Here is a 115,343-nt window from a genome sequence, read left to right as displayed (position 1 = left end):
TGTTAATTTTTCTAAATCCATTAATGAAACTTCTGGTTCAATCATTCAGAATTCTGATAAATGTTTAGAAGTGTGTGATTTTTCTGCACGGAATGTAGGCCCAAAAGTAAATACACGTTTAAACGCTTGAGAATATGCTTCTGAAGCGAATTGACCACTAACAGTTAAGCTTGCTTTTTTATTGAAATAATTTGGTTCATTAGCACTGATTACTTCGAATGATTCACCAGCACCTTCAGCATCATTAGATGTGATAATAGGTGCATGAACATATAAGAAGTCATTATTTTTGAAAAATTCAAAGAACGCATTCGCTAATTCACTTCTAATCTTCATGATCGCATAAAACTTATTAGTTCTAGGTCTTAAGTGAGCATTTTCACGTAAGAATTCAGGACCATGAGCTTTCTTTTGTAATGGGTATGAAGCGTCTGCTTCTTTTAAAACTAAAATTTTAGAAGCTTGAATTTCAAATGGTTGTTTTTTATCAGGAGTATTTCTAACAATACCTTTAACTAAAATTGTAGACGCTAAATTTAACTTACTAATTTCATCAAAATTAGCGATGTTTTCTTTTTTAAATACGATTTGAATTGTTTCAAGAGAAGTGCCGTCAGAAAAAGCAATAAATCCAATCGCTGCAGATGAACGAATAGATTTAAAACCTCCAACTAATACTACTTCTTCATCTTCTCTTTTCGAGTGAGAACTAAGTAGTTCTTTAATTTCAATAAGTTGCATAATGTTTATTTATCTTAATAATTTTTCTTAAATGTTATGACTTGTAAATTATATTAAAAATAATTTTTAGTTTATCTGCTTAGTGTTTTTGTAATCATCTTGAATCCATTTATAGATTCTTTTTTGATAGCCACTTTATTTGTAAAAAGCTTATAAATTTCCATTACAGGCACTATACTAAAACTCATTATAAGACTATAACCAATTAATTCTGGTTTATTAATAAAGTTTTCATCCATTTTAAATACAAAAGATATCTTCCCAACCAACGATACTAATAAAATTAAACTAACTGAGAAGATCGCACTAAGATATACCAATCAATAATGTCTTATTGATGCTTTTAATAAAGTCGAATCTGTCATTAAATTTAAACAATGAATTGAAGCAGATATTCCTAATACTATAAAACTCATTGAAGAACCAATTAAATTAAACGATTTAATTGTTTGGATATCAGTTGAATTTAAAGCATAACTAATCCCGATACTATAAGCAAGCAATGACATTATTGAAATAAAACATGATTGTCATATTAAATCGATGCCCATTCTTCTAGCAAAAATGTTTTCATACTTAAAATAAGGCCTTACATTCATTACTTGATTTCTTGATTTTTGAATTCCTAAAGCAATGGCTGGAAATCCGTGAGTTAAGATATTTATTCACAACAATTGCGCAGCTGAAAACAACGTAAATTTCTCGAATAAATCGTTAATATCAATATTGTTTAACTTAAATTTATTTAATAGTTCGGCATTATTGTTAATAATAGATTTAAATATCGGTAACATAACAATCAAACCAATTAAAACAACTAAGATTTCAGCTATTGATGTAATTAAAAGATTTTGAATAACTTTCTTAATCGTTTGGTAAATTTTTCTACCAGATTCAACCGATTTAATTATTGTCGAGAAATTGTCATCAACAATAATCATATCAGCAGTTTCTTTAGCTACATCAGTCCCTGTAATCCCCATAGCACAACCAATATCTGCTTTCTTAAGTGCAGGAGCATCATTAACTCCGTCACCAGTCATAGCAACTACCTGATCATTAGCTTGTCACGCATCAATAATTCTCATTTTATCTTCTGGCGACATTCTTGCGTATACTGAATATTTTTCAATATCTTTTTTTAAGGTTTGATCATCTATTTCTTTAAGCGTCGCAGATGTAAGAGCTAAATCTTTAGATTCATCAAAAATATTAACTTGTTTAGCGATTGCTTTAGCTGTATTTAGGTCATCACCAGTAATCATAATCGGTTTGATACCAGCAGCTTTAGCAACATTAACTGAATGAACAACTTCCTCTCTTGGAGGATCCATTAAGGCGATTATCCCTTGAAGTTTTAAATTATTTTCAATTTCGTCAAAATTACCGTAAATTTTATCAATTTCTTTATATGCTACTACTAAAGTTCTATAAGCAGAATCTGCATATTTTTTTATTTGTTTTAAGTATGCATCTGAATTATCATTATTCGATATATTAATAATTGATTCAGCAGCTCCCTTAACAATCAACATACCTTTATTTGTTGATTTGTTATAAATTTGAACTGACATCATTTTTTTAACAGAATCAAATGGATTTACTTTAATTTCATAATCACTAAATTGTTTAGCATCATAGAATTTATTTTCGATTCCGTATCTTATTAAAGCAGTTTCAGTAGGATCACCTACTTCAATCATCTTGTTATTTTCATCAAAATTAATTTTAGCCGTAGAGCATAAAATCGAATTAATTAATAAATTTTTATGTTCTTCGCTTAATTCACTTTCAATTTCTTTACCATTTGCTCATAAGCCAACAACAGACATTTGATTTTTCGTAATTGTACCGGTTTTGTCTGAACAAATAATTGCTGCCGACCCTAACGTTTCGATTGAAGCTAGTTTTTTAATTATTGCTTTTTCTTTGGCGATATTTTTAATTCCCAACGCAAGAATAATCGAAACAAATGTACTTAAACCTTCAGGAACTGCTGCTACAGCTAATGAAATGGAAGCAGTTAGTGCTGTTGATCAATTATCTTTAAAGTTATCAACACCACTTAATATGATTTGAATAATAAAAGCGATAAAAAATAAAACTATTCCGCTGTAACCAAAAATTTTAGAAAGTTTTTCTAATTTAATTTGTAACGGCGATAATTGTTTTTTTTGATTATTAACTAAAGAAGAAATTTTTCCAATTTCTGTTTTTATTCCCGTATTAACGATTTCACATAAGGCGTGACCATTGGTTATAGAACAACCTGAAAACAAATAGTCATTTCTTTCAATAGTTGATATATCCTTTGGTTCATCTTTATAAACCATTTTCTTAACCGGCAAGGATTCACCGGTTAATATCGACTGATTCGAATAGAGATTACTAGATTCAATAATCTTGCAATCAGCAGGTATAATATCACCCGACTCTAAAACAATAACATCCCCTACTACTAATTCACTAGAATCGATATTAACTAAATTATTATCACGATATACTTTAGCTTTCGTAACATTTAATTTATTTAAAGATTTAACTGCTTGATCTGATTTTATTTCTTGAACTGTTCCAATTAGCGAATTAACAACTATAACAAACAAGATAATAAAAGGTTGAACAAATTCAATCTTTAAAGCTCCACCATCAAGTTCAAAATCTCATTGATGATTGATCCCTGTGACTATCGCCACTGCAAAAGAAGCGATAACAGCGATTAACAATATAATGATCATTAAATCTTTAAATTGAGAAAGAAAAACTAGAAAATAGTTTTTTTTCTTTTCAATATTGATTTTGTTTGGACCATTTTTTTCGTATAGTTCTTTAGCTTCAGAACTACTTAACCCTATTTTTTTGTCTGACATTTATTTATAAATATAACCTTAATATTTTACTTTTTATAGATATTTATATTTATAAATTTATACCCGCCTTAAACATAATCCTTTTTTAAATGCCAGAATTTTTATAAGAATCTTCTATTTTTTAATGATTTACTAAACATGTAACAGCTCTTTTTTTAAAATATTCTTACCAATATATTTTTTGGAAATATTCATTTAATAGCGAATTTTCAATAACATCTGCTAGTTTTCTATTTTTTTCTAAATGAGCTAATTGATAAATTAAATGCATTTTTTCTTGCAGCGATTTATGCTGAGTGAAGATTAATGAAGATAAATTAGCATTATTTAAATATTTATCAATTTCATGAATAATAAGTATTGTTCTCTTTATTATTTTAGAATCAATCTTTTGAACATCTTGATTAGTTTTATTTTCTTTAATAATATCGCTTATATTTGTAAATAATTCCTTATCATTTTCTAAGTAACTATTAACTATATCAATAGCGTTATTATCACTAAAATCATCGGTATTTTTAACTCTTTTTTTATTTAGATACTGTTTGTTATCATCAATGTTTCTAGAATTATTTTTAGTTAGTTTTTTATCGTTCTTTTTAAACACAAAATCAACAACAGATTTGTTCTCATAAAATAAATCGATTAATGCTTGTTTTAGATCATCATATTCATAATCATTATTTCATCTCTTTAAACGATTAATAAAATTTTGAACTTTAATGTTATTAAAGAAAATTACCTTGGTTTTAGGTTTGTTACGCAAACTTTTATTAATAGATTTTATGAAATCGATGATTTGTCAAATTTTTTGATCTATATAATTAATTCCATTTAAGTTATCTAAGTAAATTATTAAATAATCTAAATCATTAAGATTAACTTCATCAATTACTAAATCAATGCTTTCTTTTTTGTAAATGTAATCAAAATTAATATAGCTTATTCTGTTATGTCATTTCGCTTTATTGATTAATAAAAATTGAATAAACTCATTTATTTGTTCTTGTTGTTTTTGCGTTAAAACGTTTTGTTTATTAATCGCAAATTCAATTACATTTTGTTTATTTTCATCGATTATTTTTAAATTTTCTATATTTAATGAATTTTGAGAATAATTCAAATAATCTTGATTAATTTTGTTTAATTGTTCTTGATTGTTTTCTCCAAAAATTCATGCATCTTCAATCAAATATTTATATATAATATTTCGATAAAATTTTCTAACTGGCGACTGTTTATAAAATTCACAAAGGTCTTCTATTAAAACAAAATCATCACCCTTTTGTTTAATTTTTTTATGAAGATGGCTGCCATCATAACATTTTGCGTACTCAAATGTTTTTTTATTACCTTCTTCATCGAAATGCAATAAATAACAGTTTTCATAATCAATACAAGAATCTATAAACAATTCTTTAAATTTTTCGTTGTTTAGTAATTCTTTTGAATCTTTATTAAATTCTTTTGAATACAAATCTATTAAATATGAATGACATTTTTTATCAAGAAAATCATTTTTAATTAATTTTGGTGATAGTTCTGTATCTAATCATTCTAAAGTTTTATTTGTATTAAATTTATGTTCTTCTTTAATAAAATCGTCGCGCGTTTTAATTCTAAATATGTAATCGTAATTACTTTTATTTAAATATCGTTTTAGACATTCATTTATCGCATTAATTCTTGGTCTAGTATACTCAGAATAATCAATTCTTTTAATGTTGTTTTCTACTGTTAATTTCGATATTTTTTTATTTTGATCAACTATCATTTTACCGAAATTAAGTGATAATTTATGGATCAATTTTGGGTCAGATAATTTACTGATATTATTAGCTCAATCAGTATATAAATTAACAAGTTCTTCACATAAATAAGTAACTTGTTTTTTTAAATTCTTTTTATTTACTTTATTCTTTTTTTTATCCATCATTGATCTTTATGATCTTTTAATTTCCTTTTGCTACAGCAGATTTGAAATTATCAGTTTTCTTATTACGATATGCTTTTCTAAAAAACTTAACTGCATCGTTTAATTTTGCTATATTCTTTAATTTTAAAGTATTAGAAATTTTTTCTACGTACTCAAATTGAATCTGATCTGTTAAAGTAAAGTGAGCGGCAAAATCTAAAATCGCATTAACAATATGTTCTTTATTAGAATGCTCTTTTTTGATTTTTTCAATTAATTCAACTTCTCTAGGGAATAAATTTCTACGATAAATACCTCTTAAGTATTTTTCGCTATTCATTGTACGATATTCTTTTAGAATTTTCATTTCTAAGTCATTAGGACAAAATGCGCTATAGAAACTTTCATTCCTAGACATATTTTGCGGAATGGCATTGTCTTCAACTTGATCTACAGTTTTTGTGTAATCAGAGATAGCTTTCGTTAATTCATAAACATCATTAATGTTTTCTGTGCTATTAATGATGTTTTTCAAATCATCTTCAGTAGGATTATATGATTCACATAAACTAATTAATGCTGTTTTAGTTTCTTCAGATATTTCAAAATCACTAAGCGAAAGATCATCAATATTAACTAATGTCTTTGTTGGTTTAATAATATGATTGAATTCATCAGTACCATTAGGCTTATAAACTTGATGAAAGGTCGATGAGACATTAACATTACTTCCGCCAATATTTTTATTAGAATAAAGACTGCTTAATCTAAAGTATTCCTCGTGACCTATTTTAGATATTAATCTTTTCTTTATTTCTTCTTGAGAAACCAAACTCTCTCAATCAAGCATTTTTGCTAAACAAAATTTATAAATAATCTGTTTATCAGATTGTTTTTCTTCTTTATAAGTTTTGATTAAACTCATGCCTTCTAGTAAATTTCTAAAATCGTTTAGTTGTTTTTTAGAGATTCTTAAACTACTTAAGATACGAGATAAAGGTAAAGTATTCTTCTTGCATAACTCGTTCATATATACTTGATGATCATTAATCAACCACATATAAAACATAGTAGCATCAGGACCTAGAATATGGATATAAACATTAGTGATGAGACCAAAATCACTAAACCCACCATTCATTTTATGTATCTCGTATAACTCTTCGTAATCAATCATATCAATGCCCCTTTTTTATCTTACAAATGCTAGTATTTCAACTTGCGACATTAAAAGTATAAGCAACTTAAAAATAGATATTTGACTTTTTTCATATGATAAAAAATCGATAATAAATAGAGAAAATAAACTTAAAAAATTATCCCAATTTTTAATACCCAATATTAGGGGTTTTTGTTAAGTTTTCCACAAATTGTGGATTATAATTCACATTAGCTATTAATTTTTTTTAGAAAATTTTTCAATTCATTATAAGCATTCATGATATCGCTATTATTTTGAATGCAAATATCAAACTTGAAATTTTTATTTTCCTTAATTGGATTCCATTTTTTTAAATTAAAGTCTTTTAAATAAGCGAATTTTGCACGAATTGAATCTTCAATCAAGTTTTGATCTCTCTGAATCAGAACAAAATAATCAAAAATATCAAGATATCTTTCTTGATTGTTATAAATAGCCGCACCTTCAACTATGATAATCCCTTGATTGTCAATGTTTTTTAGATGATATTTCACAATTTTTTCAGCAAAATCGTTTAATAGTTTTAATTTGTTAGGATTATTAAAAACTAAATCACCCAATTTTTTACGATTAACTTTTTCATTATCAATGTAATCGCTACCAAAATTATCTAAAACAAATTGATAACCCGATTTACCTTTTTCGTAATATTCATGAATTAAATTATCAAGTTTAATTGTTTGATAACCATCTTTATTTAACAAATCAATTAGCATTGATTTCCCGCACGATGCTTTACCTGATAAACAAATTAAAATCTTATTTTTGGCATTTTTCACAATAATAAGTTCCTCTATTGTTTACCTTAGTTTTCTTAATTAAACACTTACAAACTTTACAAGGTTTATCTTTTTGCAAATGAACATTTAAATATTCTTGATAAGATCCTGCATGGTTTTCTTTAAATTGATATGAAAAAATTGTAGTTCCGTTTAATTCAATCGCTTTTAATAGAACCTTCGTAGCATTTTGCGCTATATCTTTATATTGCTTATTAGTTAATTCGTTAGCTTTTTTAGTTGGATTTATTTTGGATAAAAACAAAATTTCATCAGCATAAATATTTCCGATACCAGCGACAACTTCTTGGTCTAGAATAACTGATTTTATTGCTCTATTTGATTTAATGGCATTATTTTTAAGATACTGCCAATTTCATTCTTCTTGTGTTGGATCAATTGCCAACTTCTTAAGATAATCTTGATCTTTATATTCACCAATACTGTGAATATGAAAAGTTCCAAATCTTCTTGTGTCATGGTAGTGTAGTTCAAATTTATCTAATTTAAATCTAACTAAAACATGGCGTTGGTCATAGTCGGCATTAAACTGATTAATCTTGTATTTACCCTCCATTCTTAAATGGGATACTAACACTTTATCATTGGTTAGAATAAAAATAATATACTTACCAATCCTTTTAATATCAACAAAAGATTCGCCAACTAAGAATCTTTTAAATTCTTCAGGCGTTGAATTTTTAAGTAGTTTAGTAGCATTAACAATAACATCATTAATCTTTTGATTAATGATTTCTTCTTTTAAATAGTTAATTACAGTTTGGACTTCTGGTAGTTCTGGCATAATTATCAGTTTCTATAATTTATATTAAAATATTCGCAAAAACCAATAAAATTACTTTCGTCAATTGGTTTGATTTTGTAATCTTCAATATTATGTTCTTCTAAGCAATCAGTTCTTATTGTTGCTAGTTTTTTAGATAAATAACAATTATCTTTATTTTCAATTAATTTATTACGAATCGATGGTTTAATCCGATCAAGATTTTCGTATATACCATCAATATTTCGATAATCCTTAATTAATTGTATGGCAGTTTTTTCGCCAATCCCCTTAACACCTGGAATGTTATCAGATTTATCGCCTACCAATGATTTATATTCAATTACATCCAATGGATTTAATCCATGGAAGTGTTCATTAAAATTCACGTGATCAATTTCGTTAAATATCGTTACACCCTTAACGAATTGAAACAATTTAGTTTTTTCATTTACCAATTGGTAAATATCTTGATCAGATGAATATATATGCGAGATTATATTATTTTTAGTAGCTAGAACACTAAATGACCCGACTAAATCATCTGCTTCAATTCCTGGAGATGAAATAACATTTAATCCCATAAATTTAAAACCATCTTGAAGCGCAATTAATTGTTCAATTAATCCTTCTACAGGTTTTTTTCTTGTAGCTTTGTATGCATCATACAATTTAGCACGATCAGTTTTTTCTTTAGAGTCAAAAGCAATTAAAGCATAGTCGTATTTATCCTTAGCTAAAATCTTATTAACCATAGATAAACTTGTCTTAATCCCATTGTTAGGTCTGATATTATTTTGTACTGCATATTCATACATATTAATCGTTGCATAAAATGCTCTAAAAACCAAAGAATTACCGTCGATTATTAACGCTTTTTTAGTGTTATTCATGATTGTTTTTATATTCAATTAAACCAAGTGCTGTGTAAGAATCATAACCCCTAAAAATATCTCGTTCTAATCTTATTAATAACTTGTCTTCCTTATCAATAAAATTAGATAAATATTCAACTAACTTAAGATCTCTTACCTTAACATTTATTTGGTAAGCTCCATCAAATACTGTAAATCTTCAAATTTTATTTTTTAGTTCTTTCTTTTTGATTTGAACTAACATCGAACACACTTCTTTGTTGAGCGTTCCTTTTAATTCTTTAACAGTTTTTAGATTTTTAATATTTTTTTCTAGTTTTGTTATTTCGCTTTTAAAAATATTTGGTTTGTAAATCTTATTTTTAAGATCTAAAAAAGAAACTTTAAGTAAACTATCAGTTTGCTCATTTTCTTTTTCTAATTCTTCCCTTGTTAAAACGCTAAACAATTCAGGATTTTGTTTGTTTAAAAAGAAAATATTCGAATTGATAATCTCTTTTTTTTCTTGAAAGCTTATGAGATCATCGTCGCTTTTGTAAGAATTATTTTCATCATAATAATTTTTAACTAAAGCAATCATTACTTTTTTAGAAAATTCTTGTCGATATTCATCAAAAACACCGGCATTGATTAATTTTTCGAATAAAACTTTAGTTATCCCTTTTTTATGTAAATTAATTAAACAATCAATAAAAGAATCGAATCGTTTATTATTTCTAGCCTCAATAATTTTGTTAGCAATTTCACTACCAAGACCATTTATCATATTAAATCCTAAAATGATTTTTTGACCATCAGAACTTAAACTGAATGAAGCATCTGATAAATTAATATTAGGTTTAACTAAACTGATATTACGTTCAATAATTTCGATAAAATAATCAGCTAATTTTGATTTAGTATCAATATTATGTCTTAATAAAGTTAGATAGAATTCTTTGGGATAATTCGCTTTTAGATAAGCCATTTGGTATGCTAAAAAAGCATACGCTAAAGAATGGGAATGATTAAATCCGTAGTCAGCAAATTTATGTAAATATTCGAAGATTTCAACAGCTTTTTCTTTTGTGTAATTATTTTTTGTTGCTTGCCTAATGAAATTATCTTTTTCTTTTAACAATAGCTCTTCATCTTTTTTAGAAATCGCTCTTCTAAATAAATCAGCTTGAGCAGCGCTAAATTTAGCTACAACTATGGCCGTATTAATGACTTGTTCTTGATAAACAATAATTCCGTGAGTAGGTTTTAGAATATCAATTAATTCATCACTTAAATGATCGTATTTTTTATTCGAAAACTTACGTTCAACATATTCATCAATATTTTGTTGCGGACCTGGACGGAATAATGCTGAAATAATAGAAATATCTTCTAAAGAATCTGGAAGCACTTTTCTCAAAACATTTTGCATCCCAACAGATTCTAATTGAAAGACACCTTTTGTGTAACTTTTCTTTAATAAATTAAAGGTTTCTTTATTGTCTAATTCTACTTTATTGATGTCAAAATTTTTGTCGTGATTTAATTTAACTAAATTGTTAATTTCATCGATAATTGTTAATGTTTTTAATCCTAGCAAGTCGATTTTTATTAATCCAAATTGTTCAAGATATTCCATTGAAAATTGCGAAGTTGCACGATCGCCAGAATAGATTAATGGAATGCAAGTATCAAGCGGTTCGTTACCACATACAATACCTGCTGCATGCGATCCGATTTGCCTTGGAACATTAAAAATCATTTCAGCTAGATCAAAAATCTTTCTAATTTTATAACAACTAACATTACCAGATCTACCACAATTCTTATTAAATTCATCGCATTCTTGGCATTTGATAACTTTTTTAAGCCCGGCAGAATCCTTATTCTGTTCTCACTCTTCAATTTCGTCATAACTAACAAATTTAATAACTTCATCAGTTTCAGATGTTTTTAAATCTAAAACACGACAAACGTCACGAATTGCGTTTTTTACCTTAATTCTTTGAAAAGTGATAATGTTGGCAACATTGTTTTTAGAATACTTATCAAAAATGTATTTAGCAACATCTTCACGCCGTGAATCCATGATATCAACATCAATATCAGGCATGCTCTTACGTTCAGGGTTTAGAAAACGTTCAAAGATTAATCCGTATTCGATCGGATTAATTGTAGTTATATTTAAAAGATAAGAAACAAATGAACCAGCAGCAGAACCTCTTCCTGGCCCTATTACAATTCCTTCTTTTTTAGCGAAGTAGATGAAATCATATACGAATAAGAAATAATCACTAAAATTAAGGCGCTTGATAACATCCAATTCAGAAACAAGGCGTTTAATATCATCTAATTTAACAAGTTTTTTATCTAGCAACTCATTAAAAGATTTTTTACATAATTCTTCTAGATAAGTGTTACTATCAAATCCTTTTGGAGTTTTATATTTAATTATTGTATTCTTTTTAAGATTATCTAAATCTCAAAAAGAACATTTTTGAATTAAATCATTGAGTTTATCTAATTGTTTATCAGAAAACTTGCTATTGGCTTGATTCGTACTTAAAAATGGACTGGCTAAAACAATATCATCGTTATACAGTTCATTAATTTCAAATTTCGATTTTTGACCTGACTGTTTAATACTTATAGCATTAATCAAATTTAAGCCAACCTTATCTTTCAAGTCATAACAGTTAGCAAAATTAAATGCTAAATCATCTTTATTTAAACAATTTTGGTGGTCTCATCAAAAATTGCCAGACTTAACAATTAAAAAAAGATTATCGTCTAAATAATCAAAAATGTTAAATTCAATCGAACTACTAGCTAAACTACTAATTTTAATTAATTTTAAATATCCATCATTATTCTTAGCTATTAAAACTAGTTCAGAATTACTAGATATATCAAAAATTTCTAGCCCTATGATTGGGACTAGATTATTTTTTTTCGCTAAATTAAAAAATTCAACAGCTCCATAAAGAACATTAAAATCTGTTAAACAAACATGAGTTTGTTTATTCTCAATAGCAAATTCAATAATTTTACTAATACTTAAATTAGTACTTAGTAAAGAATAGTAAGATCTAGTGTTTAAGTTGACAAACATTTATTTTTTTTGATCTGTCAATTTAGCTAATTCTTTTTGAAGTTCTTTGATTTCTTTTTTAAGTTCTTTACGAGTTTCTTTATCTGTAGAATTTTCGAATTCCTTAGTTAAATTAGCAATTTTTTCAGTTAATTCTATCTTTAGAAGACTATCTTCCATGTTAAAAACTTTGGTGTCTTCTAATTTAACACGTTCAAATTTTTCTAGATCTTTAGATGATGTGTTAAAACGTACAGTTTTATTTTTTTTATTAGAATCCATCAATAGCCTCACAGGTTTATGTAGTTAATAAATAGTTAATAAAATTATAACAAATATATTTTCTTAATCTTAAAAACGAGTCGTTTTATATCTAATTAATAAAAGAATCAACTTAATTTTGCGCTGAAATATTCGTTGTTCTATTATTTTCTTCCTTCTTTGAATACCATATCAATAGCATTGAAGTTGTATTTATTAAATCTAGAATTTTCTTCTCCTGGTTTAGGATCGCGTTTAAGAACAACAATAGATCCATAAAACCCATGATGAACATCTAAAGTATTGTATAGATGCCCTCAATCAGCAAATTTCTTAACATCAGACGCATCGCGATATTCACTATAAGGTTTTCTTTCACCCATAATTGCTTTGAAAAAAATTGAAGAAGCAAATTCAGCTGAAAACCCAACATTCTTAGGTGATTGTGAAGGATTATTGTATAAACCGTAGTAATTCTCGGTGTAATATCATTTATGTTCTTCAGCTACGCGTTTTGTTTCAATATTATAACTATGCCCAACTAATTTATAACCATTAACTTTTTCACCTCTTCTAATAAAATCACCTCTAACAGTCGCTAAAATTCCATGAAGTAATAATTTTGCTTTTTCTGTATCAGTTAAGGTTTCAGATAAATCACTGATAGGAGCGATTTTTAGTTTAGCTCTCAATGTGTTATATTTTTCTAGTTGAGATTTAGTGTAATAATCAGCAAATTTAATTAGCGGTTTAAAGGCTTCAACATCATTTAAATCTAATTCAACTAACGCTAATTTAGTATCACTAAATTCACCTCTACCAGCTCTTATTTCTACTTCAAACTTCTTTCAATATTTATCTATAACAGCCATTGTAGTTGGATTTTCAAATATGGAATCATAGAAATGATCTCTATCTAAATCTTTATAAACAACACCCATAACAGCAGAAGGATATAAATCAGCTACTGTCTTGAAAGTATCGACATACTGTTCTCTAGTATCTAAATCTTTATCCATGTATTTAAGACCATCTAAAAGAGGCATTTTATTCCATTTAGCTCTAGCAGCTTCATTACTCTTCTTATCAATCAAAACTTTTTTTCTAAATTTAAAAACCTCATTTTTTATTATTTCAAGAGATTCTTTAGCTCGATAAATTACAGTATCTAATATTTGCTCATTTTGTAAACTATATGGTTTGTCTTTGTATTGATTATATTGACTTTCTAATACTCTTGCGTTATTATCTGCAGATTCACCTTCTAGAGGAGTATCTACAAGAGTAGCTTGATTTTTAGCAAATTGGACGATGTTTTTAAATTGAGTTAATTTATTTTTATAATTAGATAAAATTTGTTCATTTTCTTCTGCCCACTTAAAAGTGAATGTAGGGTCTAAGGTATTAATATATGGTACATAAGTTTTTATAAAACTTACAGCCTGTTCAACCGCTTGAACAGTGCTATTGTTAACATTTTTTGAACTCGCAGTACTATCTATACCAGATTTTATCTTATTAACTTGAGTCTTTATAAATTCTAAATAGGAATTTTTTACTGTTTGATTAGATGCATTTATAGCATCTATCAATGCCATACCTTTATTATATAAGCCTTGTCATTCATTGATCTTTATTTGGTAATTAGCTAAAGTATTATCAGCTTGACTTGACTCAGATGAAGTCGAAGTTGTACTTGAAGTGTTAGTAGTTGGATTTGATATATTAGCTAAACTTTCTTCTTTGACAGCTAATCTTCTTATTTCATCATCAATAGATGATTCGTCATAATAATTACTATCAGAAATTTCTTGATCGTTAGATTCAAATAACCCAAAATTATCTACATCTTGGTTTTTATTAGATGAATCATTTTCTTTGGATAAATCGCTTTCGCTATCAGAATTATTCGAAGTGTTTTTGTCAATATTATCTTTACTTACATTTCCTGAATCAGTTTGATTACTACTTTTATTTTTATTATCTTTTTTTAAATTTTCTTCCGTCTTACATGCTGTTGTTACAAAAGGGATAATACTAGAAGCTAATATACTCCCCATTAAAATAATTTTTTTAGTTTTCTTCATCGTTATCTCTGTTTTCTTTTATTTTTGTTAATTTAATTCATTAAAGAATTAAAGATAAAACAATCTTATGATTTGTTTTATCTTTTATCTAAATAATTGGTCTATGGTTTATAAATTACTTGATGGTAAGGTGTCAATTCTGTCTTCTTTATCATTAATACCGTAATATCCTATTACTAGTGGGTTATTAGATTTATTTACAATTTTAACCTTATGATTACCTTTATTATCAAAGAATCTTTCAATTAATTTATTGTTGTTTATATCGAATTGTGATCTTATTTCAACATTCTCTTCTACTAATTTGTCATCATGGTAAATATCAATTACAGCTGGTTTATTTGATGTGTAACCATAAATTACATATGATTTCATATCCTTAGTAAATTCAACATAATCGTTTAATGTTGTAGTTGATAATGCATAACCATTAATAAATGATTTATTATTTCGATCAATTTTTCAAGCACCATAATAATTAAAGTCGTTATTTATAGCACTCTTAAACGTATCAATTCTATTATCAGTATAGAATCCAACACTACCAATAACTATACCATTTCTTGTTGAAGAATTCTTTTTGAATTCAATTCTTATTTCTTCAATATTTAAATTGTAATCAATGTAATATCTTTCAAGATCTTTACCAAATCTACCATTAATTAATTGCTTCTCTTCACCATTTATTTTAGCAAAAATTTTAATTCGGTCTGGTCTGTGTTCGTAATGTCTATAATAGTTTTTGATTTGAATTAAATTTAAATGAACAGGTTTTTCGAATTTCCAAGTAAATGTAGCTTCTTTAGTATTTCAATATTCAACTCTTTTGTTTCAACCATCAATGATATTAATGTTTGTTCAGTTTGTATCACTACCAGCATTTCCTAAACTCGATGTTGTTGTAAAAGGAGTTGATATCTTATTGTTATTATCATCAAGAAGATATAATGTATTTAATTCTTCTTTAAATCTATTAGCAATATCAAATTGGCGTTCTTTATAATCATAAGAATAATCATCTATATATTTATCTCAATTATTCTTATCTGCGTCTAATTCTGCTAAAGATTCAGGAATTATGTTGTCCGAAAAATTATATAAATTTTGTCCATTAATTTCTGCTAAAACCTTAGCTCAACCTCTTCCTCCGTTATTATATATATCAAGACTAATATAATATCAGCGGCCTTTTATGGCGTTTTTAATTTCACCTAATATTCTTTCACCACCTTGATAACTTGAAGAAGATGTTACAATGTCATTCGCTTCATCGTCCGATGAACCATTAGGATTGATAGTTAATTTATATCAGTCGTCAATTTGACCTTTAATTTTAATATCACCATCAGCTTGAGCTCTATAATAACCTTTTAAGCGAAGTAATTGTTTTGATTCAGTTATATCAGTTGAATTATTATATGAATAAGGATATCTAGTAACATCTCGTCTTGTTCCTAACCTTCTAATAGCTGTATTAATATCTGAAATGCTTCAATTAGAAGGTGCTGCTTCCTTAATTCTAGCTTCAAAACCTTTAACAACATTACGAATTTTAATTTTAAATTTGTAACCAGGAACATATTTTTCAGGTCTTTCAGCTCATTTATCAGGAACTATAGTTACATCAAATTCGTCAATTTCATTCAATTTACTAAGATTAGGAGTATAATCAATCAATTTAGGATTGAATGGATTTCTTTCTAATTTACCGCCATTCTTAGTTGTCATCGAATCTAATTTTAGTTCAGATCATCTAAATTTATCGTTACGTGAAATAATTGTATTTTCAAAATCAAATGTATGACTTTCGCCAGCCGGAATTTCGTAGGCAGGTTGAGTATCTCCATTATAAGTATAGGTTTTTGTTCTTGAATCGTATCAATAAGAACCGGCAGCATATAAACTACTAACAAAATCTAACGCAGGATATTTACTCAATGAAATATCATATCAAACTTGTTCACCTTGATTTAATTCATAGCCTGAAGCTTTTTTAAATGAATGATCATAATTATTTATATTACTACGATCATAAGAATTTCTTAAAGTATATACAAAATTAATTCCAGTGAATTCTGATAAATAAGAAACTGTATCAAAACCTGCTCAAGATCTACCATTTCAACCACTACTTAAAGTTCAATCAACAAAACGATCACGACCTAATGTGTGAACCATGTTAGCATAGAAATTATATCAATCCTTGTAAGTTTTATTTAAAGTGTAATGATTAGCTAAACGTTTTCATCCATCGGTGTTTCCTTCACCGTTTATATTCACTTCATTTCTATATCTTAAAATATCATTAATGTAAGAAAGATTGATAACTGAAGGAATGTTAGTTCAACCATGGTTTTTGATATTAAAAGGATCTTCCTTAACTTCGAAATTGTGGTTAACTTCATGGTAGTTACCTCAATTAGTTAATCCGAATTGATCATCGGCTATAAAAAATCTTGAAGACCAACCAATAGGTGCAAATAAATTATCTCCGCCACCTCAAGCTCCAGCTCCATTTCAAATATCATCACAATATTTCAAGTTTATTCTTTTGTGATTGTATCCATATCATCTAAATGAAGAGGTAAAAAAGCTTTCCCATTTTCGCATTACAGTTTCAGGGAAAGATACCTGATTAATAGGTAAATAGGCAACTGTTTTATCAGCAGTAAATGATGTAGCTAATGAAAAATAACCTGATTGAATTCCGACATTAGGTGCTTTTAATTTACCATTCTTAATTCTTTCAATTTGATCATCTCACTCTTTTTTTGATGTGCTCTTATATCAATAATTAAGCATTTCGACACCATCTGTAAGATTGAATTCTAAACTGTATGGTTCGCCATTATTACTAGATATTCTATTATTAATTTCAAGTGTTACACTTCCACCAAATGGGCTACCAATTTTGAAACATTGTTCATCTTCATAAAAATCGTTTCATGTAAATGAAAAAGTGGTTTGAACAAATGGATAACGATTAGATATTCTACCAGAGTTATCGTATGGTCTATTATGTCAATAATTTATATTAAGTACAGCTTGAAATGGTAATGCCTTATCAGTGTTTGGATACATTTGTTTAAGTAAATTAAATGTATTTGGACTTAATTTAATTTTAACTACCTCACCAGGCACTGCATAAACACCGGTGTTTACTGAACCAGTTCTTCTTGTGCTAATCTTAAGGTCTTGTTCAATTGCTTGAGTGTCAGCCGTTGGCATTGTTTGATATCATAGTTTAGCTGCTGGGTGTTTTTTTAATCTATTATTTTTAATTTCATTAGAAATTCATGATGAATCATTAAATCTGATGCCAGACCTACCATCTGTATATTTGGTTGGGACTTTTTCTTCAAAAACAGCAGTAGACATATTTAATACATTAGGACTACCATCTGAATTAGCTTCAGGCAATGTTAATAAAGCATTAGTCCCTGTTTCATAGTTATAATTTCAAGCTGGATATCTGAAACCTTTATCTCCGTATTGATTCAATAAATCTGTTTCATATTCAGCGTTATTAACTTTGTCACTTCTTGAATAGAATCTTTTTGTTTTTGCTGAACCATCAACAAAAACTACATCATCTGTACTTAACTTTTTAAATCATTCTTCGTCGTTTACATAACTCTTACTTCTAATATCGATATTATTAATTTCAGAAGATGAATTTGCGTTATTAGCTATCGCATTCTCTATAATATCATTATCATTATTTTCATTTCTTCTATTGATTGAAGTTAAACTAGTACTAGGATCATTAATGATTGGGTTATCACCAATATTATCAACTGTGGGATTTGCTGAATTATCTACATTTTGATCAGTTGTTTTTTGTTTTTCTTGTTTACCGATTTTACTGATTATCGGAATTGGCGTACAACTTGTTATAATTGAACCTAAAATCAAGCTAGCAGGTAATGCTGACAATTTTATAAATTTATTGATTTTTCTTGTTTTTAACATATTGTTTTAGTTTATTAAATAGTTTTTTGAAAAATGATAAAGTTAATGAGTTATCTATTAATTATAACAATAATTAATCTATAAGTCTAGGAAACAGTATTTATAAAGTTTGTAACATCTAATTATAATAAGCAAAATAATTCCTTATTTTTAACTAAGATTCATTAAATAAATTTGATTATTTATTAGATTAAATGTTATTCAAAATGAATATTAAATCGTTAAATAAAAGTTGTTTTAAACCTTATTTAAATTTAAGACATTAATAATAAATCCCTTGTTAGTGAATTTATTTTCCTCAGTCTTTAAAAAAGAATATACATAACATTGTATAACTTTAAAACAATTAAATAAAGTTAATACATTCTCTTAAGCTATAGTTGATAGTAAAAATAAAAAACACCACTTATAGTGGTGTTTTAATTTTTGGTTTGCGTGATATTTTCCTATTCTCACCTAAGCTACCTTCGGCTCCATGATGCTTAACTTCTGGGTTCGGAATGGGACCAGGTGTTTCCATCACGATATCGATATCACACACATCGCTCTTTGAAAAACTAAATACAACAAATCATAATGATTAAAACAACTAATGTTTTATGATCAAATCTAAGTCCTCGAATTATTAGTACTAATCAGCTAAATACCTCACGGCACTTACACATTTAGCCTATCAACGTCGTAGTTCACAACGATTCTTACTCCATTGCTGGAAGGGAAGATTAATCTTAAAGTCGGTTTCACACTTAGATGCTTTCAGCGTTTATCCGTTCGACACGTTGCTACCCAGCGGTGCAGTTGGCACTACAACTGGAGCACAAGAGGTGTCTTCACTCCGGTCCTCTCGTACTAAGAGTAAATCTTTTCAATCTTCCTGCGGGCACAATAGATAGGGACCAACCTGTCTCGCGACGGTTTGAACCCAACTCACGTATCTCTTTAATCGGCGAACAGCCGAACCCTTCGAACCTGCTTCAGCTCGAGGATGAGATGAGTCGACATCGAGGTGCCAAACACTGCCGTCGATGTGAACTCTTGGGCAGTATCAGCCTGTTATCCCCAGAGTAGCTTTTATCCGTTGAGCGATGGCCATTCCATACTGAACCACCGGATCACTATGACCTAATTTCTTACCTGTTCGACTTGTAAGTCTCACAGTCAAGCACCCTTATACCATTACACTCTTAACACGATTTCCAACCGTGCTGAGGGTACCTTTGCACGCCTCCGTTACCTTTTAGGAGGCGACCGCCCCAGTCAAACTGCCCGCCTAACACTGTCCTATTGCTGGATAACAGCAACTAGTTAGAGAAGAATTTAAACAAAGGTGGTATTCCACTGGTGACTCCACAACTCCTAGCGAAGTTGCTTCAAAGTCTCCCACCTATACTCTATATGTCTAAACTCTGCCCAATATTAAGTTACAGTAAAGCTTCATGGGGTCTTTCCGTCCCGTTGCGCCTAACGGGTGTCTTCACCCGTACCGGATTTCACCGAGTCTATAGCCGAGACAGTCAAGAGATGGTTACACCATTCAAGCGGGACGGAATTTACCCGACAAGGAATTTCGCTACCTTAGGACCGTTATAGTTACGGCCGCCGTTCACTGGGGCTTCAGTCGCGAGCTTTGATTGCTCTAACACGCTTCTTTAACCTTCCAGCACTGGGCAGGTGTCACCCCATATACATCATCTTGCGATTTAGCATAGAGCTGTGTTTTAGTTAAACAGTCCCCCCTCGTTCTTCACTGCGGCTCAACTTTTACATTGAGCATCCCTTCTTGCGAACTTACGGGATGAATTTGCAGAGTTCCTTAGCTATAGTTCACTCGCTAACCTTAGGATCTTCTCCTTGACCACGTGTGTTCGTTCTCGGTACTGGAAACAAATAGTTAACTCAGAAGCTTTTCTTGGAAGCGTGATGTATGCATCTTCGCTACTTGCAGAGCGTTCACTCGTATTCATAAGTTGTCCTTAGAAAGAGCGGATTTGCCAACTCTTAAGACTTCTTATTTAACCCCAAATCCAATAATGGGGATGCATTAACCTTCTCCGTCACTCCATCAGCTATTTGTTTGTACAGGAATATTAACCTGTTCTTCCATCGACTACGCATTTCTGCCTCGCCTTAGGTCCAGACTAACCCTGGAAGGACGACCCTCGTCCAGGAAACCTTAGTCAATCGGTTTGAGAGATTCTCACTCTCAAGCGTTACTTACACCGGCATTCTCACTTGTATACAGTCCACTCAATCCTCACGGTTTGACTTCACCCCATATACAACGCTCGTTCACCACTATCTAAATAAATAGATAATCCATAAATTCGGTAATATGCTTAGCCCCGTTACATCTTCGGCGCAAAAACACTCGACAAGTGAGCTGTTACGCACTCTTTAAACGATGGCTGCTTCTAAGCCAACATCCTTGCTGTTTAAGTATTTTAACAACCTTTTCCACTTAGCATATTTTAGGGACCTTATTTAATGATCTGGGCTCTTCCCCTTGTGACAATGAAGCTTATCCCCCACTGTCTGACTGCAAGAGTAAATTAATTGGCATTCGGAGTTTAATTGTATTCAGTACACCAAGGCGGCGCCATCATACATTCAGTAGCTCTACCTCCAACTAATCATTATCTTACGCTAGTCTTAAAACTATTTCGACGAGAACCAGCTATCACGGATTTCGATTGGAATTTCACCCCTAGTCACAGGTCATCCGCTGTCGTTTCAACGAAAGTCGGTTCGGTCCTCCATTAGATGTTACTCTAACTTCAACCTGCCCATGACTAGCTCAACCCGTTTCGGGTCTATAATAACAAACATATGTGTCGCTCTATTCAAACTCGCTTTCGCTTTGGCTTCCCTTCTAAAGGTTAACCTGCTTGCTATCATAACTCGCCGGCTCATACTTCAAAACGCACGCCATCACACATTAATGTGCTCTGACACGTTGTAGGCATATGGTTTCAGAATCTGTTTCACTCCCATCCCTGGGTTCTTTTCACCTTTCCCTCACGGTACTATACGCTATCGGTCACTAGTTAGTATTTAGGCTTGCCCAATGGTCTGGGCGAATTCCATCAAGATAACGTTTCTCGATGTACTCAGGATACTGTTAGGTATTGAACCAATTTAAGATACGGGGCTATAACCCTATATTGCGTAGCTTTTCAACTACTTCTCCTATCAATTCAAAGTCCATGTCACAGTCCTATAACCCCAAGATAAATCTTGGTTTGGCCTCTTCCGCTTTCGCTCGCCACTACACACGGAATCTCTTTCGATTTCTTTTCCTGTTGCTACTGAGATGTTTCACTTCACAACGTATCGCTTTTAGATCCTATGAATTCAGATCTAAATAATTAATATCTCTATTAATCAGGTTCCCCCATTCGGACATCTACGGATTATCGCTTCCAACCAGCTCCCCGTAGCTTTTCGCAGGTTTGCACGTCCTTCATCGCCTTCTAGTGCCAAGGCATCCACCATAAGCCCTTAGTAACTTATGTATTTGATCCATTAGCTATTTTTGAATCTATATTATTGAAATTTGATTTGATACTTTAATCAAATTTCGGACTAGAAAGATTTGTCGTATTCAGTTTTCAAAGAACAATGTAGCTATTTAAAGCCTTTAAAAGTATAACACAAAAAACCAAATATGACAATATTTTTTTAAATATTTTTTTATTTTTAGTTTTTTTATCAAAATTTTTATCTATTATTTTTTATAAGTATTGAAAATACAAGATCTTATAAACCCTAGAAAATACAGGATTCTAAACATTATTTATATAAATAAAAGGATCGCAATTTTTAATAAGATTTAAGAGTTTTCTTGTTATTAACTTCTTTTTATCTTGTATATAAAAACAAGAATGCATCCGAGATGCATTCTTATTATTTTCAAACTTGGTAATTATTATCCATATCTTGTAACGAAATGTAATTCGCTTTTTTTAGTCTGTATTCAGTTAATAATCAAGGAAGAAATATTTGACCAAAATATTCTGATTTAGATGAAATTCTTAATTCTTTCTTTAATTTTTTTGTTTTAATAATTCGACTAAAGAATTTAACAGTCGCAACAACTAGAGTTACTAATAATATTATTCCGGTTACATAAGATATCGGCGCATAAACAATAAACGAAACAAATTTTATTGATCCTAAATTACTCAAGGAATTGGTATTTAAATAAATAACATTAACTATCAATAATATTGAAATAATAATTGAAAATAATATTTGCGTAATTGACATTCAGTTAAATAAATTTTTCGTCGCTAAATTATTCGGTCTAATGATTCGATCAGAAAATTTATTTGCCGTTTTCTTAAAAATAAGGAAATCTACTACAACACCAATTAACGGAATTATTGATAGAATTACCAATCAAGAATCAATATTAGTTTCTGTTTTAATAATTTTTCTAAGACTAACTTTATTAATTCAATAAACCAGATTTAATCCAAAAGTAATCCCTATACCAGCTAGCCCAATTATTAAAAAAGCAATTGATGCATTAATAAAAAGAATGCCATTTTGTGATTTATTTTCATTCATATGATCTAACTGATTCGGATCAATATTTGATAAGTAAACATAGACCGCAATAAAAACAATCAAGCTTACCAACATTATAATGTTTAAAACAAACCCACGGTAACTAAAAAAACTTAAAATTCTTTTCATGATAATATAACCACTTTTTATGTTTTTATACACATTTGCATTCAAGGAATAATTTAATGTATTCAAAACATTGACTGGAATAACATAATGCTCTTTTAAAGAGTTTTTCAACTACTTTTAAATATTAATTTAGATGTATTTTTATACATTTACTTAATCGACTGGTGATCAAGTGTTTTATAATATCGACATTAAAAGTAGTGATTTCATATTATATTAAACTCCTCTTTATTGATACAGCTTAAATAAGTTATAACAATTTCATTATAATACACTTTTCATAAAAATCTAGTAACAATTTTTCTAATAAAAGACTAAAAAATAATTTTTAATAACTTGATCTTTATCAAATTATTAAAAATTATCGGTAAATATAATAAAAAAACACCGGTTTGATCCGGTGAATAAGAGGGTTTCTAATGATAAAAATATTAAATGCCCCTTGATAACTGAACAGAATCTGACCAACAACTTTTAGTTAATAAATTTGCTTTAATGGGTTTAACCTTTTTGTTGGATTTTATTATTTCACCGTTATATGTAACAGGTGTATATCGTGTTAGTGTATTAATATACTCCATAGAAAGGAGGTAATCCACCCCCACGTTCTCGTAGGGGTACCTTGTTACGACTTAACTCCAATCACCGGCCCTACCCTAGACATGCGCTTCCTTGCGGTTAGCAACACGGTTTTAGATATTACCAGCTCTCATAGTTTGACGGGCGGTGTGTACAAGACCCGAGAACGTATTCACCGCGACATGGCTGATTCGCGATTACTAGTGATTCCGACTTCATGAGGGCGAATTGCAGCCCTCAATCCGAACTGAGACCAACTTTACAGATTAGCTCCGCCTTACGGGTTTGCGACTGTTTGTATTGGCCATTGTAGCACGTTTGCAGCCCTAGACATAAGGGGCATGATGATTTGACGTCATCCCCACCTTCCTCCAACTTACGTTGGCAGTCTCGTTAGACAAAGTAACTAACGATAAGGGTTGCGCTCGTTGCGGGACTTAACCCAACATCTCACGACACGAGCTGACGACAACCATGCACCACCTGTCATTGGGTTAACCTCCATTATATTTCTATAACTTCGCCCAAGATGTCAAGTCTAGGTAAGGTTTTTCAGTGTACCGTCGAATTAAGCAACATGCTCCACCACTTGTGCGGGTCCCCGTCAATTCCGTTTGAGTTTCATTCTTGCGAATGTACTACTCAGGCAGGATGTTTAATGTGTTAACTGCAGCACCGAAGTATTCGCTCCGACACTTAACATCCATCGTTTACAGTGTGGACTACTAGGGTATCTAATCCTATTTGCTCCCCACACTTTCAAGCCTAAGCGTCAGTATTGGCCCAAGTCCTCGCCTTCGCCTCTGGTGTTCTTCCATATATCTACGCATTTCACCGCTCCACATGGAGTTCCGGGACTCTCTACCAAACTCTAGACTAGAAGTTTCCAATGCATACAATCGTTAAGCAATTGCTTTTAACACCAGACTTTCTAATCCGCCTGCGCTTGTTTTACGCCCAATAAATCCGGATAACGCTTGCAACCTATGTATTACCGCGACTGCTGGCACATAGTTAGTCGTTACTTATTCAAATGGTACCGTCAGGTCAATAGCTTTCCACTCTACTGACTTTTCTTCCCAAATAAAAGAACTTTACAATCTAAAAAGACCTTCATCGTTCACGCGGCATTGCTCCATCAGACTTTCGTCCATTGTGAAAAATTCCCTACTGCTGCCTCCCGTAGGAGTATGGGCCGTGTCTCAGTCCCATTGTGGTTATTCTACCTCTCAGCATAACTACACGTCATCGCCTTGGTGGGCCATTACCCTCACCAACTAGCTGATATGCCGCACCCTCATCTTATAGCGAAGCAGTTGCTTCTTTAAAGTTATTCTCATGCGATAATTAACTTGTTATGCGGTATTAGCTAATCTTTCGACTAGTTATCCCCCACTATAAGGCAGATTGGATACGTGTTACTCACCCGTTCGCCTCTAATGTATTGCTACATCCGATCGACTTGCATGTATTAGGCATGCCGCCAGCGTTAATCCTGAGCCAGGATCAAACTCTCAGAAAATGACAGATTCTATTCAGTTTTCAAGAAGCATTTAACTAGCTACCAGTTTATTATCGATTGATAGCCTTTAAAAGTATATCATAATATTTTGATTATGCAATAACTTTTTTCAAAAAATTTTTATTTTTTTTCAATTTTATTATTTTTATCTAAATATTTTTTCATCAACATTCCAATATCATACTTACTAACAAATTCTCGATATTTATGAGCAAATGGTATTGAAATGATTCAGTTACATAAACAAGCTAGTATTGCATTTATTGGTTGAATTCAAATATATAGGAATATATTGTTTTTATTAATAGATAAATAATACATGGTAAAGAAAACTGGAATAAATGTAAATAAACCTTGCATTAACGAACTGATTCAAGCCATTCCAATTCTTTGAGTAGATTGAAATAATAATTGCGCGTTCATACTTAACGCAATAAAAATTGATTGCACTAAGGTGATTTTTAATATGATATTTGCAATAATTAATTTATCGTGATCTTCAATATTAAATAAACCATTTAAGAAAACGTTATTTAATCCAAATATAAATGTTAAATAAACAATGATCGAATAACAAAAAGCGATTAATGGAACATATCAATAAATTTTTGTAATGTCATTGAAATTCCTTTGACCAAATTTATATCCAGCAACAGTTCTACCTCCGTTTATTAATCCTCAAACTGATTGCAACATTAGGTTACTTATTGGTGTGATTGAACCAAAAATTGATTGATAATAATTTGGTGGTAAATTCGGCTGAATTTTTTCTGTCACACTTACTAGATTAGTTTGAAATATGGCATTAGAAATTGATAGTGCTGCATTTCTAAAAAAACTAGCAAGCCCAATCAAGAAAATTAAATATAAATAGTTTCAATTAAAATTAGCCTTTTTAAAAATGCCTTGATAAACTAGATAAGTTTCATTTTTCTTGATCAATAAAATATTGTAAGTAAGATAAGCCAAACAGTTTAATCCTCATCCAATAACAGTAGCATAGGCTGCGGCTGCTATTCCAGAATTTGTAAAACGAATTAGTAAATAATCAAAAATAATATTAATGATATTAGCTAATGGAGGAATAATTGAAATAAAAAGCTGTCTTCCTTCAGCTTGATTAAGCAAGAAATACATCTGATTCATCGATTGAATCACGAATAAACCAGCTAAAACATATACATAATTACATGCATTGTTTATTTGCAATTCTTTAAATCTGGCAAAGAATCTACTGACTATTTGACCATCGACTGAATTAACATCAAAAGCAGCATTCATATTATTCATACTTCCATTAGCAGAATTAGTTAATCAAACTCTAGCGACACTTACGATAATTAAAGATGAAGCTATACTAACTACTAAATTAGTCGTAAAACCTGTTGATCATACTTCTTTAATTTTAGCTTCATTACCACTACCCAATGCTTTAGAAAATTGGTTAGCCATACCCATTGTAATTAATAATGTTAAAGCATTAATTATCACTGTTATTGGAGCCGATATTGAGATAGAGGCTCTAATTAGATCATTGATATTGAAAACTAGTACATTTAAATTTTTAGAAGCCTTTACATAATCATTGTAAGTTCAGGTTTGATTATTACTATCAACGAAATTAAAGTAATTGTTATCAAAAATTGATGCTGGATTTAGATCAGATTTTATAACAAACTTTACAATCATTATTTGATCAATAAATATGTATAATGCAGAAAAAAAAGAGACAAAAATTGACGGAATAATAAAACGTAATAAAACAACAAAAAGGCGTTTGTCATTAAACCTTTTTGTTATTTTGTCATTTAGTTGTTTTTTTGTTTCTAATCTTTGACTATTAATATTTGAAGTCATTAGAGTTACTGTTTATGGTTGTTTCGAATTCTGAACCAACGATAGCATCATCATTAAGAATTAGTATTTTATGATCATCATTACTCATATTAGTTAAACCTAATTCATTTTCTGAACAAATCATACCTGAAGATTCTAGATTAAACAATTCAGATTTTTTAATATGTTTACCGTTGTAAATGAATCCATCAACTTGAACCACCACAACCTTTATTCCTTTAGATACATTAGAACCACCACAAACAATTGATAATGGTTTTTCTTTAGCAATATCCACTATACAATGGTTTAAATGTGTTCCTTCTACTGGATTAACTTCAATTACCTGGCCAATTAAAAAAGCAGATTCTAAGTTGTTTATTTCAGTTAAATATTCATTAACCAAACATTCTTTAAGCTCTTTAGTTAAAAAAACTAATCCTTTATTTTTAATTAATGATGATAATTTTTCTTTTTGCGAAACATTTAGAATATTGAAACTAACAATGTCGTTATTGTTGTTGTAAAAATAAATTACATCGCCAATTTGTTTATTACTAGCGATAGTTGATGGATCTTTTATGTATCCAATCATTGTATCTTGAAGATTTTCAAAAGAATAATACAGTGTTACTTGCATAATTAATCTTCCATTTGCACTAATAGAGCGTAATTAGAAATTCCTGTATGTACAGCGATAACAGGTGAGAAACGAACTATTTTAATTTCAACATCTGATTTTAATAACGATTTGAATTCGTTAAGTACTTTTTGATTTTCATTATCATCAAGAATGGTAGTAACGATCGCTGCTCGCTTAATTTTTTTAGATTTTAATTTGATTTTTTCCTCAAGGAAATCAATTAAATTATTTTTAGCCGCTAAATCTGTTTTTGTTTTATCAAAATACTCTAAACCACCATTAGTAGGCATCATGCTAATTAGTAATTTAAGCTTTAAAGTTTTGACAAAAACCGCTTTAAACCCTTTTAATCTTCCACCAGCAATTAATTGACTTACATCTGAAACTACTAAAACTCCACCGAAGTTTTTCTTCATCTTAGCAATAAATGCTTCAACTTCTTTTGGATCTACTTCATTATTTTTAGATTCTAGGAACTTTCTTATTTCTTCCAACATCCATACTATTCCGATTTCAACATTACCTAGATTGAAAGCGAAGAATTTTCCTTTAAATTCAGATTCTAAACTTTTTCAAGTCGCATAGTTGCTTGATAATTTTTCAGAAATCGGCAGCCCAATTACATAATCATATTTTTGGGTTAATTCTTCTAATGTTTGTTGTAGAACTCCTATAGATGATTGAGAAGTTTTAAATTTTGAGCCACTTTTAATTTTTTCATCTAATTTTTCTAAATCCATGTCATAACTTGCGTTATGAACAGTTTGCTCTGAGTTTTTAGTTTCAATTATACCTAATGGTACTAAGTATATATGTTTAGATTCATCACCTAAAATATTTGATGAGGAATCTATAACAAAAGCGATTTTTTTCAAAGTTAAATACTTCCTTATTGTTATTTATAAATAAAACTAAGGAACATTGTTCCTTAGTTATTATAATTTTTATTATTAAAAATGAATTATTCTAGTAATTAAACTACTATTCTAATACTTCAACTACAGTACCAGCACCTACAGTTCTACCACCTTCACGGATAGAGAACTTAGAACCTTTTTCACAAGCGATTGAAGAAATTAACTCAACAGTAATTTCTGCGTTATCACCAGGCATAACCATTTCAGTTCCTTCTTTTAATTGAATTGAACCAGTTACGTCAGTAGTTCTGAAGTAGAATTGAGGTCTGTAACCATTTAAGAAAGCAGTGTGACGACCACCTTCATCTTTCTTAAGTGCATAAATTTCAGCTTTGAACTTTTTGTGCGGAGTAATAGAACCAGGTTTAGCTAATACTTGACCACGTTGAACATCTTTACGATCTACACCACGAAGTAAGATACCAGCATTATCACCAGCCATAGCTGATTCTAATTCTTTTCTGAACATTTCGATACCAGTTACTACTACTTTTCTAGTTTCAGTAATACCAACGATTTCAACTTCTTCAGATACTTTAAGTTGACCACGTTCAACTCTACCAGTTACAACTGTACCACGACCAGTAATAGTCATAGTGTCTTCGATAGGTAATAAGAATGGTTTATCAACTTCACGATCAGGAGTTGGGATGTATTCGTCAACAGCCTTCATTAATTCGTGAATTTTTTCTTCTCATTTAGCTTCACCGTTAAGAGCGCCCAATGCAGAACCTCTGATGATTGGAGTGTTGTCACCATCAAATCCGTAAGATTTAAGAAGGTCTCTAACTTCCATTTCAACTAATTCTTGCATTTCTGGATCATCAGCAACGTCACATTTATTTAAGAACACAACCATCTTAGGAACGCCTACTTGGCGAGCTAATAAAATGTGTTCACGAGTTTGAGGCATAGGACCATCAGTTGCTGAAACTACTAAGATACCACCGTCCATTTGAGCAGCACCTGTAATCATGTTTTTAACATAGTCAGCGTGACCAGGACAGTCAACGTGAGCATAGTGACGATTTGCAGTAGAGTACTCTACGTGAGCAGTGTTAATTGTAATACCACGTGCTTTTTCTTCTGGAGCCGCATCGATTTCATCGTACGCTTTAGCTTCAGATGTACCAGCTTTTGCTAACACGGTACAAATTGCTGCGGTTAATGTAGTCTTTCCGTGGTCAATGTGACCAATTGTTCCGATATTAACGTGGGGTTTACTACGATCGAACCTTTCTTTTGCCATTTTTTAAAATATTTCTCCTTAAAAATTTCTAAAGTGAAACGGTCTTGAACCGTGTTTACTTATAGCGCTATGTATTTTTATATTATATAGCTTTAATGCTAATATATTATATTATTAAAAACCTTTTTTTAATAAAAAGTTACTTTTTTTTACAAAAAGTTTTCACAAAAAAAGAAAAGACGCATTATCTGCGTCTTTTCTTTTTTTATAAAACTTATCAAATAATGGCAGGGGTGACAGGACTCGAACCCACAACACTCGATTTTGAAGACCGATGTTCTACCATTGAACTACACCCCTAAAGATTATTTCTTAAGTTCTTTTATATAATGAACTAAATCATTTATAGTTTTAATTTTCATCAATTTTTCATCAGAAAATTCAATATTGAACTCAGATTCCAATTCAACAATAATATCAAATAGATCTAAAGAATCAATACCTAATTCTTTGTAACTTTTATTCATATTCGAATCATTAAGAGTTACAGCCATTTTTTTCTTTTTAGCTATATTATTGATGACGCTTAAAATATCCATAAATGCTTTATTAGTATATCAATTTAAAAATAAATTGACAATTATTCATTATCGATAGTCAATTTATCTTTTACTCTTAAAACAAACTGATCTCAAAATTTAACAGTTTTATTTTTGTACGTTAAAGCTTTTTTAAATGATCAAACAGCATTGATACTTATTGATCTGCTAGGGTTCTCAATATAATAATCAATATTTATAAAAATATCATCATTGTTATTGCGAAATTTTGGCGATGACCTTATAGCTTGATAAACTCATTTCTTAATATTTCTTTTGAATAGATTAACATCAAATCCACTAAAAGGTCGATCATTGTTATTTTGATTTAAATAATCACGATAGTTAATTAAAGAATCTAAATCACTTATCTTATAAAGATATTTGTAAATTTCAACATAATAGTAATAATATTTATTTGAATCTATCGAATTTTCTAAAGGATATTTTTTAAGACTTGGAAGAATTTGATTTTTATTATCTTCATTATTTTCTATTTTATTCTTACCTTCAATTTTCCCTTCATCTTTTTTAATAGTTTTTGTGCTCGAAAAATAAGTAGCTACCGCCAACCCAACAGTACCAAAAAACAGAAAAGATGAAAATAAACCAATCACTATTTTTTTATAAATTTTATTCATTATTCAACTATTGCGTATGAACCTATAGATTTAATAACCTTCGGAAAAATATCAATAAAATCAAGTTTACTTTGGTTATCTAACCAAGAGAAATAACTAAATGTATTAGCAGCTTCAAGATCGTACTTGACTTTATTAATTAATAAACTTATTTGTACAGAATACAAACCTTCACCACCATTCGGTAAAAAGAAATAATGATTGTTTATTCCTCTATCTAAAATTTCATTAGTATTTGTGTCGTATATGTAATTACTCTCTAAACCAAATTTAATATCTGTATTGGGAGGATATGTTATTTGACTTCTCTCTGAAATATTAAAGCTTTTTGGCGATCCGTTAACAGAAGAAGAATATCGGAAAGAGATTTTGTAATTAAATACAGTTACAACTGAATTTATATTTAAAGTAATTAATTCCTTAATCTGATCTAAATCACTCAGATGCGTATAGTTAGGTTGGTATCAACTTAATTTTCTTTTTTCAGAATTTTCGTATGAAGAATCAACCTCTTTTTCACCTCTTCTTTTCTTAAAAAATAGGTAATTATTGAACTTAATTTTAGTTGTAATTCTAGAATTTTTTAAATTTTCGATTAATAACCTAAGAGCATTAGATTCTAATGAATCTTTAATTCCATCTAGGATATCTTTTTGCAGGTAAAAATCAATTACGACCGGTAATTCTATACCTTCTTCAAATTTTTCGGTAGTAATTTTTTCAATAGGAACAACAACTTTTATTATCGCTTTTTTAGTTTTGAAATTATCCTCTTCATTAACTAAATCAATTAATGTTGGATATATTGTTCCAGCAATTGAAACATTACTCTGAACAAAGTTGGGAGGCAGAATTGAATCATTTTCAATTATTACCTCGAAATTTAAATGGATGTTATTTTTATCCGATCATGTGTTTTGAAAATTTAATGATGCTCTGAAATAGATCGGATTTCCGTTATCATCAAAAAGGATCTTTGAATTTTTATCTTTTAAAGGTATTAGTTTTCATCACGTATCTTCTTTATTGATGATAATTGGTTTATTATTACTATCAAAGATAATATGATTAGTAATTAACATGGGTTAGTTTGATACATAATTCCCATCGAATAAAAGAAATTTGAGCAAGCTCTATTTAATAATCTATAAAAACTCGCACAACTGTAATTAAACTCAGTTCTATGTTTTCTTTTTAAGAAAACATCAATTAGTATATTTTTTTCTTCTTTTTTAAGTTGTTTTAAAGATGTTTCAACTAATTGAATATAAGATAACATATCTGATGAATTATCTTCACTAAAATCTTGGTTAAATACACTTTTTATAATTTCACTATTATCGATTCGTTTTCTAAAAAATTCATATCTTTTTAAATATTTCTTAGCATCATTTATCATTTGTTTATTCATAGAATGATCTCCAGATATTTTTAAGTTTTCTATTCAAGATATGTCTTTACTTTGCTAAAAGGAAGAAAAATTGTTTATAATTATTGTTGTTGAATTTTAAAAAAGCAAAAATATGGATTTTGAATAGGTTAGATCTTATAATAACGACCTAACTTAAATATAACCCATATTTTTGCTTATTATATGTTATTTTATATATCAATAGTTTTTATTTAATCTTAAATAAATTCGTTTGATATTTATACTTTATATAAGTAAGAATATTTCTTAATAAGAACGAGCAAAATATATTTCAACTTTTGCTTGTTTATTGGAGATAAAACATTTTTCATTAGTTTTATCATCTAAACGTTTGATAATACATCTTGACGAAGCTTTAGTCTTTTCTTTAATTTCTTTTTCGTATTGTTCTTCATCACAATAATAAACTTTTACGAATTTACCGGATTCGATTTTTTCTTTGAATTCATCAAATGTTTTAGCGGTATCAACTTTCGTTTCAAAAACTGCTTGAGCTTTTTCGTAAAGTTTTTTATCAAACGAACCGAATAAATCTTCTATTATTTTGTCTAAATTGTCAAGACTGATAAATTGTTTTTGTTTGCTAATGCGATCCATAAAAACAATTTCATTTTTCTTTAAATCGTTTGGACCCATCATTAAGATACAACAATCTCCACGTTGTTGCGAGTTCTTAATTTTTTCACCAGTAGAATCTTTTGATAAATCTAAATGAACACGGTATTTTTTCGATAATTTTTCGTTTAATTCGTTTAATTTAGATAATAATTCTTCGTTTGTATTATCAAAAATACAATTTAGAGAAATGTGATAAGGCGCTACAGTAGTTGGGAAGACTAAACCATCATCATCCCCGTGAGTCATTATGATAGCACCGATAATTCTTGTTGATATACCAGCTGACATCGTATAAACATGTTGGTAATCATTGTTTTTAGTTTGGTATTTGATATCAAACGCTTTAGAGAAGTTTTGCGATAAGTTATGTGATGTTGCGCTTTGTAATGCTTGACCATCAGGCATAATTGTTTCAACTGTGTAAGTAGTTTTAGCGCCGGCAAATTTTTCTACTTCAGTTTTTTCTCCAGCCACTAATGGAATGCATAAAACATTTTTAATAAAATCTTGGTAAAGATTTCAAATGTTTAATGCGAAGTCGTTTGATTGTTCTTCAGTTTCAAAACAACTGTGAATTTCGTGTCAGAAAAATTCACTATTTCTAAGGAATGGACGAGTGTTTTTTTCAACTCTAAAAACGCTAGTTCATTGATTGTGTTTTATCGGTAATTGACGGTAATTTCGCAATGTTTCACGTCATAAATTACAAAATGAAATTTCAGAAGTTGGTTTTAAAACATACTTCTCATTTTCATTGCTTGTTTTAGTAACTAAAAATAGTTCTGGAGCAAAACCTTCTAGATGTTTTTTTTCTAATAAAAAATCGTTATGGCTTATTAATGATGGTAAGCAAAGTTCTAGAATTCCTCTTTTTTCAAATTCTCTAGTTAATTCTTGTCTTATTTGTTGTCAGATCTTTCAACCATTAGGAAGAAATGACATAAACCCTTTAATATTTGAATAATGGATTAGATCACCCTTACTAATTACTTCAGTATATCAGTCAGAAATATTAGCTTCTTTAGAAGAAGTTAAATTTTTTTTGAAACTCATAAATTAATTTTTTTTAAAAACGGTAACTGAAAGAATGCTTAAAATAATTATCACCACAATAACCAAAATAATTGTGATTGATAATATCATTCTATTCCTTCTGAACTTCGATAGTTCTTTATTTTCTTTGTCGTTCATTTTTATTACCTACTTAGTATAAAAAAATATATTTTTTTTATACCTAATAGCAATCGATAATAGATCAATTATCTGGAAATAGAACATTATACTCAATACATAGGTACCTAAATTCTCAATATTACTTCGATAAATGTAGATATCTATCAATTGACCTATTACTGAAGTACCATAAGCTCCTAGAGTGATTAATAACCTTAGGATTGACTCAAATTCAAGTAAATATACTGTAACTAGATCTTTTCTAATAGACGGTAGAATATACAATCTTATGATTTCATAATTTGTATATAACTTAGTTTTCATGCTTGTTACTAATGATCAGTTTAATGAGTTTATTAATACATATACTTTCTTAGTTATTGATGTTGAAATATAAAGCGATCCGACCACAACTATTGTTGAAACTCCTGAGTTGAACAACGGATTGAATAATCTAAAAATAATGATAATAGGGATTGTTCTGATAACTAAAAAGAATCCCTTGAAAAATATTGATACATATTTATTTACAAGATTAGAACATAGTGTTGCGAATAATAAACTAAATACAAAAACTATACATAAAATTAGGATTGATTGAAGTGTTAATTCTATTATGATTAAAAACGGATTTTCACTAAAAGTTTTTGTTGCAAAAAAACTTGTATTAAAATTAAATAAACGTTCAAAAAAGTCGGTAAAAATTGATAAATTATTAACTTTTAGTCTTATTGAAAACAACGAATATAAACTGAATCCAATGATGATTAAAAAGAATAAATAAATAATGATTTTTTTAATCATTAATAGCTTATTTAAATTCTTTTCTTTTGAATAAGATTTTCTAGCTATAAAGTAGTTTTCAAATAAATATAAAATTCCTTCATTCATCAATAAAAAAGTCATTAAAACAATTAATGGAATTAATGTAGATGAAAAGTTATTATCGATTGATATCGGATCATTAATTAACTGTCCAAAACCAATTAAACCTACTGCTGATAAAATTGTTGTTCATCGAAAATTAGATTCTAATGAATATGCAAATAAAACTAGAATCTTTGATTTGATATCAATGTAGATATTATTAAAAAATGAACTGATTTTGTTTTGTGAACGATCTACAAATTTTTGGAATTGTGCAATATTACTATTTTCAATGTAATCAGCAATATATTTAGCACCTCACAACATAGAAAATCAAGCAATAATAATTATTGCTGATAAATTCGAATTAAATGAGGTGTTAAATAGATTAATAAAAATAACAACAGGGAATGATCTAAAAAAGATGATCACTAATTTAATTACCCATGCTGTTATATTGTTTGTTATTTTGAGTGCGGATAAATATCCAACAAAGCAACCTAAACTAAAACCAATCAACGTTCCTGCTGTTGTGTATTTTATTGTAGTTCATAAATATTCAAAGGATTTTTTTAATAACGCAGATTTGTTGATTTCAGATTGGTTAAATAGACTTGCAAAATTCGTTTTAAAAACTTCTCATCCATTAACATTAATATTAACGTTTATAATGACAACAGAAATTATGCATAAAATTAAAAAAAGTGCAAAAAGTACGGTAAATTTGTTAATTTTTAATAATCTTAAAAAATTATTCTGTGTCATATTTTCTTTTTATTTCTTCGATATTTAAGTCGTCAGAATTGCTAATCAAATTGGCTGTTTTGTTTTGAATAATTAATATCTTATGAGCGAATTTTTTTACTATCTCAAGATCGTGAATGGATATAATTACAGGAGCATTAAATTCTTTAGATAAGGCAATAATTTCTTTGATAACAATTTCAGAATTTAAATAATCTAATCCCGTGGTTGGCTCATCGATAATCAATAACTTTGGTTTTTGAAAAAATATCTTAGCAATCTCGACTCTTTGTTTCTGTCCTCCTGACAGGTCTTTAACTAATTTATTAATATGGTCTGATAGACCTAATTTCGCTAAAACTTGTTCTACTTTATTTAGTACAGATAATGGTGTAAAATTGAATATTTGGCATCATCATTTCTTTTTGATGTTTCTTGTAATATTTTCATAAACATAATCTTCTAATATCAAATTAGGGACTTGATCAAGGAAACCGAATGATCTTGATATTTTTCTGATTTTGTTTTTGTTTAAGGACAATAAATTCTGATCGTTAAAAATAATCTGACCATTAGAAACAAGTTTATTATTAGTAATGGAGTTTAATAGAGTTGTTTTACCAGCACCCGATTTACCAATTAACATCAAAACTTCCGAACCATATAATTCAAAATTGATATTATCAACGCTAAAATCTTTATATTTTTTATGTTTAATAGAAACGCCCGAAAATTTTATGTAATTAGTTTTATCCATTAATTAACCTTAGCTTTGTCTTGGAATTGATATACTTCAGTATTTGCGTCATTAATAACTCTATAACCATTGTAACCAACAGTAGGTCCGTATGGATCTTCGTTATTCTTAGCAAGTTCAACAATACTTTCACTTAAAGCATTAATAATATCAGATGGCAATCTGTTGTTAAAAATTCCGATATCATACAATGCAGGGTCAGTGAAATATAAAATCTCTACTTTTTCTTCAGGCTTAGATACATCAAAAGTATAATAAGGCGTTGTTTTGTTTTTGTTTTGTGTTCAAGCAAATGAGTTCATATCATCAAATACTATATGAACTTCTTTGTTATTCCCAATTTCTCTACCTTTAACAGATTGATAATTTGGAATAGTTAGACTCTTATTATTAAAGTGTTTCTTTAATAAATTCATTGGGTAGATATACTTACCATTAGAAGACATTTTACCGCCGCCTATTCCGAACGCAGAGAACGCATCTCAGTTTTTTTCAGTTCAAGCTTTTTTAATTCCCATTAAGGTAGTTTCATCACCACCAATTAAAATCATTCCGCGATAAAAACTAATTAAATCATTAGCAGGTCCGTAGAAATATTCATATTTATTTCCATCCCACATCCTGTTTTGATCAGTTCAATCTTTATAAGCTATTTCATTGAATAAATCACTTGTTTTCTTAGCTTTATCACCTAAAGTGTTAGCTTCATAGAAATCTGGGCTGTTATCGTATTTAAATGCTCTTGTTAATGTTTGCAATTTAGGGACTGTTTGCACATCACTTTTTTTAATAGATGAAGACGAAACAAATGCTAAATCAGTTAAATTAGATTTAACGCGATCAACACTTGTATTACCGTCTGATGTAAGACTTGATACAACATTAACTTTTTTATTAGTTTTTTCTGTAACTTTGTCAGCTAATTTCTTTAAATAATTCGGTAAAACCGAATTAGAATCATGATCAATTTTTAAATCTAGTCTTAATGTTAATGCTTCATCTTTTTTAGAATCATAACAAGAAGCAACAAAACTAGAACAGAATAAAAATGAACTTATTACCAAAAACAACTTTGTGGTTGTTTTGAACATAAAAAAATCTCCTTTTTAAATCAAATTTAAATAAGGAGGCACTTGAGATTATATAACTCGCTACGCTGGTATTAACCAGATCAGCTATTAAGAGTATTTCTCAACTTCTTTTATCAAAGATAAAAGAGGTACCTCTGTTATTCTTAATTATTATAGCATCTATTAAATAAAAAATCCCACCAAATACTTGGTCGGATTGATTATTTTGCTGCGATAAGCCATGTTCTGTCGAGGTTGGTTATTTATCTAATAAAATAATGTATTTTATTCTTCTAAGTAATTCTGTTTCTTACTTATTAGTTCCCTTACCAAATTTAGGTTTCTCGCTTGAGGGGTTTACCGCGTTTCATATTGATTCTTTCGAAATCAACTCGTCTCTGTGGCACGTTATAAAACTTGTTACATATTGATAAACAACTTAGCAAAAGTTTCGCCGTCACACTAATTCTAATGTGCTAAATTTTATTTTTTATCTATTTACACAAACACTACAAGCATCACAGCTTGTGCGAGCATGGACTTTCCTCTGTTTATTAAACAGCAACCAACTGCAGCATTAAGATTATATAAAAAAATATCTCTTATTGCTTTAAAGAAAGCATAAAAGATATTTTAATTTTCGATTAATGGCAGGGGTGACAGGAATCGAACCCGCATCGAAGGTTTTGGAGACCCTAGTTCTACCATTGAACTACACCCCTAGCCATTTCATTTATTTTTAAATTAGTTGATATTTTAATTAATTAACAGTTGCTCTTTTAACAGAATTTTGGTTCTTGTTAATTGTTTGGTTAGATCCCGTGTTTTTTTTCTTAGCTTTATTGTTAGTTTTTGAAGAGCGACTTTCTACGACATCATCTGCTTCGATATTAAACAAATTATCAAAACTTAGAGTTGGTTGATCAGAACTGTAATCCATTGAACTTACTAAATCAAGTAAATCATTTTGTTTAGACATATCAATATCATCCTTGTCTTTCTTGATTTCTTGATCTTTTTTAGTCAATTTAATTTTATATGTAATTTGCTTATTCTTTTTAACGATTACAGGAGCTTTAGATTTGTTTTTGTTACTATTTTCTTTTTTAGTTTGTCCGATTTCGACAGGTCGGCGGTTATCTCTTCTTCGATTCTGTTGATTATCATCGGTTTGTTGGAATGTCACTAATTGTCTTGACTGAGGTTGTCTATTTGACATTTCTCGTTCGTCTTCAAACTCTCTTGTTGAATAGTTGATTGATGAAGTTAATAATAATGGTTGATCATTAGTTACATTAACTCTTTGTAATAACTCACGAAGTCTTCTGTTTTCTTTGCGCAGTTTTCTTCTCTCTTCGCGTAATTTAGTAATGGCTGTTTTAACTTCATTTATTAAAGAAGCTGAAAGCATTCCTGAATTTTCAACATAATTAACTAATTGACGAGAATTTTTGAAATTCGGAGCTGACTGCATCGGAATCAACGCCAATTCATTTTTCTTGCGATCAAGAATTTGTTTTTCTTGGTTAATTTTTTGAATTTCTTGATCTAAGTATTCTTTTTGAGTTTCTAATTGTCTTACCGTATCTTCGTAACCATTAACATCAATTAATAAATCACTAATTGATTCTTGGTATCACAAATTAAGATCTTTAATGTCAGAGTCATCAGAGTTTTGCAACACAATATGCGTTGATACCCCAATAATAATACCTACTAAAGGAATTCACCCAATTAAGAAATAAGAAACATAGGCTTTTTTAAATAAGATGAAATAATCCAAAGCTCGTTCAGTTAGTGATAACTTAATACGTTTATTATGCATCTTAATAAAGCCATACATAAACAACCCAGTAAGATAACTGATAATTCCGAAAGCTAATGATAAGAATAAGCTAATTGCAATATAGTTAGATTCAGAGTGTTTGAAGCTAAAATTATTCAGCCCAAAAAAGACCATAAATAAAACGAACGTAATAAGATAAACTACATTCACTCAGATACCAATGAAATTATATGACTTGGTTGATTGAACTAATTTATCAAAATAACGATTCTTAGTACGATTAATATCTAATGTTCTTAAATCTTGTTTATCGTAGTTAATATTCTTTTTGAATTTATGATTTTTATTGACATTATCGAAGCCAAATTCCTCATCTTCATCAAAAAAACTTTGTTCATCTGTTTGAAAGAATATATCAGAAGGATCTTGATCATCGAAATCAAATAAATCTGTTTGATACGGTGCCATTTATCTTATTAATTTGTAATCAATTGACTATTATTATAGTTTATCTTTTGTATTATAACTTATTAAAATTTTATTCACCTACACCGAATAATTCAATACTAAAAATTAAGTGACTAATTTCAGCTTTTAATTTAAATGTAGGAGCATTTGGATTGGTCATATCAAGAATCGGATATGGCACCATCACTCGGTAAGAAAATGAGGTCAAGAATGCTTCATAAGCAACATCAATGGGAACTTTTTTAGTAATTGCACCATAAGTAAAATTAGTTGATAAATTTAATTCGTTAGGTTTTGATATCGTACTTAACGAACGACTAGCTCGAACAATTCATTTTTTATCGACACCTTTTACTTCAATTAATGAATCTAATAATTTTAATGATTCATCATCGATTCTTGTTTCAAGAGTATCAGGATCGCGTAAAAGACCTTTTTTGTGTGATCGACGATTAGTGATTCTTAATACTTGTTCACGAATTCTACGTTTAATTTGTTCGCTTGATCTATCAAAATTATTAACAATCGACAAATTAGCATTATAAGTAAATAAAGCTACATGCTCATAAGGATTAGTTTCATCAAGAATTAGATTAGCTTTAATACCAGTATCACCTGGTAAAACAATTCTTGTTTTAGCTTTATATTTACGGTTAATTGATAAATTTAAAGTGTCTTGAACGGTATTAAAAATTGATTCATATACTTTTTTAGATATATCACTAAACGGTATTGACGGTCTGTTGTATTGATATTTAGGGAAATGTAGTTCTATTTTTTGATAAATATCCCTAAAATCATTTTCAAAATCAACATTGTATAACTGATAAGCTATCTGCGTTTCATTAGTGTTTGAAGGTAATACCTTAAAATAAGGTAGTACATCAACATTTTCACCATATCATTTTAAATAACCGACACCTTTAAAAGTGATAATTGAACTATTAGGATTATTATTGTTAGTTCCTGAAAAAATTTCATTAGCTAGATCTCTAATCGTTCTTCCATTATCTCTAATCCCGCTGATCACTTGGTTATTTCAAATATTATCAAAAACTTCTGAAAAGAAATTTTTAGCAGGATCACCAACCCATTTAAACGATAAAACACCAGCTGCTGATAAAAGATCTTTATATCCATCTTTAATTGCTTGTTGGAACGCCTTTTCTTTTAATTCAGCATATCTTTTATCATCAACTAGAAACTTCAAAAAATCAATAATTTTAATATTAGGTAGAAAATCAAATAACGCTGATAGCAAACCATAAGGGATATCAAATTCATTAATTTCAAATTTGAATCCAACGTCTAATTTCTTAACTTTTAGACTATTTTCTGTTTCTATTAATTCTAGGTTTTCTAAATTCTCAGGTTTGTAATAATTAAACTTAATTTTATTAATGTTTTGTTGTTCTAGAGAACGAGCAATTCAAGTGAATAAGTTGAGAATTTTTGCTTTCAGTTTTTCGCGAGATAATAACTCTGGATTTTTAAATAAAATTATATCTAAGGATGTTTTTAGGAATGTATCAATATTTTTGATATTTAAACCAAATGTATCTAAAATACCAAATAAAAAATCGAAATTGTTCGCTGAAAATAACGTAATTAATTCATCAAAATAGTTAGTAGATTGAGTTATTAATTTGATAAAAGTATCTCGTTTTTTTATGAATATGTATTTGAATAAAGGAGGGAAACTATTAGCAATCTGATTGTTTTGATCATTGTAATTATTAGCGCTAGCTTCATCACTCGTACCACCAAATTTACCATTAACAATATTTAATAATTGATCATAAATATCATTAAATAAATTCTTTGATTCAAAAACAATATTAACTAAATAAGTCTCAAATTTTGGTGTAGGAATTAAATTTCCAGCGTCATCACGGTAACCTAAAATTCTTTCAATAATATTGAAATATTTAATTTTAGTTGGATAGTTCGAAATCAGCTTTCTTAAAATAGGAATAGTTTCATAGAATCTTTGATAAAAGTCAAAAGCAGAATGAATATCTTTAGTTAAAGAATCAAAGATATTTTCATATGCTGAGATATCTAAGAAATAAGTATTAAGAATTAATTTAAAAGCATTTATATTGTCATATAAAACTTCATAAACATTCTTAGATCCCGGGATGGTAGTGTTTGAAGTTAATGCATCAACAATCAACTTCTCAATTGCATTTCTTTGATCAGCATAACTAATATTCAGCCCAGAAAAATGGAAACTAAATAAACGCGCAAAAGAAGCGGCCTTATCTGATAATAATTGATAAGCTTTTTTATTACTATCTTTATTATCAATTAATCATTGGATAATATCATGGATTAATTTAAAAGTTTCTAACTGACTAAAGTATTTATCTCTAAAATAAGATTTAAGATTTTTAGATAACTGACTTGGAGTCAGATCACGATTCAATAATTTATTTTTTCCAACTAAATCATTAGCAGCCTCGTATGGGTTCTTACCAGGAGCTGTTCTTGTTAATATAACGTTCATTGACGGAACATTATTATTAAATATGAAGTTAGCAAATTGATAGCTATTATTATTAATTTCTAATTTTAGGTTAGAAACATTTCAATTTAAATAGTAGTTATAAAACAAATCTTTAGTAACTACAGCATTAATATAACCATAACCAGGAGCTAAATTACCTGAATCAACCGTACCAATATAGTTAGGTTGAGTTAATGGATTAACATCATTAGATGAGCTTTGTGTTTGAAAACTCAATGATACTTCTGCGTTTCCATCAATTAGTTGTTCATATTTTTTATTAAAGTATCAAAAAACAAAAGTTCTTGCTTGATCTGATTGATTTCTAAAAGTAAATTGCCCATTAATATTAACATGTAGCGGGTTGTTATCAGACGATTTGGTGATATTAACTTTATTAATGCCAACAGGTGTAAAGAACGCAGAATTATTATCATAAGTTTTTCTTATGAAATAAGCAATATCTGAATATAATCAAGAGTAATTAAACTTAACTTGGTTGGTTAATAATTCAATTAATTTACCGTGAATCTGGTAAGATTCAATCGGTAAATTAACTGGGTTAGTTTTATTAGTAAGACTAACACCATTAACTTCTGAACGTTTATTAACTAGATATGAATTATAAAATTTAGGTAAACTATCATCAAATTTAAATTTTGGTTCAGTCGGTTTAAGTGTATCAATTGTGTTATCTTTTCTTTTAATGTTACTAGATTCTTGATTTTTTTTATCAACTTGTTTTAAGATAGCAAACGACAACAGTGGCCCTGCTATCCCAAAACCAATTAAACTTACACCAATTGTTAAAAACTTTGATCTTTTTTTTAATATTCTTGGATCAGTAACTAATTTAACTTTAGGTTTTTTTGTTTTTTTAACTAAAGATAACGATTTATTTTTTTTATCTTCTTGTTTTGATTTAGAATCTTCCAACAATAATTGAGGTTTTTTATTTTTATTATCAAATCTATCTAAAACTGATATTTCTTCTGATAATAAGTCGTCTAAATCTATCCCTTTTACAGGAATTAATTCGGTTTTGTTTTTCTTATTTTTATTTGGTCGATTCATTTTATTGTAATTATTGTTTAGATAAAAAAATAATTAGTTTTAATAACTAATTATAATTTGTTTTGCTATTTATCGCAATAATATGATATTGATTTTACTTGGCTTTAAGCACCAATTTTAAACAATGTATTTTCTCAATGTTTAGAAACTTTATTAACAAACACCACATTGTTATTGTCAAGATCGTCAGCTACATTGTATGGAGCAATTAAATCATAAGATAAAATTCTTTGTTCAATACCAATCTTTAAGTTTAATGGAATTGTCACAGGGAATAATATCACAGTAAGATTAAAATTCAAACCTAATGAAGCTTTCAATTCTCCCGTACTGAAAGGTTTGATCGATTTAATTAAGTATCGATTTTGAATACCAATCGGATGAATTAAGTTATTAAATTTATTAGATAATTGTTGATCAATGATAATGTTGTTATTGTCTGTTGTATTTCAATTAGCTGTAGCATCTTGTTTAGAAATCTCTAAACCAGGTTTTGTAGTTTGGTCACGAATTAACAACTTAGGATCATAAGCATTTTTAACTATCTTATTCGTTTCAATTGATTGATCAAGATAAATCTTGTTACTAAAATCTAATACTAAATTATCGATAATTCTTATAGGTTGATGATTTAAAGTTTCTTTAAGTGAATTGAAGAATGATCGAGTAACAGCAAATAATTTCTTTGATAAATTTTGGTATTGAATTACTTGATTAGAATTCTCGTAATTATCTTTAATTAATTGCGAATTATTAACTAGGTTGGCTAAATTAATTTCTTTAGTAATACCTAGTAATTGATAATTGAATAACGTCTTACCATTATTTTGTTCGTAATAAGGTAAAACTTGGATATTATTACCTTTGATAGAAATATCAATCGATCCATTAAGATTGATAAAATCACCTTCATCATCAAAATTTAACTTACCGAATAAAAGTTCGGTAACTAATTGTTTTATATTAGTTTTAGCAAGTTGATCTTTAAGGGTATTGATATTTCGAACAACCTCATTCTTAAGGTTTTGATTACCATAAATAGCAACTCCTAATCCACTAGCTTTTTTAGCTTCTTCAACAGCTTTATCTGCTGCGTCATTGATTGCTGCTTGAGTAACATAGCGATCAATGAAACTTTGGAATGTTGCTGATGTTGGAATTAAGTTTATAATCTTTTTAATTGTTGAATTTTTAATTGCTAAATTATTAAAATTCAACGAATAACCATAACTTAAGTTCGCAATCTTTAATTCATCAAAAGTTGAAATGAATTCAATTCTATTAGTTTGGTTGTTATTAAGCGGAATAAAAGTAATCTTACTTAAATTTTCTGGACTTATCAATTCAATTAGATCACTTAAAATCGAAACGACATTTTCTAATCCTTTTTGATCTTTTAATGAATCATTATTAAATACAAAGTTATCAAATAAAAATTTAGTTGCTGGATTATTTATATCAATCTTGATATTAAAAAAGTTTAGAATCGCAAAAATAACTTGAAAATCGTTATTAAAAAAGTTTATTAAAATATCGTTGAAAGATTTTGTATTATTATCCATTAATAATGAATATATTGCTTGTTTACTTAAATCAAAAGCTTCTTTTAACCTAATGTCTAAACTTGAAGAAAAACTATTATAAGCAAAATCTAAAATTACGTTAAAGACAACTGGATCTTTTATAATCGAATCGATAAAATAAGGTTTTGGACTTTTTAAAATTTTTGATAATAAATCTAAGTATGGCGCAAAGGGGCTATCTTCTTTGATTAATTCTTTAATTGTTGGTAAGAAATCGATAATTTTATCTCTTAATTCGTTCTCAGCGCGCTTAGGATTGGTTTCAGTAATTGAATTAAAAAAGTTATCAATCAAACTTCTATACGGAGTGATATTAACTAAATTAGATTCTGATAAGAAATTAATAATACGATCTTTATAATCAAGAACGATTCGGAATAAGGTTTTTGATTTATTGTTTGCTGAAGAAGAAGTTAATAAATCATAAATCAACGATTTAAGAATTTTAACTTTGTCATTCTTTAGTGTTTGTTCTAGAGTATAAATTAATACTTCACTAATAGTACTTGCATTATCAACAATAAATTTGGAAACATTAAATGGTTCTGAACGATTTTGGATCATTCACTTACTTATGTGATAGATATATCCTGCATATTGTTTAGCTAAATTGAATTGATCTTCATAATTTCTTCTTAATGAATCTTTTAAAATACTTTCATTAAGACTAGCATTAAGCTTCTTATTTTCACCAACAAAATTTTTAATAGCATCATATTCAGTATATCCGCGTTTGATATTTCTTAGATTAACATTTAATGATGGATTGTTTTTATTAAACACTAAGTTATCTAGGCTTCAATTTTCGGTATAGCTACCATCGATTGATCTTAATGTGAAATAAACGCGATCCATCGATCAATTAAGTCGGTTGTTATCATCTAAAAAAACTGTTGCTTTTTTTAAGAAAGAAGGGTTTTTATCTGTATAAACTAAAAGCTCAAGTGTTGTTTTTGAATTAATACTGAATTTTCTGTTATTAATTCAAACTTCTCTTTGTTTTTCTGAATCGTTCTTAATGTAATAAGAAGCACTAATTGATACTGATAAGTATTCTGAACTACCAGCAGTTTTAACTAACAATAAATTTTTATAAACACTAAATTTTTTGTCATTTCGATTGAATAAATCAATAAAATAGCTTGAAACATCGGCCTCAATGATCTTTTTATTTGACCTATTTACTTTTCGAGCAGCTAGACTATCTAATTCAGGTTGAATACTATGACTAGCTAAATACAGATCAGTATTATGAGCTAATTCACTTTTGTTAATTAAATTCAAAGCAGATTCATTAGTTTCAACTGCCTTATAGCTTGCTTCTTGAGTTATCTTATCGTCGATTGTACCATTTGTTTGAATCGAAGTGATTGGTTGATCTGGACTTATTTCTTCGCTTTGATCTTTGTTTTTTGCTTGAGTATGTTTTTGATAAAGAGTGATCCCTGCACCTAGAGCGACTGAACCAATTAAAGACATACTAAGTCCAAAAGAGACGATCAGCTTTGCTTTTTTGTTCATTAATAAAACCTTGAAATACAGATATTAATAAATATGATTATAGCACTTGTTTTGTAATTCGAAATTAAAACAAAAACCCATAAATATATTAATATTTATGGATTTGTAATGTTTTCTAATATTCTTTTTTAAGAGCTTCTTCTCCAGCTTTAATAATCTCTTCAGACGACATAAAGCCTGTACCAGCTGGAATTAAGTTACCTAAAATAACATTTTCTTTAAGACCTAGTAAATAGTCAATTTGACTCTTAACAGCTGCGTCTGTCAAGATTTTCTTAGTATCTTGGAATGAAGCTGCTGATAAGAATGAACCTGTTTTAGAAGGCGCTTCATCTAAACCGAACACTTGATTAATCGCAACAGGAGGACGTTTGTTAGCAATTAACATGTTACTAACTTCTTTTCTAAAGTGGTTGATATCAACAGTTTGACCAACAAAGTAATTAGAATCTCCGACATCAATTACTTGCAATTTATTTGTTAATTGTCTAATAGTTACTTCGATGTATTTATCAGCAATTTCAATACCTTGTAAACGGTATACTTTTTGAACTTCTTCTAAAAAGTATTGTCTCACCGCTTCAATACCTGAAACTCTTAATAGATGTTTAATATCAATTGATCCTTCAGTTAGTTTCATTCCAGGATATACTTCTTGATTTTGTTCTACACGGATCACTGCGTCAAACGGAACGCGGTATTCTTCGTCTTCAAGTTTTGTTTTAACGCGAATGATTCTTGAAGATTCGTCAGAAGTTATTGATTCTACTACACCTTCATTTTCAGCAATAATTGCTAATTCCCATTCTTTAGGAGATACAACATCAAAGATTTGTTTTAATCTTTCAAAACCTTGAGTAATGTTACCTTCATTCGCAGTACCACCGGTATGGAACGTTCTCATTGTTAATTGAGTACCAGGTTCACCGATTGATTGAGCTGCTATTACCCCAATAGCTGTACCTACTTGAACTAAATCATTAGTTGTCAAGTCGTTACCGAAACATTTTTGACATAATCCTTTTATTGATTGACAATAAATAGGAGAACGAATTAATGCTTTTGTAACATTTGCTTTAGCGATTTTTTCAGCAATTTCACTAGTAATTAAACAATCAGCACCTACTAACATTTCGTTAGTTTTTTCATCATAAATAGGGTCGATTGTGTAACGAGTAACTATTCTTTCAGCTAATGTTTCAACAATACCACCATCAAGTGAATTATAGATTGATGATACAGTAATACCTTTATCAGTGTTACAGTCAGAATCATTAATAATAACTTCTTGAGCAGCATCAACTAACTTACGAGTCATATAACCTGATTTAGATGTTTTCATCGCAATATCGGTCATACCTTTTCTCGCACCATATGATGAGTTGAAGTATTCATTAATTGTTAAACCTTCTATAAACGAGTGTTTAATCGGAACTTCAATAGTATCACGAATTACTTGAGATTTAATCTTTTGGTCATAGTTATATGATTTAGACATCAGACCACGCATCCCGAACAATTGGGTGAAGTTTGAGATATTACCACGAGCTCCAGAGTCAGCGATAACTACAATTGAGTTATCTTTATATTCTGGTCTAGTAATAATCTTCTTAATATCATCTGATACATTATCCTTAACTTCAGATCATAGACGAATTACTCTTGTATATCTTTCATCATCGGTTAATAAACCTTTTTGATACATATGTTTTAAACGAGTGATTTCTTGATCAGCTTCTTTAATGTATTTTAGTTTATCGTCATATCTTGGAATATCAAATACTGAAATTGTTGTTGATGATAATGTTGAGTATTTGAAACCAAATTCCTTAATTTTATCAAGAATTTCAGGAACTTTTTCCAATTTGAAATTCTTATAAAGAATTTCAATAATCTTAGATACAGTCTTTTTGCCAAATGGTTTGTAAATCGGACGTTTAGCTAGTTTTTCCTTGAAATTTTCACCTGGTAAAACGATGTTTGATTCATCAATTTTAAGTAGATTATCACCATCATTTAAGAAAGGCATTTCTTCAGGCATGATTGAGTTCATAATTGCCTTACCAACTGTAGTAATTAAAATACCTTGTTTTTCAAATGGTTTTTTAGGCATGCATTTAGTTGACAAACCAATTAATGCATGGATTGAAGCTCTACCAGATTCGTAAGCTAAAACTACCTGATCATAGTTAGAGAAAATTAAACCTTCACCTTTTTGATCACGTTTTTCAGTTGTTAAGTAGTAATTACCTAACACCATATCTTGAGTAGGAGTAGCAACTGGTTTACCATCCTTAGGACCTAAGATATGTCAAGAAGCTAACATAATAGCTCTAGCTTCAGCTACAGCTTCTTTTGAAATTGGTACGTGAACAGCCATCTGGTCACCGTCAAAGTCAGCGTTAAAAGCAGTTGTTACTAATGGGTGTAGTCTAATCGCTTTACCATCAACAATCTTAGGTTCGAATGCTTGAATCCCTAATCTGTGTAATGTTGGAGCACGGTTAAGTAATACAGGTCTTTCTTTAATTACTTTTTCAACAATTTCCCAAATTCTTTCAGATTTTTGAGCAATCATTTGTTCAGCAATCTTAATGTTTGGCGCTATTGGTTTGATTTCTTGTCCGTCATCATTAAAACGGCGAATTAATTCGCGTATAATAAATGGTTTGAATAACTTTAAAATCATTGGAGCCGGAATCCCAACTTCATACATTTTAAGTTCTGGACCAATTACAATAACCGAACGACCTGAGTAGTCTACACGTTTACCTAATAGGTTTTGTCTGAATAAACCTTGTTTACCTTTTAAGCGATCAGTTAATGATTTTAATGGACGCTTATCTTTAGCAGTAATCGGTTTTTTTCTTGAAGAATTGTCGAATAAAGCATCAACAACTTCTTGTAACATTCTCTTTTCGTTATTAAGAATTACAGAAGGAGCTTTTAATTCAATAATCTTCTTTAGACGTTCATTACGAATAATAATTCTTCTATAAAAATTATTGATATCACTCGTAGTGAATCTAGCACCATCTAATTGAATGATCGGTCTTGTATCTGGGGGAGTAACCGGAATTACTTGCAAGATCATATTAGACGCTTTAATTCCAGATTCTTTTAATCATCTGATTGTTTCAAGACGTCTTAATGCTCTTTTTACTTTTTGATCTTCTTTTTCAGTTTTTAGATCTCTAGAATATGTTTTTAATTCATCATTAATAGCATCATATTCTTTTTGAAGATCTACACCTTCTAGTAATTCTAAGATCGCTTCAGCTCCGATTCCTAATCTAATCCCTGCGTGAGTTTCGATGAATTTAGCTACTTCATCAATTGAGAAAGGTAGGTGTGATTCTTTCAGTCTGTTGTAGTATTCAGAAGCTCTCTTGTATTCGAATCACAGTTTGTTGTCTTGGTCGTTTTCTTTTTGAGTTTTACCTTTTTGTAAATTCTCTTTTTCAAGTTCAGCTCTTTGTTTTTGTAATTTATCTTTAATTTCACGTAAAACTTTACGCAATTTAATTCTTGCAGACTTAGAACCTTTACCAGATAGATCGACAACTTCTTTAAATTTGAATACTGGATTTTTTGAGTTACCAGGATTTAAAACGATATAGTTTACAAAATAAACTACCTCTTCAACTTCTTTGTAAGATACATCTAAAACTAATGAAATTTTTGAAGGCGAAGGAAGTTCTTTAGTCATTCAAATGTGAGCAACTGGAACTGTTAGATCGATATGACCCATACGCTCTCTTCTTACAATCGCTTCAGTAATTTCTACTCCACACTTTTCACAAGTACGACCACGGTGTTTAATTTTCTTATACTTACCACAAGCACATTCGAAGTCTTTAACTGGACCAAAAATTGCTTCATCAAATAAACCGTCTGTTTCAGGTTTTAATGATTTATAGTTGATTGTTTCTGGCTTTTTAACTTCACCGTGTGATCAAGATCTCATCTCTTCAGCAGATGCGATTGAGATTTGTAACCCACGAATGCGTTTAGTTTTATTTTTTTTAGTCATTTTATCCATAAAAATTATCTTTGTTGTTTATTAGAAGTTATCGTCGTTGTCGTCATCTAAAGTGAATGATTCAAATTCAACTTCTTGTACTTTTGGTTCTATACTCTCATCAACAACTGAGATATTATTAATGTTTTCGATTGAGTCATCGTCGTATAACACATTCAATGTCATACCTAAACCTTGAAGTTCTTTAGTTAATAGTTTAAACGATTCTGGAACACCTGGTTCTGGAATACTTAAACCTTTAACAATTGCGTTGTATGTTAGGTTTCTACCTCTAACATCATCAGATTTAATTGTTAAAATTTCTCTTAAGTTATGAGCAGCACCATAGGCTTGCAATGCCCATACTTCCATTTCCCCAAATCTTTGACCACCGTTTTGTGATTTACCTCCAAGAGGTTGTTGGGTAATTTTTGAATAAGGACCTACTGCTCTTGCGTGAATCTTATCATCAACCATGTGGTCTAGTTTTAACATGTACATGATTCCGATAGAAATTGGTTTTTCAAACGGTTCACCAGTTCTTCCATCAATCAGTTTAAACTTACCTTCAGTTTTAATTGGATCGATTCCAGCTTCTGACATAATCGCTTTTAAATCGTCCATGTTAACACCTTCGAATACAGGTGTAGCGATCTTAAATGCTAAATCATCATAAGTTAGACCGATTTGTTTCAAAGCAATATCAATATCGATTGTCTTAACACGATCTTGAGCTTGTTTAGCATCACTAACACCAACCGATTCCATATGTTGTTTTAGGATTTTGATCAGTGTATCTGTCTTAGATTTTTCTAACCCAAAAATTTTGTGTAACTCATCAGCTAATTTAGTATCAAAACAAGCTTCAACTAAACGTTTTTTAGCTAATTCTCTAGCAGCATAACCTAAGTGTAATTCGAAAATTTGCCCAATGTTCATACGGCTAGGAACCCCTAATGGGTTTAGCAAGATATCAAGTGGAGTACCATCTTCTAAATGAGGCATGTCTTCTTGAGGAACAATCTTAGAAATAATCCCTTTGTTACCGTGACGACCAGCCACTTTATCACCGATTTGAATTTTACGTTTTTGAACTACATAAACTTTAACTAATTCTAAAACGTCATCATCTAATTCATCACCATTAGCAATACTAAAACGTTTGATACCAGCAACAATACCATCACCACCATTAGGAACTTTTAATGATGATTCGCGTACTTGTTTAACTTTATCACCTAAGATTGCTTGAATTAGTTTTTCTTCAGGGCTTGATTCAACTTGTCCTTTTGGAGAAGTTTTACCTACTAAGATGTCACCTTCTTTAACATCAGCACCAACCATGATGATACCTTCTTCATCTAGGTATCGTTTAGCTGATTCTGAAACGTTTGGAATATCTCTGGTAATTTCTTCATCACCATTCTTAGTTCTTAAACATTGAATCACGTATTCATCAATATTAATTGATGTATATACATCTTCTTTAAATAGACGGTCTGAAATAATTACAGCATCTTCGTAGTTATAACCACTTCATGTAGTAAATCCTACTAAAACGTTTTGACCTAATGCGATTTCACCATTCTTCATTGAAGGTCCATCAGCTAAAGCTTGATGAGCGCTTACTCTATCACCAACACTTACAATAGGTGATTGGTTGTAACAAGTATTCTTATTAGATTTAATAAACTTCAATAAGTTGTAGTTAGCTAACTTACCGTCATCTTCTTTAACAACGATTTTGTGAGCATCAACATAAGTAACAACACCTGGATTTTTAGCAGTAACTAACATTCCAGAGTCTTGAGCTATCTTATATTCTACACCAGTACCTACTAATGGAGAATAAGGTTTTAATAAAGGCGTTGCTTGACGTTGCATGTTCGCACCCATTAAAGCACGAGATGAGTCATCGTTTTCTAAGAATGGAATTAATGAAGCAGCAACTGATACTACTTGTTTAGGTGATACATCAATGTAATCAACTTGTTTAGGACTGTATAAATCTTGAGATGAACGATATCTAGCGATAATTTTATCGTTGTTAATTGATCCATCTTTATCAACATCCATATAAGAAGAAGCTTCAGCAATAATATATTCGTCTTCTCTTAGAGCTGTTAAATGTTCAACTTTGTCAGTAATCTTACCGTCTTCGACTTTTAGATAAGGAGTCATTAAGAACCCATTCTTATCAATAGTTGCATAGAACGCAAGCGACATAATCAACCCGATGTTCATACCTTCAGGCGTTTCAATCGGACAAATTCTACCGTAGTGTGAGTAGTGAACGTCACGGATATCTAGGTTAGGGTCTTCTCTTGAAATCCCACCAGGACCCATTGCTGAAATTCTTCTTTTATTTGTTAATTCTGATAACGGGTTTTGTTGATCTAAAAATTGCGTTAATTGGTGAGTATTAAAGAAATCTTTAATAACAATTTGGAATGGTTTAGGGTTAATTACTGATTTAACTGTTAATTCATTATTCTTTTCAGGAATAATTTCAGATCCATCTAAATCAGTTTCAGTAATCTTGTTATTACCATCAGCGATTTGAAGCTTATCCTTAATGTATTTTTCAATACGCATCATTCCTGTTTGAACTTTAGATTTCAACAATTCGTTGATTAATTTTAAACGTTTATTACCTAAGTGATCAATATCATCATATAAACCGATATTGTGAGGTAGGTTAATTATGTATGAAATGATCGAGATTAAATCAGCTAAAGTTAATGTTTCGATTGAATCATTAGAACCATCGATACCAATAATTTGAGTTGTTTCATCTCTTAAGTCGTTATTGATGTAAATTTCAACTTCTTCATAAGTATTTACATCTGTAAATCTAGTGTTTAATTCAGGATTTACAAAGTCAATTTCACGGATAATATTCAGACGTTTTTCTTTAGATAAGCGTTTGAACAAATCAATTTGTTCTTTAAGCATTAATGTTCCTTGCTTAATTACAACATTACCATCTAAATCACAGATATCCTGAGCAATTGTTCTTTGGTATAAACGTTCTGAAATTCTTAATTTACGAACGAACTTATGTCTACCAGCTGATGATAAATCGTAACGTTTCTTTTGGAAGAAATGTTGTAATAAGATAGATTGGTATGAAATTTCTTCTTTTTGTGAAACGTTATCAAGACTTCTAGTTGAAATTGATAGTTCTTGAATTACGTGTTTAGCAGCTTTTTCGCAAATTAATTTTCTTAAAACCACACCGATGTGAGTATCTAGTGATTCTAGTTTTGCAGGATTAGGATTTTTAGAATTAATTAATTCTTGTTTTTCTTGATTTAATTTGTATCAATCTAAAACTAGATTCTTTCATTTTTGATCGATTGGTAAAGATTTAACTTTTGCAATACGATCAGTTTCTACATCGCGAATTAATTGAGCAATATCTGGTTCATTTAAAATTTGTTTTTCATTATAAAACTCTGATTCTAATGATCTTAAGATATAGTCATTGTTTTTAAAGATTTCTTTAATCTTGATTTCACTTAAACCAAAAGCTTTAAGTAAAGTAGTGATCGAAAATACTTTAGCACTTTCACCACCAACATCTCTAACTACCGCTTGAACAAAGTCCTTGTTTTCAGCAATATAGAATAACATTAAAGTACCTTTAGAAGGGAATACTTCACAAATATAACCTTCTTGGTTACGTTTTCTTGAGTTAGATAACTTAACTTGAGATTTATTTAAAATGTAAGCACCTGGCGATCTAACTATTTGAGCTACAACGAATTTCTCAATCCCGTTGACAATAAAAGCGCCGTTTTCAGTCATTAACGGGATGTTAGAAAAGAAAATCCCTTCAGCATTTGACTTAGATGATTTTTTATTAATTTTTTTAACAGTTCCAGTTTGATGGTTGATTAAAGATAAATTTACATACAAACTAGCTTCGTATGTCTTAGATTCAGCGCTTGCTTCTTCTTTAGTTCTTTCTGGATCTAAAATTTTCATTCCATGGAATTCCACAGAATACTTTCCATTTGGCGATTTAATTGGAAAGTATGATCCAATGATTTCTTCTAATTCTTTTTCAAGGAATTGCTTATAAGCATTTACTTGAATCCCTGGTAAATTTGAAGGGGTATAGTTGTTATGAACTTTTGAATAGTTTCTTCTAACTACTCTAGGCGAATACTCAGTATTATGAAATGGTGAATTTTTTTTCACGAATTTACTCCGGATATAACGTTTAGATTAAAACAAAATAGTATAACTACATAGTATAACCTAAAAGCAATATAAAATAATAACATAAAATAAAATTTTTTGTAAAAATGTTTTTTTTGTGTTATATGTAAATCACAATGGAAAACAAAATTAATTTATCTAATATCGATAGTTTTGAACTAATCAGACCTGATGCTAAACATAAAATTGTTTTTTTGCATGGATTTGGTTCTAATTACAAAATAAAGAAAAAACTATGAGAGTATTATGATAATTGTAGTTTCTACGGCATTAATATGCCAGGTCATGGTAAAAGCAAAATCGAAAATCCATCACAACTAAGCATCGCTTATTTTAGTCAAATTATTAAGCGTTATTTCGAAAAGTATGATCTTAGAGACGTCATTCTGGTAGGTCACTCAATGGGTGGCGGTCTAAGTGCAATTATGAATTACTTGATTCCAGAAAGAATTAAGTTAAGCATTCTTGAAGCTCCAGCCAATGGATCTATTTTATCTAACATCGCAACAATTGCTAAACTATTACCTGAAAGTCCAGAACAGATGAAAGAACTTTATTACGCATTGTATTATGATGCTGATAAAGAATTTGATGGAAAAATCGATAAGGTTGCTGAAACAGAATATTATCAAGAAAGAAGATATTTTAAGACATTAGAACCTTTATTATCTATAGGTGTGTTAGAAGAAATGAGTAAACTTAGCGATATTGGATATCGCTCAGTTACTAAACCAATGATGGTAATCTTTGGTGAAGATGATAAGATCGTGATTCCTGGCGATTCTTACGAACACATTACAGCATTAAACAAAAATATTCAATTTGCTTTTATTAAAAAATCGGGTCATGTTCCATTTTATGAACATACTCAAGAGTTTTTAGATATAATGACTAAATTTATTAAAAGCGTCGATCCAACTTTTAATAAATAATGTTTTTAGATTAAAATATTTTTAATAAATAATAGCGACTAATTTAGCCGCTATTATTTATTTGATCTACAACTTTTCGTTAAAATAACTAAATTTATAAAAATCGATTTTTATTGAATAAATATTGTTATTTGTTCTTTTAAAAAAATAATTTCTTACTTTTGATAAGAAATCATTTTTGCTAAATCATCAGCTTCTTTTTTGCTTGATAATACTTTAATTGCTTCAATAGCAAAATCTATTGCATGACCAGTAGATCTAGCTGTTATAATGTTGCCAGAAAATAATACATTAGATTTATTGTCAAAGTTGCTTCCGATTATTTCTTTATGTTCTTCATTAGCTACAACTTTTTTATCTTCTAAAAGGTCTAGATTTTTAAGAATAACTGGTGATTGGTTAATTGCTAAAATAAATCTTTGTGTAGTTTGATCTTTTTCATTGAACTTACTAAGATAATGAATTAATTTTTGATCATCACCAAAACGTTTTGATCCTAACCCACCAGGTAGATAAATCGCATTATATTGCATTAAGTTTGATTTATCAATTGTTAATCCGCACTTAATCGAAGTTCCTTGAGCTAAAGTAACACTATTCTTTTTTTCAATTGAAATATAATCAACTATAAATTTAGCTCTTCTTCATAAATCAGTTGGAACAATTAGTTCTAAATCATCGACCTCAGTAGCTACAATGGCAGCTATTCTTATTTGTCGTTTAATATTTTTTTTCATTATTTATCGATCACCATACCCAGAAGTTAAGCATCACAATCTAGGTTTATACATAAAAGTAAATCTATTTTAACATTTATAAAAAAGATAATTATTAATTTAAAATGTTTAATATGTATGCTTTTAAAAGATTCCTTGATAAATCCAAGGATGTAATCATTAAACAATTCAAGATTGCTAATACTAAAAAACTTGTCAAAATTAAATACCCTATTTTATTTGGTGTTGGCATTGTAATTTTGCTTATTGTTTTTTTATTAAGAAATTATTTCTTGAATTTAGGTATTGGTTATAAAACTGAAGAAGGTTTTATTAATATAAACGTAATTACTAACAAGGGTGTTGGTTTCTCATTATTTAATAGCAACCCTGCCATCCCTTATCTTTTGCAAATATTGTTAACAACAGTATTTTTAATTACATTTGTTTTTTGCAAAAACATTGCTTTAATCGCATTTTTACCTTTAATTGCATTTGGCGGATTATCAAATGTAATTGATCGTTCAATCCCGATCAAATTATCTAATACAGCAATTGAAAACAACTCTGTTTTGGACTATTTTCAATTCTTTAAATCATCGGCTATTTTTAATTTTGCCGATATTTGTATAGTTATTGGATTTGTTTTAATTTTCTTAAATTTCTTTATTGAGTTATTTGTAGACTTTAAAAATAAGAATAAAAATAATTCAACAAATAAACAGATTCATGGATGAAAAAATATTCCAGAAGATGAAAGAGTAAAATGAAGTACTTGAAATGACAATAAATGTGTTTTTTGCAATCAACAAATGTTGATAAAAGATAAACAAGTAATTTGTTCTAACCAAAATTGTTCATATATTGATTTGATTAATGAAGCAAAACCTTTATCAGTAGAAAATCAAGAAATTTGCATAATTTGCAATAACGAAATGATTAAAAAAAGCAGCGATAAAATATCAAGCTTTTTAGCTTGTTCAAGATTCAATGAAGGGTGTTATTACACCAAGAATAATAAAACATTAGAAAACAATGATTAAGCACAGATTTTTAAATGAAAATACTAGCAAAATTAGGTTAGATGTTTTCTTAACTTATCATTTAAATTTATCTAGAAATAAGACATCATATTTGATCGTTAATGATTTAGTAAAAGTTAACAAAAAACCGGTAAATAAGAATAATTTTATTCTTAAAGAAGGCGATGTAATTGAATTAGAATATGATGAAGCAATATTTAATAAATCTAAAGATGAAATCTTACCTTTTAAAAAGAAATTAGATATTGTTTTTGAGGATGATGATTTACTTATTGTAAACAAACCAACAAACATGTTGTCGCATCCCACAACTCATAACGAACCTGATACTTTACTAAACTGTTTAATGTATCATAACAAGAAACAAAAGGTTTATTTAGCGCACAGATTGGATAAAGATACAACAGGTCTTATTGTTGCTACAAAAAACTTTGAAGCACTTCAAAAGATTCAAGAACAAATTGTCAAAAGAACAATGAAGCGTTATTATTTGGCTATCGTTCATTATCCTTTTAATGAACTTCGTGCTACAATTAACGCACCAATCGGTTATCTAAAAGATCATGATTTAAAATTCGGTGTAGAAAATACCAAAAATCCTAAAGACGCAATTACAAAAATTTATGTAATTAATCAAAACAAAAAATATGCTTTAATAAAATGTGAATTGCTAACAGGTAGAACACACCAAATCCGTGTTCATATGAATTTTATTAAACATAATATTGTTAATGATCCTCTTTATGGCGTTAAAGGAGAACAAAGAACTGATTATAAACAATTCTTACACGCTTACCAATTAGAATTAACTCATCCTTCAAGTGGCGTGCCATTGTTTTTCGAAGTAGCTCCTGATGAAGTATTTATGAAAAAATTGTTCGATGTTCATCTTGATTTAAATCAAGACCTTAAAGATTTATTTAAATAATAATACTAATATTATGAGAAAGCTTTGTTTATTTATTGATACTTGTCTAGATAAAATTAATCTAGCTATTTTTGATAACGAAAAAGAGGAATTATACAATTACACATCAATTGAGATTAACAAGAATTTAGTTGATATTGTTGTAGAAAGAATTGATGATTTTTTAAAACAAAGCAAAGTTAAGAAAAAGGCAATCAAGAAACTTTATATTACTGTAGGCCCTGGTTCTTTTAGTGGTGTTAGGGTTGGAACTAATATTGCTAAGACATGAAAAACAGTTGATCCTTCAGTTGAAGTATATACGATTTCAACACTAAAAATTCAAGTTCCTTATGGTGATGGAATCTCTTGTTTAGATGCTAAATCAAATAAGCAATTTGTTAGTATTTACCGTGGAAATGTCGGAAATATTAAGATTGTTGATCACGAAGAATATGAAAACATGTGCAAAAAAAATACCGACCTTTCGCTGTTTAAAAATTTCGCAAATGTCGATATTTTCGAGAATTTAATTAATAATATTTCTAACTTCGAATTAACAGAAATAGAAGATATTAAACCAATTTATTTAAAAGATCCTCTTTAATTTTCGTTTAAAACTTTATTAATTTCTTCAAGAAGTTTTTCTTTTGTTAAGTTAGTAGGTTCTTTAGTTTTAGAAATTCCACCAATAGCATCTTTTAGGATCTTTAAAATCTTACCAGATTTATCATCAGTAGCAATTGATATAATTGAGTTTTTATCTGGCATTGCATCTCTTTGTTTCTTGAAATCTAAGAAATTACTAAGCGTTGCTAAAGCAGCCTTGTTAAAGTTAAGATCTTTTCATGATCTATTATTGTTAACATCATCAACCGTTGGCCCGTCTTTTAAAACTTTGTCTGCTACTGGTTGTTCTTTATCTAAAATTTCTTTTAATTTAGTTTTAGATTCATCTGAAATAGCTTTTTTAGAAGTAAAAATGTAACCACCTTGACTATTTAAAATTGAGTTAACAGTTTCACCTTTAAAGATAGAATCGTTTTGAGTGATTGTTGAATTGATATTAAATAATCATTCAAGGAATTTTTTAGCTTGCTCATCACGCTTAGTTGAAGTTTTAATTCCAACTAATGATGAACCACCAATTCAGAATGTATTTTTTGTTTTATCATTCTTATCAAATTTTTGAATTTGATTCTTTCATAAAACTTCATTAGGTGCTGCATATTTATTTTTAGCAGTCGTAATATCTTCAGCAGTTAAAGGAGCTTTACGATCTTTTCTAAAACGATCAATTGTGTATGGTGAAAACATTGAAGAATTTCATGCAATGTGCGGAGCTATACCAAATGCTGCATCAAATTTAGCTACATTTCAAGAAACAATACCACCACCAGTATATTGAACTGATCTTAGAAGTTGTTCGTTATTTAAATCAAGAGCTGAATAATGATTTTTTAAGAAATCAAATGCTTCACCAATTTTTGTTTGAGTTTCAGGTTTTTTAGCATTTGCAAAATCTAAATCCAATATATCCCCATCAGCTTTTTGAGTTCACAATCAACTCGTTTGATTGTTACCAAGTTTAGATCATAAGAACTTGTTAAATAGATCATCTTCATAAGTTACCAAGAAAACTTTAAGATCAGCATCCTTGGTATTAACTTCAGCATTATCTTTGATTTTAAGATTTTTAACAATCTTATCAGAGAATTCAAGTATAGACTCAAAGTTATCAAAAGTATTATCATCTACTGTTCAATCTTTAAATACTTCATTACCCTTAACTTCAAGATTTTTTCATTTTTTATTTTGAATCTTAGTGGTGAAGTCTTCAACTTTTAATTCTTTATAGATTTTTGATTCTTTATTAACTGTACCTCCACCTTTTTCAACAAAATCGAATAATAAACTCATTAAAGGTTTATTGAAAACTAATGCATCAGTTTCAGTAATATCAAACGGAATAGCATAAATTTTATTATCGTTTTTATTTGTTCCAACAAGCTTATTAAAGTTGTTGTAAACATCAGTATCAAAATAAGCTTCATTAATTACACTGCTTCCATTAACATCTAGTAAACGATCAAGCGTATTAATCTTGTAAGCAGCATTTAGATCAGCTAAAATAATGTTTGGAACTAATGGAGATTTAGAAGTTATATCACCTACAACTTTATTAGTTAATTCTAATTCTGATTTAGTATTAGTATTTTCAGTTGTTTGCAATTCAACTTTTAAAAAACCTTCAGTATTAGCTTTTTCTTTGTTATAAAGATCTACTAATAATGATAAAGTTTTCATTAAAGGGTAGTAACTATTTTGTGATGTTTGAATAACAACTTTATCATCAAACTCACCTTTAGGTGTTTTAGAAATATCAGCACCATTCGGTTTAAAACAAGATGATAAGCTAAAACTCATCAAACTTAACGCAGCCATTGAACCAATTAAAATTCTAGTTCTGGATTTAGATTTCATTTTCATTTTTTTATTTTTAAACTTTTCTCTTATATGGTTGTATTTTTATAGATAAAAATACAGACCTTGTTTGATTTTTCTACAAAAAAATTTTATTTAACATTTTTTAAATAAGATTTGTTAAATTTTGGTTGTAGTTTTAATAAGACATAAAAATACACTAAATTCCTAGTCTTTTTTACTTAGAATTTAGTGTAATTTTTGTAGAAGAATTTATTTTATTAGTTAGCAGAACCTAACTTATCTTGTATTTGCTTAATTAAATTCTCTTTAGTTAAGTTGGTAGCACTAGCAGTTTTGGTAATTCCTGAGATTGCGCTGTTAATTATACTTAGAATTCCACTAGCTTTTTCATCAGTATTGATGAAAGCAATTGAGTTTTCTTGCGGTTTAGCTGTTAATTCTTTCTTAAATGTTAATCAGTCATTTAATGAAGCTAAAGCACCTTTATTTAGATAGATCTTAGATCAATCAGGAGTTTTTAGAGTTTCTGGAGTTGGTTCCGCTTTAACTTTATCAACTTCAGTTTGCTCAGCATTAATTGTAGTTTCTAAAGCGGTTTTAGCTGTATCTGATAAAGCATTTTTAGAAGTTAAATCATATGCAGAAATACTATTTAATATTTCACTTATTGATTTGTTATTTAAAGGTGAATCAGGAACATTAATTCTTGTGTTGTTGTTAAATAATCATTCTAAAAATTTCTTAGTTTGCGCATCACGTTTATCAGATGTTGAAATTCCGATTAATGATGAACCGCCAATTCAGAAAGTGTTTTTGTTAGGATTTGTTTTATCAAACTTAGTTAATTGAGATTTTCATAAAACTTCACTAGCTGACGCAAAATTAGTTTTTGCGTTATTAATATCTTCTTGAGTTACATCGCCTTTAGTAGCTCTAAATGTTTTAACTGTAAATGGTGAAAATACTGATTGGTTTCAACCTACATGTGGAGCAATAGCGAATGCAGTATCAAAGTTTCTAATATCTCAAGAAGCTCAGTCAGATACACCGCCCGAACCAAAGTAAATTGATTTTAAAGTTTGGTTATTTTTTAGATCAAGAGTTGAGTAACTATTCTTAAAGAAATCATAAGTTGTTCCGATAGTATTTTGATCTTCTGTTTTCTTTAAGTTAGTAAAATCTAAATCAAATGTACCATCTTTTAATTTGAAGTTTCATAATCATTTGTCTTTAGAGTTACCTAATTTAGACCACAAGTATTTTTGATAAATATTTGGTCCGTAGTCTAACATGAAGATTTTAAGATCTCTATCCCTACTCTCAGACGCCATAGCTGAATCTTCTTTAAGTTTAAGTCCATCAACAATTTTCTTAGAAAATTCAAACATTGATTCAAGATTAGAGAATGTGTTGTCATCGATAGTTAAACCTTTGTAGGTCATATTGTCTTTTATTTGAAGATTTTTTCACTTCTTGTTCATGAATCTAGATTCAAAATTTTCCATCTTTAATTCCTGATATATTTTCGAATTTTCTTCAACCGTTCCTCCACCTTCTTTCACTAACTTAAACAACAAGTTCATTAATGGTTTGTTGAAAACAAGACTATCAGTAGTTGTTAAATTGAAGGGAATAGCATATACTTTCTTATCAGTTTCACTAGATCCGCTTATTTTGTTAAAGTTGTTATAAATATCACTATCAAAGTAATTTTCATTAATAATAGTGTTATTACTTAAATCTAGTAAACGGTTATAACCATTAATTTTATAAGCAGCGTTTAAATCAGCTAAAATGATGTTTGGTACTAACGGCGATTTAGAACTAATTTCACCAACAACTTTATTAGTTAATTCTAATTCGGAATTAGCTTTACTAACTTCACTTTGTTGAAGCTCAACAGGAATAAATCCTTCAGTGTCTTTGAATTGCTTATTGTATAGATCAACTATTTCAGCAAAAGCTCACATTAATGGATAGAACTTATTTTGAGCTGTTTGAATAACAATTTTGTTATCAAACTGACCAGGAGGCGTGACAGGTTTATTAGTGCTAGGCGTGCCAGACATTTTACCGCAAGACGATAAAACAAATCCAAGCGAACCTAAAATTGCCATCGAACTGACAAAAATTTTGGTTTTACTTTTCATTTTTATATTTTTAATTTTAACTTTTCTCTTATTGGTTGAATTTTAGGATTAAAATCCTACCATTTTAATTTTCTATAAAAAAATAAAAAAATGGATATTCATAACAAAGAAAATTATAATTTTTTTGTTTAGATTTAATCATAATGCAAAATTATCAAAAATTAAAAAAGTTAGCCACAATTAGACTCGTTGTATCATTACTTGTTTATATTAGTTTTTTTACTGGAATATTAATGACAGTATTTGGCGTTATTTATTTCTTGGAATGAAAAGAAAAACAAGAACAAGCCATAAAAATATTAGCACACAACTTATTGGATCCAGGTGTTATGATCTTGTTTTTGTTTATAGGTTTATTGGTGTATTACATTTATTTAGTTAAATGCAAAATTAAAAAACTAATTGAAGAAGATAATAAATTATCGAATGAACAAAAAAATAACCTGTATTTTACAAGTGGTTTTATTCATTTGCCTTATCTAATTAATGATATTAATTTCTTTAATGTGGTTAGTTCATACAAATAAAATTGATGTAAGTTTTTCTAATTATTTTAGTCAAAAAGAAATTAAATAATTTTTATAAATATTCATAAATATTAAATAAATAGTGTATAATATTTATGTATAGCTCGTTGAAGGGTTGTATTATATAAATTCATTAATAACAAATAAATCAATCTATCTTAAGTCATTAGAACTCATGTCTAATGACTTTTTTATTTTTCTAACTAATTTTTAGTATTTCTATTAAATAATTAATATATTAAGTTATTTAGTATAACTTTTTAAAAATCAAATTTTTATAAATTTATTTGACTTTTTAAAAAGTTGTTGTATAATATTTATGTATAGCTCGTTGAAGGGTTGTATTATATAAATTCATTAATAACAAATAAATCAATCTATCTTAAGTCATTAGAACTCATATCTAATGACTTTTTTATTATCTATTTTAAAAAACAACACATAGGTAAATCTTCCTATGTGTTGTTTTTAGTTAGTTAAAGAATTTAATTCTCTTTAATTGTAATTAAATCCTAAATGTTTTATGATAATAAAAAAACGTAATATTAGATAAAACTAATATTACGTTAAATGAATTTATGTATATAAATTATTGAATACTTTTAATCGAGAAGTATAGTTTAAAACTATTCAATAATGGAGCGGGTGATGGGAATCGAACCCACATTAACAGCTTGGAAGGCTGCAGTTCTACCATTGAACTACACCCGCTTAATGGTGCCCAAAGCCGGACTTGAACCGGCACGGTATCGCTACCCCAGGATTTTAAGTCCTGTACGTCTACCATTCCGTCACTTGGGCAAAACTGGTGACCCACCCGGGGATCGAACCCGGGACCCTTTGATTAAAAGTCAAATGCTCTACCGCTGAGCTAGTGAGTCATAAATTGGCTGGAATGGATGGGATCGAACCATCGCATGATAGAGTCAAAGTCTATTGCCTTTCCGCTTGGCTACATTCCAATTATGGTGGGCAGGGACGGATTCGAACCGCCGAAACCAAAAGGTGTCTGATTTACAGTCAGAAGCGTTTAGCCACTTCGCTACCTACCCATTAATACCCATAAAATTATAACATAATAATATAAAAATTTAAAGTTATATTTTATAGATTTTTATTTTTCTATTTCTTTTTAAGAAACTTAAAGAACTATCTTTTTAATAGTAATTTTATAAGGATGTTCAATACCTCTAACTTCAGCAGATTCACCTTCTTTTTTATCCATGATCGCTTTAGCTACAGGAGATTCATGTGAAATTTTATTGTTAGCAGGATCACTTTCAATAGGTCCTACAATTTCATAAGTATATTCACATTCATCAGAACTATCATAAATCGTAACTTTAGCCCCTACAATTACTTTCTTTTCTTTAGTATCTGATTCCTTAATTATTTCGTGATAATTTAAGATATCTTGAATTTCTTTAATTCTTGTTTCAATCTCGCTTTGACTAGCCTTAGCAGCATCATAGTCAGCATTTTCTGATAAGTCACCTTGTTCGCGAGCTTCTTGAATTAAACGAATAATTTCAGGACGTTTAACATCTACTAGATGTCTTAATTCTGCTTGAATTTTAGCTAAACCTTCTAGAGTTAATAGGTGTTTTGGAGTTTTTGACATAATTTATTTTAAGTTATTAAATTTATTATTTTGTATTAGTTGTTAGTTTAATTAGCCGAAGTTTTTTTCATATGCTCATAGAATTGCTTTTCACGTTCAGCCATATTAGCGCCCGTAGATAAAGCTTTTCAATCTTTAGAGGCGTCATATTTTATTTCTGGTTTTACCGAATCATAAAATTCAGTTGCTGCTTTTTCAATATTACTAGTGTTAGAGTTATTAAAAGGTACTGTTGATTGTGAACTTGCTTGAAAAGTTGTTTTAGCTTCTTCGTTTGTTTTATAACTCTTTTTTTTTAAAGCTTTGTTTTTGTTATCGTTTGATTTAACAATAAGCTTAATAATAATTTTAAGAATTACATAAACAATCGATGTAATAATTAAAGAAGAACCAAAAGCCATTGTAAATGGAATTACATAACCTAATAAAGAAACCTTAAAAGTTTGGTTTGCAATCCCAAATATATCTTTGTTAGTATATAAGAAAGGAATAAAATTGCCAATTTTTCCTAAGATACTATCTGAATCAGGGAGCATAGTCGCATATTGTTTATACGATTCTGCTCCTCATTCGTAGCCTTTATCAACATTAAATCAATTTAAAGCATCTTCTGAAAAAAAATTATTGTAAATAGTTACGGGATTGTATTTGTCTTTAAATCAAAAAAAAGCAAAAAACGCTCATAAAGAAACTAATAGCAGAACCATGAATAGGAAGAAAAAACCTAAAACTGCTAACGCTTTTTTCGTTCCTGATGATTTTTTATAGCTCATAACTTAATATCTCGATAATTAGATTATATAATTATTTATCTAAAGATAAAACCTTTAAGGCTTATTTTTTTGTATTATTATGATCTGAAATAGGCGAATAATCTTAAGATATCAATAAATAATGAGAACAATCTAATAAATAGCATGTACGCATTATAAATGATAAAGTTTTGAATTAATCCTTCATTTCCAGATAACTGAATCATTTCCGCGGTATTCTTAGTAATGAATGATGACACAACCAGACTTATAACTGATATTACTAAGCTAACAATCGAAATTATTAAAAAGATTCAATCAAATTTAAAAGCATTAAATCCAAATATGTATACAATGTTGATACCAAGAATAAATATAATGTTGATAATTAACATTGCAAACAACAATTTAGCTAAACTAAAACCAACTTTATTACTCATATAGTACCCTAAAATAGATGTACTAATATAAACAACGCTAACTATTAATAAAGGAACTATGAATGTACTTAATTTTATATTCTCATCAATCCCTAAACTATTAGCAGCATCTACTGAAGATAATAGACCACCTAATCCATAGCTTAAAAATAATCAAACTAATACAAAAAAGGTAATAATTCTAGTTTTTGAACGATTAATATCAACAAAAAAAGATGAAAAAATTACGATCAAAAATCCAACAGATAAACTAATACTAGAACTTATAAATAATGCATTAGTGCTTTGAATAGATTTAGATCATACATTTTTATAGATAATTGTTATTACTAAAGCAAAGATAAATGATGCTAAAAAAACTATTCCAGCATATATGTGTGATTTTAAAAAAGCTTTTTTCGCTAATTTATTTTGAGTTTGTAAAATTGTTTTTACATAATTTTGAGCAGCGATCATATCAAATATATCAATTTATTCCAATTTATTAAATTTTAATATTTCACTTAACTACTAGTATTCTAAAATGTAGTTAATTGGTTTGGTTTTATCTAGTTTATCGATCCCACCAAGATTTTTTAATCTAATTAAAAAACTATAACCAACCACTTCTGATTGTGATAGTTTAACTAATTTAGAGATTGCTTCAACCGTTCCAGCTGTTGCTAATAAATCATCAACAATCATTACACGAGAATTCGGTTTAATTGCATCTTGATGAATTTCTACAACGTTATTCTTTCCATATTCAAGATCATAAGAAGCGCTAAAACGTTGTCTTGGCAATTTGTTTTCTTTACGAACTAGAACAAAAGGTAGTTTTAATTTATTAGCTAATGGAACACCAAATAAAAATCCTCTAGACTCTGGTGAAGCTATTATATCTGCTTTAGCTTCTTTAACAACTTCAGCCATAGCTTCAATAACTTGATCAAATAAGATTGGATCTAATAAAACTGGAGTTATATCATAAAACAAAACACCTTTTTTAGGAAAGTCTTGAACTGTAAGAATAGTTTTTTTTAGTTGAGTTATTAATTTATCGTTCATAATTAAATTAAAAGATTAGTTTTCTTTATTTTCGTGATAAACAACTTTGTTAGAGCGTTTAAAGAAATTGATATCTTCCACTAGTTGTTCATCTATTTGATCTAGGTTTTTATCTTCCTTCTTAGTTTTTAATGAAATCTTAGATCAGTAAATAGAATTTGTATTTGATTTTTTGATCATCAATAAACCAATTAATGGATTTAGTAAGAATACTGCGTTGATGTTAATCAATAAAATATTAATTAAACTGAATAAACCTAAATTTAAAAGATTATTGTTGTATTTTTCAGTTATACCAGAACCTTCACCGCCGTAATTAAATACATAGAAGATAAAGTAAGCAGCTGTAGCAACGATTGTTGAGTAAATATATAAATCCATTGTTGCTACTGTTGTATTATTAATGATCTTTTTAACTGATTTAGGTTTGTAAATTTCTTTAAGATTGAAATAAGTGTATAAGTTTGTTGTTACAAAAACGAAATTTGATAAAGAATAGATATAACTAAATAAGCTTATCAATAAAAATAAATAACCAAAGTCATTGCTTATTAAACTCTTAGATAAGAATAACATTCCCAGGATTACTGAAAAATTAACAAGACTATTGAAAAGATAACCAATTAAAACAATTCATTGATATCTTAATAAGAAATATACTAAACCAATAAGACTAGTAGCACCTAAGCTTATTAAAATTGTATTTAATGAACCATATAAGTTATCGCTATTAATAAAGAATGTTCTGTTATTAAAGTTGTATAAAGCAACAATTCCAAGAATTATTACATTAATAAATAAGATTAAAGCAAATAATGATTTAACATTCATTATTTGATATTTGTAATCCTTACTAAAGGTTTTATCAATTTGTTCATCAATAGAAACTACAAGATCGTTTAGTTTCATTGCGTCTTTTGATAAGTTACCTGAAATTGAATTTAGGTTTTGATAAGTCTTTTTGTATAAGTAAATCTTAGGATTAAAGTTATTAATCGAGTTAAAGATCTTAACTAATAAAACAGTTAAACCGTAATTAAAGAAAAAGCCAATTAAACTAGAAACAATTAATAAAATTCCGATCGATTGCGATTCATAATTTGATATGAATGTCATAAACAATCCAATCACTAATAAGATTAGATGTAAATCGACCGCTTTTAAGAAGGTTTTGTTGTGAGTGGATTTTCACGATTCAAGCAATGAAAACTTATTACTTACATTGCGTTTAAAATTCAGATTGATAAACGCTTGTAATAAGAAATTAAAGATAATTACTCCAATTAAACCAGTAATACTAAACAGATCTACAAAACCATTGAATTTTGAATAGATAAAGAATGTTAGTATGCTTGATAATGCTAAACCAAAAATTCCAAAGAAACCTTGAACTTTGAAAAGAATAATCATCATTAAACCAATAATTAACAAGATAATTCCAACACCTAAGAATCCTGATTGATATTGACTAAAGTTCTCAAATGTTTTGTTGATTAATGGTTCGTTAATTGTCGAATCATTAGTTACAACGATAAAATCAGTATTTGGTGATGTTTGTTTAATTAAAGTTTCTAAACTATTTGCTTGGTTAAAATCGATATCAGAATAACTACTACCAATATTTAAACGTTGATTTAATCTTAAAACAGCGTCACCATTATTATTTAAAGTAATGTTAGTAGGGAAAAGATCAGTTAATAATTTTGATTGCGAACCATCAACATTAGTAGTTCTTAGTTCGTATAAGATAAATTGAGAAAACAACCCACTAAAATCAGTTGCTGTTGAACTTCTTGGATTTCTTGACCCTTGAGGTGTAGTGATTTCTTCTGGTTTTTTCTCTGCATTTTCAGTTGCAGCTTGATAAGCTTTGGGTTCTGCGTAAATATAATACAGATCATTTAACTTAATATCATTAGCATTTCTAAACGGCGCAACTAAATTCTTTGTACTAGCAGAAGGTTCATAACCACCAGTTGAATGCAAGAAATTTCATAATGCTTGTTCAGAGTCATTTAATGAGAATCATTTATTAGAGTTTTGAACAACATCAAAGATGCTTCTAACATAGTTCAAAGCGCCAACTTTATCATTTCATAAAACTAGGTTACGATTACCTAAAACATCTTTAGTATCATTTGATACGAATAAACGATGTCTTAAGGTTTCAACACTACCTTGACCATTAGATTCAAAATAGTCAGAGTTTTTAGGTATTAAATTATTAAAGTATTCTAAAACTTGTTTATTATCATCAGAATTTGAAGTGAATTTAGTGTTATTTTTTAATTTAACTTCAAAAGTTATACCCGAATTAGCACTAGCTGCGCTTGGGCGAATAACTTTAAGCGAATCCCTGATAAGATCGTCATTATCCAATAATACATAACCATCAGTAGTTTCAAGCGTTAGATTGTATTGATTATCTAATGTGGTTTGAATATTTCTTTTTAATCTTTCATTAAAAATACGATCACGTTCGCTTGGTTTTTTATCAAATATTTTATTAACAGAAACAACTAAAGCTGGTAATGTTTGGTTTGAGTTCAATCAAGAACTATTGATATTAGTTCCTTCTGGCAACTTAATATTATTACTAAAATTAACGTTAATTTCAGAAAAACCCAAGGCATGTAGTCTTTGGCTGTAATCATTAGCCAAATCAATTCAAGATTGATCACTAATTAATTTAGTGTTATCTTGATTGCGATCCTTAGAAAAATCAAAGGTTTCGTTTGCAGAAACGATATTGTTTTGACTCTCACTAACCTTTTTCTCATAAGGAGAAAAGAAAATGGTTGTTTTTATATCACCGTTATAAAAACGACCCTTAGGCGTAATCTTAGAAGCCTCAATACTTCCAAAAGTAATACCAATTACAGATAAAGCTAATAAAATAAAAATTATAAAGCTTTTTAATAGATAGTCAAAACTTAGTTTCATAACTCGTAAATTATAACATTTTCATTTTTTTAACTAGGCAATCAAACAATGCCTCAGCGTGAGTAATTTTAGAAGAAAATTCTGGATGATATTGACAACCAATAAAGAAAGGGTGATCCTTAATTTCAATCGTTTCCACAAGATTTTTCTCTTGATAAACCCCCGAAATAACAAAGTTATTATCATTAAATTTATCTAGATAATCATTGTTAAATTCATATCGATGACGATGCCGTCTTTTCAATTTATCCGATTGATAAATTGATTTAATTAGAGTATTATCTTGAAAACTTACTTCATAATCACCTAATCTTAAGCTACCTCCGATATTATCGTTGTTTTGTTCCATTAATTTAAATATTGGATATTGAGTATTTGAATCAAATTCTCTAGAATTAGCATTTTCAAGACCAAGAACATTTCTTGCGTATTCAACACATGCTAATTGCATGCCTAGACAGATTCCTAAAAAAGGAATTTTATTAATTCTTGCAGCCTGAATAAATTTAATTTTCCCTTCAACACCGCGATTACCAAACCCACCAGCAACAACTACTCCATCATATTGTTTAATCTTAGCTGTAACCTCATCAAGGTTGGAATCATCAAATTTAGAAGATTCAATTCATTCGATATCAAGTTTTACATTATTGTGATAGCCAGCTAAATTAATCGACTCAATTAATGAAGCATAAGCATCTTGAAACTTAGTGTATTTACCAATGATAGCTAACTTCTTAGTAAGATTATTTTTATTATTAATCTTATCAACTAGATCATTTCATGCATCTAGTTGTTGGTTTAAATTGATTTGGATTTGCAATTTGCTGGCAATCTTTTCGTGGATTTTTTGATTATATAAGTAATGAGGTAAGAAATAGACATTATCAAGATCGATTGAACTAAAGATATGATCAACATCTAAATAAGTGGAATTAGCGATCTTATTTTTAATAGTTTGATCAAAAGCAGTTTTAGATCGAACAACTAAAAAATCTGGGTTAATACCAAGATTGTTTAATTCTTTTAGTGAATGTTGTAATGGTTTTGTTTTAGATTCGCTATTAGATAAACTGATAATCGGCACAACATGGATAAAAGCAGTTGTTTGTTTATCATTTTCACGGATAATTTGTTTAATCGCCTCAATAAAAGGTAATGACTCAAGATCACCAACTGTACCACCGATTTCACAGAAAACTAAATCATATTCTCCGTTATTAGAAGCATCATAAATGCGTTTTTTAATTTCATTGGTTACATGTGGAATTAATTGAACTGTTTTGCCTAAATATTCACCTTTACGTTCTTTGTTAATTACGCTAAAATAAACTTTACCAGATGTCACTGAAGATTTTTCACTTAAATTTTGTACTAAAAATCTTTCATAATAACCTAGATCTAAATCTGTTTCAGCTCCATCAGATGTAACAAACACTTCACCATGTTCATATGGAGACATTGTGCCTGAATCAACATTTAAATAAGGGTCAAGTTTTAAAACATTAATCTTGTAATTTTGATGTTTAAAAATACTAGCAATCGATGCTATGATTAATCCTTTACCAACAGAAGAATAAACTCCTCCAGAAACAAATATATATTTAGTTTTTCTCATAATCTAATAGTTTTTATAATAACTTCCAATTGAATGACATATCTTTTAATGTAATTTCATCCATAATGAAATTTAAATGTTTCATATTCTGGACATATATCCCAAGATCAGCAAAGAAAGTATTGTTTTTCTTATCTTTGGTGATACTTAATGAAAAAATCTTAGCGTTGTTATTAATAATTACCATTAAAATATCATTAATAACATTACCACTTCAAGCACCATGAACTTTAACATAACTTCTAAACAACCTTGGTTTGGACTCTAATTTTTCATCATTCCAATTTAGCGCTATGATTTTTTCATTATTAAGCTTTTTAATATTCTTACAATTTGGAGAGTGAACATTAAGAATATTTTTTTGAATCAAACCAGCCGAAGGAATATAAGGTAAGATCGAACAACACTTACTAATTTTAATACTAGCAAAATCAATCCCAGGAATCTCTTTAAAATAAGAGTTTTGGAATAATCATTTAGGTCGGTTGATTTTTAGTTGCTTTAAAGTCTTTTTTCAATTATAGTTTTTAGAAAAAAACTCATACTGTTCGTTGTTCTTGAAATTAATCTTACTTACATATTTAATATATTCACTAAGATCATTAAATCCAAGAATTTGTACTCTCTTAACAATATCAGACGATGAAATTACATTCTTTTTCAAAATTTTTCTTAGTTTAGCCAAGAACTGTGCTTCAGTCTCTTCATAACTATTAATTTGTTCGATAATTGCTATGATTTCTTTTTTAATTGCAGGGTTCTTGATAGATTTTAATCAGCTTTCACTAATCTTAACTTCGCTGCTATATTCAAAACTAACAACATCCCCATCATCAAGTTTCTTATCAAATGAAATAATGTCGTTTGAACAAGTAATTTTATCTAAAAAAATAAATTCTTCAGGATTAACACGATAAGCTAACTCAAGCGCGGTAATTGATGATGGCAACGAATAACTTTTATTATTGTTAGATACCAAAACATCAATTAAAGATCCTTTGGTTAAATCTTTTATTAAACTCAAGTCTTGTGCTTTTTTCTCGTTAAAAATATCGACTTGAAAACGATTTAAAACTTCTGTTTTGTATTCATCAGTTTGACTGATATCTTGATTAAGTTTATAAGCTCAATGTGATGCTAACCCTAAGTGCGAGTTGCGATCCATGCTTTTAGTTCTTATCTGAACTTCGATTTGAGCACCATCAACTAATACAGTTGTATGAATCGATTGGTATAAATTATTTTTAGGAGCACATATGTAGTCCTTAAATAATCCTGGAACATATTTATAGTTAAGATGAACTAACCCTAGTACATGGTAAGCTTCAAATTCATTTTCAACAATAACTCTTAACGCATAAATATCATGAATATTCTTAATATTATGCCGATAATTAAGTTTTTGATAAGTTGAATAAACACTTTTGATTCTTGAAGTAAGCTCATAAGATAGATGGCTACCATCTAATATTTTTCTGATTTGTTGTTCAAAGTTTTTTCATTTAGTTTCATTAATTAATTTATGAACATTGATTAATGATAAAGTGTTATCAAAAGCTGTTGGGTTAATTATCTGAAATGTTAGATCTAGTAATTGGGTTTTAATCCAATACATACCCAATCTTCCAGCAATCTGAGCATAAGTATCAAATGTTTCTTGTGCAATAATTTTTTGACGATCAGGTCGTAAAAAATTAATTGTTGATAAGTTATGAAACCGATCAGCTATCTTAATAATAATTGGGCGGATATCTTTTGAAATTGAACTAAATACACGGATTGTGTAATCTAATTCATTTTTATGAGGATTAAAACTTCCTGCGCTTTCACGGTTTCTTTTAGCTTCAGAGGAAATTTTAGTAACAACCCTAACTAGTTCTAAAACATCATTATTAAACGTTGATGAAATCAACCGTTTATCTACAGGTGTATCTTCTAATAAGTCATGCAGCAAACCAGCGATAATTGTATTATCATCCATTTTTCATTCTGCTAACTTAATGGCAGTTTCAAGCGGATGGATAATATATGGTTCACCACTTTTACGCTTCTGTTCGCCGTGTCAAAATTTCGCGAATTCAAAAGCAGCAATAAATTTTTTAATACTGCTTTCAGAATAGTTATTCTTTACTAAGATTTCTTTAAAATCTTCAAGACGAGCGTTGACTGATTGAAAATCCATTACAATATAATATTTTACTTATTTTTGATTGATAAATAAAGTTCATTTAAGAATTGTTCATTAATCGCTTCTGATGGTGAATTGTTCATCAAATCAAACCCTTGGTTGTTCTTAGGGAAAGCAATAATATCACGAATTGATTTCGACTTAGTTAAGATCATAAGAATACGATCAGAACCTAAACCAATTCCACAGTGTTGGGGAGCGCCATATTGATAAGCATCTAATAAGAAACCAAATTTATCATAAGCTTCATCTTTAGATAATCCTAATGATTCCATGACTTCTTCTTGGAGTTTTGGATTGGTAATACGAATCGCACCACTACCTAGTTCAAAACCATTTAGTACTAAGTCATAAGAAGAAGCTCTTGCATTCTTCTTATCTTCATTGAAAGTATCAATACAAGAAGGATCTGGTGAAGTAAATAAGTTATGAGCTGAAACGTATTTGTTTTCTTTTTCATCTCATTCATATAATGGTCAATCAACAATTCATAAGAACTTGTATTCATCTTCATTTGCTAATTGATAGATCTCATTTAATTGTGTTCTAACAGCACCAAGGGATTTGTTGATCACTTCAAGACTATCATCCCCAACAAAGAAGATCGTTCCTTTTTTGTCGTTTAATCCTAGGTTAGTTAGATCTTGTTGGTCAATAAAGCGTTTAATTGAACCATCGATGATTTCGTTATTTTCATAACTAAATCAACTTAATGCTTTAGCGTGGTTGTCCTTAGCGTATTTTTCTAGAACTTTGTGTTCTTTAGATGATATTAAGATATCATCTAGAACAATTGCTTTTAATAAGTTTTTATTCGCAAAGTTCTTGAAAACTTCAAACTTGTGTTCTTTAAATGCTTTAGATACATCAGTCAATTCACACCCAAATCTTAAGTCTGGTTTATCAGTACCATAAAGATTCATCGCATCATCAAACTTCATGCGTATGAAGTTTGGTTCGATCTTAATATTCATTAACTTATCAAAAACATGAACAAACATCTTTTCAATTAGAGCAAAGAATTCTTCTTTGCTCATAAATGAAACTTCCATATCGATTTGAACATGTTCAGGTTGACGGTCTTTTCTTAAGTCTTCATCTCTAAAACATCTTGAGATTTGGAAATAACGTTCAAACCCACTGATCATTAATAATTGTTTATAGATCTGTGCTGATTGAGGTAGAGCATAGAACATATTAGGGCCACATCTAGAAGGTACAACATAGTCTCTAGCACCTTCAGGAGTTGTTTTAGATAAGATTGGTGTTTCAATCTCAGTAAAGTTCATTGAAGCTAAGAAGTTACGTACGATTAAAAAGAAATCTGAACGTAGTTTCATATTTCTTTGTAACACTGGTCTTCTTAGATCTAGATAACGATATTTTAATCTAACTTCTTCTAAAGCATCAGTTTCATCTTCAATAATAAACGGAGGTGTTTTAGATTTAGAAATAATTGTTAATTTATTAATTAACACTTCACGATCACCTAGTTCTAGATTCTTGTTAGGATCTTTTTTTAGTTGAAGTAGTCCTTCAACTAAAACTAGATCTTCACGTGATAAACTAGCGTACTCATTTTTCTTATCTAATAACTGGATTAATCCTGATTTATCAGCAATTTCAATAAAATTGAAATTCCCTAGCTTACGGATATTTTTAACTCAACCAACAATCATTGTTGGTTGGTTAAGTAAATCATTGTTTTTTAATTCAATAATCGGTTTACGGTTAGTAAAATCTAATGGTTGCATACTACTTAATAAAGTCCTCTAGTTTAATTGTTTGTTGTTCTTGGTTATCTAGGTTTTTAATCGTAACGGTATTTTGTTGCCATTCATTATAACCCAATATAATCAGATGAGAGTACTTAGCTCTTAGGGCGTATTTAATTGCTTTGTCTAACTTTTTTAATCTTGGATTAAAAAAGACATTTAATTGTTTATCTCTTAGTTGTTCGGTTAATTTTATTGTATCTATTAATTTATCCTCTTCAAGGTTGATTACTAAATATATGTCTTTTTTTGCTTGAAGGAATAAATTATTTTTAATTTCTTCATCTAAATAACAGATAAACCGTTCAATACTTAAAGCAAATCCGATTGCTTGATGATCTTTATCGGTTAGTTCTTTAACTAGGGTTTGATAACACCCACCAGCTAATAAAGTACTTTGGGATTTATCTTGGTTATCAAGAATAAATTCAAACACCACTTCAGAATAATAATCCAACCCTCTTACTAATTGTTTATTAACAACATATTTAATATTTAATTGATCTAATTGGTTTAAGAAGTTCTTAAAGTATTGTTGTTCTTCTTGCGAGATGAATTGTTCTATACCTGGTGCGTTCTTAACAAAGTCTTTGGTGGATTCTAGCTTATCATCTAGAATTCTTAACACACCATATGATCCCAATCTTGATTGGGATAATTCTGTTAGTTGATCGTAATATTGTTTAAAGTATTCATTTAAATGATCAACTCATTTTTGTCTTGAATCAAAGTTTCCGATTCAATTAATGTTTAAAACACATTTAAGCTTAAAAGTATTAAGAATTTTATTTGCAAACAGAATTGTTTGCAAATAATCACTAGAATCTAAATCACCTACTAGTTCAATACCAAACTGATGGAATTCGCGCATTCGTCCTTTTTGAGGGCGTTCATAACGAAACATTGGTTCTAGATAAAAAAGCTTTAGTGGTAACGCTTTTTTATCTAGCAACTTATGTTCATTAATTGCTCTCATAACACTTGCAGTACCTTCTGGGCGTAAGGCTAGTAAGCGTTGAGATAAATCATTGAATTGGTAAAGTTCTTTTTTAACGATATCAGAATGTTCTAGGTTGCGATTAAATAACTCCGCATGTTCAAACACAGGAGTTTTAATTCTTTCATAAGCATATTGGTTAGCTATTTCTATGATTTTATTAGTGATAGCACTAAATAAAATCATATCTTCATCAAACCAATCAATAGTACCCCTAACAGCTTTTATTTCCTTAGTGTTCATTTATTAATATTAATACTTATTATCTTATCTAGATATGGTTAGTAAACTAACCAGACCTTGGTTTGTAATATTATAAAAAAAAGAAGTAAATATAAATTTACTTCTCTTATTTTTGTTTGGTTGGGGTAGTTGGTAGAAGAATGATGTGAGTTTGGTTAGGGGTTATGTTTGTTTGGTTTGATTAGTTTATAGATCTAGAAATTGTTTTGGTTTTCTTAGTTAATTTAGGTTAGGTATGGTTAGTAATTAAGGTGTTGTTGTTAGTTAATTTTATGTTGATTATTTTAAGTTATGTTTTTAAGTAATTTTTATTAAAAATAGGTTAAATTTACCGCTTATTTTTGATATTTTGTTAGTTATAGATTGATTAAATTTTATTGCTTTTTTACCACTTAAATCGACTAGTTTATTTTATTTAAAAACAATATTAATTTAGTAATAAAAAAAGAATAACTGAATCATATTTTTAAGATCAATTATCCCTTTAATAAAAGTGTAGTTTTTGTTATATACTAATCTTTTATTGAATCTAAAAAACTATTAACAAAACATTTTATTAAGTAAATTCTCTTTTACAAGATTTAGTTTGCTTTCTTTTTGTTTTAATAAGTTTATTAAATTATCAATCTTCGAGAAAATGTCAGATATTTTTTCTCTTTCTTTTTCCTCTGTTGGTAATTTTACTTCAATCTCAGCCATTACATAATTCGATAATTGCGGACGGGTACCTTGTATTACATGATTAGGTGTAACTTTGTTTAAGACTTCAGAAATCATTCAATCTGGTTTCATAGTTTTCTTTAATAAAACTCCACAAACGTCAGTGCAATAAAATTTCCCTTGTCTGTATCTTACCGTTCCGGCGTAACCAACAGTGGTTCAAGTAATAGCATCTTGATATAAGAATTCTTTATAAAAACCAAATAAACCATTATTTAGAGTTTTTGATGAGTAAACAGGGTAAGGATTCAAACCACTGCAAACTTGAGATACTTGCTTTTCGTTAAGGACATAACCCTGAGTTATCTTGAATATATCGTTAATAGCAAATATTTTTCAATCTTTATCAAACCCATTAAATCTTATATCAGGTTTGTTTTGATTAGTTTTAGGAAACATATTACTTAATAATGCTTCCTTGCAATTCTCTAATTTAGATATTTTAGACTTAGTTGATTCAAGGAGATTTTCAAATGAAAATAAAAGATTACCAATCTTTTTCATTTCATCATCAGATGTTAGTGAAACAGTTACACCCTTAACTATATCTAGATTTATGTACGGCTGAACTCCAACTAAAACAAGTTTGTTTCAATAATTTGATTGATGAATTCATTTAAGTTCTCAAAAAATAAAATCTCTTAATGTATTCGATTTAAATCCTATATTATAAAACGCTTCCGAAGTTGCGCAATCCATGTTCATAATCACCACTTCCCCATACGAAAAAGTTGTGACCAAACTAATAGTTCCTTTAGGGTAAAATTTAGCAACATTACAGTCTAATGCTAGTTGCGTTATTTTCTTTTCAGTTTTATTAATAAAGCAACCATTGTTATTGATATCAGAAATTTTTAAAAACGGAATTCTACCACCGTAATACGATTTATTGCTAATTAATGGCGTTCTACCTAATCCTAAGTAGCTTACCAACTCTTTTAATTGACTACTTTTTCACCCCTCATCAAATCCTTTAAATCTTATCTCTGGAATGTTTTTATTTTTATTCATCTTCATCGATTTAAATAATTACGATAAGTATATTAAAGACAAAAAAATATAGCTAGTCTTGACCATGAAAAAATACCTCCAAAAAGTTTGTTATTCGGGGTACCTTCATACTCTCTTTTTTTAAATACATAATTGTATTTAGATATAAAAACTGACCTCCAAAAACTTTCGTTTTTTAGAGGTCAGACACAATTAACAATACATTTTATTAATTAATGATTCTTTTATAAAACCTAGTTTGGCGTGTTTTTGTTTCAATAATTCGATTAACTTATCTAATTTAAGAAATAATTCACCAATTTTTACTTGTTCTTTTACATCAGGAACTTGTATATCTATTTCTCCATATTCATTAAAATAAATATGTCGAATAACTTCACCTGATATTAATGAACTAAAGTTTAATATAGATAAACGAGCAAATAGGAAACTTACATCAAATTTATTTTTAGGAATTAACCCACCTAATGTACATGTAAAATAAGTATAAGGTTGCATTAATCTAACACGACCACATTCACTACCGTCTTTTACTATTGAAATATAACTATTTTTTATAAAAGAATAATTTGTATAACCTATTTTTTTTAGTAGTATCAAATAATTCATATTTACCAAATGATTTTGCATTCGAAATGAGTAATTTCGATACTCTATAATCAACGAGCTTTTTTATCTTGCTAATGTTCCACCCCTCACTAAATCCCTTAAATCTTATCTGTGGAACGTTTTTGTTTTTATTCATCTTTATTATTCTAAATAATTACGATAAGTATATTAAAGACAAAAAAATATTGCTAGTCCTAACAATAAAAAATAACCCCTATTTTAATAGGGGTTATCGATTAATATCACTAATTTATCTTTCTAGTCTTATCAGCTTGATAAAAAGAAGTATTGTTTACTTGTCTTGTTTGGTTATTAAACCCTTGGTTAGACCTTGGAGGATTGTTTCTAAAACCATGAGCTGTTGTGTGATTCATTCTACTTGCTTGATTAAAAGCTTGTTGGTTGTTAGGTGGATAGTATCCTCTAGTTGGATTTTGTCTTTGGTTAAAGAATTGTGGATTGTTAAAATGATTGTAATTATTAGGTCTTTGGAATGGTTGATTAATAATTCTTTGATTATTATTAATCATTCTTGTTTGGTTATTACCAATATTTAAATGATCGTTAGGTTTATTAAATTTACCTGTCAATCTATTACGATCTGTTTGCGGGTTGTATAACTTGGTTTCAATCTTTTGGTAAATGATATTAACCGAATCATTTAATTTGTCGATCTTGTTGTTTGCATTAGTAAATAATTGTAATGATACCTTCTTGGTTTTCAAGATTTGCATAATAATCAAGAAGATAAATGCTAATAACAAGATCACGCTTACAATTATTGATAAAACAATTGTAGGCACTAAATAAACTGGACTAGCTTTTAAATTATTGTATTCAAAACTAGGGAACTCTAGATTTTTTAAGATCTGATCAGTTTTATAATAATTACCATCAAAATAAGGGAATTCAAAACTGATAACAAATTTATTATCGTTAATTACATTAGTTACAACTCTTGGTGCCCAATTAATTTTTCCTGGTTGGTAATCGTACAATTTGTTAATAATAAAATCATTATTAACAATATCATAAGCATTCATCGTGTTTAGTTTTTGTTCAACTAAATATGATGCGGGTTTAAAATTAACTGTCCCTCATAGACTAGAACCTTTAGAATCAGGCTTATTGTCAAATACCGGAACCCCATTGTTAAAGAAGTCTGCCTTAATGTATTTTTGATTAGCTTGATCTAGATAAATTAAATCTGATTCAATTAAATTATCAAGATCTCTAAAAAGATAAAAAGCATTATCGTTTAATACAAAAATCAAGAAAGCTAAACCACTTTTAGTGGTTCTGTAAATCTCAGAATAGTTAATTAACAATACTTCATCGTTGGTTATACTTATATTCGTATTAATTTGATTAACTCAGGTTGTAGATGTGGTTGGATTATAAAAACTAATTCATCATATAGCTTTGTATAATATGATATTAGTAATGTAATCAAATCCTGACATAGACGTTTCATCGTCTAATAGGTTATATATGCTATCTGTATGTAAAGTATATGTATCTCCAGAAAAGATAAAACCAATAATTTGCGATCTTAAGATTAAGATCCCAATAAGATTAGGATAACCATTAATTTTATTATCAGATTGATCTTCTTGAACCGAATAGTGATAAGCGTATTGACTTAATGTGTTAGCTTGATCAGGTTTATTTAATACATTAGTATATAGTTTGATGCTATAACTAGCTGAAAAAAATTCGTTAACTGTACTAAAGTTGTTGGTTATTTCAACTACTTTAGATTGCGAAATAGCACCACTAATAAAGATATTAGAGTAATTGGTATTAGTACTACTATAGTATGTAGAACTAATAATGTGACTAAACTTATGGTTAGTCTCATTGATCTTAATAATTGGAGCAGGGATTAAACCTAAATGTAAAGAATAGATTGAAGTTTGGTTTTGATTTTCTGGATTATTCTGATCAATTAATTTTTGTTTAATAACATTGATTCCCGTAATAAAATAAGCAGGAGTATATAACTTAATATTGTTAACTACAAACTGAGTAGTTTTGGTGTGCTCAGAATTATTATAATTACCTAAACTTCAGTTTAGATTGGTAGTAGCAAATAATCGTGGATATATATTAATTAAGTTTTTATTATTATCTAGAACATTATCATCTGTTTTATTTACATCAAATAAATAGAACCACAAACTAACAATATCATTGCTACCAAATACTGCTAAACGATTATTGATAAATGCTAATCTACTAATTGAGTTGTAGTAATAATAAGAGATATTATTAAGAATTGAACTATTCGTAGGTCTATCTAATAAACCTAACGCATAGTTTTTATTGTTAATAATTTCATCATTGGTCGGATTTTTAGATAATTTTGGTTCAAAACCTACTTTAATAAATAAACTAGCTAAATCCCTTGAAAAACGATAAGGATTTAGTTGAAACTTCTTGATGATCTTTAAAGAGTTATTTTCATCTTTTAGTTCTAAAACATAAGCAGGAGAACTAATGCTTATTGTCGATAAGTTATTACCTGTGATATTAACTATTGGATTTTTAATTAACAAATAGTAATAATCTGATTTGAGATTATTAGCTACAAAATCCACTGTTTGATAATTAATAAAATCTTTTCCGTAGTTATAGCTATAATAAACATTCCCAAAAACATCCAGTTTTTTAACACCTGTTTGAGTTAATGCAAAATAATCATTCTTACTATTTTGCACATAAGTATTATTAGTTGTTTTTAGATCGTCATATGAATTATTCTGTTCAACTAAAGCAGTTTTGTTATTTAAATTAGTTGCTTGTATTTGATTATTATTTTGGTTATTACTAATAAAGATTTTAGTTAAACCTAAGCTAATGAAGATAACAAAAAAGATACTAACTAAAATCTTAATTAGGTTACTTTTATTTAGTTTAGTAAATCTTTTTGATAACTGCTTCATTAATAATTTATATTATTCATTTATGACCATTTTAGTCTTTTGTTTATATTCACGCATTTTAGCAAAATTAACACGTGAATTAGTGCTATTATCTTGCTTTATTTTATCTTTTTGCTTATTAATTATATTATTGTCTATTTTTTTAGTTTTACCATTTAACATTTTAAATTGTTGCTTATGTTCATCATCAGCTTTTTCTTTAGCGGATAAGCGTTTAAAATGTCTAGAAGAATGAATCAACGACTTAAATACAGAACCAATCGATAAAACTAAACCATCCATTTTTAAAGTATTAGTTTTAAATGATTTTAGCAATGATCTACGTTCTTTAATTAAAGATAAACCAACTATAGTCATTGAAACCATTCCAATAATCAATATTAATAGTGGAATAAATATTCCCATATATAAATAAACCTGATCAATTCCCAAGAATCCGTTAAAATTACCAAAGCTATTATCACTATTTAAGTAATCTGATTTATTAGGAATAATTTCGTATTGTTTAGTTATATCACTATAAACATAAGGAACTAATTTAAATTTAGATTGTTCATAATCTAAATCCACCACCTTTAATTTAAGTTTGTATTCTTTATCTTTATTTGACGGAAAGTATTCATAAACATTTTTAATTAAATCATTTTTTAAGATTACTTCATCATTTTTTATATCAAACAAATCTGCTAGATTTGTTTGACTTAAATTAATACTTCTAGTCGAAATAAACTCACCACTACCTAAGAATTTAACTCTTTGAGCTATTGGATTAATTATTCCGTTATTTTGAATATTGTTAGCACTTAAAGAGTAGATATTATAAGAATAATCTTCGTTTTGTAAATATAATGCATCTGAACTATTAAATTGCAATAAGCCATTAGATTTTTTTATTGATCTTGAATTGAAGTTAACGTTCTTATTTTTTTGATCACTAAAACTAGAATAATAAAATTTCGGATTAGTAGCAGTTGTTGAATCAGGAGCAAATAAGCTAAATAAATAATTTTCGTTAGAATTAACTACTTTAATTCCTCTAAAATCCTTGAAGTTAAAGATAGGTGTAAAATTTAACGGTCCATTTATGTCGTAATCAATAAAATCTTGATTTGATAAACGATATAAAAAATTAAATTTACTTGGTTTAATTGATATTGCAGAAGGTCCATCAATTTCTAAAATATATGGACCAACTTGAACTGCATAACTATTATCATCAAGGATAATTAATCCTCCAACATCATTTTCATTAAACCCATGACGAACAGTTAAATTATGCAATGTTCCTTCAACTGATTTATTATCTGATGCAATATTTAAAGCGTCTATATTAGGTTGAGCTGTTTCAGTTGTTCAAGGAGCTATTAATCTAAAACCATATGAGTTTTGATTAAGATAATAAGTTCTATCAACATTCGATTCATCAATCTTATTATCAAGTTTAGCTAGATCAGATAAATTAAAAAAGAATCCAGCTAATACTTTAGGTCCAACAGAATTTTTTTGAGCATTATTAGCACTTAACGGAATAGAACTTAATGAATTTAATGTTGCTAATTTATTAGGTTCATAGTTTTGTTTGTTTAAAACTACTTCATTAGAATTATCATCAGCACTTAATCCTGTGGTAACACTTCCGAATAAGAAGATATAATTCTTATTATTGTTTAAACCAGGTTTCACTCCTGCTACTGCTATTCTAGGCACTAATGTATAGTTTTTATTTTGACCTAATAAAACTCTTTGCGTATCTGGATTAACAGCAGTTAATGAACTTAGTAAATAAGCATAAGGATAACCTGTAACAGTAGGTCTTTCAGAGTAATTATTATAAAATCTTGCTCTAAAAACTCCTATTGATAAATATTTAGAAGCCTCTTTACGATCTTTTTGATCATCATTAATTCAGTTACCATTCCCTCCAAATATGAATACATCATTTTTGTATTCATATAAGTTAGCTAAATTGGTAATATATTGTAATCAAGGTAATGATATAAAGTTAGAATTAGCACTAAATCAAGAAGGATGATCTTCTTTTTTGAATGATCCATTAATTCCATAGATGGTTGGTGTATTAGATTTTCAACTAGATGGATAATTATCGATTAAAGCGCTAGGTGGAATATTCACATAATCAATAATACCGATTGGATTACTAATATGATTTAAATCTTCTTTTATTTTTAAAATTGTTCCTTGAAGTGTTACATCTGTTGATAATTCTTGAAAGCTAAATAACTGACTTTTAACATCATTATTTAGTATTTGTTCGCTTACAAGCAAAACATAATAAATTGATTGATCTTCTTTAGATTGAATAGCTTCTGCCACAATCTTTCTATAAATACTATTAATAAAAAGATCATCTTGACGTCTTAGTACTAATTTATCACCACTATATACTAAATTGTTTTTGCTATCTGTTAGTGCTATTCTATTAAAATCATTTAAATTGAATTTTCATTTTAAGTAACCAAAACTATCAATACGTTCTAATCCACCATCAAAACTAAGTGCTAATAAACCACCATCACTAGTAGGTGATGATGAAAAATTAGCATTAGCATTTCATCTAATTTTACTTAAAGAGTTGTTTTTAATTATTTGATTAGTTTGGTTATCTTCTACTAGACTAGCTGATTGTTTTACTAGGTTAGTGTTTCTTGAATTGTAATTAAACAACCCAAGAAACACTAAACTAATAGCAGTTATTAGTAAGATAATAAAAAGGATAAAATATTTTTTAAATCGTTTTTTAAACATTATCTTTAAATTACTAATAATCTATTATTATTGTTTAGTTTTAAGCTTTATTAATATTTAATAAAGCTTATATGCGGTTTTATATCAAAATAATAGGTATTCTTATTTTATCAATTTAAATGTTGTTTTGATATTGAACTATCTATATTTTAATAAAACAACCCCTCTTATAATAGGTAAGATTACCTTATTTGGAGGGGGTTTTATTTAATAAATAATTAACTTATTTATTTTTTAGGAGCGGCAGGTTTAGGAGCAGAAGGTTTAGCTGGTCCTGATGGTTTAGCTGGTCCTGCAGGCTTAGCTGGAGCAGCGCCCGCTGGTTTTGGAGCAGCAGGTTTTTCACCTGGTTTAGCTGGAGTTTTAGCAGCACCTAAAGCAGCAGGTTTTTTCTTAACATTAGCAGTTTGTGAAATAATCTTTTTGTAAACTGAACCAACAGCTGAAGTCAATGTATCAACTTTTTTGAATGTTGTTTTGAACCCTTTGTCTTGTAATTTTCTTTGAGCTCTCATCGGAATACCGATTGATAAACCTAAGATAATCATAATAGCAAGGATACCTAATGTACTACCAATAGCAGTAGGTAATACTCAAGAAGGTAATGATGCGAAGTTGTTATAAGAGAAAGATACGTAACCCTTGTTTTTTAATTTAGCATCGTAATATTTACCATCCAGGTATTGAATTTGAACTTTGATGGGTAATTTTTGGTTAGTTAAATCACCATCTGGATCAACTATTACTCTGTAGTTGGTACCAGCATTAGCTGGAGTAAAGTTCACTAAACTGTTTAAGAAACTTTCGTTAGTAACAAAGTCTTTAGCAACACTATTCGTAAATCCGTTTTCAATTAGATATTGAGCAGGTTTAAATTCAATCGTCCCTCAGAAATCAGAAGTATATGTAGAACCAGATCCAGAGAAAGCAATTTCTTCTAGGTTAGAGTTGAAGCTTTGACTCTTAACAAAGTCACTCGGAGAACCTTGACTACTTGAATATAAAGAAACATTACCTGAGCTATCAATTGTATATAATGAATCTTTTAATAAAGGTAAAACTAAATTAATTTGTTTTTCAGCAACTAAACTTGTAGGACTAAATGAACTTGATAAATCAGGATTGCTAGATTCGGGAAGTTTTAATGTATAGATACTAGATTTATTAGCGTCGTCAGTGAATAGGAAGTATCATAATTCTTCACCGGGAATAATACTTTTAATATTCTTTATAGAAGAGAACGTATCAATTGGGTTTGTAGATATAATTTGGTGATTGTTTCCGAAAGGAGTAATTGCACTAGAAGACTTAGCTAATCCAATTTGAGCTCTTAAATATGTAACAGCAGCAACAGATTCTAAGCCATTAGCATCCGGTCTATTTAAACTCACAAAACTTGTAGCTTTAAGACCTACATCTAAATTATTTCTAATACCATCATATCCTAAAATTGATTGGTCATACTCATAGTTGTTGTCTGAATAACCACTTTTGAAAATCGTTCTATCACCAGAAGAATCATCTTTTATATAAGGAATCTTAGAAAGACTTCTTGCATCATCCTCATTTAAAAAACCTCCTAACATTCTAAACTTAAGAGTTTTATCTTTTAAACCATCAGTTTCTGTTCCGACTCTAGCAGCATTTATAAAATCGTAATCACCAACATTTACTAATTTATAAGTTCCATTTCAGTGTCTCATGTCACTTCTTGTCTGCTGGAAGTTTTGATAACCGAAAACATATAGGTATGGTTGAAAGTTACCATCTGGTTTTTTCTCGTTATTATATGAAGCTCTTAAAATAACACTAGAACCAGTTGACGTGAATGATACACCACCGATTGATCCGTTTATAAATGCATTAGCATTATTTTTATTAATTTCATCGCTAATACCTAATCTATAATCAGAATATATTCTTCCTTCTATAACATTAGGATTAGATCAATTAGTTTCATCAATTTTATTATTAGAACTTGGTTTTTGATCTATACCAAAACTCCTATATGTTTTTAGAGTATTAGTATTTTCAAGCATTCCATTGTCTGTAGATGACGCTTCAGAATCATTAGTTTTTACAAGATTTAAATCATTTAAATCTGTAAGCTTCGTAGGGAATGAATAATATCAAAGTGAAGGTAGTTTACTTGAACCAAAAATGTAAATACTATCACCTATAAAAGATAATGAATTAACAGAATTTAAATAAAGTCTTGAAAATACATTAACAGAATCTTCTTTTAACGCAACATTGGGAGCATCAGGAAAATTAAAATTTCAATAAGTATCAGAATTAAAATTACTAGCTCTAGTAATTTGTTTATTTTCTTCATTACCAGTTCATTGAGGATAGATAAATTTTTCATCTAATTGAAATGAAGTTTTGATTTTCTTTTTAATACTATCATCAAAATCTTTTTTTCCGCTCTGAGAAGTAGGGGGATTAGGTTTTGTTTGAGTAACAACACCATTACCGAAATCAAACATTCCGTCAGATTCATTAGAACCACTAACTCTACCGACAGGAGTAGGTAGTGTAACTACATTTACATCATTAGGAAGAATATCTCTTTGGATGTATAAGTTGTATCAGTCAGAAGATAGGTTTTTAGGTAATAATGGAGCGTCTAAAATGAAATCATTAACAATTTCACCTTCTGTATCTTTTTTGAAAGTAAATTTAGTTCCATCATCAACAATTCTTATTACATGAGCAGGATTATCAACACCACCAATTGCTAATTTCGTGTTATCATTTTTAGAACCTAATCTAGTGGTACTTCTTGTTTCTAATCCGCTCCCAACTCTTTTTACATGAATATTAACATTTTCATTCACTAAAAGAGCATAATAAACTCTATTTTGTTTTCCGTCAAATCTATTTTTACTAGTTGTATAATCAGCTACAATTTGTTTTATTTCATATCCAGAAAAATCATCAGATAAATCTAAACCATACATAGGCTTAGTAAAACTATCCAATTTAATAATAGATGTTTTAGATGATGTTATAAAATTATCATTATCATCTTTTAGAACAGAATTAAATAAAGAGTTGCTATTACCTATTTGATTAAGATTAATGCTGTTAGCATTAACAGTTCTAGCTTGATTAAATAGTTGAGTATTATTTTTGTTACTAACTTCTTTATTAATTGCAAAGCTAACTGATCCAAGAATACCAATTCCAACCAATCCGCTTATTAAAGAATAACTTTTAAGTTTTTTCGATATATTCATATTTTTTATTTCACCTACTTTATATTATTTAGCTGGAGCTTTTGGTTTTGGAGCAGCAGGTTTAGCCGGACCAGTTGGTTTAGCAGGACCCGCAGGTTTAGCAGCAGGAGCAGCTGGTTTAGCGCCTGAAGCAGCAGGTTTAGCAGCTGGTTTTTTAGCAGATTGTAACATTTGAGGTGATTTCTTAATGTTACTAACTGAAGTTCTATTAATAATTTGTTTGAATACACTACCAACAGCAGTTGTAAGGATATCAACTTTCTTATTAGAAATAGCAAACCCTTGTTTAAGCATTTTACGGTTTTGTGACATCGGAATACCAATACCTAAACCTAAAGCTAATGCTAAAGCAATGATTATGATAGGAATTGAAATGGCAACAGGTAAGATGTAACCAGGTAAAGCATCGAATCCTGTAAATTCTCTATCAGAAACAAACACTGAGTTAGCTTGAGGCACAGGAACATATTCACCATCAACTAAAACTTGAGGTAATAATTTAATGAAATCGTTAGTAGCTTTTGATCTATCAATAACTAATAATCTTAATTTGATATCTTTATTATCAGCAGGAGGAGTATAAGAGTAAATTGAATTGATATATTTACTATTAAGTACTTCACTTCCATCAGAATCTTTTACGATAATATCGTTAATTTTATTTTCAAAGAATGATGAAGGAATACTGTCTTTAGAAATAAAATTACCCTGACCAATTACTTCGTTTCTATTGTTTAAAGGATTTTTTATAGTATCAGCACTTAGAGACAAAGCATTAGTAGTAGAACTCTTACGAGATACAGAGTTTAATGATTTACTTCCATCCAATTGAACATAATAACTATCTAAGGCACTAACTTCAACAGCAGCTTTAATACTTCTATCAAAAGGAATTTTAGAAACATTAAAACTTGTATCACCTTCAGGTCTTATACTATACCCAGCTTTAGTTCAATTTGAAATAACAGCTTTAGAAGAAGTTGTTGTTAAACCTTTAAAGTCTTTTCAAGTATATCCTTGACTGCTAGGAGTGAATTTAGATTTTTTAACATAAATCGATCCATTATATCAAGTATCTGCAGCAGATGTATTATAAGCGCTATTTAATTTTGATTGATCTCCACTTTGATCATTCGTTGTACTACCAAAGTCAGATTTATTTAGATGATAGAAATTGATATTAGCATTATTTTTGTAATTAGCTTTAATTTCTGGTCATGTTGTAATTGTTGCACCAACTTGGTAATAATAAGTTAAACTTTGATTAGTGCTAGAATATGTATAAACCACATTACCAATATCTCTGCGATCAAAACCTCTAGCGGTTGTTAATGCATTTAATATATTTCTTGGGTTTCTATTTTCTCCTCCGCCAGCTAATTGGTTTTGAGTGTTGTAATTGAAGTTATTAATGTTGTCAGAAACAAATCATGTACTATCTTTTCATGAACCTAAACTTCATTGACGACCATCAAGCATAGCATAAGTAAATACGACTTTATTTTGTTCGTCAAATTGATCAGGTAATGCGTTTAATGCATCTAATTTTAAAGCTGTAGAAAATAATGATTCAACTTGTTTTGTATTACCGCCAGCAGGTTTACTTAATAAAGATGCTGAACTTGTTGAATTGTAATCGTAAAGATTTGATCATCTTTTAGGAATAGTTTTAGACCCACTACTAGCAATAGTTTTTGTTTTATCTGTTTTTGTTGAATCTTCAATAACTGAAGGAGTATGTCATTTAGTATCTAATATTGTTCCGCCATTAGTACCTCAAGTAATAGTAGAACCTATAAATATATTTCCGCCAGCAGATTTAGGAGAACTTACACCTCCAACTGCCAATCTAGGAACATAGTGGTAACCTAAATCTTGACCTAATCCAGCAACACCTGGAACGAATTGAGTTAAATTAGCTTTTTGAATTGAAATCGAAGAAAGTAAAATCGCGTAAGGATAACCTACAGTTTTCGATGTACCTGGAGCTTCAGTAGAACTTGATCCGAATTTAGTTCTAAAAACACCGATACTTAATGCAGTTTCATTATTTACTCAAGTACCATTACCACCAAATAAATAAACAGTGTTATTTTTAGCGTAAAGACCACCTAAATTTGTTATGTATTGCATCCATGGCATAACAAAGTTTTTTTGTTCATCGAATCATTCTGGATGTTCATTTGGAGAGAATGAACTATCAACTAATGGTGTATTTTTTCTAGTTTCAAGACGTCTAGGGAAGTATTTAGCGTTAAAATATCCTCTATTTGGAATATATTCTGGATTATTAGCATCATAAAACTCAAGAACATTAGTATATTTACTGTTTTCTGTAGGTTTTTTCCAATTGGAAGGATAGTTATCAACCATGTCTTTAGGTTTAATGAAAGACATGTTTTCTACTAAAAATGGAGTATTTTTATTAAATAAATTTTCGTTAACTTTTACGATTACACCTTGAAGGTTTTTTTGATTATTTATATTAGCATAACTGTTATTTCCATTTATTGAGGAATAACTTTCGTTTTCGTTAACTAAAGCTTTAGGTTTAGCTATTTTGTTTTGTTCGCTATTATATTCTATAACCATCCCAGCATTTTCACTTGAATCGCTAGATGATTCGTCATCATCAACCAATTTAACTGATGATCTAACAGCTGCAGCCATAGCTCCTCCACCAGTTGCTGTTGTTTCTTCTGTAACAGGATTACTAACAGGTTCGTCTGCTTGATAGTAATTCTCAAAAGTGTGATCTTTAGTTTCTTGTTGTTGAGCAACTGCTACATCTGGAATTAATAATAAATAGAAAGCATTAGGATCTTGTTGATCTTGAATAGCTTCTACTACAGTTTTAGAACTTAAATCAGATACTTGGAAAGGTACAGTTCCTGTAAACTGTTTAAATTCGTTATTAGCATCGTAATAACCAACTTTTTCACCTAAATCGCTGCTTGCTGGATCAAATGTTCAAACAACGTTACCGTATAAATCGATACGGCTAATAGATTTTTTGCCAGTTAAAACTAAAGCACCAGGGTTGGTACCTTCAATAGAAGCAGATGTAAAGTTAGAGTTTCTTCATCTGCGAGCTGTGTCTAAAAGATTAGACTGGTTTTCTTGAGCCGATTCACCTTCGTGCTTAACTAGTTTAGCATCACTTGGTTTAGCGCCATTAATAGCCGCTAAACCAAAGCTACCTAAACCAATTAAAGCAAAGGGAGTAAGTGTGGCCGATAATTTTAAAATAGATTTTTTCACGATTTCAATTTCTATTATTTATTAACAAATAGTTTTTTTAATATTGACTATTCTTATACTATTTTATAAGAAAATAAAAATATTAATAAATTTTTTAACTGTTTCTTATTTAAATTAAATCTAAATAAGAAACTAAAAGATTAAATATTTAAACTTTATCTTGGTCCGTTTTGAGGATTAAAACCTGGTCTTGGACCCATTTGGTTAGGCATTTGTCCAGGGAAACCAGGTCTTGGACCCATTTGGTTTGGCATTTGACCAGGGAAACCAGGTCTTGGACCCATTTGGTTTGGCATTTGACCAGGGAAACCAGGTCTTGGACTCATTTGATTTGGCATTTGTCCTGGTTGAACAGGGAAACCAGGTCTTGGACCCATTTGGTTAGGCATTTGTCCTGGTTGTCCAGGGAAGCCAGGTCTTGGACCCATTTGGTTTGGCATTTGTCCTGGTTGTCCAGGGAAGCCAGGTCTTGGACCCATTTGATTATTAGCAAAGCTCATATTTGAATTATTACCTTGAGCTTGCATATTAGGATTCATCATACCTGGATTAGGTTGACCCATTCCCATATTAGGTTGATTAATCACTCCAGGTTGAGCACTTGCTTGTAAAGCTAAATTCTCTTGATTTGGTTGAGCTTGATCAATTTCTTGAACTTCTTCAGTAGTCTGCGCTTGATTTTCTTGTTCAATCATACCTAGTGATTCCACCATTTTTTGGTGTTCTTCACGTTCTTGAAGCATCATTCTTTCTTTTTTCTTAGCAATCGGAATTCCAATTCCAAGACCTAAGATTAAAGAAACTGCAATCAACCCAGCCCCTGAACCAACTACTGGGTAAAATCAAGCTTCTGAAGTAATATTTTTAGGACCAACAGAATTATCTTCACCATCGTGAAGCACTAATTTATGTGAATGCTGTTGTTTGTTTTGATTACTTGCACCAAAACCACTACCAAGAGCAATTGCTCCTGGTAATACAAAGCTAAGTCCGATTAATTTGGATTTTAACTTTTTAAGTTTAAACATAATAGTTAATTTATGATTTCTAAATTTCTTTTATATTAAATAAATTTATTAATTTTTTATATATTATAACGCTTTTTTATAATCACAAGCTTCTATAATTTAGATATTACCTATAAATAGCTTTAGATAAAGATCTAAACGCTTTTGAACTTCTTTGCGATAAGCAATAATCTTATCAGTTTGAGCCATATTATAAGTTCATATCAAAGCAAAGATACAAGTGATAATTAAAAAATCATTAAAGATTGTTTTATCTAATCCTTGATAACTTTCAACAAGATAATAAGCTTGTTGTAAGTTTAAGGATTCTCTTGCCATATTAGCTAGATCAAAATAAGGGGTGTTAATCCTTGACCATTCAAAGTCAATCAAATGAATTTGATTATTTTGATCTACCAACATGTTGTGAGCATTCAGATCTGAATGCGTTAGTGTTTGAGGCAAGTTCTTGTATTTATTGATTAAGTGATAATATAGTTTCTTGTGTCTTGTTGATAATTTAGCGTTATCTATTCCTGCCAAGTAGTTAATCTTTAATACTGAACTATTGGAGATATCTACTTGGTGGATCTGTTTAATAGCTTTAGCTAAATTATCAAGTCTTAGTTTATCAAAGTAATCAACTTCTTTACCAGGGATTCATTTTTTAATACAATCTCCTGTTTGTTTATCAAAGAAGATAAACAAATCAGTTTTTAATAGTTTGATTACTTCGTATTCATTAATTCGCGAGACTAATTCGTTATTCTGAGCAAACCTGACTTGGTATTGTTTCTTATCTTTTGTTTTTAAAAGATAAGAGATATTAGTAAAGCCATTATGAATCTCTTGGATACTGACTACATCATTAATTAAGTAATCAGTATGTGTTATAAAGAATTCTAATGCGACATCTTGATTTGGTTTCATTATCAGTATCCTCTAGTTAATGGTGATCTTCTCATTGAAGGTTGTTGATTGTATGATCTAACAACTCTAGGAGGTGACATTCTGCCTGAATAGCTTACTCTTCTTACTGAAGGAGGTAAAGGAACCATTCTTCTAGATGCAGGCATTCTACGATAAGGAGCTAGCACTGGTTGGTACATACTTACAGGTCTAGGCACTAATGCGTTAATAGGAGTTGATTGAGCACTTGGTCTTCTAACTTCTTTTACATAAGTATCATAATTAGATCTATAGTATTGAGTTGATGGACGATCATAATCATATCCATAACCTTCTTTGTATCTTAAGTAGTTAGTATCTCTTATTGATAAATGTCTGTTGTTAGAAGGAACTGTTAATTGTCTAGATTCAACACTATTATTTGGTCTAATAGGTAATTGTTGGTATCTTCTAGAAGGTTTATCTAGATAATAAGCAACCGGTTTTCTAATTTCATAACTACTTCTTCTAGGTTCGTATGGTTGATACGGTTCTCTATTGTTGTAGTAATTCGGTTCGTATGATGACTCACTAGATGAAGTAATGATTCTTCTTGGATCTTCTTGATATCTAACTTCTTCAACAAGTCTTGGTTCTTCTTGATATATAGGTTGTTGAACAAATCTTGGATCTTCTTGATATCTAGGTTCTTGAGTAAATCTTGGATCTTGAGGATATCTTTGTTCTTGACTAAATCTATTATCTCGAGGATATCTAGATTCAGATTGTTGATATCTAGTTTGAGCTTGTTGATATTTAGTTGGTTGTTCTTGATATCTTAAATCTTGATATTCATTAGCTTGATTAATTCTATCAACCGGTTTTTCATAAAACTCTTCAACTTGTTGTTGTTCTGGTTGATCGTATTGAACTTGTTCGTATCCTTGTGGTTCTGATTCTTGAGGATATCTAGAATCATATTCATTGTATCGATCATCAAATTCTTTAGTTGAATGATATGCAACTTTAGAATCTGGTTGACTAGGAGCATCAAATCTAACCGTAGGTTGAACTCTAGATTCAGAATAAACTGGTTGTTGGTTAATAGTTGGTTCTGGCTTAGGATCTCTAGAAGCTGTGTATAAAGCCTGTGGTTGAACTTGAATTTCAGGTTCTAAGAATAGTTTTTGTTCAAATATATCTTGTTGAGGAGTTATAGGAGTTTGAACAACTTGACTAGGTTGAGGTTGATTAAATGTATTAGGTTGAACTTGAGCCTGAATTGGAACAATTGGTTCTACAATTTGTTGTGTTGGATTAATTTGTCCTGCAACAGAGTTCATTGTTTGATTTTGCATTACTGATCTATTTAAGATCTGTTGCTGATTTAACATCGGTTGCATCATAGGTTGTTGATATTGCAACGCTTGTTGAACCGGAACATTGTTAATACCAGGCATAACTTGAAGTTGCATTGCAGGTTGCGCTTGTTCTTGAGTAATTACAGGAACTTGAACAACTGGTTGTGTTTGTTCTTCAGATAGCTCTTGTAGTTTTTGTTGAATTGTTTTTTCTGTTCTCTTAGTTGCTATTGGAGTAATTGGTGCGTCATCTTCTTCTGCATCAACTACTTGTTGAACTAAAAAGTCTAATTGTTCAGCTGTTGGTTGTTTGTGTTTAGTAGCAACAACACGGTTAAGCAGATCGTCAGATTCTTCCACGTATTGTTTTAATACTCTTACAGGTTCACCTTGTTCTAATTCTCTTCTTGAAGTATCATGAAGCGATTTTTGTCTAGTAGGTTCTATGTAAGTTGGTTCTTGTCTAACAATTTCTTTAACAACTTCAGTTTTTACAACCGGAGTTGGTACTTCTTTAATCTTGTTAGTTAAGTATTCAACTAATTCTTTGGCTACTTCTTCGAAATCAGGTTTAGTATCAACTTTTTTGTTTTGTTCATTAAGTTGTTTAACTTGATCAACTAACTTACGGTTTTCTTCAACTAAACTTTCAAGCTTTCTAATTGATTCTTGATCTTGTCTGATTTCAACTAATTCTTCTAATCTAGTGATCTCAGGTTGAACTTTAGGTTGAGTCGGTTGTTGAATTAACTCTTGAACTGGTTCAGATTTAATTGATTCAACTTTAACCTCTTCTGGTTTAGAAGGTTTTTCTTCAATTGGTTCAAAGTCTCTTAACTTCGTAGGTTGTTTTTTAATTGAGAAGTCAGATAATTTGATTTCGTTGATATCAATTGGTTCTTGTTTTGGTTTAGTCTTAGTACTAACAAGGTTGAATTTATCATCTAATTTAGATAATAAATTGCTGTTATCATGTTGAGTTTGAGTCTTAATTATTTGTGGAATTGGTGTTATGTTTTGACTAACATAAGCAACTCTTTCAATTAACGGACTAGGTTTTTCAATAACAAATGGTTGTTTTTGAATATTGTTAGAATGAATTGATGGTTTATTAGCAACTTGCGCAACTTCAGGTTTGAACTGAATGAATTCTTTCTTGTTTAGATCAACCTTGTTATTGTTTGGTACAACTTGAACTTTTGGAGTTTCAAATTTAGGTAAGTTAATAACTACAGGAATTTGTTCTAAGTCAGCTAAACTTACTTTCTTCTTAGCTTTTTGTTCAGCAGGTTGTTCTATTTGTTGGATAGTAATTGAATCATCTTTAGATTCAATTGGTTTAGCTTCTTGGATAACTTCATCATCTTCTTCTAGATAAAGAATGTTATCAAAATCAGAATTATCTTCATCTGATTCTTCTTTTGTTTGTTCGTTAGCTAATTCAATTAAATCTTCTTTAACTTTAGTTTCAGGTTGTTCTTCAACTTGTTCAATTTCATCTGATTCAATTTCTGCTTCAGATTTTTCTTTAGCTTGAGTTTCAACAACTTGTTCTTGTTGTTCTTCTTGAATTTCTTCTTCTATTTCAGAATCAGTTTCAGATACTTCTTCAGGTTGATCTTGTTCTTTTTGGATTTGAGCTTGAACTTGAACTTCTTCAATTACTTCTTCAGATTGATCTTGATCAATTTGAGCGTCTGGTTGAGTTTGAACTTGTTCTTGTTGTTCTTCTTCTGGTTGATCTTGTTCAACTTCAGTTTTAACTTGAGCTTCAACTTCTTCTTGAACTGGTTGAGCAACTATAGCTTCTTCAACCTTAGTTTCAACTACAGATTGTTCTTGTTCTGGTTGTTTAATAACTACATCTTCTACAACTGGTTGTTCAGATACAGCTTGTTCAGCTTGAACTACTTCTGGTTGATTATCACTTACTGGTTGAGCAACAACTTGTTCATTAATTGAAGGATTTTGTGTTTCTAAAACTTCTGGTTGTGTTGAAACAATGTCTTCAACAACTTCTTCTTGCAACTTAGCTTCAGGTTTAGGTAACGGCTTCTTAATAGCATATCTAATCTTCTTAGCCGGTTGTTTCTTAGGAGTTGGTTTAGCAACAGTTTGTTTTTGAACACTAACAGGTTCATGAATTTCTTCTTCTGGTTCTTGTGGTTGAACTACTGGTTGTTCAACTACTGGCTCATTAACAGTTTGTTGATCTTGAACTTCTTCAACTGGTTGCTGTTCTAAAGGTTGTTGTTCATATTGATCTTGTTGTTGATCAATTACTTGCTGTTGATCAAATTGCGCTTGATCATAAGTTTGTGCTTGTTGGTTGTAACCATTATCAACATTAACATCAGCATAAGCTTGGTCAAATTGAGGTTGTTGGTTATATTGCGCTTGTTGATCGAATTGAGGTTGATTGTATTGTTGATCGAATCCTTGTGTTTGATCGAATTGTGCTTGTTGGTCAAACCCTTGTGTTTGATCAAATTGAGGCTGATTATATTGTTGTTGATCGAATCCTTGTGTTTGATCAAATTGTGCTTGTTGATCAAATCCTTGGGCTTGTTGTTCGAATTGTGCTTGTTGGTTGTATTGTGTTTGTTGATCAAATCCTTGGACTTGATCAAATGCTTGGGTTTGTTGATCAAAGTTTTGTGCTTGAGTTGGATCGATATAACCTGCTGCTTTATCATATTGAGCATTAATATCACCATAACCTTGAGTTGCTTGGTTATATTGTGCTTGATCATAAGCTTGGGTTTGATCATAAGCTTGGGTGTTCATATCCCCATAAGCTTGAGTTGGATCGTATTGTGCTTGGTTATATTCTTGTTGATCATATCCAACTTGAGCGTTTGAATCTTGGTAAGCATTTACTTGTTGAGCGTTTGGATCAACATATTCTAATGAAGCTTGGTCTTGTTGAGCTTGATCATAAGCTTGAGTAGGTTCTACTGCTTGAGTTGGATCATAAGCTTCTGTAGTTTCTGCTGCTTCAGTAAGTTCTTGAGATTCTTCGCCTTCTTCTTGTTGGATATTATCATAACTACCATCATCTAAAGTTACTTCATCTTCAGTTGGCATTTCTGCTAGATCAATAGCAGAACCATAATAACTAGAAAAATCTAGTTCATATCCATCAAGATCTGTATAAAAAGCAGGATCTACAACGTCATTAGTATCAGTATTAATCAATGATTGATCAATAACGTTGTATCTTAATAATGCTTGTTCACCAGTTTCACTGCTGATAGCATCTATATAATAATGGTTATTTACAAAGCTAAACGGTTGGTGATCAAGACCAAATAATTCACTAGGTAAAGCTTTTTTAGGCTTCATTAAGTTAAAAGTTTCACCAGTTTCATTATTAATACCAACTAAATAAAACTTAGCTTTGATATCATAAGCAAAATTAAAATCATAAGCACCATATTTCTTAAATGCTTTCTTTTTTAATTTTGTTAAATTCTTAATTAATTTCTTATAAAACTTCGGGTTCATTGTTATTTATCGCCCATTCAATTTGATGGTTTAGCACAATTTTTAAATTCTATATATCTTTATATTAACTTATTATAAGCTCTAGTTGTTAAAGAGTTTTACTTATTATTAAATAATAAAAAAGTTTTCTAAATTATCGATTGGAGATTTTTTAATAAGGAATCTAAGTCATTTGGTTCGTAAATGAAATGAGCATTATTTTTATATTCTTCATTCATATTAGTCGGGATTACACAATAATCAAAACGCTCATATAAACTTACATCAATTTTATTGTTTAAGGATAGGTAGATTAAAAACCGATCTTCGAAATGTTTTTTAATCGTTTTGTATTTATTAATATTTTTATTAATAAACAATCCGTCATCATCATTTAGTTTAATGAAATCAAACCGTTCGTTATCTAATATAGTTTGATTAAAATCTTCTGAGTTAATTCATTCTTTAATGTTGTATAAATAAATCTGACTTACCAACATTTTATTAAGAGCTTCATTAAAAGTTGCATAATCATTATTCCAATCCATTCGGTATTTTCATCTTAAACTAGCTTTTTTAATTGCATTGTAATTCAAGAAGTAGGTTGTCATCAGATTGTCATAACTATCTACACTAGAAGCTCCTTCGATTACGATTCCTGATTGTTTGATTAAAGCAAAATGGTTAATCAAATCATAATCATTTTTCTTAAAAAATCCTTCGTAATAAAATTTCTTATCGGATTTTTTTCATAAGCAAGCTCCATCTGAAGCTACTAAATTGACATCATTTACATCTAGATTAACTAAGTTGATAAAGTTAATGATGTTTTTGTGCCAACTTGTTGAACTAACAAGGATTTCAAAACGATTTTGTAATTCTTTAATAAATTCTGTTAATTTTTGAATATCATAACCTGAATCATAAATCGTCCTGAGATCCACATCGATAATTAATAACTTATTTTTATTCATCTATCAGTTTTATTAATAAGGTTTCTTAAATAAATCGATAAACTTATCTATACCTAATTGGTTTGAATCTTCTTGACCGTATAAACGATAAGTTATTTTGTTAAGATCTTTTAATTCATTATCCCCAACAATGATCTGTACAGGAATCTTGTTGATTTGCGCATCACGGATCTTCTTATTTAATCTTTCATCACGACTATCAACACTTATTCTTAAATCATAACCTTCTAGGATTTTAGCTAGTTTGTTACAACCTTCTAAATGAACAGAATTATTAACTGGAATAATTGTTGCTTGTTTAGGCGCTAATCAAAGATCAAGCGCTCCTTTAGTTTGTTCTAATAAAGTGGCTACAAATCGTTCATAAGTACCAATTATCCCTAAATGAATAATTACCCCTTGCTCATATTCATTATTCTTGTTTTTATATTTGATATCAAACTTCTCAGGACTAGGTAAAGAGAAGTCTAATTGAATAGTTGATACTGTAATAATCTTATTAAGAGCTGTTTTTACTTGGAAATCAATCTTAGGACCATAAAAAGCTGCTTCACCTACTTGCTTAGTATATTCTAGACCTAGATCAATTAAAGCGTCTTCTAATTGTTTTTCAGAACGTTTTCACATTTCTGGGTTATCAATAAACCCTTCTTTATCATTAGGATCATGTAAAGATAAATCTATTCTATGGAATTTTAGATTAAAGGTATTGATAACTTCTTTAATCACATTGTATGAGTTTAAGATCTCTGATTTAATTTGATCTAAACGACAAAAAATGTGATTATCTAATAACATCATTGCTCTAACGCGTTCAAGCCCTGTAAGCCCACCAGAAGCTTCGTAGCGGTGTAATAAAGCATCTTCTGATAAACGCATAGGTAGTTCATCATAATGTCTAGGTTTATTTAGATATACCAAACAGTGATGAGGACAAGTCATAGGTCTTAACATCATGCTATCACCATCTAATAACTTCATTTCTGGAAACATATCTTTAGAATAGTGAGCATAGTGACCTGATTTCTTATAAAGATCAACACTACCTAAAACTGGGGTGTTTACGAATGAGAAACCGAATTTTTTCTGAACGCTGTGTACGTAATCACCAATTAGTTGTCTTACAATCTGACCATTAGGTAGTCATATCGGCATCCCTGGACCAGCTAATGGGTTAAAGGTAAATAGTTCAAGAATCTTGTTAATTCTTCTATGATCTCTTTGGCGTTGTTCTTCGATTACAGCTAAATAGTCTTGCATCACTTTGTCATTTTCAAAACCAAAACCATTTAGTCTTACCATCACAACATTATCTTTATCACCTTTAAAATAAGCACCACCCACTGATTGGAAATTAAATGCTTTTACTAGTTTGGTGTTATCTAATAACCCTTTGATTGGTAAATAATAATATTCTTCATCAACGATTGCTAAATTAACTAATTCTTCGTTAGATTCATTAATTAGTTCTAATAAGTGTGGTTGATTAATTAATAGTTCATTAGCTTTTTGTTTATCAACTTCTAATGTTTTAATCGTTTTAGCTGATGAGGTTAGTTTAGTTAATGACTTAATTAATTTGTTAAAGTCTTCTGGGTTAATCTTAATTGTTTCAGATAAATAATCTAGATAAAATCCTTGATCATTTACTTGAAGTTGCCCAAACTTGATTGCTTCGTCTTGTTTTTTTAGAACGATTTGAAGTATTAATAAAGCTGTATTAAAGTAGTTAAGCATATAAAATTCTATTCTTTTAATTAAGTAAGATTTTTTCGGCTAAAATCTGAGTTTTTCAGATTTTAGTCTTCTTATCTTGATAGGTGGTCAGTGATCCTTTGATTGCTAAATATTCGTGGTTTAATACGTATTTTTCTAATTCCTTACCCAATTGATCATTAGCATATATCACATAGTAATCCGTAAAGGTGTTGTTGCCAAATCTTCGTTTTTGAGTAATTGTTACATAAAACCCTGTTTTATTCTTGGATCATTTGTAGCTTTCAATTAAACCTTGTAATAAAACAGTGTTTAACATTAATTAACGCTCTTGTCAGAATCACTTGATTCTTCTTGGTAATTAGGGTTTTGTAAATTGAATCTAAGAGCAAATTTGCTAATTGTTTTCATCACCATTTTTTCTTCAAGGATTGAAACTCTTACAGATTCAAATTTGTTTTTGTCATTCAAAACATCGTGGATTGATTGATTAGTTTTTTCGTAATAAGCATCCAGCATGTTTTTAACTTCTTCATCAGTTACTTTGACATTTCATTCTTTAGCAAAATGATCGAACATTAAGCCTTTTTTGATAATCTTATCTGCCATATTCTTCAGAATATTTTCATCAGCATTAACACCTGATAATTTTAGTTGTTCGATAACTGATTTCATTTGTTCTTCTGACATTTCGAATTCGAAATGATCCGCTAAATAGTTCATGATTGCTGAGAACAGATTATCTTTAATTGTTAATTGTAACAATTCATATTGCATGATTGATTCATCGCTCATTTCTTTAGGTAATGCTGCTTTAATTCTTTCTCTTTGTTGTTGCAACATCGCAGGATCAATAAAGAATTGCGAAACTGTAATCTCAGTTGAGTAATCGATATCTTTTTTTAATTTTAATTTTGATGACATATTATTTACCTTTTGTTTATCTTTAATTTTAATATTTTTTAAATTCTTTATTTGTTTTCTAGCTTAAGTAACTTAGCTTTCAATTCATTATCTATAATTGATTGATAAAGCTCAATTCTTTGTTTTGATAATTGGTTTAACAATAAAAGTTTTTCATATTCTTTTAATTGTTCAATTCCTTTTTGAATCTGATCATATACAGCATACTTGGAAACATTGTATGTTGTCGCAATTTCATTGTATGAAAGATTGTTGACTAAAAACTCTTCTAAGTATATTGTGATCTTTTCAGATAAAAGTTTTTGATAACAACTAAATAACTCATTTAATAAGTTTCATTCTTCAAAATTAATTGGCTGTTTTTTCATAATCTAACTTAAGATTAGCAGTTAATGAAATTAAATATTTTTGTAAATCAAAACTTACTAAATCATCGAGTTTTTCGCCTAATCCAATTAATTTAACAGGTATATTAAATAGATCTTTTATCCCTAAAATGATTCCACCCTTAGAAGATGAATCCATCTTGGTAAGAATGATCCCTGTAATGTTACTTACTTCATGAAAAACTTTAGCTTGCATCAAGCCTGATTGACCAGTTGTCGCATCTAATACTAGCAATGATTCATCAACTTTGCGTTGGATGAATTTTTCAATCACACCATTAATCTTTTTCAATTCATTCATAAGATTAACTTTATTTTGTAATCTACCAGAGGTATCACAAATTACTAAATCATAGTTTTTATCTTTAGCATAGCTTAAACCTTCATAGATAACAGCTGCTGGATCTTTCTTAGTTTCATCTTTATAGATATCAACTCCTAATCGATTAGCTCAGATATTAAGTTGTTCTACAGCACCTGCTCTGAATGTATCAGCAGCGATCAATAAAACATTCTTATTTAACTTCTTATAATAGTTAGCAAGCTTAGCAATTGAAGTGGTTTTACCAACACCATTTACACCTACTACTAAAAAGACATTTTGCCGGTTATTTTGATAATTTAGGTCGATATTTACTTCACTATCTTGAATGTAGTATACAAACAATTTATCAACGATAATTTGTTTTATTAATGTTGGATCAATTACCTTTTGGTATTTAATCTCTTCAGTGATTGCATCCACAATCTTTTTAGTAGCATTATAACCAATATCTAATTGCACAAATGAATCAAATAGATCTTCGTAAAACTCTTCATTAAGAGTTACGTATTTGGTTGATAGTTGGTTGATGATCTCTGAAAATGAACTAGAACTTTTCTTTAAGCCATCATCAAACTTTTCTTGATTAGATTCAAATAATGAATTTTCTTGATTCTTTTTGGTTAGTTCTTCAACCGTGTCTGGTTTTTTCTTGAATTTGCTAAATAATTTTTTAATAAAACTCATTAATCACCCTCAACTTCTTCAGCAAGATCTTTAGCTTGATGTAAAGATACTGATAACATTTTGGTAACACCTTTAGTTTGCATCGTAGCACCAATTAATTTATCACATTTAACCATCGTCCCTTCACGGTGAGTAATGATTAAGAATTGTGTTTGATCAGATGAATTCTTAATGATGTTAGCAAAACGTTCAACGTTAGCTAAATCTAACGCACTTTCAGCTTCATCTAGAACTACTAATGGGAAAGAAGAAACTTTAAGAATACTAAATAGAACTGATAACGCAACTAATGCTTTTTCACCACCAGATAGTAAATTTAGATTACCAATATTTTTTCCAGGAGGCGAAGCAAATACTTCAATACCACTAGTTAATTTATCTTCAATATTTGAATAACGAATTTCACAGTTACCACCACCAAATAAGTAATAGAAAGTCTTAGGTAATTCTTTATTCAAATCATTAATTAATTGATCAAATTCTTGAATTGCTTTTTCATCAAGTTTGATGATCGCTTCATTAATTCTTTCTCGAGCATTAATTAATTCTTGTTGTTGGCTATAAAGTTTTTCATATCGTTCTTTCTTGATATCTAATTCTTCAATAGCTTCCATATTAATAGCACCTAGATTATTTAAGGTGCTTTGAAGCTTAACTACTTCGTTTTTTGCTTGAGACAATGAAATAGGTAATGGTTTGTTATAGTTTTCAATTGCAAACTCAATTGCCATTCCATATGATTCATTAATCTTTGATTTAGATAAATAAATGATATTTTCGTGTTTAGTTAATAATTCACGGTGTTTTAGTTTATCATTCTTATCATCATCAATTTCTCTATGGAATGAATTAACTTCTTTTTCAAGTTGAGCAACTTGTTTTTGATACATTTCTTTAGCTTCTTGATTAACTTTTAAATCTTGAACTAAAGTTGTTTTCTTAGTTTCTAAACTAAATAACTCGGTCTTGATTTTTTTATCATCCCATTTAACTTCTTCACCGTCAAAAGTTTTATCAGTTAATTGTTCGTATTGAATCTTGTAATCATCGATCTTTTTTTGTTCAATAACAACAAGGTCTTGATAACGTTGAATTCCGTTCTTTTTCTCGGTAAATTCGTTTTCTTTCTTTTGGTAATCAGCAGTTAAAAACTCAATCTTTTTACCTAATTCATTAATGTTTTTTTCAGATACAGAAACTTCGTTTTTAAAGAAGTCAATTTTCTCATCAACATTAAATAATGTATGAGCTTGTTTAGACTCAGCACCACCAGTAATCGCGCCACCTGCGTTAACGATATCACCACCTAATGAGATAACACGATAAAGTTGGTAAGTATATTTAGAAATTTTAGTAGCCGTTTCTAAATCTGATGCAATAATTATTTGCCCTAATAATGCTCTGATTGCTGGGTCGTATTTGTCGTGATAACTAACTAGATCACAAGCAACACCTAAATAACCACTAACTTGATTTAATACTTCAAGGTGTTCTTGCTTAACTTCGCGATCTTTTAAGTTAGCTAATGGTAAGAATGTAGCTTTACCAGCTCTGTTCGCTTTTAAGAAATTAACAGCATTAATAGCATCTTGGTTACTATCAACAATAATATTTTTAGCCGCTCTATTAAGCGCGGTAGCTATCGCCACTTCGTATTGTTCATCAACTTTAATAAAATCTTGAACAATCCCATGCACACCACCAATAGCGTCTTTGTTGTTTAATACTGTACTTACCCCGATGTCTTGAGCAAATTGTTGTTGTTTTTGGTTTTGCAAAAACTGTAATTGTAAATTCGCTTGGTAACGTTTAACTTGATGAGCAGATAATTCTTTTTTAAGTTCTTCTAATTGAATTGATAAATCGTTTTTCTCGATTTGTTGCGTTTTTAATTCTTCTTCTCAGGTAGTTATTAAATTAAAGTATTTCTTTAATTGTTCTTCTGCTGATTTTAATAGTTGTTCTAACGCCTTAATTTTCTTATTTTTATCGTTAGAATCTAGATCTGATCTTAGTTGTAAATCATTAAATACATTACGTTTTTCTAATGATGCGATTTCATCATAGATCTTTTGTAATTCATCTTGAATCTTTTGAACATTGTTATCAGCAGTAGCATAACGCTTTTTAAACGTTTCTAACTTTTCTTGATTGATTTGTAATTGTGGATCGTTTTTAGCTAAACGCTCGTCAATCTTAGAAATTTCTTCAGATAATGTTTCAATTTCTTTTTGAGATATTAAATATTCATTAACTGATAAGGTTACTTCTAATTCTTTAAGCTTTTCTTTGGTTTCGCTATAAAGTTTAGCTTTTTCAGCTTGTTGACCTAATTTTTTAAGATCTCTATTAAGTTCATTAACAATAGTCGTTATTTCTTTTAGGTTATCGTTAGTTCTAGCAATCTGTTTAATTGCATCTTGTTTCTTCTTAGCATATCTACCAATACCAGCAGCATCTTCAAAGATCTGTCTACGGTCTTCTGGCTTAGCTTCAATAAAGTTTGATACCGTGTTTTGCGAAATAATACATAATGAACCTTTAGTAAGTCCTGAATCCAAGAATATATCATTAATTTCTTTTAATGAAGATGGTTCATCATTAATTAGGTATTCAGATACACCGCTACCACGATAAACACGTCTAGTAACAGTTATCTCTTTTCTTTTATCATGTAAATAACCTTGAGAGTTATCAAATGTTAAACTTACTTCTGCAAACTTAGATGCTGGTTTTTCTTGAGAACCAAAGAAAATAACGTCATCACTAGTTTTCCCTCTTAAGTTTTTCATAGAACGTTCCCCTAAAACTCATTTTAAGGCGTCTACAACGTTCGATTTACCTGAACCATTAGGTCCTACTATACCTGTTACGTGTTCGTCGAACGAGAAGTTTATATTATCCGCATAGGACTTGAATCCTTGGGCATGGAATTTTTTTAGAAATAACATATGGAAATAACCTTGATCTTACTTATTAGCAAGATTAAATAAAATTATATAGAAAAATAAACACCCATGCCAGGACTATCTTTTTATTAGTATTATTACTAATATATTAATTAAAAATATCGATGATTGACACATTCAATAAATCGATGTTGTCAGCTTTAAGATAATTGTTTTTTATTGAAACATACTTAAGTTTATCTTTGTATTTTTCATAAGCAGTTTTAAATGGTTCTTTAGTTATATCTATGCCATCCTTGAGTCTTAAACCCATCATTAAAACCCTTTGATAAAATTGATCATCAGTTAATAAATTTGATTTAATTTCTCAGTTATCAATCTTGCCATCATAATAGTAAGTTGTGCGGTTTTCAAATCCATGAGCACCTCATCCAATAGCGGCGTAATCTTTAGTTAATCAATAAGCTAAATTATGTACAGATCTATATTTTTTTAGACGTGATCAATTAGCCACTTCATAACGTTTGTATTTCAGTTTATTAAGCTCTGCTTTCATTAATCTTAATTGCATTGCTTCTTCATCTAAATCTATTTCATATGGAGTCTTAGTTAGATATGCACCTGGTTTTAAATCTAATCCATAAAACGAAACATGATTAGGTTTAGTTTTTTTTATGAATTCAATATTTTCTAAAACATCTTCTTTTTTCATGTGCGGTAAAGCATACATTAAATCGATATTAATATTATCAATGCCTACATCATATAAATTTTTGATAGCGTCATAACATTGATTAATATCATGTGTTCTGTTTAAGTATTTAAGGATTTTGTTGTTAATTATTTGCACACCAACAGACACTCGATTTACTAAATTATTTTTGAATATTTTTGCTTGCGATTTTGTAATTAAATCTGGATTACATTCTATAGTAAATTCACACGTTTTTGCCGCATATTTTGAAATTTTTGATAAAAAATAATCTAAAAGTTCATCGTTAAATATATTAGGAGTTCCTCCACCTAAATATATACTTAAAAACTGTTCTTTATTAAACTGTTTTCTTTCTATCTCATCAATTAAATCTTGAACTACTTTTTGTGGGTTATAACGATCAATTAATTCTCTTTTAAAGTCACAAAAAGTACATATTTTTTGACATAATGGGAGATGAATATATAAGTGTCTAGTCATTATTTTTTATATACGAAATTATCTCATTACAAAGCTTATCAGGATCATCCTTAAAGAAATTGAAACTAAATTCTTTTAAACCTTCATTAAATTTATTTCTTGTTCAGGTTAATTGATGCTTAACTAACTTTTTAAGTTTCTTATTTATTTCTTCTTTGTTTATGGGTAAATTATTTTTTCAAGAATGATAGATTTCTGGATAGCCTAGAGCCTTCATGGCTATTGGTTGTTTATCTAGTTTTTTAGCTTCAATTATTTCATCTAAATATTCAATTTCTTTAATTCAATTTAGATCATTTATCATTTCATCTAATCGATCGCTTAGATAAGCAAAAAGTTGATCTTTATCTGACATACATTTAACAACTATATAATCAAATTTTTTAGTGTCATTTTTCGACTTTTTACCGTGTTTTTTAAATAAATATAAAGCGCGTAATAATCGTTTTCTGTTGTTAATTCCAATCTTATTAGCTTCTTCTTTATCGTAATTAATTAACTGATTAAATAGCTCGGTATTTTCTAGTTTTTCTAGATTGTTAAATAGTTCGATATCAAGTTCTTCATTATCTAACTGGTAATCGTTAATTAAACTATTTATATAGAGATGACTTCCTCCACATACAATAGTTCAATCAGGTGATTGTTCTAAAATCGCTTTAGCTTTTTTATTGAAATGAGCTATTGATCAGTCATCAAAAATTGAGATTTCAGAAACAAGGTGATAGTTAATTTCTGATAATATTTTTTCTGATGGTTTATTAACACCAGCATTTAGCTCTTTATACACTTGAAAAGCGTCTGCTGAGATGATCGGTAGGTTTAATTTAATAGCTAATTTATTCGCTAAATATGATTTCTTAGTTCCAGTTGGACCAATGACTAAAATTAATCTTTTTGAATGAATCATATGCCAACTATTATTATTATCTTTTTATATAATATTATCTGTTAATAAATAAAAATATATGAATAAAAACAAAATTGTTTCAAAACTTACAGGGCTAGCTTCTCTAGCTTTTGGTTTGAGTTTTGCTTTAACAAGTTGTACAGTAGCTACTAGTCCAGGGTTTTTTAAAGTTGTTTCAGCTGAAGATGTTAATAATAAAGTATCTTTACAAAGTATAACTAACGAATTAAAATCTCCAGTTCAAACAGCTGTTTATGGTACTAACCTAATTAATAACGGTGATTACGTATTAACAATTTTAACTAACACCGATCCAGCTCAAAACTACTTCATTGATGGTGGTGATTTAAGTAGTGGTTTAAAATGAGAAGGTCCTTATGCTAGAGCTATTAAAAAATGACAACCACCTCAAGATAACCCTAGTTACAAAGATGGGATTCTTTTCTTATTATATAGAGATGAACTTTCTGATCAAAGAGCTCCATCTAACCAATTAAATCCGTTTTCTAAATACCCTGATAAGAAAAACGATGATAAAGCTACTAAAGAAGAAAAAGATCGTTCTAATCAATATGTAAGAAACGATCAATCAGCTAAAACATATAGAGAAATTGTTGAGTTCTTAGTTAAAACATATCCAGAACAAACAAGCGGCTGATTAAATCGTGTTGATGGAACAACAAAAATAATGAACATCGCATTCACTAATGATGGTAGCGGTAAAATTACACCTCACTTTTATATGGGTTCATCAGCTCCAGCTAACAAATCATTTGTTTTACAATCATCAACTATTCAAAACCATAAATTAGTTAATCAAGATTTAACTATTGATGATAGCTTCTCAAGCTTCCTAGCTGGTGTTTATACAAGATCTTAATTAAGATATAATTGTTTTATTTAATTATTCATAAACATTACCTTGATATAAGGTAATGTTTTTTTATGCTTATAATAAATAAAAACTAACCAATAAATCTTTATTTAATACATGAAAAAAACCTCATAACAGGTATATTGTTGTTATGAGGTTATGTAATATGAAATCTATTATTAATGGCGTCGACAACAGGACTTGAACCTGTAACCTTCAGTTCCGCAAACTGATGCTCTATCCGGTTGAGCTATGCCGACATTTTCCTTATAGGATTATAATATATCGTAATAAAAATTACGCATTTTCATGCGTAATTTAAACTATTTATATGAAGGAGATAACTATTAATGCATGTAATTAATAGTTATTAATTATGAATAACGATAATAATGGTGGTCTCGGGCAGAATCGAACTGCCGACACATGGTTCTTCAGACCATTGCTCTACCGACTGAGCTACAAGACCATGGCGGTTCCTACGGGAATCAAACCCGCAACCCCTCCGTGACAGGGAGGTATGTTATCACTACACCAAGGAACCATAATGGTTGCGGGAGCTGGATTTGAACCAACGACCTTCAGATTATGAGCCTGACGAGCTACCGGCTGCTCTATCCCGCGATATATACACATTATTATAACATATAATAATGTGTAAAAATATTAATTATTTCTATTAATGGCGGATGCTGAGGGATTCGAACCCCCGCTGACCGTTAAGCCACTCTCGGTTTTCAAGACCGAACCCTTCAGCCACTTGGGTAAGCATCCATATAAGATAGTACTTATTTAGCAATAATACCTGCTATTTATTTTATAAGAAAATTAAAAAACTAAGTACTATACTAAATTTTTTTAATATTACTGGTGGATCTAACAGGACTTGAACCTGTAACCAACCGATTATGAGTCGGGGGCTCTAACCATTGAGCTATAGATCCAACATGGTGGCTGGAGTGAGATTCGAACTCACGACAACTCGGGTATGAACCGAGCCCTCTAACCAACTGAGGTATCCAGCCATAAACTGGTCGGGAAGACAGGATTTGAACCTGCGACCCCTTGGTCCCAAACCAAGTGCTCTACCAAGCTAAGCTACTTCCCGTTGATAATTATTTGGCGTATGTTTTTGGAGTCGAACCAAAATATAATTCCGCCCCGGACATACATGGAGGTGCCTGTCAGAATCGAACTGACGATGTGGAGGTTGCAGCTCCAAGCCTTACCACTTGACTAAGGCACCATTATTTAACCTAATAGATTATAACAAAATATTAAATATTTGATGAATAAATTTAATAATAACTAATATTTAACCTTAATTTAATTAATAACAACATAAGAAAAATAACTAATCATAAGTTAATTTATATAAATTAACTATGAATAACTAATAATTACAAGAACTAAAACAATTTATTGTACTTTATAAAATATCTACTAAATATAGTCTATATCGTTAGATTATCTATTTATCGAAACATCATATAATCAATAAATAAAATAAAGACGCATAAGCATCTTTATTCATAATAAACATCATATAAGTATAACCCACTAGCTGGAGCTTTAGTAATTGCTTTACCTTTTTTAGGATTATCTAATAACCACTTAAGGTGGTTAAGATCATATTTTTTAATTCCAATATTATATAAAGCTCCCACAATCATTCTCACCATAGATCTTAAGAATCCATTGCCTGTTACATAAATATAGATCTTATCGTTTTCAATCTTTAGATCAATCTTGTGAACTGTTCGATTACCTTTATCTTTATCAGCTGTTGAAAACGATCAATAGTTATGCGTTCCTTCCAGGATCGGTATTGCTTTTTTAATCAGATCAAAATCCAATTTAAAATTAACAATCCAAGCATGGTCATAAAATAAGGGATTGTTAGAACAATAATCAATTAAATAAAGATAGGTCTTAGATTTAGCGCTAAATCTAGCATGAAACTTACTATCAACATCTTTGATCCATCTGATGTATCATTGGTTAAGACCATAACGATTTAAAATTTCGCGAAGTTTTTCTAAACTAATCCGATCATCGATATAAAAACTAATATATTGATTGATCGCATGTACTCCTTTATCTGTTCTTCCGCTTGCATTAACATTAATCTTTTGTTCATAGATTCATTCTAATGCGTCTTGTAGTTTGGATTGAACACTCACATAATCTTTTTGAATTGCATAACCATGAAACTTAGTTCCGTGGTATGTAATATTCATTAGTACATTACGATTTAAATTGCCCAACGTTTGCTCCCAAACCAATTACCATTCATTCAGGTGATCCAAATACTCCAAAGAAGATTCTAGAAGAAGCTACAAAAATAAAGAATCCCAAGATAATCATTAAGATCGTATAAACAAATAGATCTAGAGCATGAACTTTAAAGATTCGGTATCTTGTTCTAGCAAATCTAGGGTTGTAGCTTCTTGCGTCCATAGCGTTAGCTAACTCACCTGCGTTTCTAAACGCGATCGATACCATCGGGATAATTAATGATATTAAAGAACGCAATCGTTCAATAAAATTACCATTCTTGAAATCAATTCCTCTAGATGCTTGTGCATTTAGAATTCTTTGAGATTCTAATAACAATGAAGGCACGAATCTAATCGAGATACTAATCGTCATTGCTAAAGAATTCACTGGCACTTTTAATAACTTTAAAGGTGACAGTAATTGTTCAATCCCGAATGTTAATTCAATTGATGTACTTGATGATGTTAATATTGTAGCCAATAAAACCATCATAAAGATCTTTAATACGATCGATAAAGTAATAAATAAAGTTTTAAAACTTAAAGCGTATCAATTAAAGAAATATTCTGGTTTTAATACCAAACTATCGGGATTAAAACTGAATTGCACTAAGTCTGCACCCGCTACTTTAGGTACTGATATTTTAAAAAATTGTTGTACTTGTTCAAATGTTAAATCTGATCTTTTTTGTTGAACGATATTCAATACATCCCCAAAACTAATCATCATCTTAGTTTTGGAGTTAAAAATTGGGAATTGATTCTTGCTAAAGAAATCATAATCATAAAGATTAGCCACAATCTTATCTTCATAATTACCTATTAATAGGTAATTATGTTGATTTGAAACACTTGAGATATTTAAAAACCCTGGGTTACGATAAGTAAACCAGTTGATTAAAAACAAGAATAAAAACATTATTATTATTGTTTTTAATGTTGATCAGTAAATTTTAAAAGGTAATTTCGAAATCATAAAGATTGTCGAAATTATTGAAATTGTGATCAGTTGGAAAACTAATCCCGTTGGTAAGAAAACGATTATCACAAAAGCAATAAAAATCATCAATTTAATTGATGGGTTAGTTTTATGGACAATCGAGTTACTTAAGATATAACCGTTAATTGCGTTCTTCATGTTTTTTTATTACTTCGTTTATTGCTTGAGCTAATTGCTTTATATTCCTTGGTTGGTAATCATACAGTTTTTTAAACAAAGGATTTTTTAATGACAAATCGTTAATTACCTGGATTACATTTGGTAGGGTTATTGAAGTTTTTAAGACTACTTCTGGGTCGGTAAAGATCTCATAAGGTTTACCTGATGTTAAGATCTTACCTTCATTTAATAAGATGATTTCGTCTGCTATCTCAAGAACTTTTTCCATTTGGTGGGTAATCACGATCACGGTTTTGTTTTCTCTTTTGGATTCAAGAATCAAATCAACCATCTCGCTTTCACCCTTTGGATCTAGTCCTGCAGTTGGTTCGTCAAAGATAATGATCTCAGATTGAATAGCAAGAATTCCAGCAATTGCCACCCGTCTTTTTTGTCCTCCGGATAGTTCAAACGGACTAACATCTAAATAAGAAGAATCCAATCCCATTCGGTTAAGATAAAACTTAGCAAGTTTAGCAGCTTCTTCTTTATTAACCCCTAATGCGATCGGACCAAACATAATATCTTTTTGGATCGTATCTTTAAATAATTGGTATTCTGGAAACTGGAATACCATTGAGATAATCTTTCTTAAGCGTTTAAAATTTTTAATCTTTTTAGTAGCTGGGGAAATAACAATGTCATTGTTATTCTTAAAATCACGAATTGATAAAGATCCGTATTTAGATACCAACAACCCATTAAAGTGCGTCACTAAAGTTGATTTACCACTTCCAGAGTTACCAATAATACAGTAAATTTTGTTTTTTTCAAAAGTAAAATCAATCCCGTTTAACGCTCAGAATTCTTCGGGAGTACCTTCATCAAAAACACACTTTAGTCCTTGAGCTTTTAAAACTTCATTATCTACTAAAGGAGCAATTTCTTGTCTTAATCTTTTTGATCTACTCTTGAACATATATTGTCGATTAACTCGTTATATTTTAATGTAGTTTGTATTTTATTATCAAGTTCGTTTAATTGTATCGCTAAATCTAAACTAAAGGGAATATCTAGATTGATCTCTTTTAAGAATTGTTTATCCTTAAAGATTTCATGCGGATTACCTTGTTTGATCAGGTTACCATGATCCATAACCAAAACACGATCACAATTAACCACTTCTTCCATATCATGAGTAATTGAAATAACGGTCTTTCCTTGGTTACGTAGTTGTAACATGAAATTCTTAATATCTTTCTTACCTTTAGGATCTAACATTGATGTCGATTCATCAAATAAGATAATACTAGGATTAATTGCTAATACTGAAGCGATTGCTACTCTTTGTTTTTGTCCGCCAGATAATTTATGCGGTTCAAACTTTAATATTTCTTTAATACCTACTTGATAAGCTACAGAATCAATAATTCTTTTAATCTCACTTCTAGGAATCTTACGATTTTCAAGACCAAAAGCAATATCATCTTCTGCTGTAATCCCGATAAATTGGTTATCGGGATTTTGAAATATAATCCCAACATTATCACGTAAGAACTTAATGTTGTCTCGTGAAATTGCATAACCAAATAAATAGATAGTTCCTGATTGTGGTTTTAAGATCCCAGTAAGTAGTTTTGACATTGTCGATTTACCAGAACCATTATGACCAACTATGCAAACGTATTCTTTTTCATAGATCTCATAAGATACGTTTTTTAGAACTTGTTTTTTGGTGTTGTATGAAAACGATACGTTTTCAAATTTAATTACGCAATTTTTCTTATCCATTTATCTATATTATATAAGTTAATCTAAATTAATGGTTCTTGATCCATTTCTTTAGGAATCTCTACACCGATATATTTAAGGATTGTTGGAGCAACATTAGCTAAAATCCCTGGTTTGATAAACTTAACTGATTTATCAGTAACACTAAACGGAACAACGTTAGTTGTGTGTTTAGTAACTTTTTGATTGTTTTCATCAATCATCTCTTCAGCATTACCATGATCAGCAGTAAAGAATATGGTTACATTATTCTTTTTAGCATCTTCTAGTAATCTACCGATCTGTTCATCTAATGCTTCTAGACCCTTAATTGTTGCTTCGTAATTACCAGTGTGACCAACCATATCAGGGTTAGCAAAATTAAGGATTGTTACATCGTAATTTAGATAAACTTTAAGCAGTTCATCAACAATAGCTTTAGCTGACATCTCAGGTGCTAAATCATAAGTTTTAACATCTTTTCTAGATGGCACTAAAACTTTATCTTCGTTTTTATAATCAATTTCAACACCACCATCAAAAAAGAAGGTAACGTGAGCATATTTTTCAGTTTCAGCAATTCTTAATTGCTTCTTATTAGCATTAGCTAATACTTCACCTAAGGT

70 protein-coding genes, 16 tRNA genes, 3 rRNA genes, 1 other RNA gene and 1 riboswitch (2 of these 91 only partly in view) are annotated in these 115,343 nt (G+C 29.3%); of the genes, 6 read left to right on the top strand and 84 right to left on the bottom strand.

Annotated elements, in window-relative coordinates:
* The 35 genes from asnS to rpoB form a co-directional block, all read right to left on the bottom strand.
* Positions 1-741, bottom strand: the 5' portion of a protein-coding gene (gene asnS, locus NMG77_RS01180; RefSeq protein WP_255045964.1) for an asparagine--tRNA ligase. 630 nt of this gene lie to the left of the window's left edge; the window shows 741 of its 1,371 coding nt (coding positions 1-741); it begins with the start codon at positions 739-741; the stop codon falls past the left edge of the window.
* A gap of 71 nt (positions 742-812) precedes the next feature.
* Entirely contained in the window at positions 813-3,611 is a 2,799-nt protein-coding gene (locus tag NMG77_RS01175; protein ID WP_255045963.1) for a cation-translocating P-type ATPase, read from the bottom strand.
* Positions 3,612-3,777: 166 nt separating this feature from the next.
* Positions 3,778-5,547, bottom strand: a complete 1,770-nt coding sequence (locus tag NMG77_RS01170; protein ID WP_255045962.1) for a hypothetical protein — start codon at positions 5,545-5,547, stop codon at positions 3,778-3,780.
* Between the two features lie 16 nt (positions 5,548-5,563).
* Positions 5,564-6,703: a replication initiation and membrane attachment family protein gene (locus tag NMG77_RS01165; RefSeq protein ID WP_255045961.1), complete on the bottom strand. Its 1,140-nt coding sequence runs from the start codon at positions 6,701-6,703 to the stop codon at positions 5,564-5,566.
* Between the two features lie 212 nt (positions 6,704-6,915).
* Complete coding sequence (gene coaE, locus NMG77_RS01160) at positions 6,916-7,506, bottom strand: dephospho-CoA kinase (RefSeq protein WP_255034871.1); 591 nt, start codon at positions 7,504-7,506, stop codon at positions 6,916-6,918.
* Entirely contained in the window at positions 7,487-8,311 is an 825-nt protein-coding gene (gene mutM, locus NMG77_RS01155; RefSeq protein ID WP_255045960.1) for a DNA-formamidopyrimidine glycosylase, read from the bottom strand. The genes coaE and mutM overlap by 20 nt, the downstream gene beginning before the upstream one ends.
* A gap of 2 nt (positions 8,312-8,313) precedes the next feature.
* Complete coding sequence (locus NMG77_RS01150; protein WP_255034869.1) at positions 8,314-9,183, bottom strand: 5'-3' exonuclease; 870 nt, start codon at positions 9,181-9,183, stop codon at positions 8,314-8,316.
* The gene (locus NMG77_RS01145) at positions 9,176-12,256 is read right to left on the bottom strand and encodes a DNA polymerase III subunit alpha (protein ID WP_255045958.1); all 3,081 of its coding nucleotides are present in this window, start codon (positions 12,254-12,256) and stop codon (positions 9,176-9,178) included. Before NMG77_RS01145 ends, NMG77_RS01150 begins: the two co-directional genes overlap by 8 nt.
* Positions 12,257-12,517 carry a hypothetical protein gene (locus NMG77_RS01140; RefSeq protein ID WP_255034867.1) on the bottom strand — a complete coding sequence of 87 codons (261 nt, stop codon included), beginning with the start codon at positions 12,515-12,517 and terminating at the stop codon, positions 12,257-12,259.
* Positions 12,518-12,660: 143 nt separating this feature from the next.
* Positions 12,661-14,583, bottom strand: coding sequence for a variable surface lipoprotein (locus NMG77_RS01135; RefSeq protein ID WP_255045957.1), 1,923 nt, complete (start codon positions 14,581-14,583; stop codon positions 12,661-12,663).
* A gap of 108 nt (positions 14,584-14,691) precedes the next feature.
* Entirely contained in the window at positions 14,692-18,555 is a 3,864-nt protein-coding gene (locus tag NMG77_RS01130) for a M60 family metallopeptidase (RefSeq protein ID WP_255045956.1), read from the bottom strand.
* A gap of 433 nt (positions 18,556-18,988) precedes the next feature.
* Positions 18,989-19,093, bottom strand: a 5S ribosomal RNA gene (rrf, locus tag NMG77_RS01125).
* A 67-nt stretch (positions 19,094-19,160) separates the two neighbouring features.
* A 23S ribosomal RNA gene (locus NMG77_RS01120) occupies positions 19,161-22,067 on the bottom strand.
* Positions 22,068-22,458: 391 nt separating this feature from the next.
* On the bottom strand, positions 22,459-23,253 hold the full coding sequence (locus NMG77_RS01115; protein ID WP_255045955.1) for a hypothetical protein: 795 nt from the start codon (positions 23,251-23,253) through the stop codon (positions 22,459-22,461).
* 583 nt (positions 23,254-23,836) lie between these two features.
* Positions 23,837-25,354: ribosomal RNA gene (locus NMG77_RS01110) — 16S ribosomal RNA — on the bottom strand.
* The 16S, 23S and 5S rRNA genes sit together here, the layout of an rRNA operon.
* Positions 25,355-25,474: 120 nt before the next feature.
* A complete protein-coding gene (locus NMG77_RS01105) occupies positions 25,475-27,211 on the bottom strand; it encodes an MATE family efflux transporter (RefSeq protein ID WP_255034863.1) in 1,737 nt (578 codons plus the stop codon).
* Positions 27,195-27,830, bottom strand: coding sequence for a YtpR family tRNA-binding protein (gene ytpR, locus NMG77_RS01100; RefSeq protein ID WP_255034862.1), 636 nt, complete (start codon positions 27,828-27,830; stop codon positions 27,195-27,197). Before ytpR ends, NMG77_RS01105 begins: the two co-directional genes overlap by 17 nt.
* A gap of 2 nt (positions 27,831-27,832) precedes the next feature.
* Positions 27,833-28,708, bottom strand: a complete 876-nt coding sequence (locus NMG77_RS01095) for a DegV family protein (protein WP_255034861.1) — start codon at positions 28,706-28,708, stop codon at positions 27,833-27,835.
* A gap of 106 nt (positions 28,709-28,814) precedes the next feature.
* Entirely contained in the window at positions 28,815-29,999 is a 1,185-nt protein-coding gene (tuf, locus tag NMG77_RS01090) for an elongation factor Tu (RefSeq protein ID WP_255034860.1), read from the bottom strand.
* A 225-nt stretch (positions 30,000-30,224) separates the two neighbouring features.
* A tRNA-Trp gene (locus NMG77_RS01085) sits at positions 30,225-30,299 on the bottom strand.
* Between the two features lie 5 nt (positions 30,300-30,304).
* Positions 30,305-30,538 (bottom strand): phosphopantetheine-binding protein, encoded by a 234-nt coding sequence (locus NMG77_RS01080; protein WP_255034859.1) that lies wholly within the window; start codon positions 30,536-30,538, stop codon positions 30,305-30,307.
* Positions 30,539-30,579: 41 nt separating this feature from the next.
* Complete coding sequence (locus NMG77_RS01075; RefSeq protein ID WP_255034858.1) at positions 30,580-31,179, bottom strand: DUF5452 domain-containing protein; 600 nt, start codon at positions 31,177-31,179, stop codon at positions 30,580-30,582.
* Complete coding sequence (locus tag NMG77_RS01070; RefSeq protein WP_255034857.1) at positions 31,179-32,261, bottom strand: DUF5443 family protein; 1,083 nt, start codon at positions 32,259-32,261, stop codon at positions 31,179-31,181. Before NMG77_RS01070 ends, NMG77_RS01075 begins: the two co-directional genes overlap by 1 nt.
* Positions 32,255-32,590: an MG284/MPN403 family protein gene (locus tag NMG77_RS01065; protein ID WP_255034856.1), complete on the bottom strand. Its 336-nt coding sequence runs from the start codon at positions 32,588-32,590 to the stop codon at positions 32,255-32,257. The genes NMG77_RS01070 and NMG77_RS01065 overlap by 7 nt, the downstream gene beginning before the upstream one ends.
* 267 nt (positions 32,591-32,857) lie before the next feature.
* Positions 32,858-34,282, bottom strand: coding sequence for a proline--tRNA ligase (gene proS, locus NMG77_RS01060; RefSeq protein ID WP_255045954.1), 1,425 nt, complete (start codon positions 34,280-34,282; stop codon positions 32,858-32,860).
* A 147-nt stretch (positions 34,283-34,429) separates the two neighbouring features.
* Complete coding sequence (locus tag NMG77_RS01055; protein WP_255045953.1) at positions 34,430-36,034, bottom strand: ABC transporter permease; 1,605 nt, start codon at positions 36,032-36,034, stop codon at positions 34,430-34,432.
* Complete coding sequence (locus NMG77_RS01050; protein WP_255034853.1) at positions 36,021-36,770, bottom strand: ATP-binding cassette domain-containing protein; 750 nt, start codon at positions 36,768-36,770, stop codon at positions 36,021-36,023. The genes NMG77_RS01055 and NMG77_RS01050 overlap by 14 nt, the downstream gene beginning before the upstream one ends.
* Positions 36,770-37,861, bottom strand: a complete 1,092-nt coding sequence (cypl, locus tag NMG77_RS01045; RefSeq protein ID WP_255045952.1) for an ABC transporter thiamine pyrophosphate-binding lipoprotein p37/Cypl — start codon at positions 37,859-37,861, stop codon at positions 36,770-36,772. The genes NMG77_RS01050 and cypl overlap by 1 nt, the downstream gene beginning before the upstream one ends.
* Positions 37,862-37,901: 40 nt before the next feature.
* Positions 37,902-38,007, bottom strand: a riboswitch (TPP riboswitch).
* A gap of 63 nt (positions 38,008-38,070) precedes the next feature.
* Positions 38,071-38,417, bottom strand: an RNA gene (rnpB, locus tag NMG77_RS01040) — RNase P RNA component class B.
* 71 nt (positions 38,418-38,488) lie between these two features.
* Positions 38,489-38,562 (bottom strand) — tRNA-Trp (locus NMG77_RS01035).
* 38 nt (positions 38,563-38,600) lie between these two features.
* Positions 38,601-40,094, bottom strand: a complete 1,494-nt coding sequence (locus tag NMG77_RS01030) for a hypothetical protein (RefSeq protein WP_255034851.1) — start codon at positions 40,092-40,094, stop codon at positions 38,601-38,603.
* Positions 40,095-40,164: 70 nt separating this feature from the next.
* Positions 40,165-43,677: a P116 family lipid acquisition surface protein gene (locus tag NMG77_RS01025; protein WP_255045951.1), complete on the bottom strand. Its 3,513-nt coding sequence runs from the start codon at positions 43,675-43,677 to the stop codon at positions 40,165-40,167.
* Positions 43,678-43,781: 104 nt separating this feature from the next.
* The gene (locus tag NMG77_RS01020; RefSeq protein ID WP_255034849.1) at positions 43,782-46,781 is read right to left on the bottom strand and encodes a P116 family lipid acquisition surface protein; all 3,000 of its coding nucleotides are present in this window, start codon (positions 46,779-46,781) and stop codon (positions 43,782-43,784) included.
* Between the two features lie 115 nt (positions 46,782-46,896).
* The gene (rpoC, locus tag NMG77_RS01015; protein ID WP_255034848.1) at positions 46,897-50,814 is read right to left on the bottom strand and encodes a DNA-directed RNA polymerase subunit beta'; all 3,918 of its coding nucleotides are present in this window, start codon (positions 50,812-50,814) and stop codon (positions 46,897-46,899) included.
* 30 nt (positions 50,815-50,844) lie between these two features.
* Positions 50,845-55,008: a DNA-directed RNA polymerase subunit beta gene (rpoB, locus tag NMG77_RS01010; RefSeq protein ID WP_255045950.1), complete on the bottom strand. Its 4,164-nt coding sequence runs from the start codon at positions 55,006-55,008 to the stop codon at positions 50,845-50,847.
* 137 nt (positions 55,009-55,145) lie between these two features.
* On the opposite strand from rpoB, the gene NMG77_RS01005 reads away from it, so the two are divergent.
* Positions 55,146-55,961 carry an alpha/beta fold hydrolase gene (locus NMG77_RS01005; protein ID WP_255045949.1) on the top strand — a complete coding sequence of 272 codons (816 nt, stop codon included), beginning with the start codon at positions 55,146-55,148 and terminating at the stop codon, positions 55,959-55,961.
* A 155-nt stretch (positions 55,962-56,116) separates the two neighbouring features.
* Here the strand turns inward: NMG77_RS01005 and NMG77_RS01000 are convergent, their stop codons facing one another.
* The gene (locus NMG77_RS01000) at positions 56,117-56,698 is read right to left on the bottom strand and encodes a DJ-1/PfpI family protein (protein ID WP_255034845.1); all 582 of its coding nucleotides are present in this window, start codon (positions 56,696-56,698) and stop codon (positions 56,117-56,119) included.
* Between the two features lie 113 nt (positions 56,699-56,811).
* Here NMG77_RS01000 and lspA point away from each other — a divergent pair, with 113 nt between their 5' ends.
* From lspA to tsaB, 3 genes are read left to right on the top strand one after another with little or no spacing between them, the layout of a single operon-like run.
* A complete protein-coding gene (lspA, locus tag NMG77_RS00995) occupies positions 56,812-57,720 on the top strand; it encodes a signal peptidase II (protein WP_255045948.1) in 909 nt (302 codons plus the stop codon).
* Positions 57,713-58,648: an RluA family pseudouridine synthase gene (locus NMG77_RS00990; RefSeq protein ID WP_255045947.1), complete on the top strand. Its 936-nt coding sequence runs from the start codon at positions 57,713-57,715 to the stop codon at positions 58,646-58,648. Before lspA ends, NMG77_RS00990 begins: the two co-directional genes overlap by 8 nt.
* Positions 58,649-58,661: 13 nt before the next feature.
* Positions 58,662-59,234: a tRNA (adenosine(37)-N6)-threonylcarbamoyltransferase complex dimerization subunit type 1 TsaB gene (gene tsaB, locus NMG77_RS00985; protein WP_255034842.1), complete on the top strand. Its 573-nt coding sequence runs from the start codon at positions 58,662-58,664 to the stop codon at positions 59,232-59,234.
* On the opposite strand, the gene NMG77_RS00980 is transcribed toward tsaB, so the two are convergent.
* Together NMG77_RS00980 and NMG77_RS00975 are read right to left on the bottom strand one after the other, a co-directional pair.
* Positions 59,231-61,111 (bottom strand): P68 family surface lipoprotein, encoded by a 1,881-nt coding sequence (locus NMG77_RS00980; protein ID WP_255045946.1) that lies wholly within the window; start codon positions 61,109-61,111, stop codon positions 59,231-59,233. The two genes, tsaB and NMG77_RS00980, sit on opposite strands and share 4 nt — an antisense overlap.
* Positions 61,112-61,332: 221 nt before the next feature.
* The gene (locus NMG77_RS00975; protein ID WP_255045945.1) at positions 61,333-63,225 is read right to left on the bottom strand and encodes a P68 family surface lipoprotein; all 1,893 of its coding nucleotides are present in this window, start codon (positions 63,223-63,225) and stop codon (positions 61,333-61,335) included.
* 143 nt (positions 63,226-63,368) lie between these two features.
* Between NMG77_RS00975 and NMG77_RS00970 the strand changes: the two genes are divergently transcribed.
* Positions 63,369-63,752, top strand: a complete 384-nt coding sequence (locus tag NMG77_RS00970; RefSeq protein WP_255034839.1) for a hypothetical protein — start codon at positions 63,369-63,371, stop codon at positions 63,750-63,752.
* A 637-nt stretch (positions 63,753-64,389) separates the two neighbouring features.
* Here the strand turns inward: NMG77_RS00970 and NMG77_RS00965 are convergent.
* From NMG77_RS00965 to NMG77_RS00810, 32 genes are all read right to left on the bottom strand, one after another.
* Positions 64,390-64,463, bottom strand: a tRNA-Gly gene (locus NMG77_RS00965).
* 4 nt (positions 64,464-64,467) lie between these two features.
* Positions 64,468-64,553: transfer RNA gene (locus NMG77_RS00960), tRNA-Leu, on the bottom strand.
* A 5-nt stretch (positions 64,554-64,558) separates the two neighbouring features.
* A tRNA-Lys gene (locus NMG77_RS00955) sits at positions 64,559-64,633 on the bottom strand.
* A 6-nt stretch (positions 64,634-64,639) separates the two neighbouring features.
* Positions 64,640-64,714, bottom strand: a tRNA-Gln gene (locus NMG77_RS00950).
* A 4-nt stretch (positions 64,715-64,718) separates the two neighbouring features.
* Positions 64,719-64,804, bottom strand: a tRNA-Tyr gene (locus NMG77_RS00945).
* Between the two features lie 89 nt (positions 64,805-64,893).
* Positions 64,894-65,373: a transcription elongation factor GreA gene (gene greA / locus NMG77_RS00940; protein WP_255034838.1), complete on the bottom strand. Its 480-nt coding sequence runs from the start codon at positions 65,371-65,373 to the stop codon at positions 64,894-64,896.
* Between the two features lie 47 nt (positions 65,374-65,420).
* On the bottom strand, positions 65,421-66,146 hold the full coding sequence (locus tag NMG77_RS00935; protein WP_255034837.1) for an MG319/MPN454 family protein: 726 nt from the start codon (positions 66,144-66,146) through the stop codon (positions 65,421-65,423).
* Positions 66,147-66,223: 77 nt separating this feature from the next.
* Entirely contained in the window at positions 66,224-67,021 is a 798-nt protein-coding gene (locus NMG77_RS00930) for a hypothetical protein (RefSeq protein ID WP_255034836.1), read from the bottom strand.
* A 54-nt stretch (positions 67,022-67,075) separates the two neighbouring features.
* Positions 67,076-67,612, bottom strand: a complete 537-nt coding sequence (gene apt / locus NMG77_RS00925) for an adenine phosphoribosyltransferase (protein ID WP_255034835.1) — start codon at positions 67,610-67,612, stop codon at positions 67,076-67,078.
* Positions 67,613-67,627: 15 nt separating this feature from the next.
* Positions 67,628-70,555: an MPN396 family protein gene (locus NMG77_RS00920; RefSeq protein WP_255045944.1), complete on the bottom strand. Its 2,928-nt coding sequence runs from the start codon at positions 70,553-70,555 to the stop codon at positions 67,628-67,630.
* 10 nt (positions 70,556-70,565) lie between these two features.
* Positions 70,566-72,173, bottom strand: coding sequence for a CTP synthase (locus tag NMG77_RS00915; protein WP_255034833.1), 1,608 nt, complete (start codon positions 72,171-72,173; stop codon positions 70,566-70,568).
* A 13-nt stretch (positions 72,174-72,186) separates the two neighbouring features.
* Positions 72,187-74,355 (bottom strand): RelA/SpoT family protein, encoded by a 2,169-nt coding sequence (locus tag NMG77_RS00910; RefSeq protein WP_255045943.1) that lies wholly within the window; start codon positions 74,353-74,355, stop codon positions 72,187-72,189.
* Between the two features lie 14 nt (positions 74,356-74,369).
* On the bottom strand, positions 74,370-76,115 hold the full coding sequence (aspS, locus tag NMG77_RS00905; RefSeq protein ID WP_255045942.1) for an aspartate--tRNA ligase: 1,746 nt from the start codon (positions 76,113-76,115) through the stop codon (positions 74,370-74,372).
* A 1-nt stretch (position 76,116) separates the two neighbouring features.
* Positions 76,117-77,376 (bottom strand): histidine--tRNA ligase, encoded by a 1,260-nt coding sequence (gene hisS, locus NMG77_RS00900; protein ID WP_255045941.1) that lies wholly within the window; start codon positions 77,374-77,376, stop codon positions 76,117-76,119.
* Between the two features lie 540 nt (positions 77,377-77,916).
* Positions 77,917-79,107, bottom strand: a complete 1,191-nt coding sequence (locus NMG77_RS00895) for a restriction endonuclease subunit S (RefSeq protein WP_255045940.1) — start codon at positions 79,105-79,107, stop codon at positions 77,917-77,919.
* Between the two features lie 192 nt (positions 79,108-79,299).
* On the bottom strand, positions 79,300-79,716 hold the full coding sequence (locus tag NMG77_RS00890; protein ID WP_255045939.1) for a restriction endonuclease subunit S: 417 nt from the start codon (positions 79,714-79,716) through the stop codon (positions 79,300-79,302).
* Between the two features lie 245 nt (positions 79,717-79,961).
* Positions 79,962-82,661: a cytadherence protein C gene (locus NMG77_RS00885; RefSeq protein ID WP_255045938.1), complete on the bottom strand. Its 2,700-nt coding sequence runs from the start codon at positions 82,659-82,661 to the stop codon at positions 79,962-79,964.
* A gap of 12 nt (positions 82,662-82,673) precedes the next feature.
* Complete coding sequence (locus tag NMG77_RS00880; RefSeq protein WP_255045936.1) at positions 82,674-85,427, bottom strand: cytadherence protein B; 2,754 nt, start codon at positions 85,425-85,427, stop codon at positions 82,674-82,676.
* Between the two features lie 227 nt (positions 85,428-85,654).
* Complete coding sequence (locus NMG77_RS00875; protein ID WP_255045934.1) at positions 85,655-88,669, bottom strand: cytadherence protein A; 3,015 nt, start codon at positions 88,667-88,669, stop codon at positions 85,655-85,657.
* Positions 88,670-88,693: 24 nt separating this feature from the next.
* The gene (locus NMG77_RS00870; protein WP_255045933.1) at positions 88,694-91,930 is read right to left on the bottom strand and encodes an adhesin P1; all 3,237 of its coding nucleotides are present in this window, start codon (positions 91,928-91,930) and stop codon (positions 88,694-88,696) included.
* A gap of 155 nt (positions 91,931-92,085) precedes the next feature.
* Positions 92,086-92,958, bottom strand: coding sequence for a P30/P32 family tip organella adhesin (locus NMG77_RS00865; RefSeq protein ID WP_255045932.1), 873 nt, complete (start codon positions 92,956-92,958; stop codon positions 92,086-92,088).
* A 99-nt stretch (positions 92,959-93,057) separates the two neighbouring features.
* Positions 93,058-93,867: a phosphotransferase gene (locus tag NMG77_RS00860; RefSeq protein ID WP_255045931.1), complete on the bottom strand. Its 810-nt coding sequence runs from the start codon at positions 93,865-93,867 to the stop codon at positions 93,058-93,060.
* Positions 93,867-98,693, bottom strand: coding sequence for a hypothetical protein (locus NMG77_RS00855; RefSeq protein WP_255045930.1), 4,827 nt, complete (start codon positions 98,691-98,693; stop codon positions 93,867-93,869). The genes NMG77_RS00860 and NMG77_RS00855 overlap by 1 nt, the downstream gene beginning before the upstream one ends.
* Before the next feature lie 128 nt (positions 98,694-98,821).
* Positions 98,822-99,646, bottom strand: coding sequence for a hypothetical protein (locus tag NMG77_RS00850; RefSeq protein ID WP_255045929.1), 825 nt, complete (start codon positions 99,644-99,646; stop codon positions 98,822-98,824).
* A 12-nt stretch (positions 99,647-99,658) separates the two neighbouring features.
* Complete coding sequence (thrS, locus tag NMG77_RS00845; protein WP_255045928.1) at positions 99,659-101,383, bottom strand: threonine--tRNA ligase; 1,725 nt, start codon at positions 101,381-101,383, stop codon at positions 99,659-99,661.
* Positions 101,384-101,399: 16 nt separating this feature from the next.
* Positions 101,400-101,681 carry a DUF3217 domain-containing protein gene (locus tag NMG77_RS00840; RefSeq protein WP_255045927.1) on the bottom strand — a complete coding sequence of 94 codons (282 nt, stop codon included), beginning with the start codon at positions 101,679-101,681 and terminating at the stop codon, positions 101,400-101,402.
* On the bottom strand, positions 101,681-102,286 hold the full coding sequence (locus tag NMG77_RS00835) for an MPN555 family protein chaperone (protein WP_255034817.1): 606 nt from the start codon (positions 102,284-102,286) through the stop codon (positions 101,681-101,683). The genes NMG77_RS00840 and NMG77_RS00835 overlap by 1 nt, the downstream gene beginning before the upstream one ends.
* A 47-nt stretch (positions 102,287-102,333) precedes the next feature.
* Positions 102,334-102,654, bottom strand: a complete 321-nt coding sequence (locus tag NMG77_RS00830; RefSeq protein ID WP_255045926.1) for a DNA-binding protein — start codon at positions 102,652-102,654, stop codon at positions 102,334-102,336.
* Positions 102,635-103,681, bottom strand: a complete 1,047-nt coding sequence (ftsY, locus tag NMG77_RS00825) for a signal recognition particle-docking protein FtsY (RefSeq protein ID WP_255045925.1) — start codon at positions 103,679-103,681, stop codon at positions 102,635-102,637. The genes NMG77_RS00830 and ftsY overlap by 20 nt, the downstream gene beginning before the upstream one ends.
* Positions 103,681-106,632 (bottom strand): AAA family ATPase, encoded by a 2,952-nt coding sequence (locus NMG77_RS00820; RefSeq protein ID WP_255034814.1) that lies wholly within the window; start codon positions 106,630-106,632, stop codon positions 103,681-103,683. Before NMG77_RS00820 ends, ftsY begins: the two co-directional genes overlap by 1 nt.
* A gap of 106 nt (positions 106,633-106,738) precedes the next feature.
* Positions 106,739-107,785, bottom strand: coding sequence for a radical SAM family heme chaperone HemW (gene hemW / locus NMG77_RS00815; RefSeq protein ID WP_255045924.1), 1,047 nt, complete (start codon positions 107,783-107,785; stop codon positions 106,739-106,741).
* On the bottom strand, positions 107,778-108,695 hold the full coding sequence (locus tag NMG77_RS00810; RefSeq protein ID WP_255045923.1) for a tRNA (adenosine(37)-N6)-dimethylallyltransferase: 918 nt from the start codon (positions 108,693-108,695) through the stop codon (positions 107,778-107,780). Before NMG77_RS00810 ends, hemW begins: the two co-directional genes overlap by 8 nt.
* A gap of 58 nt (positions 108,696-108,753) precedes the next feature.
* Between NMG77_RS00810 and NMG77_RS00805 the strand changes: the two genes are divergently transcribed.
* A complete protein-coding gene (locus NMG77_RS00805; RefSeq protein ID WP_255045922.1) occupies positions 108,754-109,575 on the top strand; it encodes a DUF6856 family protein in 822 nt (273 codons plus the stop codon).
* Between the two features lie 177 nt (positions 109,576-109,752).
* Here NMG77_RS00805 and NMG77_RS00800 read toward each other — a convergent pair.
* The 14 genes from NMG77_RS00800 to gpmI all read right to left on the bottom strand — a co-directional run.
* Positions 109,753-109,829, bottom strand: a tRNA-Arg gene (locus NMG77_RS00800).
* 133 nt (positions 109,830-109,962) lie between these two features.
* Positions 109,963-110,038, bottom strand: a tRNA-Phe gene (locus NMG77_RS00795).
* Position 110,039: 1 nt separating this feature from the next.
* Positions 110,040-110,113: transfer RNA gene (locus tag NMG77_RS00790), tRNA-Asp, on the bottom strand.
* Between the two features lie 4 nt (positions 110,114-110,117).
* Positions 110,118-110,193: transfer RNA gene (locus NMG77_RS00785), tRNA-Met, on the bottom strand.
* 59 nt (positions 110,194-110,252) lie between these two features.
* Positions 110,253-110,343: transfer RNA gene (locus tag NMG77_RS00780), tRNA-Ser, on the bottom strand.
* A 94-nt stretch (positions 110,344-110,437) separates the two neighbouring features.
* Positions 110,438-110,513, bottom strand: a tRNA-Ile gene (locus NMG77_RS00775).
* A 4-nt stretch (positions 110,514-110,517) separates the two neighbouring features.
* Positions 110,518-110,594, bottom strand: a tRNA-Met gene (locus NMG77_RS00770).
* 6 nt (positions 110,595-110,600) lie between these two features.
* A tRNA-Pro gene (locus tag NMG77_RS00765) sits at positions 110,601-110,677 on the bottom strand.
* A gap of 64 nt (positions 110,678-110,741) precedes the next feature.
* A tRNA-Cys gene (locus tag NMG77_RS00760) sits at positions 110,742-110,815 on the bottom strand.
* 280 nt (positions 110,816-111,095) lie between these two features.
* A complete protein-coding gene (gene truA, locus NMG77_RS00755; RefSeq protein ID WP_255034810.1) occupies positions 111,096-111,809 on the bottom strand; it encodes a tRNA pseudouridine(38-40) synthase TruA in 714 nt (237 codons plus the stop codon).
* 7 nt (positions 111,810-111,816) lie between these two features.
* Entirely contained in the window at positions 111,817-112,986 is a 1,170-nt protein-coding gene (locus tag NMG77_RS00750; protein ID WP_255034809.1) for an energy-coupling factor transporter transmembrane component T, read from the bottom strand.
* Positions 112,970-113,926, bottom strand: coding sequence for an ATP-binding cassette domain-containing protein (locus NMG77_RS00745; protein ID WP_255045921.1), 957 nt, complete (start codon positions 113,924-113,926; stop codon positions 112,970-112,972). Before NMG77_RS00745 ends, NMG77_RS00750 begins: the two co-directional genes overlap by 17 nt.
* A complete protein-coding gene (locus NMG77_RS00740) occupies positions 113,899-114,738 on the bottom strand; it encodes an energy-coupling factor transporter ATPase (RefSeq protein WP_255045920.1) in 840 nt (279 codons plus the stop codon). Before NMG77_RS00740 ends, NMG77_RS00745 begins: the two co-directional genes overlap by 28 nt.
* Before the next feature lie 23 nt (positions 114,739-114,761).
* Positions 114,762-115,343, bottom strand: partial view of a 2,3-bisphosphoglycerate-independent phosphoglycerate mutase gene (gpmI, locus tag NMG77_RS00735; RefSeq protein ID WP_255045918.1) — the final stretch only. 927 nt of this gene lie beyond the right edge of the window; 582 of the gene's 1,509 nt are visible here — the last part of the coding sequence; the start codon falls outside the window, past its right edge — the gene reads right to left on this strand; it ends in the stop codon at positions 114,762-114,764.

This window comes from Mycoplasma bradburyae, assembly GCF_024339025.1.
Taxonomy (GTDB): Bacteria; Bacillota_I; Bacilli_A; order Mycoplasmatales; family Mycoplasmoidaceae; genus Mycoplasmoides; species Mycoplasmoides bradburyae.
This window is presented reverse-complemented; position numbering and strand designations above follow the sequence as displayed.